The organism is Streptomyces sp. FIT100 (assembly GCF_024584805.1).
In the GTDB taxonomy this organism is placed as follows: Bacteria; Actinomycetota; Actinomycetes; order Streptomycetales; family Streptomycetaceae; genus Streptomyces.
The window spans coordinates 2,011,635-2,126,977 of sequence record NZ_CP075715.1; the positions used below are offsets into that span (position 1 = coordinate 2,011,635).

General features: G+C 72.7%; 87 protein-coding genes and 6 pseudogenes (1 of these 93 only partly in view). 61 read left to right on the top strand and 32 right to left on the bottom strand.

The annotated features are described in order from the left end of the window. Nucleotides 1–83 precede the first annotated feature (83 nt). Complete coding sequence (locus KK483_RS08720) at nucleotides 84–602, top strand: DUF4240 domain-containing protein (RefSeq protein WP_262009403.1); 519 nt, start codon at nucleotides 84–86, stop codon at nucleotides 600–602. 25 nt (nucleotides 603–627) lie between these two features. Here the strand turns inward: KK483_RS08720 and KK483_RS08725 are convergent, their stop codons facing one another. Continuing rightward, nucleotides 628–1,146, bottom strand: a complete 519-nt coding sequence (locus tag KK483_RS08725) for a GNAT family N-acetyltransferase (RefSeq protein WP_262004638.1) — start codon at nucleotides 1,144–1,146, stop codon at nucleotides 628–630. A 35-nt stretch (nucleotides 1,147–1,181) separates the two neighbouring features. Between KK483_RS08725 and KK483_RS08730 the strand changes: the two genes are divergently transcribed. From KK483_RS08730 to KK483_RS08745, 4 genes are all read left to right on the top strand, one after another. Beyond that, nucleotides 1,182–2,102, top strand: coding sequence for a TIGR01777 family oxidoreductase (locus KK483_RS08730; protein ID WP_262004639.1), 921 nt, complete (start codon nucleotides 1,182–1,184; stop codon nucleotides 2,100–2,102). A gap of 1,210 nt (nucleotides 2,103–3,312) precedes the next feature. Further along, complete coding sequence (locus KK483_RS08735; protein WP_262004640.1) at nucleotides 3,313–4,668, top strand: FAD-dependent oxidoreductase; 1,356 nt, start codon at nucleotides 3,313–3,315, stop codon at nucleotides 4,666–4,668. Between the two features lie 103 nt (nucleotides 4,669–4,771). Next, complete coding sequence (locus tag KK483_RS08740) at nucleotides 4,772–7,009, top strand: family 20 glycosylhydrolase (RefSeq protein ID WP_262004641.1); 2,238 nt, start codon at nucleotides 4,772–4,774, stop codon at nucleotides 7,007–7,009. Further along, complete coding sequence (locus tag KK483_RS08745; RefSeq protein ID WP_262004642.1) at nucleotides 7,006–9,234, top strand: alpha-L-fucosidase; 2,229 nt, start codon at nucleotides 7,006–7,008, stop codon at nucleotides 9,232–9,234. Before KK483_RS08740 ends, KK483_RS08745 begins: the two co-directional genes overlap by 4 nt. Nucleotides 9,235–9,568: 334 nt before the next feature. Here KK483_RS08745 and KK483_RS08750 read toward each other — a convergent pair whose 3' ends face one another. After that, nucleotides 9,569–11,059 carry a regulator gene (locus KK483_RS08750; protein WP_262004643.1) on the bottom strand — a complete coding sequence of 497 codons (1,491 nt, stop codon included), beginning with the start codon at nucleotides 11,057–11,059 and terminating at the stop codon, nucleotides 9,569–9,571. 247 nt (nucleotides 11,060–11,306) lie between these two features. On the opposite strand from KK483_RS08750, the gene lipB reads away from it, so the two are divergent. The 4 genes from lipB to KK483_RS08770 all read left to right on the top strand — a co-directional run bounded on the left by lipB (nucleotide 11,307) and on the right by KK483_RS08770 (nucleotide 14,380). Then, complete coding sequence (gene lipB, locus KK483_RS08755; RefSeq protein WP_262004644.1) at nucleotides 11,307–12,128, top strand: lipoyl(octanoyl) transferase LipB; 822 nt, start codon at nucleotides 11,307–11,309, stop codon at nucleotides 12,126–12,128. A gap of 103 nt (nucleotides 12,129–12,231) precedes the next feature. Further along, nucleotides 12,232–13,197 carry a lipoyl synthase gene (gene lipA, locus KK483_RS08760; RefSeq protein WP_262004645.1) on the top strand — a complete coding sequence of 322 codons (966 nt, stop codon included), beginning with the start codon at nucleotides 12,232–12,234 and terminating at the stop codon, nucleotides 13,195–13,197. Between the two features lie 255 nt (nucleotides 13,198–13,452). After that, a complete protein-coding gene (locus tag KK483_RS08765; RefSeq protein WP_262004646.1) occupies nucleotides 13,453–13,656 on the top strand; it encodes a hypothetical protein in 204 nt (67 codons plus the stop codon). Nucleotides 13,657–13,675: 19 nt separating this feature from the next. After that, a complete protein-coding gene (locus KK483_RS08770; RefSeq protein ID WP_262004647.1) occupies nucleotides 13,676–14,380 on the top strand; it encodes a DUF4191 domain-containing protein in 705 nt (234 codons plus the stop codon). 198 nt (nucleotides 14,381–14,578) lie between these two features. Here the strand turns inward: KK483_RS08770 and KK483_RS08775 are convergent, their stop codons facing one another. After that, nucleotides 14,579–15,046 carry an RDD family protein gene (locus KK483_RS08775; RefSeq protein ID WP_262004648.1) on the bottom strand — a complete coding sequence of 156 codons (468 nt, stop codon included), beginning with the start codon at nucleotides 15,044–15,046 and terminating at the stop codon, nucleotides 14,579–14,581. A 221-nt stretch (nucleotides 15,047–15,267) separates the two neighbouring features. Between KK483_RS08775 and glnA (KK483_RS08780) the strand changes: the two genes are divergently transcribed. Both glnA (KK483_RS08780) and KK483_RS08785 read left to right on the top strand, forming a co-directional pair. Then, nucleotides 15,268–16,677, top strand: coding sequence for a type I glutamate--ammonia ligase (glnA, locus tag KK483_RS08780; RefSeq protein WP_242334818.1), 1,410 nt, complete (start codon nucleotides 15,268–15,270; stop codon nucleotides 16,675–16,677). Nucleotides 16,678–16,883: 206 nt separating this feature from the next. Next, nucleotides 16,884–17,375: an SRPBCC family protein gene (locus KK483_RS08785; RefSeq protein ID WP_262004649.1), complete on the top strand. Its 492-nt coding sequence runs from the start codon at nucleotides 16,884–16,886 to the stop codon at nucleotides 17,373–17,375. A 371-nt stretch (nucleotides 17,376–17,746) separates the two neighbouring features. Here KK483_RS08785 and KK483_RS08790 read toward each other — a convergent pair whose 3' ends face one another. Next, complete coding sequence (locus tag KK483_RS08790; RefSeq protein WP_262004650.1) at nucleotides 17,747–19,090, bottom strand: hydrolytic protein; 1,344 nt, start codon at nucleotides 19,088–19,090, stop codon at nucleotides 17,747–17,749. A 202-nt stretch (nucleotides 19,091–19,292) separates the two neighbouring features. Between KK483_RS08790 and KK483_RS08795 the strand changes: the two genes are divergently transcribed. The 4 genes from KK483_RS08795 (at nucleotide 19,293) to KK483_RS08810 (ending at nucleotide 26,774) form a co-directional block, all read left to right on the top strand. After that, nucleotides 19,293–20,018, top strand: coding sequence for a LuxR C-terminal-related transcriptional regulator (locus KK483_RS08795; protein ID WP_262004651.1), 726 nt, complete (start codon nucleotides 19,293–19,295; stop codon nucleotides 20,016–20,018). A 145-nt stretch (nucleotides 20,019–20,163) separates the two neighbouring features. Beyond that, nucleotides 20,164–23,361, top strand: a complete 3,198-nt coding sequence (locus KK483_RS08800) for a hypothetical protein (protein WP_262004652.1) — start codon at nucleotides 20,164–20,166, stop codon at nucleotides 23,359–23,361. Further along, nucleotides 23,358–24,062 carry a DUF4255 domain-containing protein gene (locus tag KK483_RS08805; protein WP_262004654.1) on the top strand — a complete coding sequence of 235 codons (705 nt, stop codon included), beginning with the start codon at nucleotides 23,358–23,360 and terminating at the stop codon, nucleotides 24,060–24,062. Before KK483_RS08800 ends, KK483_RS08805 begins: the two co-directional genes overlap by 4 nt. A gap of 618 nt (nucleotides 24,063–24,680) precedes the next feature. Next, nucleotides 24,681–26,774 carry an ATP-binding protein gene (locus KK483_RS08810; protein WP_262009404.1) on the top strand — a complete coding sequence of 698 codons (2,094 nt, stop codon included), beginning with the start codon at nucleotides 24,681–24,683 and terminating at the stop codon, nucleotides 26,772–26,774. A 291-nt stretch (nucleotides 26,775–27,065) separates the two neighbouring features. Here the strand turns inward: KK483_RS08810 and KK483_RS08815 are convergent, their stop codons facing one another. Next, nucleotides 27,066–28,922, bottom strand: coding sequence for a DUF4157 domain-containing protein (locus KK483_RS08815; RefSeq protein WP_262004655.1), 1,857 nt, complete (start codon nucleotides 28,920–28,922; stop codon nucleotides 27,066–27,068). Nucleotides 28,923–29,331: 409 nt separating this feature from the next. On the opposite strand from KK483_RS08815, the gene KK483_RS08820 reads away from it, so the two are divergent. The 13 genes from KK483_RS08820 (at nucleotide 29,332) to KK483_RS08880 (ending at nucleotide 42,836) form a co-directional block, all read left to right on the top strand. Continuing rightward, on the top strand, nucleotides 29,332–30,891 hold the full coding sequence (locus KK483_RS08820; protein ID WP_262004656.1) for a phage tail sheath family protein: 1,560 nt from the start codon (nucleotides 29,332–29,334) through the stop codon (nucleotides 30,889–30,891). A 35-nt stretch (nucleotides 30,892–30,926) separates the two neighbouring features. Beyond that, a complete protein-coding gene (locus tag KK483_RS08825; RefSeq protein WP_262004657.1) occupies nucleotides 30,927–31,367 on the top strand; it encodes a phage tail protein in 441 nt (146 codons plus the stop codon). Beyond that, entirely contained in the window at nucleotides 31,364–31,870 is a 507-nt protein-coding gene (locus KK483_RS08830; protein WP_262004658.1) for a zinc-ribbon domain-containing protein, read from the top strand. Before KK483_RS08825 ends, KK483_RS08830 begins: the two co-directional genes overlap by 4 nt. Beyond that, nucleotides 31,867–32,025 (top strand): DUF6760 family protein, encoded by a 159-nt coding sequence (locus KK483_RS08835; protein WP_262004659.1) that lies wholly within the window; start codon nucleotides 31,867–31,869, stop codon nucleotides 32,023–32,025. Before KK483_RS08830 ends, KK483_RS08835 begins: the two co-directional genes overlap by 4 nt. Nucleotides 32,026–33,706: 1,681 nt before the next feature. Next, nucleotides 33,707–35,359 carry a hypothetical protein gene (locus KK483_RS08840; RefSeq protein WP_262004660.1) on the top strand — a complete coding sequence of 551 codons (1,653 nt, stop codon included), beginning with the start codon at nucleotides 33,707–33,709 and terminating at the stop codon, nucleotides 35,357–35,359. Between the two features lie 29 nt (nucleotides 35,360–35,388). Continuing rightward, nucleotides 35,389–35,814 carry a phage tail protein gene (locus KK483_RS08845; RefSeq protein ID WP_262004661.1) on the top strand — a complete coding sequence of 142 codons (426 nt, stop codon included), beginning with the start codon at nucleotides 35,389–35,391 and terminating at the stop codon, nucleotides 35,812–35,814. Between the two features lie 57 nt (nucleotides 35,815–35,871). Then, on the top strand, nucleotides 35,872–36,594 hold the full coding sequence (locus KK483_RS08850) for a LysM peptidoglycan-binding domain-containing protein (protein ID WP_262004662.1): 723 nt from the start codon (nucleotides 35,872–35,874) through the stop codon (nucleotides 36,592–36,594). Next, nucleotides 36,591–38,438 (top strand): VgrG-related protein, encoded by a 1,848-nt coding sequence (locus tag KK483_RS08855; protein WP_262004663.1) that lies wholly within the window; start codon nucleotides 36,591–36,593, stop codon nucleotides 38,436–38,438. Before KK483_RS08850 ends, KK483_RS08855 begins: the two co-directional genes overlap by 4 nt. 63 nt (nucleotides 38,439–38,501) lie before the next feature. Continuing rightward, the gene (locus KK483_RS08860) at nucleotides 38,502–38,819 is read left to right on the top strand and encodes a PAAR domain-containing protein (RefSeq protein ID WP_262004664.1); all 318 of its coding nucleotides are present in this window, start codon (nucleotides 38,502–38,504) and stop codon (nucleotides 38,817–38,819) included. Beyond that, complete coding sequence (locus KK483_RS08865; protein WP_262004665.1) at nucleotides 38,819–39,241, top strand: GPW/gp25 family protein; 423 nt, start codon at nucleotides 38,819–38,821, stop codon at nucleotides 39,239–39,241. The genes KK483_RS08860 and KK483_RS08865 overlap by 1 nt, the downstream gene beginning before the upstream one ends. After that, nucleotides 39,241–41,202, top strand: coding sequence for a putative baseplate assembly protein (locus KK483_RS08870; RefSeq protein ID WP_262004666.1), 1,962 nt, complete (start codon nucleotides 39,241–39,243; stop codon nucleotides 41,200–41,202). The genes KK483_RS08865 and KK483_RS08870 overlap by 1 nt, the downstream gene beginning before the upstream one ends. Further along, nucleotides 41,199–41,762: a phage tail protein gene (locus KK483_RS08875; RefSeq protein WP_262004667.1), complete on the top strand. Its 564-nt coding sequence runs from the start codon at nucleotides 41,199–41,201 to the stop codon at nucleotides 41,760–41,762. Before KK483_RS08870 ends, KK483_RS08875 begins: the two co-directional genes overlap by 4 nt. A 360-nt stretch (nucleotides 41,763–42,122) precedes the next feature. Continuing rightward, nucleotides 42,123–42,836, top strand: coding sequence for a zinc ribbon domain-containing protein (locus KK483_RS08880; RefSeq protein WP_313878558.1), 714 nt, complete (start codon nucleotides 42,123–42,125; stop codon nucleotides 42,834–42,836). 1 nt (nucleotide 42,837) lies between these two features. Here the strand turns inward: KK483_RS08880 and KK483_RS08885 are convergent, their stop codons facing one another. Further along, nucleotides 42,838–45,690 carry an AAA family ATPase gene (locus tag KK483_RS08885; protein ID WP_262004669.1) on the bottom strand — a complete coding sequence of 951 codons (2,853 nt, stop codon included), beginning with the start codon at nucleotides 45,688–45,690 and terminating at the stop codon, nucleotides 42,838–42,840. A gap of 234 nt (nucleotides 45,691–45,924) precedes the next feature. Between KK483_RS08885 and KK483_RS08890 the strand changes: the two genes are divergently transcribed. The 4 genes from KK483_RS08890 (at nucleotide 45,925) to KK483_RS08905 (ending at nucleotide 51,733) form a co-directional block, all read left to right on the top strand. Then, complete coding sequence (locus KK483_RS08890) at nucleotides 45,925–47,124, top strand: epoxide hydrolase family protein (RefSeq protein ID WP_262004670.1); 1,200 nt, start codon at nucleotides 45,925–45,927, stop codon at nucleotides 47,122–47,124. A gap of 341 nt (nucleotides 47,125–47,465) precedes the next feature. Continuing rightward, on the top strand, nucleotides 47,466–48,065 hold the full coding sequence (locus KK483_RS08895) for an EamA family transporter (RefSeq protein ID WP_313878560.1): 600 nt from the start codon (nucleotides 47,466–47,468) through the stop codon (nucleotides 48,063–48,065). 137 nt (nucleotides 48,066–48,202) lie between these two features. Next, nucleotides 48,203–50,239, top strand: coding sequence for an ABC transporter ATP-binding protein (locus tag KK483_RS08900; protein ID WP_262004671.1), 2,037 nt, complete (start codon nucleotides 48,203–48,205; stop codon nucleotides 50,237–50,239). A 147-nt stretch (nucleotides 50,240–50,386) separates the two neighbouring features. Continuing rightward, nucleotides 50,387–51,733, top strand: coding sequence for a DUF1254 domain-containing protein (locus KK483_RS08905; protein WP_262004672.1), 1,347 nt, complete (start codon nucleotides 50,387–50,389; stop codon nucleotides 51,731–51,733). Between the two features lie 64 nt (nucleotides 51,734–51,797). Here the strand turns inward: KK483_RS08905 and KK483_RS08910 are convergent, their stop codons facing one another. Then, complete coding sequence (locus KK483_RS08910; RefSeq protein ID WP_262004673.1) at nucleotides 51,798–52,130, bottom strand: hypothetical protein; 333 nt, start codon at nucleotides 52,128–52,130, stop codon at nucleotides 51,798–51,800. A gap of 119 nt (nucleotides 52,131–52,249) precedes the next feature. On the opposite strand from KK483_RS08910, the gene KK483_RS08915 reads away from it, so the two are divergent. Then, the gene (locus KK483_RS08915) at nucleotides 52,250–52,609 is read left to right on the top strand and encodes an arsenate reductase family protein (protein ID WP_262004674.1); all 360 of its coding nucleotides are present in this window, start codon (nucleotides 52,250–52,252) and stop codon (nucleotides 52,607–52,609) included. A 176-nt stretch (nucleotides 52,610–52,785) separates the two neighbouring features. Next, nucleotides 52,786–53,451, top strand: coding sequence for a septal ring lytic transglycosylase RlpA family protein (locus tag KK483_RS08920; protein WP_262004675.1), 666 nt, complete (start codon nucleotides 52,786–52,788; stop codon nucleotides 53,449–53,451). Between the two features lie 289 nt (nucleotides 53,452–53,740). Here the strand turns inward: KK483_RS08920 and KK483_RS08925 are convergent, their stop codons facing one another. Further along, complete coding sequence (locus KK483_RS08925) at nucleotides 53,741–54,625, bottom strand: Gfo/Idh/MocA family protein (protein WP_262004676.1); 885 nt, start codon at nucleotides 54,623–54,625, stop codon at nucleotides 53,741–53,743. Between the two features lie 230 nt (nucleotides 54,626–54,855). Between KK483_RS08925 and glnII the strand changes: the two genes are divergently transcribed. From glnII to KK483_RS08945, 3 genes are all read left to right on the top strand, one after another. Beyond that, complete coding sequence (gene glnII / locus KK483_RS08930; protein ID WP_262004677.1) at nucleotides 54,856–55,875, top strand: glutamine synthetase; 1,020 nt, start codon at nucleotides 54,856–54,858, stop codon at nucleotides 55,873–55,875. Between the two features lie 88 nt (nucleotides 55,876–55,963). After that, nucleotides 55,964–56,878: a DUF6891 domain-containing protein gene (locus tag KK483_RS08935; protein WP_262009405.1), complete on the top strand. Its 915-nt coding sequence runs from the start codon at nucleotides 55,964–55,966 to the stop codon at nucleotides 56,876–56,878. Between the two features lie 364 nt (nucleotides 56,879–57,242). Further along, entirely contained in the window at nucleotides 57,243–57,812 is a 570-nt protein-coding gene (locus tag KK483_RS08945; protein WP_262004679.1) for a winged helix-turn-helix domain-containing protein, read from the top strand. An 85-nt stretch (nucleotides 57,813–57,897) separates the two neighbouring features. Here KK483_RS08945 and KK483_RS08950 read toward each other — a convergent pair whose 3' ends face one another. Both KK483_RS08950 and KK483_RS08955 read right to left on the bottom strand, forming a co-directional pair. Next, on the bottom strand, nucleotides 57,898–59,319 hold the full coding sequence (locus KK483_RS08950; protein WP_262004680.1) for a PepSY domain-containing protein: 1,422 nt from the start codon (nucleotides 59,317–59,319) through the stop codon (nucleotides 57,898–57,900). Between the two features lie 48 nt (nucleotides 59,320–59,367). Further along, nucleotides 59,368–60,120: a hypothetical protein gene (locus KK483_RS08955; protein WP_262004681.1), complete on the bottom strand. Its 753-nt coding sequence runs from the start codon at nucleotides 60,118–60,120 to the stop codon at nucleotides 59,368–59,370. Between the two features lie 139 nt (nucleotides 60,121–60,259). Here KK483_RS08955 and KK483_RS08960 point away from each other — a divergent pair, with 139 nt between their 5' ends. Both KK483_RS08960 and KK483_RS08965 read left to right on the top strand, forming a co-directional pair. Beyond that, nucleotides 60,260–61,273: an NAD-dependent epimerase/dehydratase family protein gene (locus tag KK483_RS08960; protein WP_262004682.1), complete on the top strand. Its 1,014-nt coding sequence runs from the start codon at nucleotides 60,260–60,262 to the stop codon at nucleotides 61,271–61,273. 175 nt (nucleotides 61,274–61,448) lie between these two features. Beyond that, nucleotides 61,449–62,993, top strand: a complete 1,545-nt coding sequence (locus tag KK483_RS08965; protein ID WP_262004683.1) for a DUF1996 domain-containing protein — start codon at nucleotides 61,449–61,451, stop codon at nucleotides 62,991–62,993. 107 nt (nucleotides 62,994–63,100) lie between these two features. Here KK483_RS08965 and KK483_RS08970 read toward each other — a convergent pair whose 3' ends face one another. Beyond that, a complete protein-coding gene (locus KK483_RS08970) occupies nucleotides 63,101–63,571 on the bottom strand; it encodes a hypothetical protein (protein ID WP_262004684.1) in 471 nt (156 codons plus the stop codon). A 113-nt stretch (nucleotides 63,572–63,684) separates the two neighbouring features. On the opposite strand from KK483_RS08970, the gene KK483_RS08975 reads away from it, so the two are divergent. The 5 genes and pseudogenes from KK483_RS08975 to KK483_RS08995 form a co-directional block, all read left to right on the top strand. Continuing rightward, nucleotides 63,685–66,864: an alpha-N-acetylglucosaminidase gene (locus tag KK483_RS08975; protein ID WP_262004685.1), complete on the top strand. Its 3,180-nt coding sequence runs from the start codon at nucleotides 63,685–63,687 to the stop codon at nucleotides 66,862–66,864. A gap of 171 nt (nucleotides 66,865–67,035) precedes the next feature. Next, a complete protein-coding gene (locus KK483_RS08980; RefSeq protein ID WP_262004687.1) occupies nucleotides 67,036–67,836 on the top strand; it encodes a tyrosine-protein phosphatase in 801 nt (266 codons plus the stop codon). 62 nt (nucleotides 67,837–67,898) lie between these two features. Further along, nucleotides 67,899–69,848, top strand: coding sequence for a hypothetical protein (locus KK483_RS08985; protein ID WP_262004688.1), 1,950 nt, complete (start codon nucleotides 67,899–67,901; stop codon nucleotides 69,846–69,848). 86 nt (nucleotides 69,849–69,934) lie between these two features. Continuing rightward, nucleotides 69,935–70,213: pseudogene (locus tag KK483_RS08990) on the top strand (metal-dependent hydrolase); the annotation flags it as partial. Further along, a pseudogene (locus KK483_RS08995) lies at nucleotides 70,213–70,815 on the top strand (flavin reductase family protein); the annotation flags it as partial. The pseudogenes KK483_RS08990 and KK483_RS08995, both read left to right, overlap by 1 nt. 70 nt (nucleotides 70,816–70,885) lie before the next feature. Here the strand turns inward: KK483_RS08995 and KK483_RS09000 are convergent. Further along, a complete protein-coding gene (locus tag KK483_RS09000) occupies nucleotides 70,886–71,185 on the bottom strand; it encodes a hypothetical protein (RefSeq protein ID WP_262004689.1) in 300 nt (99 codons plus the stop codon). A gap of 52 nt (nucleotides 71,186–71,237) precedes the next feature. On the opposite strand from KK483_RS09000, the gene KK483_RS09005 reads away from it, so the two are divergent. Further along, nucleotides 71,238–72,011 (top strand): TetR/AcrR family transcriptional regulator, encoded by a 774-nt coding sequence (locus tag KK483_RS09005; RefSeq protein WP_262004691.1) that lies wholly within the window; start codon nucleotides 71,238–71,240, stop codon nucleotides 72,009–72,011. An 18-nt stretch (nucleotides 72,012–72,029) separates the two neighbouring features. Here KK483_RS09005 and pulA read toward each other — a convergent pair whose 3' ends face one another. From pulA to KK483_RS09020, 3 genes are all read right to left on the bottom strand, one after another. After that, the gene (gene pulA, locus KK483_RS09010; RefSeq protein ID WP_262004692.1) at nucleotides 72,030–77,369 is read right to left on the bottom strand and encodes a pullulanase-type alpha-1,6-glucosidase; all 5,340 of its coding nucleotides are present in this window, start codon (nucleotides 77,367–77,369) and stop codon (nucleotides 72,030–72,032) included. A gap of 143 nt (nucleotides 77,370–77,512) precedes the next feature. Continuing rightward, nucleotides 77,513–79,201, bottom strand: a complete 1,689-nt coding sequence (locus KK483_RS09015; RefSeq protein WP_262004693.1) for a carbohydrate-binding module family 20 domain-containing protein — start codon at nucleotides 79,199–79,201, stop codon at nucleotides 77,513–77,515. A 299-nt stretch (nucleotides 79,202–79,500) separates the two neighbouring features. Beyond that, on the bottom strand, nucleotides 79,501–80,709 hold the full coding sequence (locus KK483_RS09020; protein ID WP_262004694.1) for a glycerophosphodiester phosphodiesterase family protein: 1,209 nt from the start codon (nucleotides 80,707–80,709) through the stop codon (nucleotides 79,501–79,503). Nucleotides 80,710–80,811: 102 nt separating this feature from the next. On the opposite strand from KK483_RS09020, the gene KK483_RS09025 reads away from it, so the two are divergent. Both KK483_RS09025 and KK483_RS09030 read left to right on the top strand, forming a co-directional pair. Further along, nucleotides 80,812–81,429 carry a hypothetical protein gene (locus KK483_RS09025; RefSeq protein WP_262004695.1) on the top strand — a complete coding sequence of 206 codons (618 nt, stop codon included), beginning with the start codon at nucleotides 80,812–80,814 and terminating at the stop codon, nucleotides 81,427–81,429. A 128-nt stretch (nucleotides 81,430–81,557) separates the two neighbouring features. After that, a pseudogene (locus tag KK483_RS09030) lies at nucleotides 81,558–82,095 on the top strand (NUDIX domain-containing protein). Nucleotides 82,096–82,105: 10 nt separating this feature from the next. On the opposite strand, the gene KK483_RS09035 reads toward KK483_RS09030, so the two are convergent. From KK483_RS09035 to KK483_RS09055, 5 genes are all read right to left on the bottom strand, one after another. Next, complete coding sequence (locus KK483_RS09035; RefSeq protein ID WP_262009406.1) at nucleotides 82,106–83,131, bottom strand: LacI family DNA-binding transcriptional regulator; 1,026 nt, start codon at nucleotides 83,129–83,131, stop codon at nucleotides 82,106–82,108. Nucleotides 83,132–83,295: 164 nt separating this feature from the next. After that, complete coding sequence (locus KK483_RS09040) at nucleotides 83,296–84,957, bottom strand: glycoside hydrolase family 13 protein (protein WP_262004696.1); 1,662 nt, start codon at nucleotides 84,955–84,957, stop codon at nucleotides 83,296–83,298. A 67-nt stretch (nucleotides 84,958–85,024) separates the two neighbouring features. Then, nucleotides 85,025–85,933 (bottom strand): sugar ABC transporter permease, encoded by a 909-nt coding sequence (locus KK483_RS09045; protein WP_399013760.1) that lies wholly within the window; start codon nucleotides 85,931–85,933, stop codon nucleotides 85,025–85,027. Then, nucleotides 85,930–86,937: a carbohydrate ABC transporter permease gene (locus KK483_RS09050; RefSeq protein WP_262004697.1), complete on the bottom strand. Its 1,008-nt coding sequence runs from the start codon at nucleotides 86,935–86,937 to the stop codon at nucleotides 85,930–85,932. Before KK483_RS09050 ends, KK483_RS09045 begins: the two co-directional genes overlap by 4 nt. 16 nt (nucleotides 86,938–86,953) lie before the next feature. Beyond that, on the bottom strand, nucleotides 86,954–88,228 hold the full coding sequence (locus tag KK483_RS09055) for an extracellular solute-binding protein (RefSeq protein ID WP_262004698.1): 1,275 nt from the start codon (nucleotides 88,226–88,228) through the stop codon (nucleotides 86,954–86,956). Between the two features lie 355 nt (nucleotides 88,229–88,583). Here KK483_RS09055 and KK483_RS09060 point away from each other — a divergent pair, with 355 nt between their 5' ends. From KK483_RS09060 to KK483_RS35475, 5 genes and pseudogenes are all read left to right on the top strand, one after another. Then, nucleotides 88,584–90,290: a glycoside hydrolase family 13 protein gene (locus KK483_RS09060; RefSeq protein ID WP_262004699.1), complete on the top strand. Its 1,707-nt coding sequence runs from the start codon at nucleotides 88,584–88,586 to the stop codon at nucleotides 90,288–90,290. A gap of 25 nt (nucleotides 90,291–90,315) precedes the next feature. Further along, nucleotides 90,316–91,344, top strand: coding sequence for a LacI family DNA-binding transcriptional regulator (locus KK483_RS09065; RefSeq protein WP_262004700.1), 1,029 nt, complete (start codon nucleotides 90,316–90,318; stop codon nucleotides 91,342–91,344). A 333-nt stretch (nucleotides 91,345–91,677) separates the two neighbouring features. Then, nucleotides 91,678–92,580: a phosphatase PAP2 family protein gene (locus tag KK483_RS09070; RefSeq protein ID WP_262004701.1), complete on the top strand. Its 903-nt coding sequence runs from the start codon at nucleotides 91,678–91,680 to the stop codon at nucleotides 92,578–92,580. A 140-nt stretch (nucleotides 92,581–92,720) separates the two neighbouring features. Continuing rightward, nucleotides 92,721–93,020, top strand: coding sequence for a hypothetical protein (locus KK483_RS09075; RefSeq protein WP_262004702.1), 300 nt, complete (start codon nucleotides 92,721–92,723; stop codon nucleotides 93,018–93,020). 612 nt (nucleotides 93,021–93,632) lie between these two features. After that, a pseudogene (locus tag KK483_RS35475) lies at nucleotides 93,633–93,788 on the top strand (aminoglycoside adenylyltransferase domain-containing protein); the annotation flags it as partial. Nucleotides 93,789–93,985: 197 nt separating this feature from the next. On the opposite strand, the gene KK483_RS09085 reads toward KK483_RS35475, so the two are convergent. From KK483_RS09085 to KK483_RS09095, 3 genes are all read right to left on the bottom strand, one after another. Further along, on the bottom strand, nucleotides 93,986–94,747 hold the full coding sequence (locus KK483_RS09085) for a transporter substrate-binding domain-containing protein (RefSeq protein ID WP_262004703.1): 762 nt from the start codon (nucleotides 94,745–94,747) through the stop codon (nucleotides 93,986–93,988). A gap of 56 nt (nucleotides 94,748–94,803) precedes the next feature. Further along, nucleotides 94,804–95,568: a maleylpyruvate isomerase family mycothiol-dependent enzyme gene (locus KK483_RS09090; RefSeq protein WP_262004704.1), complete on the bottom strand. Its 765-nt coding sequence runs from the start codon at nucleotides 95,566–95,568 to the stop codon at nucleotides 94,804–94,806. A 217-nt stretch (nucleotides 95,569–95,785) separates the two neighbouring features. Then, nucleotides 95,786–98,773 carry a bifunctional [glutamine synthetase] adenylyltransferase/[glutamine synthetase]-adenylyl-L-tyrosine phosphorylase gene (locus tag KK483_RS09095; protein ID WP_262004705.1) on the bottom strand — a complete coding sequence of 996 codons (2,988 nt, stop codon included), beginning with the start codon at nucleotides 98,771–98,773 and terminating at the stop codon, nucleotides 95,786–95,788. Between the two features lie 159 nt (nucleotides 98,774–98,932). Between KK483_RS09095 and KK483_RS09100 the strand changes: the two genes are divergently transcribed. Both KK483_RS09100 and KK483_RS09105 read left to right on the top strand, forming a co-directional pair. After that, nucleotides 98,933–99,493: a pyridoxamine 5'-phosphate oxidase family protein gene (locus KK483_RS09100; protein ID WP_262004706.1), complete on the top strand. Its 561-nt coding sequence runs from the start codon at nucleotides 98,933–98,935 to the stop codon at nucleotides 99,491–99,493. A gap of 54 nt (nucleotides 99,494–99,547) precedes the next feature. After that, nucleotides 99,548–99,988, top strand: coding sequence for a VOC family protein (locus tag KK483_RS09105; protein WP_262004707.1), 441 nt, complete (start codon nucleotides 99,548–99,550; stop codon nucleotides 99,986–99,988). A gap of 16 nt (nucleotides 99,989–100,004) precedes the next feature. On the opposite strand, the pseudogene KK483_RS09110 reads toward KK483_RS09105, so the two are convergent. After that, nucleotides 100,005–100,442: pseudogene (locus KK483_RS09110) on the bottom strand (SAM-dependent methyltransferase); the annotation flags it as partial. Nucleotides 100,443–100,529: 87 nt separating this feature from the next. Between KK483_RS09110 and KK483_RS09115 the strand changes: the two are divergent. Next, the gene (locus tag KK483_RS09115; protein WP_262004708.1) at nucleotides 100,530–101,054 is read left to right on the top strand and encodes a hypothetical protein; all 525 of its coding nucleotides are present in this window, start codon (nucleotides 100,530–100,532) and stop codon (nucleotides 101,052–101,054) included. A 136-nt stretch (nucleotides 101,055–101,190) separates the two neighbouring features. Here the strand turns inward: KK483_RS09115 and glnA (KK483_RS09120) are convergent, their stop codons facing one another. After that, a complete protein-coding gene (glnA, locus tag KK483_RS09120; RefSeq protein ID WP_262004709.1) occupies nucleotides 101,191–102,552 on the bottom strand; it encodes a type I glutamate--ammonia ligase in 1,362 nt (453 codons plus the stop codon). 142 nt (nucleotides 102,553–102,694) lie between these two features. Here glnA (KK483_RS09120) and KK483_RS09125 point away from each other — a divergent pair, with 142 nt between their 5' ends. The 4 genes from KK483_RS09125 to KK483_RS09140 all read left to right on the top strand — a co-directional run bounded on the left by KK483_RS09125 (nucleotide 102,695) and on the right by KK483_RS09140 (nucleotide 105,149). After that, complete coding sequence (locus KK483_RS09125) at nucleotides 102,695–103,087, top strand: hypothetical protein (RefSeq protein WP_262004710.1); 393 nt, start codon at nucleotides 102,695–102,697, stop codon at nucleotides 103,085–103,087. A 77-nt stretch (nucleotides 103,088–103,164) separates the two neighbouring features. After that, nucleotides 103,165–103,821 (top strand): DUF3105 domain-containing protein, encoded by a 657-nt coding sequence (locus KK483_RS09130; RefSeq protein WP_262004711.1) that lies wholly within the window; start codon nucleotides 103,165–103,167, stop codon nucleotides 103,819–103,821. Continuing rightward, on the top strand, nucleotides 103,818–104,567 hold the full coding sequence (locus KK483_RS09135; protein ID WP_262004712.1) for a DUF305 domain-containing protein: 750 nt from the start codon (nucleotides 103,818–103,820) through the stop codon (nucleotides 104,565–104,567). Before KK483_RS09130 ends, KK483_RS09135 begins: the two co-directional genes overlap by 4 nt. 162 nt (nucleotides 104,568–104,729) lie before the next feature. Beyond that, complete coding sequence (locus KK483_RS09140; protein WP_262004713.1) at nucleotides 104,730–105,149, top strand: CBS domain-containing protein; 420 nt, start codon at nucleotides 104,730–104,732, stop codon at nucleotides 105,147–105,149. Here KK483_RS09140 and KK483_RS09145 read toward each other — a convergent pair. Together KK483_RS09145 and KK483_RS09150 are read right to left on the bottom strand one after the other, a co-directional pair. Beyond that, entirely contained in the window at nucleotides 105,070–106,005 is a 936-nt protein-coding gene (locus KK483_RS09145) for an alpha/beta fold hydrolase (protein WP_262004714.1), read from the bottom strand. The two genes, KK483_RS09140 and KK483_RS09145, sit on opposite strands and share 80 nt — an antisense overlap. Further along, entirely contained in the window at nucleotides 106,002–106,700 is a 699-nt protein-coding gene (locus KK483_RS09150) for a DUF998 domain-containing protein (RefSeq protein ID WP_262004715.1), read from the bottom strand. Before KK483_RS09150 ends, KK483_RS09145 begins: the two co-directional genes overlap by 4 nt. 434 nt (nucleotides 106,701–107,134) lie before the next feature. Between KK483_RS09150 and KK483_RS09155 the strand changes: the two genes are divergently transcribed. Next, nucleotides 107,135–108,856, top strand: a complete 1,722-nt coding sequence (locus tag KK483_RS09155; protein ID WP_262004716.1) for a multicopper oxidase family protein — start codon at nucleotides 107,135–107,137, stop codon at nucleotides 108,854–108,856. A gap of 170 nt (nucleotides 108,857–109,026) precedes the next feature. Here KK483_RS09155 and KK483_RS09160 read toward each other — a convergent pair. Continuing rightward, a pseudogene (locus KK483_RS09160) lies at nucleotides 109,027–109,359 on the bottom strand (sensor histidine kinase); the annotation flags it as partial. Nucleotides 109,360–109,447: 88 nt separating this feature from the next. Between KK483_RS09160 and KK483_RS09165 the strand changes: the two are divergent. Continuing rightward, nucleotides 109,448–111,211: an NAD+ synthase gene (locus KK483_RS09165; RefSeq protein ID WP_262004717.1), complete on the top strand. Its 1,764-nt coding sequence runs from the start codon at nucleotides 109,448–109,450 to the stop codon at nucleotides 111,209–111,211. Here KK483_RS09165 and KK483_RS09170 read toward each other — a convergent pair. The 4 genes from KK483_RS09170 to KK483_RS09185 form a co-directional block, all read right to left on the bottom strand. Further along, complete coding sequence (locus KK483_RS09170) at nucleotides 111,177–112,448, bottom strand: MFS transporter (protein ID WP_262004718.1); 1,272 nt, start codon at nucleotides 112,446–112,448, stop codon at nucleotides 111,177–111,179. The two genes, KK483_RS09165 and KK483_RS09170, sit on opposite strands and share 35 nt — an antisense overlap. 233 nt (nucleotides 112,449–112,681) lie before the next feature. After that, nucleotides 112,682–113,704 carry an endonuclease/exonuclease/phosphatase family protein gene (locus KK483_RS09175; RefSeq protein WP_262004719.1) on the bottom strand — a complete coding sequence of 341 codons (1,023 nt, stop codon included), beginning with the start codon at nucleotides 113,702–113,704 and terminating at the stop codon, nucleotides 112,682–112,684. 246 nt (nucleotides 113,705–113,950) lie between these two features. Beyond that, nucleotides 113,951–114,589 (bottom strand): TetR/AcrR family transcriptional regulator C-terminal ligand-binding domain-containing protein, encoded by a 639-nt coding sequence (locus KK483_RS09180; protein ID WP_262004720.1) that lies wholly within the window; start codon nucleotides 114,587–114,589, stop codon nucleotides 113,951–113,953. A gap of 29 nt (nucleotides 114,590–114,618) precedes the next feature. Beyond that, nucleotides 114,619–115,343: the 3' end of a DHA2 family efflux MFS transporter permease subunit gene (locus tag KK483_RS09185; RefSeq protein ID WP_262004721.1), read on the bottom strand. It continues 907 nt past the right edge of the window; the window shows 725 of its 1,632 coding nt (coding positions 908–1,632); its start codon lies beyond the right edge, outside the window; it ends in the stop codon at nucleotides 114,619–114,621.

Consider the following 115,343-nt stretch of genomic DNA (forward strand, 5'->3'; position numbering starts at 1 on the left):
ACCCTCTGTCCACATTTCCGAAAGGCAGCATTTCGGCGGCTCCACGTGCGCCGCCCTGCGCAAACCCCGATGCTTGTGCCGTGATGGACGAGACGGAGTTCTGGGAGATCATCGACAGCACTCGCGAGGCCGCCGAGGGCGACCCCGAGGACCATGCCGACCTGCTCGTCGAACGGCTGCTGCAACTCGATCCCGATTCCGTCCTGGACTTCGCCCGGCACTTCGAGGCGCGCTACAACCGCGCGTACCGCTGGGACCTGTGGGGCGCGGCGGCGGTCCTGCTCGGCGGCGCGAGCGACGACGCCTTCGACTACTTCCGCTGCTGGCTCATCGGCCAGGGGCGGGAGGTCTTCGAGGGCGCGGTGCACGACCCCGATTCGCTCGCCGACCTCCTCGACGACTTCGACGAGGAGATAGACGGGGACGGGGAGGAGCTGGGGTACGCGGCGGACGAGGCGTACGAGCAGCTCACCGGAGCGGTCGCACCCGATCTGGGGATTCCCCCGCAGACGGCGGAGCCGGAGGGCACACCGTTCGACTTCGACGACGACCGGGCGCTGGCCGAGCGCTTCCCGGCGCTGTGGGAGCGCTTCGGGATGTAGGCCGTGCCGGGGTGCCGTGCCGCGGTCAGAGGGAACGGCCCATCAGGACGTCGTCGACGTACCTCCCGGCGAGGAAGAGCTCGCCGGGCAGGACGCCCTCGACGACGTACCCCTCCGACTCGTACAGCCGTCTGGCGGGCGTGTTGTGGCCGAGCACCCGCAGGGTGATGCGGACCGCGCCCTGCCGCCGTGCCTCGTCGGCCGCGGCCCGCAGCAGCGCCCGTCCCACGCCGCGGCCGCGGGCCCAGTCGGCCACGCTGATGCCCTGGATCTGGCGGACGTGCTGGTTGCAGGCGAGCGAGGAGGGGGGAACGACGCGGACGTACCCGGCGACCCCGAGCTCGCCGTCCCCCTTGTCCGCCTCCGCGACCAGATAGCCCTCGGGCGGGTGGTTCCCGTCGAAGAACGGCCTGTACGGAGGCATCGGGCGGGGCTGTACGGAGTGCAGCGTGGACCAGGTCGCCCGGTCCAGCTCCCCGAGCGGGGCGTCGTCGCAGGCGCGGGCCGGACGTATCGCAGCGGGCGGCGTGCCGGGGTCGGTCATGACGGCCACTGTGCCATGGGGGCAGGATGTGACGCATGCGCATTGCGGTCACGGGCTCCAGCGGGCTCATCGGTACGGCACTTGTCCGATCGCTGACGGCCGGGGGCACCTCCCGGGCCGAAGGCTCCGAGGAACGGCACGAGGTGGTGCGGCTCGTGCGGCGGGCCGCGCGCGGGGCGGACGAGGTGGAGTGGGACCCGGCCCGGCAGTACGTCGACGCGGCCGGCCTCGACGGCTGCGACGCCGTCGTCCACCTGGCGGGCGCGGGCGTCGGCGACCACCGGTGGACGGAGGCGTACAAGAAGGAGCTCCGCGACAGCCGGGTCCTCGGCACGGCCGCGATCGCGGAGGCCGTGGCCTCACTGGAGACCCCGCCGCGGGTGCTGGTCTGCGGGACCGCGGTCGGCTACTACGGCGACACGGGCGACCGGGCCGTCGACGAGAGCGCCCCGCCGGGCGCGGGCTTCCTCGCGTCGCTCTGCGAGGAGTGGGAGGCCGCGGCGGCCCCCGCCGAGGAGGCGGGCATCCGGGTCGCCTTCGCCCGCACCGGGCTGGTGGTCGCGCGCGAGGGCGGGGCGTGGGGGCGGCTCTTCCCCATCTTCCGGGCGGGGCTGGGCGGGCGGCTCGGCAACGGCCGCCAGTACTGGAGCTACATCTCCCTGCACGACGAGGTCGCGGCACTGCGCCACATCGTCGACACGGCGGAGCTGTCGGGCCCGGTCAATCTGACGGCGCCGACACCGCTGACGAACCGTGAGGTCACGGAGGCGATGGGCCGCGTGCTGCGACGCCCGACGCCGTTCACGGTGCCGCGGTTCGCGCTGCGGGTGGCGCTGGGGGAATTCGCGGAGGACGTGCTGGGCAGCCAGCGGGTGCTGCCCAAGAAGCTCCTCGACTCGGACTTCACCTTCGCCCACCCCTCGATCGACGCGGCGATCCGCGCGGCGATGGGCTGACGCGGCGCGGGGTGCGGTGTTGCCGTATGCCGGGTGGGCACCCGGGGTTCTTGTCCTCAAACGCCGGACAGGCTGGGGGTGCGCGGCGTCGCCCAGCGCCGGGTCAGCACCCAGGGCTCTTGTCCTCAAACGCCGGACAGGCTGGGGGTGCGCGGCGTCGCCCAGCGCCGGGTCAGCACCCGCGGCTCTTGTCCTCAAACGCCGGACAGGCTGGGGGTGCGCGGCGTCGCCCAGCGCCGGGTCAGCACCCGGGGTCCTTGTCCTCAAACGCCGGACAGGCTGGGGGTGCGCGGCGTCGCCCAGCGCCGGGTCAGCACCCGGGGTCCTTGTCCTCAAACGCCGGACGGGCTGGGGGTGTGTCCGGTGGGTGGTCCGGGGCGGGGCCCCTCCGGGCTCGACTCCTCGGAGGCGGCGGCCTACAGGTTTTGTCGGGTTGCGAACCCGGTGCCTGCCGCCACCTCCTGCGGGGCCGACCCTGCACGGCCCCGCCCCGAGGTCGCCCGCCGGGCGCGGGTGAGTGGGTGGGTGTCGCACCCGCGGGTCGTTCGCCGCGTGCGGGCCGGTGGGCGGTTTGTGCCCACCTGTCCCTCCCCCTAGGACTTCGTCCTGGGGGGGACCCCCAGCGGGACGACTGCCCACAAACCGCGAGGTGGCCACCTGGTTCGTGGGCAGGCATTCCGCAGGGCGGAACGGGTGGGCACAACCCGACCGCCGGGGTCGGCCACCACCGGTGACCTGACCCGGGGGGCGCGGAGGGGTCGGGTTCGGGACACTCAAGCGTGATTTGTGGCACGCAACACGCACGGCACCTACACAACCCCGGGCGGCGTGCCGTACGGGGGTCCGGGGGTGTCCCCCGGAAAAGCACAGCATGCCGTCCCGAACACGAGCCCCGCAGCGCCACCCGGACGGCAACCACCCGCCACCGGGCAACCCCAACACACCCAGCCCGTCCGGCGCCTGAGGACAGAAAACACCGGGTGCCAACCCGACACCGGGTGACACCGACACCCCAGCCCGTCCGGCGCTTGAGGACAAAAACACCGCGCAGGGCGCACACGCGTGCGACCCCGTGCCCCCGCGCGACCACCCGTCCCCCTGGCGGGGCGCAACCCGCAGGGTTTCTACTCTCCACCCGGACTTCCGCATTGTGCCGGTCCGTTGGGGGAAAGAGGCCCACACCGGCCGCGCCGACCTCGGGGAGGGGCACGTGCTCAGCAGCGCACGCCACGTGGACGTCGTCATCGTCGGGGCCGGTGTCGCCGGCCTGTCGGCGGCTCATCAGCTGACCAGCGCGGGGGTCACGGTCACCGTCCTGGAGGCGGCCCCCACCGTCGGGGGGCGGATGGCCACGGACCGGGTCGACGGGTTCCTGCTCGACCGGATCGGGCAGGTGGTCAGCGCCTCGTATCCCGAGCTCCGCCGCACCCCGGGCCTCGCCGGGCTCGAACTCCGCGCGTTCGCGCCGGGTGTGCTCGTGCACAGCGGGGGCCGCCACCACCGCGCGGGCGCACTGCGGAGCGCACGCGGCGCCCGCACCCCCCTCGGCGGCAGCACGCTCGGCGCACGCACCGCGCTCACCGCCGCACGCGCCCTCGCGAGCGCCCCCCGCACCCCCCTCGCGCTCGGCGAAGCCTTCGAGCAGGCCCGGCTCGCCACCGCGCTGGGCCGGCTCGCCGCCACTACGCCGCGGCGCCTGCTCGCCCGCCCCGAGCTGCCGGCCCTGGACGCTCTGGACGCCCGCGGCTTCCCGGCGCGCAGCGTCAACGGTTTCCTCCGCCCTCTGCTCTCCGCCCTGCTGTGCGACCCGGAGCTGACCACCTCCAGCCGCGTCGCGGACCTGACGCTGCGCGCGTTCGCCCAGGGCGGTCTGTGCGTACCGGCCGGTGGCGCCGCCGCGCTGCCCGCGCTGCTCGCGGCGGCTCTTCCGCCCGGCACGGTCCGCACCGGCGTGCGGGTCACGGATGCCTCGATCAGCTCCGTCGCCACCGAGGAGCACGGCACCGTCAGCTGCCGTTCGCTGCTCCTGGCGACCGGCGCGCGCGCCGCGGCCGCCCTGCTGCCCGGCCTGCGCGTGCCCGCGTTCCACCCCGTGACGGTGCTGCACCACACCGCACCCGCCGCCCCGTTGAGCGGGCCGGCGCTGCTCCTGGACGCCGACCGCACCGGCCCCGTCTCGCACACCGCGGTGATGAGCGAGGTGGATCCCTCCCGCGCCCCGCACGGCCGCGCGCTCATCACTTCGACGGTGCTCGGCCGCCCCTGCGCCGACCTGGACCGCCGCGTACGCGCCCAGCTCGCCGGGGTGTACGGCGCGCCCACCGACGAGTGGGAGCTGTTGGCCCTGCACCATGACCCGGAGGCCGTGCCCGCGATGCCCCCGCCGCACGATCTGCGGCGCTCGGTCCGGATGCTGGCGGGGCTGTACGTGTGCGGTGACCACCGGGACACGAGCACGGTGCAGGGCGCGATGTTCTCGGGCCGCAGGGCGGCGCACGCGATCCTGCGTGATTTCGGGATCCGGCCGGAGTTGGCCGCCGAGTCCTTCAGCGCGGCCGCCGCATAGGGCGAGCGGCGCAACGCGGCCACTCGATACATCCGACGTATCTCTTGTCAGCGGTACGACACCGCACTACGGTCCCCGTGTCCCCTGATGCCGGGAGGCAGTAGTGCGCCGAGTGTTGCCCCGAGCCCTGTCCGTACTCGCTCTCACCCTGAGCCTGGTCATCGGATCTCTCACCCCGTCGGTCGCCGCGGTCGACCGGGCCGGAGGTGCCGCACCGCCCCCGCCCGTCGTTCCCCGCCCGACCGAATGGACGGATCTCGGCGGCCGTACCGCCCTGACCCCCCGCACCCGGATCCTGATCGACCCGCGCACCGCAGCGGCCACCGCGCTCCCCTCCGGCCGTGCCGAACTCCCCGGGCCCGCCCGGCAGTCGGTGCGTGCGCTGGCCGAGCAGCTCCGCACCGAGCTCGCGGCCGTCAGCGGTCTGACGCCCCGTATCGCCCACGACCGGCGCCCCGCCCCGGGCGACATCGTTGTCCGGCTGACGGACACCGGACTCGGCCCGGAGGGCCACCGCCTCGACACCACCGGTGCCGTCACCGTCGAGGCCGCCTCCACCCACGGCCTCTTCTACGGCACCCGTACCCTCCTCCAGCTGCTGCGCGCCACCGACCCGGGCCACCGTGCGCTCCCGCGCGCCCGCGCCGCCGACCGGCCCGCCCAGTCCGTCCGCATGGTCCATCTCGACGCGGGCCGCAAGTACTGGCAGATCCCGTATCTGGAGAACCTCATCCGCAGGATGGGCGACCAGAAGCTCAACACGCTCTTCCTGCATCTGTCCGAGTCGGAGGGCTTCCGGCTGTACAGCCCGAGGTTCCCCGGCCTCGCCGACCCCGACCACAGCTACAGCCGCGCCGACATCGAGCGCCTCAAGACCTTCGCGGCCCGCCACCACGTGCAGCTGATGCCCGGCATCGAGGTCCCCGGCCATGCGACCGTCATCAGCGAGGCGTTCGGCATCGGCTTCGGCGCGGACAACGGAACCGGCTCCGCCCCGTGCACCGGCGCGCACACGCACTCGCACCTCACCGCCGACTGGATCGTCGACATGACCAGCGAGCGGGCGGTCGCGAAGACGAAGGAGATCGTGGACGAGTTCGCGGGCTGGTTCGACGCCCCGCTCTTCTCCATCGGTGCCGAGGAGGTGCCCGGCCAGCTCGCCGACTGCCCGCGCGTGAAGGACTTCCTGGCCGCCGACCCGGACGTCAGCACGCTCGGCGATCTCCTCAACCGCTACATCAACACCCTCGACGACGTGGTGACGCGCCACGGCAAGCGCACCGCCGTCTACAACGGCTCCGAGCATCTCGCCGCGCCCCAGCAGACGGTCCACGGCCCGGTCGTCTTCATCACCTGGGAGGGCACCGGCGCGGAGCCGGCCATTCCGGGCCATGACGAGATCGCCATCGGGCCCTTCTACGTCACCCCGAACAACTACCACCACCTCTACCCGGACGAGCCCTGGATGTACGACACCTGGGCCCCGAGCACCGCTCCCGACATGCTCGGCTCCGGCCTGGTCAACTGGGCGGACTACAACTTCTGGTCGGACGACGGCTACTTCGAGCAGCACATGGCGGGCGCCCGCGCGATCCTCGCCGACCGCGCCTGGAACGCCTCGCCCACGCCGGGCACCGTCGCGGACTTCCGCGCCCTCGTCGCCCGCATCGGCGACCCTCCCGGTATCCGCCCGGCCCCCGCGGCGCCCCGCACCGACGACGGCCGCCCCAGCCACCGCTGGACCTTCGACCCGGCCCCGTACCCGAGCGGCTGGACGTACGCGGGCAGCCCCGGCAACACCCTGTACGCGGCGGACACGGCCGGCGCCCTGCCCGGCACCTCGTACATCATCAACAACCCCACGCAGGTCGACGGCGACGGTGCACAAGGGGGCGCCTGGCGGTTCGACCACGACCGGGACGGCGTCGGTTTCGGCGGCCTCGACACCGCCGAGCCATGGACGGTGTCCGTCCGCGTACGTCCCACCGCCCGCACCGCCGACCAGGTGCTGCTCAGCTCGAAGGCGGGCGCGCTCAAGCTGATGCAGTACGGCACCGGGCAGGTCGGCTTCACCCGCTACGGCGCCGCCGACCACTCCTTCCCCTACACGCTCCCGCTCGACCGCTGGACCCGGCTGACCTGGGTGGCCGAGCCGGGCCGCACCTCCCTGTACGCCGACGGCGAGCGCATCGGGACCGTCGACGCGTCGATCCCGCTGCCGCTGCGCTCCATCGGCACGGAGAAGGCGAGCCTCCGCGGCGATCTCGATGAACTCCTCACCTGGGACGAGGCGCTGAGCCCCGGCCAGGTCCGCGACCTCTACGGAAAGGACGCACCGTGAGACGCACCCGTACCGTCGCTGCGGCGGCACTCGCCGCCTGCACAGCCCTGCTCCTGACGCCACAGGCCGGCGCCGAGAGCAAAGGCAAGGGCAAGGACAAGGACTACGAGCCGACCGTCGAGTCCCTCAACAGCCATCCCACACCCCGCTGGTTCGAGGACGACAAGTTCGGCATCTTCATCCACTGGGGCGCCTATTCGGTGCCCGCCTGGGGCCTGCGCGGCAGCTATGCCGAGTGGTACTGGAACTACATGAACTCCCCCGGCAGCCCGACCAACGCCCACCACCGGGACACGTACGGCGCGGACGCCGACTACGACGAGTTCATCGGGCAGTGGAAGGCCGAGAAGTACGACCCGGACGCCTGGGTGAAGCTGTTCAAGGACGCCGGGGCGAAGTACTTCGTCCTCACCTCCAAGCACCACGAGGGCGTCGCGCTGTACGACTCCGCGGTCTCCGGCCGCGACACCGTCGACCTCGGCCCGAAGCGTGACCTCGCGGGCGAGCTGTTCGCCGCCGCCCGCAGGCCCGGCCAGGGCGAGCAGCTCAAGGCAGGCTTCTACTACTCGCTCTACGAGTGGTTCAACCCGTCCTACACCGGGCGCCCGGTGACCAACCCGTACACGGGCGCGACGGTCCCGTACACCGGGGCCCCGGCCGTGGGCGACTACGTCGGTGACTACATGGCCCCGCAGATGCGGGAGTTGATCGACCGTTACGACCCCGATGTGCTGTGGTGCGACGGCCAGTGGGAGAAGCCCGCCTCGTACTGGAAGACGGCGCCCGTCCTCGCCGACTACTACAACAAGGCGAAGAACCGCCCGAGGCCGAAGGAGGTCGCGGTCGCCAACCGCTGCAAGATCGAGACCGGTGCGCTGGACTCCACGGAACTCGACTTCCAGACGCCCGAGTACACGGTCAAGCCGGACATCGACCCGAACAAGTGGGAGGCGAGCCGCGGTATCGCGCACTCCTACGGCTACAACCAGAACGAGCCGGAGGAGGACCATCTGACCTCCGACGAACTCGTCGACTCGCTCGTCGACATCGTCAGCAAGAACGGCAACCTGCTGCTCGACGTGGGCCCGCGCGCGGACGGCACGATCCCGGAGATCCAGCGGCAGCGGCTGCTCGACATGGGGGCGTGGCTGCGGACGAACGGTGAGGCGGTCTACGGGACGACGTACTGGCACCACGCCGAGGAGCCGTCCGGCGACGACGACGTCCGCTACACGGTCAAGGACGGCGCCCTGTACGCGACCGCGCTGACATGGCCCGGCGCGGAGCTCACCCTGGGCTCCGACACCCCGGTGACGGCGGGTTCCCGGATCACGCTGCTCGGCTCGGACGCCGGCCAGCTGCGGTGGCACCGGGACGCGCAGGGCCGGGTCGTCGTGCGGACCCCCGAGGAGACGGGCGGGCACGCGTACGTCTTCAAGGTGGTGACGCCGGGCGTGCACAGCCTGGTCCGTACGCGGACGGAGCTGCCGCAGGAGCTGAACCCGGGGCGCCCGGTGGACGGCAGCCTCACGGTCACCAACACGGCGCGGCGCACGGCCCCTTCGACCGGGCTGCGGCTGTCGGCTCCCGAGGGGTGGACGGTCACTCCGTCGTCGACCGTGCTGAAGCCGCTCGGTCCGGGGGCCGACGCGAAGGTCCCCTTCACGGTGGCCCCGCCGGCTTCGGCGCCGTCGGGCACGTACACGCTGGACGTCACGTTGCGGCACGGGCGGCTGACCTCGACCACGAAGGTGACGGTGACCGTCGCCAAGGAGAACCTGGCGAAGGGACGGCCGGCCACCCAGCAGTCGACGGGCTACGACGCCCCGGCCTCGCGCGCGGTGGACGGCACCACGGACGGGGCCTTCTTCAACCGCTCGGTGTCGCACACGGCCGAGCCGTCGCGGCAGGCGTGGTGGCAGGTGGACCTCGGCGCGAGCGAGCAGCTGGACGAGGTGCAGGTCTGGAACCGGACCGACTGCTGCGCCGACCGTCTGAAGGACTTCTGGGTCCTGACGTCGGACGCCCCGATCACGGCCGACTCCCTGGACGAGGCCCGGTCGGCCCCGGGGGTGACGGCGATCCACGTCCCGGCGCAGGCGGGCCGCCCGACCACGGTCGCCCTCCCGCCGGGCACCACGGGGCGCCACGTCCGCATCCAGCTCGCCCACCCGACGAACCCGCTCACCCTGGCGGAGGTCCAGGTCCGCGGCACGCGGCCCTAGGCAGGGGCCCTAGGCAGGGGCCCTAGGCAGGGTCTGCGAAGGAGCGTCGCGCCCGAAGGGCGGGCCCTGCGGCGTCTGGGTGCCTGTGCTCGCCAGACGGAGGAGGGAGTCCATGCGGTGGGGGCACCTCCCAGGCGCGAGCTCCGGGCGAGCGTGCCGGACGCCGCCGGGCAGACGGGACTTCGAAGACGCGGCCAGGGGCACGCAGCCCGAGCGCGACAGCGCGGCCCAGGACCGCAGGCCCGGCCCAGGACCACAGGCCCAGGGCGGACGGCAGGCCCAGGGCGGACGGCAGGCCCGGGCGGCGCGGAACGCCGCCGCCCGCGCGGCCGTGTCAGCCGATCGCGGCGACGCGGTCGCGGTACGTCCGGACCGCGCCCGCGTCCCGGTACGGCTCCAGACGGCGCTCGAACTCGCGCACGTACTCGGTCGCCCGTGCCGACCGCATCTCCGATGCCTGCTGCGCCGCCTCCGCGCCGAGGGCGCATGCCTGGTCCAGTTCGCCGAGACCGAGCCTGGCCGTGGCCAGGACCACGCGGCAGAAGAGCCGGCTGCGTGCGAAGCCGGGCGCGCGCAGGTGCAGCGAGCGCTCCGCGTGCTGGACCGCGGCCCGGTACTGCTGGAGGTCGCGGTGGCAGTGCGCGAACTCGTCCGCCAGCTGCGCCTCGTCGAAGAAGCGCGCCCAGTGCGGGACGTCGTCGCCCGGCCGTGCCTCCCCCAGCGCCCGCTCGGCCCGTACGAGCGAGCCCGTGCACGCCCGGACCTCGCCGAGGACGCCGTGCCCGCGCGCCTCCACCGCGTGGAGGAGCGCCTGGACGCCCGGCGGGGCCGAGGTGCCGACGCCCTGCTGGGCGACGCGGGCGAGCTGGACGGCCTCCCGTCCGTGGCCCAGGTAGACGGCCTGCCGGGCCATCGTCACCAGGACGTACGCCCCGTACGCCCGGTCCCCCGCCGCCTGCGCGAGCCGCAGCGCCTGCACGAAGTACCGCTGGGCGAGGCCGTGCGCCGCGATGTCGTACGACGTCCAGCCCGCGAGCCGGGTCAGGTCGGCGGCGGCCGCGAACAGCCGCCGTCCCGTCGTCTCGCCGTATGTGCCCCGCAGCATCGGCTCGGCCTCGTGCTCCAGGTAGCGCACGAGGGCCTGCCGGGCGTGCCCGCCGCCGTACGCCTGGTCGAGGGTGCGGAAGAGCTCGCCGACCGAGCGCAGCGCGGAGATGTCCCCGGGCGTCACCCGCTGCCCGGGAGCGCGGTCGGTGCCGCGCTGCCGCGGCACGGCGGCGCGCCCCTGCGCGGGCACCCGCACCGAGCCGCCCCGCCGGTCGGCGGCAGTGGCGGTGGTGGCGGCCGTGGCGGTGGCGACGGCCGGGTCGGTGCGGCCGACCCGCTCGTCGGCGCGGCCGATCAGCCAGTCCCGGCTCGGCACGACCAGACCCGCCGGCGTGAACGCGATCTTCCGCAGCTCGGCGTGGCTGCCGGAGTCCTTGCGCCACAGCCCGCTGACGATGTCCACGGCCTCCTCGGGCGTGGCCGCGAACTCCAGCCCCGCGTACACGGGAGCGCAGGCGTCGAGCCCGAGGTCCTGCGCGGACAGCCGGCGGCCGAGCCGCCGGGTGAAGACCTCGGCGATCAGCGCGGGCGTGGTGCCGCGCGGCTGCTGCCCGCGCAGCCAGCGGGTCACCGACGTCTTGTCGTACCGCAGGTCGAGGCCGTGCTCCAGGCCGAGCTGGTCGACCCGGCGGGCCAGCCCCGCATTGGAGAACCCGGCCTCCGCGATGAGCGCGGCAAGCTGGCGGTTGGGGGTGCGCTGCGGAGGTCGTTCCGTCATCAGCTGTGCGGTCTCCTGACTTCCGGGCCCGGGGTGCGGCCCTCGCAGCCCTCATAGAACGGCGCGAATTTAGCCGGGCTGACCGAGCGGTCCGCCACCTTCGCCCCGCATTCATCCGATCGTGTGAGGATTGAGGGCGGCGCTGACGGGTCCGACGCGAGTCGTAGAGTGGCCCGGCGTGATGAGTGCACCGTGAAAGCTTTGATCCCCTGATCAGTGCACCGTGAAGTCTTGAGGAGGCACAACGGTGAGCGAGCTGCGATTTGTCCATCTGGGCTTCGGCGACGACGCCGTCGAGTACCAGGCGGCCTGGGATGAGCAGCGCCGCGTCCACGCGGCCCGGTTCGCCGGCGAGGTCCCCGACACCTGCCTGCTCCTGGAGCACCCGCCCGTCTACACGGCGGGCCGGCGCACCGAGGACAGCGAGCGCCCGCTCGACGGCACCCCGGTCATCGACGTGGACCGCGGCGGCAAGATCACCTGGCACGGCCCCGGCCAGCTCGTCGGCTATCCGATCATGCAGCTGCCCCGCCCGGTGGACGTGGTCGCCCATGTCCGGCGGCTGGAGGAGGCGCTGATCCGTACGTGCGCGGAGTTCGGCGTCGAGACCACGCGGATCGAGGGCCGCAGCGGTGTGTGGGTGCTGGGCGACCCGGTCGCGACCGCAAGCACAGAGCAGCGCCCCGCCCTCGGCGGCCTCTCGCTCGACTTCGACCCGCGGCTGCAGGACGAGGAGTTCGACCCGCGCCTCAGCGGTCCGGAGTACGCCCCGTCCAACGCGGGCCAGCGCCGTGAGGACCGCAAGCTCGCCGCGATCGGCATCCGGGTCGCCAAGGGCGTCACGATGCACGGCTTCGCGCTGAACGTGAACCCGGACAACACCTGGTTCGACCGGATCGTGCCCTGCGGCATCCGCGACGCGGGCGTGGCCTCGCTCGCGAACGAGCTCGGTCGCGAGGTGACGATCGCGGAGGTCCTGCCGGTCGTCGAGAAGCACCTCCGGGACGTCCTGGAGCACGCGGACGTGAGGCCGCGCGCGATCGAGCCGGAGCCCGCCGCGGCGGGCTAGGGAATGCCGACCCCTGGCCATAGGTTGCCCGGGCGTAAAGGCATCGCAATCAACGGGCGTACCCTGGGGTTCGCCGAAGAATCGAAGTGGTAGGGAGCCGGTCGTGTCCGCTGTCGCACCCGACGGACGCAAGATGCTGCGTCTGGAGGTCCGGAACAGCCAGACCCCCATCGAGCGCAAGCCCGAGTGGATCAAGACCCGGGCGAAAATGGGCCCCGAGTACAACCAGCTGCAGAAACTCGTCAAGAGCGAGGGCCTGCACACGGTCTGCCAGGAGGCCGGCTGTCCGAACATCTTCGAGTGCTGGGAGGACCGCGAGGCGACCTTCCTCATCGGCGGCGACCAGTGCACCCGGCGCTGCGACTTCTGCCAGATCGACACGGGCAAGCCGCAGGCGCTCGACCGCGACGAGCCGCGCCGCGTCGGCGAGTCGGTCGTCACGATGGACCTCAACTACGCCACGATCACCGGCGTCGCCCGCGACGACCTGGAGGACGGCGGCGCCTGGCTGTACGCGGAGACCGTGCGCCAGATCCACGCGCAGACGGCGGACCGCGAGGCCGGCCGCACCAAGGTCGAGCTGCTGATCCCCGACTTCAACGCGGAGCCGGACCAGCTGGCCGAGGTCTTCTCCTCGCGCCCCGAGGTGCTCGCGCACAACGTGGAGACGGTGCCGCGGATCTTCAAGCGCATCCGCCCCGGCTTCCGCTACGAGCGCTCCCTGAAGGTGATCACGGAGGCCCGCGCGGCCGGTCTGGTCACCAAGTCGAACCTGATCCTCGGCATGGGCGAGACCCGCGAGGAGGTCAGCGAGGCGCTTCAGCATCTGCACGACGCGGGCTGTGAGCTGATCACGATCACGCAGTACCTGCGGCCGTCGGTGCGGCACCACCCCGTGGAGCGCTGGGTGAAGCCGCAGGAGTTCGTGGAGCTGAAGGAGGAGGCCGACGAGATCGGCTTCTCCGGTGTGATGTCGGGCCCGCTGGTCCGCTCCTCGTACCGGGCGGGACGCCTCTTCCAGCAGGCGATGGAGAGGCGGGGCGAGATCGCGGCGACGCGGGCCGTGTGACCCCTCGGTGTGAATTCCCGCACAAGGAACTACCGGCCGGTAACGGCCCGTTCGACGCGGCCCTCACGCTCCCCGCAGGTCGGGGACGCGTAAGGGCCGCGTCAGGCTTTTGAGGTTCCGGGTAAAGGTTTCATCGGTGTTTGACCGGTCGGTCATGCCCTGGTAACACCAATCAGTGATTCTGGCTTTACGCAACGCACGCACCGCTCGCACGATCCTCCCGTTACTCACCACGCCCCTGAGGGAGAGTTCCGCATGCAGGCCGCGACCTTCGTACGCGCCAACGCCTTGCCGTCCTTCACCCAGACCCTCCGCGCCGTCGAGTCCGTACTCCTGCGCGGGGGCCAGCGCACCGCCCGCCGCAACGCCTGGACCGCCGTGCTCGAGGACCGCCGCCGGGCCAAGGACCGGGTCGAGGCGGAGCACGTGCTGGAGGCCACGCTGACCCGCTCCTCCTGAGCCACGTAAACTTCACAGCATGGCGAGGAAGGAACAGGCAGCCGCGGCTGCCTCAGCGAACCCCGGGCGACTCAAGCAGATCGCCCTGACGTACAAAATGACCCGGCGAGCCGATCCGAAGATCGGTCTTGTCCTCGCCGGCGTGGGGATCGTCACCCTCGGTGTCCTCCTCGCGATCGGCTTCCTGATCGGCCACCCGGTCTATCTCGGGATCCTGGGCCTGTTGCTGGCCTTCCTCGCGATGGCGATCGTCTTCGGGCGCCGCGCCGAGCGCGCCGCCTTCGGGCAGATGGAGGGACAGCCGGGTGCGGCGGCCGCAGTGCTGCAGAACGTGGGCCGTGGCTGGACCACCACCCCCGCGGTCGCGATGAACCGCAGCCAGGACGTCATCCACCGGGCCGTCGGCAAGGCCGGCATCGTGCTGGTGGCCGAGGGCAACCCCAACCGGCTGAAGTCGATGCTGGCGGCCGAGAAGAAGAAGATGGCCCGCATCGTCGTGGACGTCCCCGTGCACGACCTGATCGTCGGCGACGGCGAGGGCCAGGTCCCGCTGAAGAAGCTGCGGACCACGATGGTCAAGCTGCCCCGGGTGCTGAGCGGCCCCCAGGTGACGACGACCAACGACCGGCTGCGGGCGATGGGCGACATGATGAGCAACATGCCGCTGCCGAAGGGCCCGATGCCGAAGGGCATGCGGATGCCGCGCGGCGGAAAGACGCGCTGACGCCTCGCGTACGGCGGGAGTACGGATACGGCGAGGGCGCCCCGGTCGGAACCGGGGCGCCCTCGCCGTATCCGTTTCGTACGGCCATGGCCGTCCGGTGGACCGCTGGATCCGGTGGATCTGGTGGATCTGGTGGATCTGGTGGATCTGGTGGATCCGCCGGGCCTGACGGGCCTGCCGGAGCCGCTGGACCGCTCGCTAGATCCGCACCTGCACGGCCTTGGACAGCCGGTCGTGCAGTCCGCGCCCGTCGCGGTCCCAGACCAGCGCCGGGATCGCGAGGCAGAGCAGCACGCTGCGGGCGAGGACCCTGCCGATGCCGAGCCGTCCACCGTCCTCGGCGAGGACCCGGATGCGGAGGATCCGCTTGCCGGGCGTACACCCGACGGTGCCGACGGTGAGCACGCTCAGCACCAGGAAGACCAGCAGCGCCCAGTTGCCCGCCGCCTGCTGGCTGCCCTTCGCGAGCAGGCCGTACGCGATGAGCATGCACAGCGCCCAGTCGATGAAGAGCGCACCGAAGCGCCGGCCGAGCGGGGCGATGGCGCCCGGCCCCTGCTCCGGCAGCCCGAGGCGCTGGCCCCGGTAGCCGAAGTCGGCGCCCATGTCCTCGGCCGCCGCGCGGGGGCCGGAGAGCCACGAACCGATTGCTTGCCTGTTGTCCACCCGTCCACGGTACTGTGCACGCTTTTGATCACCCCGCCCGGGCCCGTACAACCGGCCTTGCCGCACGACCCGCCACCGGCCCGGTTAACACCGGCGAAACAAATGAGTCATGCTGGAGAAATCCCGTCTGCCTAGGGTCGTGGTCAGCGTGTGCCACCGCACTGGCTGCACGACCGAGTCACAACCCCGCCCCTCCCCGGGTCGGGAGGAGGAGGAGTTGGATGTTCCAGAACGCCGACGACGCCAAGAAGTACATCGCGGACAACGACGTGAAGATGGTCGACGTCCGGTTCTGCGACCTTCCGGGCGTGATGCAGCACTTCACGATTCCGGCCACGGCGTTCGACCCGTCCGATGAGCTTGCCTTCGACGGCTCGTCGATCCGCGGCTTCCAGGCGATCCACGAGTCCGACATGGCGCTGCGGGCGGACCTTTCCACCGCGCGGCTGGACCCGTTCCGCAAGGACAAGACCCTCAACATCAACTTCTTCATCCACGACCCGATCACGGGCGAGCAGTACAGCCGTGACCCGCGGAACATCGCGAAGAAGGCCGAGGCGTACCTCGCCTCCACCGGTATCGCGGACACCGCCTACTTCGGTCCCGAGGCCGAGTTCTACGTCTTCGACTCGGTGCGCTTCAACACCACGTCGAACGAGGGCTTCTACCACATCGACTCCGAGGCCGGCGCCTGGAACACCGGCGCGGTCGAGGACAACCGCGGCTACAAGGTCCGCTACAAGGGCGGCTACTTCCCGGCCCCGCCGGTCGACCACTTCGCCGACCTGCGCGCCGAGATCTCCCTGGAGCTGGAGAACGTCGGCCTCCAGGTCGAGCGCCAGCACCACGAGGTCGGCACCGCCGGCCAAGCCGAGATCAACTACAAGTTCAACACGCTGCTCGCCGCCGCCGACGACCTGATGCTCTTCAAGTACATCGTGAAGAACGTCGCCTGGCGCAACGGCAAGACCGCGACCTTCATGCCCAAGCCGATCTTCGGCGACAACGGCTCCGGCATGCACGTCCACCAGTCCCTGTGGCAGGGCGGCGCGCCCCTCTTCTACGACGAGCAGGGCTACGCGGGCCTCTCGGACACCGCCCGCTACTACATCGGCGGCATCCTGAAGCACGCCCCGTCGCTGCTGGCCTTCACCAACCCGACGGTGAACTCGTACCACCGCCTGGTCCCGGGCTTCGAGGCCCCGGTCAACCTGGTGTACTCGCAGCGCAACCGCTCGGCCGCGATGCGTATCCCGATCACGGGCTCCAACCCGAAGGCCAAGCGCGTCGAGTTCCGCGCCCCGGACCCGTCCTCGAACCCGTACCTGGCCTTCTCCGCCCTGATGCTGGCGGGCCTGGACGGCATCAAGAACAAGATCGAGCCGGCCGAGCCGATCGACAAGGACCTCTACGAGCTCGCCCCCGAGGAGCACGCGGGCGTCCCGCAGGTCCCGACCTCGCTCCCCGCGGTCCTCGACGCCCTGGAGGCGGACAACGAGTACCTCCAGGCGGGCGGCGTCTTCACGTCCGACCTGATCGAGACGTGGATCGACTACAAGCGCACGAACGAGATCGCGCCGATCCAGCTGCGTCCGCACCCGCACGAGTTCGAGCTGTACTTCGACATCTAAGAACGCCGCAGGTCAGAGCGGGCTTCCGCTCGCCTGGGCCGTCTCTGGGCCGTCGGCCGTGTCCTTCCCTCCTCGGAAGGCACGGCCGACGGCCGTTTCTGTACGAGCTTCCAGACAGCGCCCGAACTGCCGGACGGCCAAGTTTCGGCTCGGGATCACCTGCGAGCAGTTGTCCCACACCTAGAGGGAAAAGGATGATGCGCCCCATGAAATACACCGTCTCCATCGAGATCGCCCTGCCGCGGGAGAAGGTGGTCCAGCTGCTCGCCGACCCGGCACACCTGCCGGAATGGCTGCGGGGCCTGGTGCTGCACGAGCCGCTGAGTGGGGAGCACGGGCAGCTCGGCACCACGTCGCGGGTCGTGATGGAGATGGGCCAGCGGAAGATCGAGTGCACCGAGACCATCACCCGCCGGGAACCGGCAGACCTGCGCGAGATCCCGAAAACGAGCATCGTTCACTTCGACCGCGAGATCGTCGGCAAGGGCATGTGGAGCGCCGTGCGCGACCGGCTGACCGAAGCCGGCCCGGAAACGACGCTCTGGGAGAGCGAGAACGAATACCGGTTCAGCGGTTTTCTGATGAAGCTGGTGGGACTTCTGATGCCCGGCGCCTTCCGCAAGCAGTCGCAACAGCACATGCAGGACTTCAAGGCGTTCGCCGAGCAGGGAAAGGACGTTCGCGAAGCGACGGACTGATCTGCCGTAACCGGTCAGGCGTCTGACGGCATGGCGTATCGATCTGGCCTTCGTTCGCAGATGACCGCTGGGGCAAGCTCCACAACGGCCGCGCCCCGACCGAGCGGCGCCTGCGCAGCGGGGAGGCCGGGCGGGGGCGGCAGCAACTGTCGGCTGTTCCTTCGGCGTACAAGGACCTAGCAGGTCAGCGCGAGTCCTCCGCGCTGACCTGCGCGCCTGTGGACGACGGCCTTTTGCGTGCGCTGTGCGCCATGTCTCCGCCCGACCTGGATGTCGCTTTTCGGACCCCGGTTGTCGCTTTCTGGACGGAACAAGATCTTCCTCTTTTGAACGGCGTAGGACCGGCCAACAATTGTCCCGGAAGGACCGGTTCATTGCTTGGTACGGCTGAGCACACCACTCACGTTCAGGACCTCGTGGCACCCCTCCGCCTGACGGCCGGTGGCCGGTGTGCCCGGCTTCGCGCAGGTCACGTCGACGGTCACGGTGGCGTTCTCAGGGATCTTGATGGGGGTGACCCAGTGGTAGTCCTGGTTGCGGAAGGTCTCCAGCGCGATCGTGGTGATCTTGCGGTCGCCGAACGAGATGGTCAGCACCCCTTCGTCGCCCTGGAAGTTGGCGACGACGATGTCCGTGATCCCGAAGACGGTGTCCTCGGGCACCCGGTAGGTGCCGGTCTTGGTCTCCCCGCCGGAGGTCTGGAGGTCGATGGTGGCCGAGCTCTGCTGGCCGCCGCCGAGTGCGGTGCCGTCGCCGCCGCCTCCGGGCGGGGCGTCGCCGGGCGAGCCGGGGGACGCGTCCGGCTCCTGGGCGCCGGGCCGGTTGTCGGGACCGCCGCCGGAGCCGGTGCCCGGGGGCTGTCCGTCCTGCTCCCCGCCGGGCGTGGGACGCGGCTGGACCACCTCGTTGGCCGCTTCCTTGGCGGCGCTGCGCACCGCGGGGCGGACCAGCATGAACCAGGCGAGCAACAGCGCGAGCAGCGCGGCGAGCAGGGCGAGCAGCCACTTCGGGAAGACCGGGATCTGGACGAACTCCGCGTCCAGCGGGGGCCGGACGGCGGTCTCGTCCTGTCGTGCCTCCTCCTGGTCACCGGATTCGGCGGGGTCCACGGTGAACGGCCACACCACGGGTTCGCCGAACCACACCGGCCTGCCCGTGCGGACTTTCAGCCGGACCTCGGCCGACTCGCCGGGCTCCAGCTTCGGCTCGGCGGGGCTGAAGGCGAACCCCAGCTCCTCGCCGGCCTGGCCGGGGGTGAAGCCAAGCTGCACCGGGGTGTTGCCCTGGTTGCGCACCGCAAGCCGGTAGCGGCCGCGCAGCCAGCCGCGCCGCCGGCGCGGGGCCAGCTCGGAGTCCAGCTCGTGGAACTCCTCGACGTGCACCGTGGTTTCGGGTACGCGCACCGAGTCCGGGTGCTCGGTCGGCAGCACCCGCACTCCGAGGGGCACGTCACCGGCCCGGATCTCCGGGGAGCGCGGCGGCGCCAGACGGATCGTCACCGTTTCGGACGTACCGGGATAGAGAGAGACCCGTGGAGGCTCCACGGTGGCCCAGGAGGCGCAGTCCCCGACGACCTCCAGGCTGTACGCCTCGACGATGTCGCTGTTGTTGCGGACGGTCAGACTGGTCGTGGCGATGGCGCCCGGGGCCACCGTCACCGCCGGGATGTCGAGGCCGGGCGCATCGGGGCCGGAAGAGGCTGGAGAAGGCGTCACGCCACCACGCTAGGACCGCGCCGGGGCCGCCACGAGGGGCCCGAGGGCAACGCCGGGGCAGTCGCGATGCCCGGGAAGCCAGCGCCGACTCCCCTGCACGGGTGAGCCGTTGAGGTATCCCGCCGTCTCGCGCGCGCCGCCCTCCGGCGGTCGCCCCGCCCTTACGCCAGCTCCCCACGAACTCATGGAACAGGTGACCCCCATGCCCTGCTCACAGGAGAACAGTTCCGCCGTGTCCGGCACCACGTCGCAGACGACCGCCCAGGGCCGGACCACCGTCCACCACACCCCCGGCTCCGGTCGCGCGGACCGGACGACCGTGGCCGTCTACGCCGCCGATCCGATCCTGCGCGTCGGCGTCGTCCAGCAGTTACGCAGACGGCCCGAGGTCGATCTGCTCGACGAGGCCGACGCGGAGCGGGCCCAGGCGTCGCTCGTGGTCGTGGACCATGTCGACGACGAGGTGGCCGCCCTGCTGCACCGGCTGCGGCTCAACACCGTCACCCGCACCGGCCTCGTGGTCGGCACTCTCGGCTCCGGCGCGCTGCAACGCGTCATCGAGTGCGGGGTGTCGGCGGTGCTGCGCCGCTCCGAGGCCGACCAGGACCAACTCCTCCACCTGGTCCTGGCGATCGCCAACGGCGAGGGCGTGCTGCCCGGTGACCTGCTGGGCACGCTGCTCACCCACGTCGGCAGCCTCCAGCGCTCGGCGCTCGACCCGCGAGGGCTGTCCCTGTCCACGCTGACCACGCGCGAGGCGGACATGCTGCGCCTGGTGTCGGAGGGCATGGGCACCGCGGAGATCGCCCGCAAGACCGCGTACTCGGAGCGCACTGTCAAGAACGTGCTGCACGAGATCATCACCCGGCTGCAACTGCGCAACCGGGCCCACGCGGTGGGCTACGCACTGCGCAACGGGCTGATCTGACGCCGGACGGGCACCCCTGCGCTGCCCGAAAGCGCACCCCGTGCTTCCCCCGGGTACGGCCCCGCCGCCCTGCCGCGGCGTGCGCGGCCGGCGGAAGGTGGCGGGGGCACATCCATTGCTGCACCGGACTGCGAGGGGAACTGTGATGGGCACCGCTGTCCCCGGCGGGCGTAACCGCCTGGGGAGACTTGGCGCGTCGTTGCTGCTGATGATCCCGCTGCCGGCGGTGGTGTCGGCCTCCGGGCAGGGCAGCGCCGAGGACCGGCCGCGGGTGGCCGACGCCGCGGAGACCCGGGTCGCGTACGCCGGCACCCGGCACCGCAGTCTCGGCCGGGTCGCCACCGCCACCTCCAGCACACCGCTGTTCGGTGCGGGTCCGGCCCACTTCGACGTGCAACCGTCCGCCCTCGGCGACCAGATGGTCTTCGCGAGCCGCCGTGACGAGAAGAACCCGCAGATCTACCTGCGCGGCGCCGACGGTTCGGTACGCCGTCTCACCAGCGGCCGGGACGCGGCGCACCCCCGGCTGACGCCGGACGGCAGGGCGGTGGTGTTCGACTCGGCCGAACCCGGCGGCCCGGGCGGCGGGACACAGCGCGACCTGTGGCTGGTGCGCACCGACGGCACCGGTCTGACACGGCTCACCGACACCCCTTCGGACGAGGAGTGCCCGACGGTCTCCCCCGACGGGCAGCGCCTGGCGTACTCCAGCGACATCGATCCGACGGCCGGACAGCAGGTCTACGTACGTCCCGTGGACGGCGGCACCGACGGCGGCACCGCCTCGCGGATCACCGACCCCGCGAACGGCGGTGCCACCGAGCCGGTGTGGAACCCGGTCGACGACGCCGCGCACCGGGACCTGATCGCGTACACGGCCACCGGGCAGAACGGGCCCCGGCTGCGGGTGACGAACGGGACCACCGACGGGCCGCTGCTCGGGGGCGCGTTTGCGCAGTGGCGTGCCCACGGGGCAGCGTGGCTGCCCGACGGGGACGGGGTGCTGTTCCTGAGCCCCGAGATCACCTGTGACTGCGAGGGCGACTGGGACCATGTGTTCCGTACGGCGGCGCACTCCGACCAGACCCCGGGGCTGGTGCTCAACGAGGACCGGGAGGTCCTCTCGCCCACCTGGCTCGGCCCGCTCGACGGCGGCGGTGTGGTGGTGGAGCGCACCTCGGCGTCCGGCCCGCACGTGGTGACGTTGCAGGACGCCCGGATGGACGGGGCCGACCCCCGCGATCTGGGGCTGACGATCCTCAAGGAGGACCCGGCGGCCGACACCAACACCGATCCGGCCAAGGACCCCCTGTTCCGGCCCGCGGCGGCGTACGACCCGTGGACCGAGCGGCAGAACTACACGCCCGACGGCCGCCGGATCGTGGTGACCCGCTTCGAGGACACCCCCGACGGCAGGATCGAGCGGATCTGGAGCGCGGACGCCGACGGCTCTGGCGCGGCGCCCATGCCGCTCGCGGGACGCGGCCCGAAGGACTGGGACACCGACCCGACGTTCTCCCCGGACGGCAAGTACCTCGCCTTCACCCGGACTTCGCCGGGCGGTGCCGGCGAGGCAGCCGGACCCAGCCGCATCCTGATCGCGGACGCGGCCACCGGGGCGCTCACCGGCGAGATCACCCCGCCGGCCGGGCAACTCCGGGGCGGGGACGCCCAGCCCACCTGGTCGTCCGACGGCACCACCCTCGCCTTCACCCGCAACCATGTGATCGACGGGGGCGGCGGCAACAAGCACATCTGGACCGTGCCCGTGAACGACCTGGGCCGGCAGCGCGATCTGAGCGCCACGATCTGCCCGGACAGCTGCGAGGTCATCGACGACAGCCCGGCGTTCTCGCCGGACGGGCTCAGCATCGCCTTCAACCGCAAGAACGGCGCGGGCCGGATCGACGAGCAGAACGGCATCCTCCTGACGTCCCTGTCGGGCGACGACTGCCGGGCGCTGCTGCCCGCCGCCGCCCGCGACCTCCCCGGCGCCTGCGGCCGGGAACTGCCGGACACCTCGGCCACCGGCCCGTTCCAGCCGCGTGACGCGGCCTGGACGGCCGACGGCGAGGGCCTGGTGTTCAGCTCCCGTGCGGGACTCGCGGTCAACAGCCCGGAGAAACTGCACCTCCTGGACGTCGGGTCGGGCGACCTCACCCCGCTCACCGACCGGCTCCCGGGCCGGCAGAAGGAACCCAGCGTCCAGCAGTCCGTGGACCTCGCGGTCCAGGCCCCCGGCACCGCCCCGGAGGTCACCGTCGGCCGCTCCACCACGGTCCGCGTCGGCGTCGTGAACAACGGCCCCGCCGCCTCCCCCGGTACCCGGCTGACCATCGCTCCGCCGCCCGGCGCCCGCGTCACGGGGCTGGCCTGGCCCGGGGGCACCTGCGACGCGGCCTCCCTCCAGTGCGACGTCGGGGTGGTGCCGCCCGGTACCACCGTCCCGGTGGACGTGACCCTCACCGGGGTCACCCCGGGCGACGCACCGGTCGACTGGTCGGTCACCGGCGCCGTGCTGGATCCACGGCCGAGCGACAACGCCGGCCGGACCGTGGTGCCGGTGCGCGAGGCCACACAGCCGCCGACGCCGCCCACCCCGACACCTCCCACGCCCCCTACGCCTCCCACGCCCGCACCGCCGACCCCGCCTCCCCCGGCACCGGCCCCCGTGCCCCCGCAGCCCGACGAGCCCGAGGCCGGGCCCGGGGTGCGCATCACGGCCCAGCCGAACCCCGGCTACGTCGGCGGGCGCGTCGTGGTGACGTACACCGTGCGCAACGGCCTGGGCGCGCTGGCCACCGGGCTGCGGCTGCGCGTCGGACTGCCCCCGGGCATCCCGGACAACGGGCCGGCACCTGGCTGCGACCGCTCCTGGGTGTGCGCGCTGCCGGACCTGGCCCCGGGCGCGAGCACCGTCGTACGGGTGGTCCTCAGCCCGAAGAAGGCGCAGACCGGCAGCGTCACCGGCGAGCTCACCACCACAGGGACGGACGCCGACCAGGGCGACAACACCGCCCGCCGGCGGATACGGATCCTCCAGCCGCGCATCGTCGCGGTGCCGGCGATCGGCAAGCCCGGCTTCGTCACCTCGGTGCGCGGCAAGGACTTCCCGCCGGGAGTGCCCGTGCGGTTCACCTGGAATCCGGGGATCACCGCGGCTGCGGCGCCGACCGTGCCGGAGCCCGACGGTACGTTCATCGGCCAGTTGCTGATCCTCGCCAAGGACCGGACCGGACCGCGCACCATCACCGCCAAGGGTCCCGGGTTCTCACCGGTGAAGACCGACTTCCTGGTCGTCACCGGCAGCGTGCAGCCGCCCGACGAAGTGACCCGCCGATGATCCACGAGGTCGACGAGGGGCTGCGCCGACTGCTCGGCGAGTCCGGTCTGGAGGCATCGGGCGTCGAGGTGGTCTTCGACGCGCCCACCCGGGACTGGGCGGCGCGCCGCAGCGCCCCGACGGTGTGCGTCTTCCTGTACGACATCCGTGAGGACGCCACCCGGCGCGGCAGCGGCGCCGGGGAGGTGTACGACGCGGAGGGGCACCTGGTGGCGCGGCGCAGCCCGCCGCGCTGGTTCGAGCTGACGTACCTGGTCACGGCGTGGGCGAGCCGCCCGCAGGACGAGCACCGGCTGCTCTCGCAGGTGCTCGCCTGCCTGGTGGCCGCCGACACGCTGCCCGCGCGGCTGCTCACCGGCACGCTCGCCGAACTCGGCCTGGCCGTGGGCCTGGACGCCGCCGGGGCCGGGCTCGACGCACCGGCCGCCTCCGATGTGTGGTCGGCGCTCGGCGGGGAGCTGAAGGCGTCGCTCGGGGTGCGGGTGCGGGCGCCGCTCGCGGGGGTGAGCACGGCCGCCGCGCCGCCGGTCACCGAAGGGCTTGTCGTGCGCTCCGCCGCCCGGCGCGAGGGCGGGGAGCCGGCGCCCGGGCGCCGGCTGCGCTACACGGAGACAAGCGATCCGGGCCCGGACGGCTTCTCCGGTCCGCGCGAGCGGCGGCCCGCGCCCGCCCGGCGCCGCCGGGGGGACCGCCAGCCGTGAGACGCACCGCGGCACTCGCCGTGGTGCGGTCCACGGGTCGGTGCCGCGCCCGCTGGCCCCGCGCCGGAAGGTCCCGCGCCCGTCGGCCCGGCCTCCCGTTGGTCCCGCGCCCGCTGGTCCCGCACCCGCTGGCCGGCGCCCGTCGGTCCCGCGCCGGTCGGTCCCACACCCGTTGGTCCCGCACCAGTCGGCCTCGCACCCGCTGGTCCCGCGCCTGTCGGTCCCACACCCGTTGGCCCGGCCCCCGTGGCCGGCGCCCGCTGGCCCCGCACTCGCTGGTCCCTGCGCCGGTCGGCGTCGCGGGAGGACCGCGAGGCTGTTCGGTTCGACGTCGGCCGTGCCGTGCGTGCGACCGCGTGACCGTTCCCTTATCGCCGACCGGCTGCGCACGGGAAACCTCGCAACCGTTCGGCCCGACACCGACCGGCGCCGCCGGGGAGATCGTCTGCCGTGACACATATCGCCGAACCTGTCGTCGACCGATCCGACGCCGTGGCTTCCTCCGCCGTGGCTTCCTCCGCCGATGTCGCAGCCGAAGCCGGCCTCGCCACGGAACCCGTCGGCAGGCCCGTCGCCCTACCTGCCGACGGGCCTGCCGACCGAGCTAGAAACCGAGCTATCGACCGAGCTGCCGTTCGCCCCGGCGCCGAAGCCGTCTCCGCCGATGGGGAGCAGCACCTGTGGGCTCGGCTGCACGCGGTCGAGGAGCGGGTGCGGCGCGCGGTGGCGGTCCGCCGCGCCGCCGACCCCGACCCCGATGACCCGTACCGGGGCCAGTACCTCACCCCCGAGGCGGCGGCCCGCATCCTGGACGAGCCGGGGGGCCTCGACGTACCCGCCCACGAGCTGTGGCACCCACCGGCCGGCTCCCCGCTCGACGGCCTCGCAGGTCGGTTCGGACTGTCCCCGCTGGACCTGGACCTGCTCCTGGTCGCGGTGGCGCCCGACCTGGACGCGCGGTTCGAACGGCTCTACGGCTACCTCAACGACGACCTGACGCGCCGCCGGCCCACGGTCGGGCTCGCCCTGGAGCTGTGCGGGCTCGCCGGGGCGGCGTCCGCCCGTTTCCGGATCGCCCCCGGAGCGCCGCTGGTCGCGGGTGGTCTGCTGGAGGTCACCGAGCCGGAACGGCCGCCGCTGTCCCGCGTCCTGGCGGTCCCCGACCGGGTCACCGGGCACCTCCTGGGCAACGCGCAGCCCGACGCCCGGCTCGCCGGGGTGCTCGGCGAGGCCCACGAGGACCCGACCGCCGAGGCGGCGGAGGTCCGCCGGACGGCGGCCGCGGCCGGGACCGGCGTCGGCCTCGTCCATCTGCGCAGCCGGGGCGGTGACGCCGAGGGACTGGCCGTCGCCGCCCTGCGCGCGGCCGGGCTGCGCCCGCTCGTCCTGGACGCGGTGGCGCTCGCCCGGCGCGCCGGTGAGGTGCCGGAGCTCGCCCGGGTGGCCGCCCTCGAAGCCCGTCTGACCGGGGGCGGGGTCGTCCTCGGCCCTCTGGAGGCGCTGCCCGCGGAGCCCGCCGAACGTGCCCGTGTGCTCGGGGTGTTGTGCGCGGCGCTGCGGGGAATCCCGCTGTTCACGCACGGCACCCTCGGCTGGGACCCGATGTGGGCGGCCGACACCCCCCTCGTCGTGACCGTACCGGCTCCTTCTCCCGAGCGGCAGGCCACGCGGTGGCGGCACGCCCTCGACCGGGCCGCCGGTGGCGGCTCCGCGACCGGTGACGCCGAGGCGCTGGCCGGGGCGGTCGCCGCGCACCGCCTGGACTCCGGACAGTTGCGCCGCGCCGCCGACGCGGCGGTGCGCACGGCCGCCCTCGACGGCCGCCCGGTCGGCCCCGACGACCTGCGAACAGCCGTGCGCGCCCAGAACGGCGCGGGGCTCGACCGGCTCGCCCGCCGGGTGGAGCCGGGCGTCGGCTGGGACGACCTGGTGCTCCCGCCCACCACCAGCCGTCGGCTGCGCGAACTCGCGCTGCGCGCCCGCCACCGTGAGCAGGTGCTCGGGCAGTGGGGGATGCGGCCGGGCGGCGGGCGGGGGCGCGGTGTGATCGCGCTGTTCGCCGGTGAGTCGGGCACCGGCAAGACCATGTCCGCCGAGGTCGTCGCCGCGGACCTGGGCATGGACCTGTACGTGGTGGATCTGTCCACGGTCGTCGACAAGTACGTCGGGGAGACGGAGAAGAACCTGGAGCGGATCTTCACCGAGGCGTCGGCGGTCAACGCGGTGCTGCTCTTCGACGAGGCCGACGCGATCTTCGGCAAGCGCTCGGAGGTGAAGGACGCGCACGACCGGCACGCCAACATCGAGTCGGCGTACCTGCTCCAGCGCATGGAGTCGTTCGACGGGATCGCGGTCCTGACCACCAATCTGCGGGCCAACCTGGACGAGGCGTTCACCCGCCGCCTGGACGTGGTGGCGGACTTCCCGGTGCCCGACGCCGGCCGGCGGCTCGCCCTGTGGGAGCGGTGCCTGGGCGACCGGCTGCCCCGGGCAGGCGACCTGGACCTCGGCTTCTGCGCGGACCGCTTCGAACTGGCCGGCGGCTCGATCAGGGCCTGCGCGGTGACCGCGGCCTACCTCGCGGCGGAGTCCGGCGGACCGCTGACCATGCGGCAGGTGGTGACGGCGGTCGTGCAGGAGTACCGCAAGCTCGGACGACTGGTCCTGGAGGGCGAGTTCGGCCCGTACCTGGCGGAGGTCACCGACGCCTGAGGGCTGGGCCTGAGGGGGCCGCCGTCCCGTGCGCGGTGCGCGGTGCGGTGCGCGGTGCGGAGCGCGGTGCGCGGTGCGGAGCGCGGTGCGGAGCGCGGTGCGCGGTGCGGAGCGCGGTGCGCGGTGCGGAGCGCGGTGCGGAGCGCGGTGCGCGGTGCGGAGCGCGGTGCGCGGTGCGGAGCGCGGTGCGCGGTGCGGAGCGCGGTGCGCGGTGCGGTGCGCGGCAGAAGCAGAAGGACACCGGCCCGGCGCCATGGACTCGGATCCCCTCACGAAGGCGGAGAGCGCGAGTCAGGCCCTCGTCCCCTGGACCTGCCTGAACATCTCGAAGATGGCGGCGGCGACCGGCAGCCACTCCTCCGGGGGGACCTGGCCGGGCAGGCGGCGAAGCTCGATCTGCACCAGCTCGGACACATCGGGCGCGTGCCCGGGATCGAGCCGATGGTGCTGGCCCATGGCCGGTGAACTGGCCTTCATCCCCTCGGTCACCGCGCTTCCCCCGCCCGCGGACATCAGGTCCGGCCCACCGGAGGCGATGCTGTCCAGCCACTGCCTGCGCCGCGGGCCGCGGGACTTGGCGGTGTCGCCCGCACCATGGTCGGCGAAGCCCTCCTTGTAGACGGGGTCGTCCGGTACGAGACCGGCCACCGCGAGAACGCGGGCAGGGTCGAAGGCGGACCTCGCCTCCTCGGGCAGCGCCGCGTACATCGCGGAGAAGCTCATACGGCTCATCAGGGGCAGGAAGTACTTCGCCTGATCCTGCCGTCCCGACTGCTGGGCACCGGCCAGCAGATACGAGAACACCAGAGCCAACAGCCCCTTGAGCTCTCCCGTTTCGGACGTCTGGAGGTCCGTGACGTACTTGTCGGCCAACGACCGGGCGTCCGTGAGGATCGCCGCGTCCCGCCTCGGGTTGGCGCCGCCGAGCGTGGTCGTGTTGGTGCGCTTCTCCGGATCCTCCCCCAGGATCGCCACGTCCTCCGGGTTCGACGGAGACTTGAGGGGGAGTTCCTGGCTCACCACCGCCTCGAAGAGGGCGAGCATCCTCTCCAGGGCGACGCCCCCGGTCGCCTGCGGCTTCGCCAGTGGTGGGTACAGACGGTCCGTGCCTGGCACGTACACATCGTTTCCGTTGTGCTGATGGGTGGTGCCCTCCTCCGACAGGACCTCGTGCAGCTCCGCGTTCCCGTCCATGAGGGCGGCCAGCTTAGTCGCGGTATGGAGCTGTCCGAACGCGTTGGCCATCTCGCTGACGGCCCTGCCCATCCTCTCCAGCTCCGGGGTGTCGCCCTCCTCCTCGAAGGGAACGGTCACGAACTCCAGAGCGCTGGCGTCGGGAGTGATGTACCAGTCACCCGACGCGGCCTCGAAGACCTTCTCGTTCTTGGAGATCACCGGCTCTTCGCCGGCCCGCACCAACATATTGGTCTCGAACTCGAATCCGACCTTCCGCTGGATCTCCACGGCTCCGCCGGCCGCGGGGCCGCTCCGGGTCGTGGCGAACGTCCGGTCCGTGTCGCGCTGGACCGTGTCACGCTGGACCGGGGCCGGGGCGGCCATCGCCGCGGCCGAGACCGCCTCCGCCTCCCGTTCCGCGCGATCGTTCCTGTCGGAGATCCTCAGACCGTTCCCCGTGTCGGTGCCGGGAACCGGCCCTTGGCGTTGCTGGCGGACATGATGCAGTTCGTGCGCCAGGACCTGCGGCCTGGACACGTCTCCGACGACATGGTCCCCGGAGGTGAACGCGATCGCGCCGATGGACCGGGCCACTTCGATGTCGCGCGGCGAGTCATGCAGGGACACCGCCCGAAAGGTGCCCGCGGGAGCCCCCAGCCGCCCTTCCATCTCCGAGACGACCGGCTCCGGAAGCGAGCGGCCCCGGGACCGGAGCACGTCATGGACCGCGGAGCGCTGGACCGTATCGGCGTGCTCCCCTTGGCAGGAACCCGCGTCGTGCCGGTGCGCGTCACGCTGCACCATGCGGGTCACCGCCGCGTTGCCGACGCTCCGCTGAAGGGCGGGGATCGTGTCCGGTGCCGGGCCGCCCCTCGCATGTACCGCCGGGCTCGGGGCCGTCGACACAGTGCGGGACGCGGGACGCTGCGGCTTGTCCGCGCCAGGTGTCTTGCCGACGTCTCGCACGCGCATGAAGCGATCCTTCCCAGGGGGCCGAGGAGTGTCTTCCTCATACAAATGGGGCCGGCGGCGCTACCGGAAGGGAAGCGAGGGCATTGCCCTGTGCGCTCCCGGCTGGACCGAAAGGGCAGCACGAGCAGCACGAGGGGCCCCCAGGGGCGCCGGGGGTCCCCTCGGCCCGCCCACCGGCCGGACCCGGAAGCCGTGCCCCCACCGAAGGCGACAGGCGTACGAGGACGGGGCCGCCTCCTGTTCCCACACGCGGTCCGCCCGGTCGGCCAGGTCCGGGACTCGCGGGGAGTCCGGAAAGGCAGCGATCTTGCCCCCGGCCAGGGCCGCGGGTCCCTGTCGCCGTGCCGGAACGCCCCGAAGACTCGGCCTGGACACAGGTGACTGATCCGCAGGACGCGAAGGAGCGAGCATGCCGACGTACCTCACCCCGGGCGTGTACGTGGAGGAGGTGCAGTCCGGTGCCCGACCGATCGAAGGGGTCGGCACCGCCGTCGCCGCGTTCGTCGGGTTCGCCGAGAACGGCCCGTTCCACGCGCCGACGCTGGTCACCAGCTGGGACCAGTACACCCAGCAGTTCGGCGCTTTCGCCGAGGGCACCTACCTGCCCCACGCGGTCTACGGGTACTTCGCCAACGGCGGCGGCGCCGCGTACGTGGTGCGGATCGGCGGCTCCGCCGAGGACGCCTCCGCCCCCGCGGCCGACGGCGCCCGGCGGCGCGAGACCGGCGCGGTGGAGCCGGTGGAGCTCGGCGGGTTCCTGGTCGCCGCCCGGCCCGGCGTCTCCGGTGTGTCGGTGGAGGTCGCCGACGCGGACGGCGAGAACGCGCCGGAGGACCGCTTCAAGGTCCTGGTCCGTCAGGGCGACGAGGTGGTGGAGACGTACGAGGTCTCCACCCGCAGGAACGTCAAGGGGTACCTGGTCAACCAGGCCCGCTCCTCCAAGCTGATCGAGGTCACCGAGAAGCGGGGAGCCACCCAGAGCCGGCCCGCGAGCCGGACCGTGGCGCTGCCCGACGCCCCGGCCGCGCCCGCCGCGCCCGGTTCCGGCGAGGTGTCGCGCCTCGGTCCGGCCGAGTACGTCGGCGACGCGGCGGCCCGTACCGGGTTCGGCGGCCTGGAGACCATCGACGAGATCACCATGGTCGCGGTGCCGGACCTGATGAGCGCCTACCAGCGCGGCGACATCGACGCCGAGGGCGTGCGCACCGTACAGCTCGCCGTGATCTCGCACTGCGAGCAGATGGGCGACCGGGTGGCCGTCCTGGACGCCCCGCCCGGGCTCTCCGCCCAGCAGGTGCGCACCTGGCGCAACGACGAGGCGGGCTACGACTCCCGGTACGCCACGCTCTACTACCCGTGGGTGCGGGTCTTCGACCCGGCCGCCGGACGCAACACCACCGTCCCGCCGAGCGGTCACATCGCCGGTGTGTGGGCGCGCAGCGACGCCGAGCGCGGTGTGCACAAGGCGCCCGCCAACGAAGTGATCCGCGGCGCGGTGGACCTGGAGCTCCGGCTCAGCAAGGGCGAGCAGGACCTGCTGAACCCGATCGGCGTGAACTGCGTACGGGCCTTCCCCGGCCGGGGCGTCCGGGTGTGGGGCGCCCGCACCCTCTCCTCCGACCCGGCCTGGCGCTATCTGAACGTGCGCCGCCTGTTCAACTACCTGGAGGAGTCGATCCTCCTGGGCACCCAGTGGGTGGTCTTCGAGCCCAACGACGACCGGCTGTGGTCCAGCATCCGCCGTAACGTCACCGCGTTCCTCACCGAGGAATGGCGCCGGGGCGCGCTGTTCGGCCGCACCGCCGAAGAGGCGTTCTACGTGAAGTGCGACCGCGACAACAACCCGCAGGAGTCCATCGACCAGGGTCGGGTCATCTGCGAGATCGGCGTCTCGCCGGTGAAGCCCGCGGAGTTCGTGGTCTTCCGGCTGGCCCAGTTCTCCGACAGCACCAGCCTCATCGACGAGTGACCCGCGGGTCCGGCAAGGAAAGGTGACAGACAGTCATGGCAACGGGCGATGCTCTTTCCACCCATATCTTCGGCGTGCAGCTCGGCGGCTACATGGTCGAGTCGATCCAGGAGATCAGCGGGTTCACCGTCGAAGAGGATGTCGTAGAGGTCAAGCAGGTCAGCCAGGACGGAAAGCAGATCATCCGCAAGCAGCCGGGTGCCCGGCAGGCCGGTGAGATCACGATCACCCGCGGGATCGACCAGAGCAGCGAGTTCACCAACTGGATCAAGGAGACGCTGAACAACGGCGCCGTCAACACCGCGCGGCAGAACCTCACGATCGAGATCAAGGACACCGAGGGCAACACGGTCCGCCGCATCCAGCTGATGCAGGGCTGGGCCTCCAAGTGGGAGGGCCCGTCCCTGAAGGCGGGCGAGTCGTCCCCGGCCACCGAGTCCGTGACGATCACGTTCGAGGAGATCGTCGTCGAATGAGGCGCCGTACGGTGACGGCGGGCAACCTGGAGGAGCTCCTCCAGGTGACGGCGCCCGCCCAGGCGTCGGAGCAGGCGGCGGCCACCCCGGCCCCCGCCCCCGCCCCCACTCCCGCGCCGAGGGAGGACCACGGGCTGCGCACCGAGTTCGAGTTCGAGCTGCCGCGCGGATACGTCGACGAGACGGGCACGGTGCACCGGCACGGCACGATGCGCCTGGCCACCGCCCGGGACGAGTTGCGGCCCCAGATCGACCTGCGGGTCAAGGAGAACCCGGCGTACCTGAGCGTGGTGCTGCTGAGCCAGGTGATCACCCGGCTCGGCACCATCAGCGATGTGCACGCCGGGATCGTGGAGCGGATGTACGCCACCGACGTGGCGTTCCTCCAGGACTTCTACCGCCGCGTCAACAGCGAGGGCCACACCCGCGCGGCGGTCACCTGCCCGCACTGCGAGGGCGGCTTCGAGGTCGACCTCTCGGGTGGGCGCCTGGGGGAATCGTGACGTACGCCCTTCCCCGGCTCCGGGAGGAGATCGCGTACATCGCCTACCACTTCCACTGGCAGCGCGAGGAGATCCTCGACCTGACCCACGGCGAACGCCAGGAGTGGGTGGCCGAGATCGCCCGCATCAACACCCGTATGAACGAAGGCGGTTGAGTACATGGCATGGCGGGACAGGCTGCGCCGCCGCGGCCGGTCCGGCTCCGGCGGTCCGGCCGCGTCCGTGCCGGACGGTCCGGCCGGCGACGGCGGGGGGCCGGGCACGTCCCGTGCCACCGGCTCCGCCGCGGGCGGTTCCGCCGTGCCCGGCGACTGGGACGGCGGCTGGCGTCGTACCGCGCCACCGACCCTCACCGTGGCCCGCACCCCGCTCGGCGTCAGCGACGGCCTGACCTTCCGCGCCGGCCTCGCCGCCTGGCAGAACCCTTCCTTCGACAGCGGCCTCGGCCATGCCCTGCTGCCGACTGCTCCCACCGGTGTGGTCCGCGGCGTCACCCGCCTCGCCGCCCCACGGCCCACCCGAACCGGTGGCGGGCCACTGCTGCTCCGGGCCGTGCGGCCGGACGGGGCGGACGAGCCGCAGGGCGGCACCCCGGGCGCCGGGAACGCGGTCAGCGCGGGACGGACCTCGGGCGGTGGCGGTGGCGATGGCGGTGGCGATGGCGGTGGCGGTGGCGGTGAGCCAACTCCGGTCGCGCGTCGGGTGCGACCGGGGGCCGCGTCGGGATCGTCCGGATCTGGTACGTCCCGGTCGACGGCATCCGGTTCGGGTTCATCGGGATCGGCGTCCGGTTCGAGTTCGTCCGCTTCGGGTCCGTCTGCTTCGGGTCCGTCAGGTTCACGTTCGTCCGGATCGGGTCCCACCGGGTCGGGGTCTTCCGGGTCTGGTTCATCCCGTTCGGCGGGTTCCGGTCCCGGCTCGTCCGGTACGTCGGGCTCCGCTTCGGGGTCTCCCGGTACGACGCCGTCCGGCTCGGCGCGCTCAGGAGCGGGCGCCGGCGCTGGGCCCGTGGTTCAGCGTGCCGCCGACAACAGCAGTGCGGGGCAGGGCCGTTCGGCCGATGCTCCGCGCACCCGTGGCATCACGTCCGCGGATTCACCCGCCGTGCTCTCCTCGTCGCCTCCCGCCGTCCAGCGGGCCGTGGAGCCGGGCACGGCACCGTTGGTGACGCCGGCCGACACCGGCCGCCGGACCGCCGCTCGCGGGATTCCGCCGGTACGACGGGTTGCGGTGATCCCTGGTACAGCCGTCGGCGGACCCCGGCCGGACTCCGGGAGCGCACCCAGGTCGCCGGGCGGTTCAGGGGGGCGTACGTCCTCCGGCCCGGCCGACCGGCGAACGGCGGCGTCGGGGACAACGGGGACAACGGGGACGCCGCGGACGACGGAGCCAGGGGCCCATGGGGGCAGCAACCTGCCGGAGGCAGCGCGTGCCACTGGCGTCGACGTGTCCCAAGTGACCGTCCGGCCCCGCCCGGTGGGCCCCCGCCTGACCGTCGCCCGGCGCCAGGCCGGACCGGCGCGCCGCGTTCCCGCCCTGCGTCCGCCCGCCGCCGTTCCGGCACCGGGCGCCACCTCCGACACGCCCGGCCCTGCCACGACCGCACCGGCCGGTACGACGGCGCCCTCGACGCCCCCCGTGCAGCGGACCGTCCCCCGCACGGGAAGCCGCGCACCGCTCGGCGCTCCGCTCAGCGAACTACCCTCCACCGCAACACCGTTGGCGGATGGCGCCGCCGCCCCGCGTCCCGCGGCGCCCGGCGCCGGGTCCGGGACCGGTCCTGCGCTTCCCGTCGTCCAGCGTCAGGCGGACGGCCCGGGCGCATCCGACGCCGGTGTGCAGCAAACCGCTCAGAACGGCCCCGCGCCGCGCCGGACGTCCGACTCGGGTCGGTCCGGGGCACGCACTCGTGGCGGTCTGGGAGCACCGCTGCCCGCGCTGCCGCCGAGCGCCGACGTGCCCGGTTCGGCCGCGTCCGGCGCCCGCGCTTCCCGTCCTGCGCCCGGCCCGCACATCCAGCGCGCTCCGGCCCGCCGGGACGAGGGCGGCTCCGCGGCCACCCCAGACTGCGGCCGGACGCCGACCGAGGCCGCACCGCCCGCACGCGGGGACGGCAGGGCGAGGGGAGCGGGCGCACCGCTGCTGGGGTCGGCCGACGTCCAGCGCCGGGTCGCCGACGACTCCGTCGCCCGGGACACCACGTCACCCGGTCACCCCGCGGACCACGGAACCGGGCCCGCCACGCCCCTGGTGACGCCGCCATCCGCACCGGCAGGCACCCCGGCTCCGGAAGGGAGCGTGCCGCACCCCGGCCCGCAACAGCCCCAAGTCCCCGGCGCCCCTGGCCCGGTCGTCGTGGCCCGCGCCGTGGCCGAAGGCACCCCGGACGCGGGGACCCTGGCCGCCGACAGGCCCTCCGCCCAGGCGGCACCCCGCCCCCACCGCACCGCGGCCCGGACCCCCGGCGCGGCCGGCCCGGACCCGCTCACCGTGACCGGCTCCGGGGCCCTCTCCGCTCCGGCGGCACCGCTCACCCTCCAACTGCTCCCCGCGCGCCCGCTCACGCTGAGCACTCGCGCCACGGAAGGCACGGCACAGCCCGCCGCCGCCCCGTCCGGCACCCGTCCCGTGGTGCCGATGCGCTGGCCCGGCGCCCCGGCCGCTCCCCAGGGCCAGGGCGGCACCGGCACGCCCGCGCACCCGGCGCCGGGCCCGTCCGCGGGCGCCCCGGCGACGCCGCACGTGCAGCGGGCCGCGAACCCCGACTCCGGACCGGCGGCCCCGCAGATCCAGCGGGCCTCGACCGCACACCCCGGACCTGCCGCCCAGGCGGCACCGTACGTCCAGCGCGCCGCGACCCTGCACGCCGGGCCACAGAACTCGGGCCCACAGACACCCGGTTCCTCCGTCTCCGTCCAGCGCGTCCCGGTCGTACAGCCTGTGCCGCCGGGCCACGCGACCCCGGGGGCGAGCGGTCCGGCCGCCGCCGTGCCGGGGCGGGCCCTTCCGGTGACCGCCCCGCTGACGCCGCCGCTCGCGGACCGTCCGGCGGGATCGGCCCCGTCGGCCTCCGCAGCGGCCGGGAACGTACCCGTGGTCCGGCCCCGGGCCGCCGCACCGGGCGGCGGGGCAACCCCGGTCCAGCGTGCGCCCTACGCCGCGGACGACTCCGTACTCACGGGGAAGGCCGCCAAGCCGACGCTCGGTCGGCAGCGGTCGCACTCCGCGGCCGGCGACCTCGCCACCTCCCGTGTCGAAGCAGCCGGTTCGGAGCAGGTGCGCGGTCGGCCGCGGTCGGCCTCCGAGAGCTCCGCCTCCGGCAAGGCCGCCGCCAAGCGCACGGCCAGGCGTGCCGAGACGCCGCAGGACCCCGGCCTGGACCTGGACGACCTCGCGCGCCGTCTGATCGACCCGGTGTCCCGGCTGCTGCGCACCGAGCTGCGGCGCGGACGGGAACGTACAGGCCGCCCCTACGACGGACGCCGCTGAGGGCGTGGCACGGAACGGATGACGGACGAATGACGGACAACATCTTCGCGACGAGCGTGTTCTTCAGACTCGTGATCGGCGGCAACGACCTGGGCGCCTTCCACACCTGCTCCGGCATGGGCGCCGAGGTCGAGATCGAGACCTACGCCGAGGGCGGCAACAACGCCTTCACCCACAACCTGCCCGGGCGGGTGACCTGGTCGAACATCACACTCACCCGGCCGGTCACCAAGGACACGGCGAAGATCGCCAAATGGCTCGACGAGACGCTGAAGAAGGTCGAGCCCAAGGACGGCGAGATCGTGGCGCTGAAACCGGACCTGACCAAGATCATCAGCTGGCAGGTCTTCGGGATCGTCCCGGTGCGCTGGCAGGGCCCGTCCTTCGACCCCAACAACTCGGAGGCGGCGGTGGAGACGCTGGAGATCGCCCACGAGGGGCTGAGCCCTTCCTGATCCCCTGTCATGAACCGTCCGCCGCCCAACTGATCGTCCCGGAAAGGAAGTCCCGGCATGGCCAAGTCATCCCGCACCAGTCGGGCCAGGGCCCAGCTGACCCTGAAGGAGCCCCCTGCCTCGGTCGGCGCGAAGCCCGGCGGGACGCTCGCGCGGCTCGACCTCCAGTTCAACCCCTCCTCCCTGGAACTGCGCAAGACCACCGAGTGGCGGCGCTCCCCGTCGCGGATGGCGGAGGAGTCGGCGCTGCCCGAGTTCGTCGGCAGCGGCCCGCGCGAGCTGAGCCTGGAGGTGTTCCTGGACGCCACCGCCAAGCACGACAACTCCGTGGAGCAGGCGGTGGAGAAGCTGATGAAGGCCTGCGTGCCGACCAAGGCCAGCCTGGGCCGCAAGAAGCCGGCCAGCCCGTGGGTGCGGTTCGAGTGGGGCAGCGCGCGGACGACCTCGTTCGACGGGGTGCTCTCCAGCCTGTCCGTGACGTACACGCTGTTCGACGTGGACGGCAAGCCGCTGCGGGCCACCTGCCAGCTGTCGATCGAGGAGGCGACCGTCGGCCCGTCGGGGCAGAACCCCACCTCCGGCGCGCGCACCGCCCGCTCCACCCACACCGTCGTGGCGGGCGACAGCCTGGCCCTGCTGGCCTGGCAGGAATACGGCGACGCGACGGCCTGGCGGGTCATCGCGGAGGCGAACGGAATCGACGACCCGATGGCGCTCGTACCCGGCACCGAACTGGTGGTGCCGGCCATGAGCGACGCGGGCGCTGAGGAGGAGCTGTGACAGGCGGGGCACGGGACGGCCGGTCGTTCGCGGCGGACCCCATCGTGGAGGCGCCCGGCGAACTCCCGCCGGTCTGGGCCGCCCAGCTGGTGAGCTGCGTGGTCGACGAGAACGTGGGCCTGCCGGACGCGGCGGTGCTCACCTTCCGCGACCCCGACCACGAGTTCCTGAGGAAGACCGGTATCACCATCGGCACCCCGCTGAAGGTCTCGGTGATGACCGTGACCGGGCAGGCCCGCGAGCGGCTGTTCAACGGCGAGGTGACCGCCCTGGAGGTGGACCGGGACCGCACGGGTTCGTTCACGCTGGTGCGCGCCTACTCCAAGGCCCACCGCCTGCAGCGGGGCCGGAAGGTGGTGGCGTACCGGAACATGACGGCGTCGGCGATCGTCCGCAAGGTGGCCGCAGGGGCGGGGCTCGCCTGCGGCACCGTGCAGGCCGCGCCGGTCACCTACAAGCAGCTCTCGCAGGCGAACGTCTCCGACTGGGACTTCCTGCTGTTCCTGGCCGCCGAGAGCGGGGCGCAGGTGCGCGTCGACGACAAGGGGATGCTCCAGTTCACCAAGCCGAAGAAGGCGTCCGGCGCGCCCGCGCCGTCGACCTCGGCCGCCAGGAACCCGCTGGTGCTGGAGTACGGGCGGAACCTGCTCGCGCTGCGCGCGTCGCTGTCGGCCGCGGACGGTGCGTCGCAGGTGGAGGTGCGCGGCTGGGACGTCACCACGAAGCGGCCGCTGGTGGCCAGGACGCCGTCGGTGACCAGTGACACGGTGGTGCCGGGGCTGAGTCCGGCGCTCGCCGCCCGGTTCGGCAAGTCGTCGAAGCTGACCGTCACCGACACCCCGTACCGCACGCAGGCCGAGACGAAGGCGGTCGCGGACGCGGTGGCCGATCAGGTCAGCGCGGGCTTCGGCGAGCTGGAGGTGCTGGCCGAGGGCAACCCGCTGCTGCGGGCCGGCAAACCCGTGGCGCTCGGCAACGTCGGACAGGCGTTCTCCGGCAAGTACACGGCGACGGCGGTGCAGCACGTCCTCGAACCGCACGGCGGATACCGGACCACGGTGTGGGTCAGAGCCGGCCCCGACCGCTCCCTGACCGGCCTGGTGACCGGCGCCGACGCGCCGTCCCGCGGCTCGCGCATGCCGGGACTCGCGATCGGCGTGGTGACGGACGTACGCGAGCCGGGCGGCGCTCAGAGCGGCGGGGTGAAGCTCAAGTTCCCCTGGCTGGACGACACTTACACCACCGACTGGGTGCGCACCGTGCAGTGGGGCGGCAAGGGCGGCGGAGGCGTGGTGAGCCCCGAGGTCAACGACGAGGTCCTGGTCGGCTTCGAGCAGGGTCTGCTGGACAGCCCGTATGTCATCGGCGGGCTCTACAACGGCGTCGACAAGCCCTCGCCGCACGACGTCCCGCTGATCGACAAGACCACCGGGAAGGTCAACCGCCGCTCCGTCGTGTCCCGTTCGGGGCACCGGCTGGAGCTCCTTGACGCGAGGGCACCGGGCCTCTCCGGGCTCAGGCTCGCATCCGCCGACGAGCGTCTCGAGATCAAGGTCGACCAACGCAAGGGCAGGATCGAGCTGACGGTGTACGCCCGGAAGGGCGGCAGCCCGCTCAGCTCCGTCGTGCTCGACAGGAAGGGCATCACCGTGGACGCGGGACGGGGCGATGTGAGCGTGTCCGGCCGGAACGTGGACATCCAGGGCAGGGTCGGGGTGAAGATCGGCGGCCGCAATGTGAACATCGACGGCAGCGCGAACGTCGACATCAAGGGCCGCACGGGCGTCACGGTCGACGGCGGTCTGCTCGGCGTCCTCAAGGCCAAGCTCATCAGGATCAACTGACCTCCGCCCCTACCTGCCCCTACATGTCCCCCCACCTGCCCCCACCTGCCCAAGGAGCACCGCATGCCAATGGCAGCCCGTACCGGTGACCAGACCAGCCACGGCGGCACGGTCGGCACCCCGCCGCCCATGGCCGCCAGGTCCGTGGCGACCGTGTGGATCGGCGGCAGACCCGCCGCCGTCGTGGGCAGCCTGGTCGTCTGCCCGATCCCGCCGCATGCCGCCCTGGGACCGGCCAATGTGATCAAGCCCGACCCGAGCTCGCTCGCCAAGGACCAGGTCCTCATCGGCGGCCTGCCGGCCGCACGGCAGCGCGACCAGTCCACGTGCGGCGCGATGGTCGTCCTGGGCGCCCCCAACGTCCTGATCGGGGGCGTGTGATGAGCGAGCGGTTCATCGGGCGCGGCTGGGCGTTCCCGCTGCGGGTCGGGCCGACCGGCGGGATCGCCCTGGTCGACCGGGAGCGGGAGATCGAGGAGGCGATCCGCCTGGTGCTCGGCACCGCGCCCGGCGAGCGCCCCATGCGCCCCGAGTTCGGCTGCGGCATCCACGACTACGTCTTCGCCCCCGGCAACGGAGCCACCGCCGGACGCATGGCGCAGCAGGTGCGCGAGGCCCTGGAGCGGTGGGAGCCGCGGATCGCGGTGGACGACGTGGTCGTCGCCTTCGACGCCGTCGAGGACGGCACCCTCTACATCGACGTGCACTACACCGTGCGTTCCACCAACGACCGGCGCAACCTGGTCTTTCCCTTCTACACGATCCCCTCCGAGGAGGGGGCCGAGGAATTGGTCGCGGACTGATGGCCCTGCCCTCCCCCAACCTGGACGACCGGCGGTTCCAGCAACTCGTCGACGAGGCGAAGCGGTACGTGCAGCAGCGCGCCCCGGAGTGGACCGACCACAACGTCTCCGACCCGGGCGTCACCCTGATCGAGACGTTCGCGTACCTCGTGGACCAGTTGCTGTACCGGCTGAACCGGGTCCCGGACAAGAACTACACCGCGTTCCTCGACCTGCTGGGCATCCGCCTCTTCCCCCCGGCCGCGGCCGGGGCCGAGGTCGACTTCTGGCTGTCGGCGCCGCAGCCCGACACGGTGGTGCTGCCCGCGGGCACCGAGGTGACCACCGCACGCGGTGACTCCGAGGAAGCGGTGGTCTTCACGACCACGGCCGAACTGCACATCGTCCCCAGCGAGTTGACGCGTCTGGTCACCGCGCCGCGGACCGGTGAGCAGACCGACAGGACCGGGACGCTCGCCGAAGGACGTGACGTGCCCTGCTTCCAGGCGGCGCCGGAGCCGGGTGACGCGCTGCTGTTCGGCCTGCCGGCGGCGGTGCCGCGCTGCGTGGTCGCGGTGCACCTGGACAGCCGCGTGGAGGGCATCGGCGTGGACCCGCGCCAGCCCCCGCTGGTGTGGGAGGCGTGGGACGGCGGCGGCTGGCAGCTGTGCGAGACCGGTGCGGACACCACCGGCGGGCTGAACCGGCCCGGCGAGGTCATCGTGTACGTACCGGCCGGGCACACGGCCTCGGTGATCGGCGGGACACGGGCGGGCTGGCTGCGCTGCCGCGTCACCGAGGCGGAGCAGGGCCAGCCGTTCTACTCGGAGTCCCCGACGGTGCGCGAGGCGGCGGTGTTCACCGTGGGCGGCACCATGTCCGTCGAGCACGCCGAGACCGTGACCGACGTGCCGCTCGGCACCTCGGAGGGGGTCCCGGGGCAGACGTTCCGGCTCGGCCGCCCGCCGGTCCTGCTCGACGGCGAGCCCCCGGTGGTGGAGGTGTCCTCGGCCGAGGGGTGGCAACGCTGGGAGGTGGTGGAGCACTTCGGCCGCTCCCGGTCGGCCGACCGGCACGTCCGCGTGGACGCCACCACCGGCGAGTTCGCCTTCCCCCCGGCGCTGCGCGAGCCGGACGGCACGCTGCGGCAGTGCGGCGCCGTGCCGCCCAAGGGCGCCCAGGTGCAGGTGGCCCGCTACCGCACCGGCGGCGGCCCGGCGGGCAATGTCGCCCGCGGCGCGATCTCCGTGCTGCGCAGCTCCGTCCCGTACGTGGCACGGGTCACCAACCGGGAGGCGGCGCGCGGCGGCGTCGCCGGTGAGACCGTCGCCAACGCCAAGCTGCGGGCGCCGGAGGCGCTGCGGATGCAGGAGCGCGCGGTGACCGCAGAGGACTACGAGATCATCAGCCGCCAGGCGGCACCCTCGGTGCGCCGGGTCCGCTGTCTGCCCGCACCGGAGGGCGCGGGTGCGGTGCGGGTCCTGGTGGTGCCGGACGCGGTGGCCGACGACGGCGACGACCGGCTGCGCTTCGAGCAGCTGATCCCCTCGGACCAGGTGCTCCGGGCGATCACGGCGAGCCTCGACGAGCGACGCCTGATCGGCACCCGCCTCCTGGTGGAGCCGCCGGTCTACCAGGGCGTCACCGTCGTGGCCCGGCTCACGGCGGCGCCGGGCGACACCGACCGGGTGCGCGACGCGGCGCTCGCCGCTCTGTACCGGCACCTCAACCCGCTGTACGGAGGTCCGGACGGCGCCGGGTGGCCGTTCGGACGGCCGGTGCAGTACGGGGAGCTGTTCGGCGTACTGCAACGCGCCACCGGCAACGTGCTCGTGGAGGAGATCCTGATGTTCGCCGCCGACCCGATCACCGGGCGGCGCGGCGCGCCGTCGGACCGTATCGACCTGGCCGCGGGCGCGCTGGTCTTCTCCTACCAGCACCAGGTGGTCGTCACGGCCGCCGAGCCGGGGGCACGGCGATGAGCCGCGCCGCCGTCCCCGGCCTGCCGAGCAGGTACCCGATCGGCGGGCAACTGCCCGCCCTGTACGCGGACGACGACTTCGCCCAGCGGTTCACCGCCGGTCTCGACACCGTCCTCGCCCCGGTGTTCGCGACCCTCGACAACCTGCCCGCCTACCTCGACCCCCGGGTGGCTCCGACCGACTTCCTGGCCTGGCTGGCGTCGTGGGTGGGCGCCGACGACGACCCGCGGTGGCCCGTGGAGCTGCGCCGCGAGGCGGTGGTCCGCGCGGTGGAGCTGCACCGGTGGCGCGGCACCCGGCGCGGTCTGGTCGAGTGCCTGCGCCTCGCGCTCGGCGTGGACGCCGAGGTGACCGGGGACGGCGGCGCGGCGTGGTCGAGCACGCCGGGCGCCGACCTGCCGCCGGAGCCCCCCGCCGAGACCCTGGTCCGGGTGTGGCCGGGCCGCCAGACGCGGGTGGACGCGGACCGGGTCCGGGAGATCGTCCGGGCCATGTCCCCGGTGCACACCGTCTGCCGGGTGGAGGTCCTGCCCGGCCCGCCCGCCGACGAAGGGAGGTGAGCCGTGCGCACGTGTCCCGTGTGCGGGGCGTCCAACGGCTCCGCCGACGACTTCTGCGGCAACTGCGGCGCGTACTTGGGCTGGTCGGACACCGCACCGCCCCCGAGAGCGCCCCGGCCCGCATCCCCGGAGCCGGCGGCCCCGCCGGACCCCGCCCCGGCGCCCGCGCCCGCGGGGAACGCCACACCGACGCCCCCCGAGACCGCGCCCCCGGCGGATCCCACCCCGGCGCCCCCCGAGACAGCGCCACCGGCGGATCCCACCCCGGCGCCTCCCGAGACAGCGCCACCGGCCGACGTACCCGCGCCCGTGCGTCCCGCGAAGCCGGTGGCCCCGCGCCCTGTCGTACGCCCTTCTGCGGTGCCGGACGAAGTGGCGGGGGTGCCCTGCCCCGCCTGCGGCACGCCCAACCTGCCGGACCGCCGATTCTGCCGACGCTGCGCGGCTCCGCTGAACCCCGCCGCGAGGCCCGACCCGCTGCCGTGGTGGCGGACCGTGTGGCCGTTCCGCCGCCGGGTGCGTGCGGGCTCGGGCCGGGCGGTGCGGTTCCTCGTGATCCTCACCGTGGTGGTGGCCCTGTGCGCGGGCGGTTTCCTGCTGCTGCCGGCGGGACGCGCCCTGTTCGAGGACGCCCGGGACAAACTCAGCAAGGCCAAGGCCGTGACCCCTGTGGAGACCGAGGCGAGCGCCGAGCTCCCCCGGCACCCGGCGACGAACACCACGGACGGGCTGAGCAATCGCTACTGGGGCGCGCCCGGACCCGGCGCTTCGGTGACCTACACCTTCCGCAAGCCGTTCCGGCTGGTCGACCTGATCATCACCAACGGCGCGTCCGCGTCCGCGGAGGACTACGCCCACCAGGCACGCGCACTCCAGCTGGAACTGGAGGTGACGACCCCGGACGGCACGAAGCACATCAAACAGCTCACCCTCAGCGACAAGCCGGGCCCGCAGACGATCCCTACGAGGATCAGCGACGCGAAGACGGTACGCCTGGTCCTGCGCTCGGCCACCGGCCTGTCCCCGGGCCGTCACCTGGCCCTGGCGGAGGTGGAGTTCTTCCAGCGGGGCTGAGTCAGGGAGACGGCAGGGAGCGGAGCTGCCTGCGGGAGCCGACCCCGAGTTTGGTGAACACGTTGCCGAGGTGCCACTCCACCGTGCGGGGGCTGATGAACAGCTGGGCGGCGATCTCGGCGTTGGTGTGTCCGGCCCCGGCCAGTCCGGCGATCTGGGCCTCCTGGCTGGTGAGTTCGGAGGTGACGCCGACCGTCCGTTTGCGTACGGTCTCGCCGGTCGCCGACAGCTCCCTGCGGGCGCGCTCGGCGAAGCCGTCGGCTCCGATGCGGCTGAACGCCTCGTAGGCGAGACGCAGTTGCGTGCGGCTTTCCTGGCGGCGGTTCCGGCGGCGCAGCCACTCGCCGTACAGGAGGCGGGCGCGGGACAGATGGACGGCGATCCGGCAGCGGCCGAGGTGCTCGACGGCCTCCTGGTAGAGCGCCTCGGCCGCCCGGTCGTCGCTCAGCAGCGCGCGGGAGAGGGCCTCCGTGCCCAGGGCCCACTCGGTTCCGCAGGCGCGTGTGCGCGCGGTGAGCTTGTCCATTGCCGGTGCGGCGGCCTCCGGGTGCCCGCTGCGGGCGGCCGCCTCGATCAGTTCGACCAGGGCCCACCCGAAGAACCCCAGATCCTCGTACCGGCAGGCGCTCGTGGCGGCCGCCAGCGCGGCGTCGTAGCGGCCGAGGCCGTTGTACAGCAGCGCGGTGGCGTACTCGGCCAGGCCGAGAGCGCGCCCCTCGCCGCGGGCACGCACCTCTTCGCTGGTGGTGGCGATGAGGTCAAGGGCCTCGGATTCCCGTCCTCGCCAGGCACTCAGCACCAGCGAGGTGTACATCATCGGTACGCCGCCCACCGCCTCCGAGATCGCCGTCGCTTCGTCGATCAGGGCCGCCGCGGTACCGAATTCGCCGGCATGCACCTGGAAGCACGCCTGGTAGGTCAGGGCCATCGGGAGGACGGCGAGCGCCCCCGCTTCGCGGGCGATGTCGACGGCTCCGGCCGCCAGCTCGTGCCATGCGTCGTCGTCCCACAGTTCCGGCGCGAGCGGCTCGGGCGTCACACGGGACGCCAGCCACAGCCAGTGCCGGTCCGCATCCGTCGCGCCGGACTCCTGCTCCTGCCGGACCGTGTGCAGAGCATGCCGGAGAGCGTCGACGCCGGCCGCGTGGCCGTCGATGATCAGGGTGGTGATGCTGTCCAGGAGGATGTCGACCATCCGCGGCGGCGTCGGGGGCGCCGGTCCGGCGCGGGCCGCCTCGGCCACCTCCCGGGGCCCGGGTCCTTCGCCCAGCCGGCCGGCGAAGAACGCCGCGCCGACCGCTTCCAGCAGGGTGTCCCGCGCGAGGGCCGCGTCGAGGGGCGCCAGCCGCCGTGCGGCGTCGAGCAGCAGCCGGGGCGCGTCGCTGCCACGTACCCGGGAGAACACCAGCCGGGCGCGCAGCCGCTCGATCCGGGCGTGCTGGAGGTCGTCGAGCGGGCCGGCCTCCGCGACCGCCAGCAGGTTGAGGGCCTGGTCGGTGCCTCCGGCGTCGGTCTCGGCCTGGGCGGCGGCCAGTGCACGGGTGACGCGGTGTGCGGGATCGGGCGTCAGTTCCGCCGCCCGCCGCAGGAACGAGGCCGCCGCGGCGGCTCCTCCCCTGCCCTGGGCCCGGCATGCCGAGCGCTCCAGGTCGACGGCGACGCCCTCGTCGGGCCGGGCCGCGGCGTGAGCGCGGTGCCACGCCCTGCGATCGGGATCGCGGCGCGGGTCGGTGGCCTCCGCCAGTGCGCGGTGCACCGCCCGGCGATCCGGCGCGGACGTCCTGCGGTAGACGGCGGAGCGCACCAGGGGGTGGTGGAACCGCACCCTGGTACCGAACTCGACCAGTTCCGCGGCCTCGGCCGGCGCCGCCGCGCCGGCCGGTATGGCCTGCAGTCCGGCCGCGCGCCACAGCAGATCCACGTCTCCGGTCGGCTCGGCCGCGGCGGTCAGCAGTAGCCGCCGGCTGTCGCGCGGAAGTGATTGGAGCCGCTGGTGGACGGCGGTCTCGATGCCGCTCGCCACGGGGTGCCTGCCGGGGAGCGCGAAGCCTCCCGCCAGCTCGGCGGGCTTGAACGCGTGCGGAGCCTGCAGCAGGGCCATCGGGTTGCCGTGCGCCTCGGCCACGATCCGGTCCCGTACGAGCGGGTCGAGCGGTGCGCGGACGGCCGAAGCCAGCAGGGCACGCGCGTCCGGCTCGCCGAGGCCCTCGACGATCAGCTCGGGCAGCCCCGCCAGCGCGCGATCGTCGCCCTCGCCGGGCTCCCGCAGGGCGAAGACCAGAGCCACCGGTTCGGCCATCAGCCGCCTGGCGACGAACGCCAGCACCCGAAGGGACCCGTCGTCGAGCCACTGCGCATCGTCGACGAGGCAGGCCAGCGGCCGGTCCCCGACAGAGCCGGCCAGCAGACCGATCACGGCCAGACCCACCAGGAAGCGGGTGGGCGCCTCGCCCGCCCGCCCCTCCCGCCCCTCCCGCCCCTCCTGGCCCTCCTGGCCTTCCTGGCCCTCGCGGCCTGCCCGGCCCTCCTGCAGTCCGAAAGCCACGGACAGTGCGTCGCGCTGCGGTCCTGGCAGCTGATGGAGTCGGTCAAGCAAGGGCGCGCAGAGCTGCTGGAGGCCCGCGAACGGCAGCTCCATCTCCGCCTCGACACCCGCGACCGAAACGGTGCGGAAGCCGACAGCGCGATCGGCCGCGTGGTCCAGCAACGCGGTCTTGCCGATTCCCGCCTCCCCGCGAAGGACGAGAACCGCGCTGCTGCCCGCCCGTGCCGTGGCCAGCGCCTGCTCCAACGCGGCCAGCTCCCGGCCCCGGCCCCGCAGGGGGACCTGCGCATCGATGGCGGGCACACCCATGGTCGGTCTTCCTGGTCCGCCGCTACTCCATTGCCGTGATCTTATTCCCATTTGGGTGCTTTTGGCAGTGACGGAGAGCCGAAGGGCGACCCCGGCCCCGACCCCGGTCCGACCCCGGCCGCGGCCCCGGGGCCAACCCCCGGGGTTTCCCCTGGGGCGACGCCCGTAGGCCGGGGCCATGGTGGACGAGCCGGGCGGCACGGAGCCGCCGGCCACAGCAAGGAGACACCCCACATGTCTGTTACTCCCGAAGCGACGGCGATCCGCCCGTTCACGTTCGAGTTCCCCGAGGCGGACCTCCAGGACCTGCGTGCGCGTATCGAGGCCGCGCGCTGGCCCGAGAAGGAGACCGTTTCGGACCAGTCGCAGGGCACGCCGCTCGCCACGGTCCAGGAGCTCGCGCGCTACTGGGCGTCGGAATACGACTGGCGCAAGGTCGAGGCGAGGCTGAAGGCCCTGCCGCACTTCATCACCGAGATCGACGGGCTGGACATCCACTTCATACACGTCCGCTCGAAGCACGAGAACGCTCTGCCGCTGATCGTGACGCACGGCTGGCCCGGCTCGGTCATCGAGCAGCTGAAGATCGTCGAGCCGCTCACCGACCCCACGGAGCACGGCGGGGACGCGGCCGACGCCTTCCACCTGGTGATCCCGTCGATGCCCGGTTACGGGTTCTCGGGCAAGCCGACCGAGAAGGGCTGGGGCCCCGAGCGCATCGCGCGCGCCTGGGGCGAGCTGATGAGGCGCCTCGGCTACACCCGGTACGCGGCGCAGGGCGGCGACTGGGGTGCGGTCGTCACGGACACCATGGCCGCTCAGGAGCCCGAGGGCCTGGTCGGTATCCACACCAACATGCCCAAGGTGATTCCGCCCGCCATCGAGGCGGCGATCGTGCTCGGCAATCCGCTGCCGTCCGACATCGTCCTGGCCAACGACGAGGAGAAGGCGGCCGTCGAGCAGCTGGACTTCGTGTACCGGCACGTCTACTACGCCTACATCATGGGGTCCCGTCCGCAGTCGCTGACCGGTCTGGCGGATTCCCCCGTCGGCCTGGCGGCCTTCCTGCTCGACCACGACAGGGACAGCCTGGCCATGATCGCCCGGTCCTTCGCCGGAGAGAAGGAGGGCCTGACCCGTGACGACGTCCTCGACAACATCACGTTCTTCTGGCTGACGAACACGGCGATCTCCGCGGCTCGTCTGTACGGGGAGAACACGCGGCCGTTCTTCGGTTCCGTGGGTGTCAGGCTCCCGGTGGCCGTGAGCGTCTTCCCCGAGGAGCTCTACCAGGCTCCGAAGAGCTGGGCGGAGCAGGCGTACCCGAACCTCGTCCACTACAACAGGCTCCCCAAGGGCGGGCACTTCGCGGCCTGGGAGCAGCCGGAGCTCTTCGTCGAGGAGGTCCGTACGGGCCTCAGGTCGCTCCGCTAGCCGGCGGTGACCCGGCGCTTCCGACAGGCGCCGGCACTGCGGGGCGGCCGGGTGACTCGGAGTCGAGTCACCCGCCGCCCCGAGCCGTGTCACGGCGCCTCGTCGAGCGAGTCCCGCAGGCGGGGGCCGGGGAGCGAGTCCCGCAGGCGGGGGCCGGGGAGCGAGTCCGGCAGGCGGGGGCCGGGGCCGAGGACGGTCCTTAGGGCGTCGCCGCGCCCCGGAGCGCGTGGAGGAGCCCGTGCAGAGCCGGCTGTCCCGGAGAGGGGTCGCGTGTCGCCGCGTGGATGGCCCTGATCGGCTCCGGGTTGCGGAGCCTGCGCACGACGACCTCGGGATGGCGGTTGCCCACTCCGAGCAGCGGCATCGCCACCGGCACCGAACGCGGCCTCCGCCCGGTGCGCCTCGGCGGCCTCCTGCTCGGGTTCGCCGGTACGGTGCTCATCCTCGCCCCCTGGCGGCAGTCCGGCTCCGTGGGCTGGGGCGCCCTGGCCATCCTGGCCGCGGCGGCGAGCTACACCGTCGCCTTCGTCCACATGGGGCGCAACCTCGTCGGCAGGGGGATCCCCACGCTCTCCCTCTCCGCGGCGCAGCTCGTCGCGGCGACGGGCTGGACCGCACTGGCACTGCCCGTGGGCGGCGGCCCGGAGTCGATCGAGCCGACCCCGTCGGTCGTGATCGCCGTCGTCGTCCTCGGCGTCCTGTGCACCGGGATCACCTTCCACCTCACCTACCGGATCATCGCGGACGAGGGCGCCACCAACGCCGCCACCGTCGGCTACCTGCTGCCGGTCGTCTCCGTCGCGCTGGGCGCGATCGTGCTCGACGAGGAGCTCGGTCCCCGGATCATCACCGGCATGGCGATCGTCCTCGTCGGCGTCTCCATGACGCGGCACAACCGCACGCCGCCGGTCGCGGACGCGGCGCCGGCGGCAGGCTCCTGAACGGACCGGCGCCGACGACGCGGGCCGCGCCGGTTCGCCTGCGGGACACGATCGGGTGGTGTGGATCGGTTCACGGCGCGTACATCTGTCCGGTCCTCCACGCTGACCTGCCTGAACAGCGTCCGGAAGGAGCCGAGTTGACTGCCGGGGACACCGAGAAACCCGCCCAGGATCCCGCCCAGGATCCCACTCAGAAGTCCGGCCAGGAGTCCGATCGGAGAGCGACGGAGCAACCCGAGGAGAAGACCACCGGCAAGCACACCGACAAGCCCGCCGAGAAGCCCGCCGGCAAGCACACCGACAAGCCTGTCGAGGAGTTCAGGTACCGCTCCTCCCGCACCGCCGCCCTCGCCCGCCGCCCCGTCACCACCTGGGAGATGGCCCGCCGCCTCCCCCAACTCGTACGCCGGGCCCTCGCGCTCGCCTGGCGCATCGACCGCAGAGCCGTCGCGGCCCTGCTGACCTGCCAGGCGCTGTCCGCCGCGCTGGAGGCGTTCGGGCTGATCGCCACCACGCAGACCATCACCGCCCTCATCGCCTCCGGCGACATCCGGGACCGGCTGGCCGGTGCGCTGCCCGCGATCGGCCTGCTCGCGGGTGCGGCCGGGCTGCGCGCGCTGCTCGCGATCGCCGTCAGCAGCATCTCCAGCCGCCTCTCGCCGCGGATCTCGCGCGAGGCGGAGCTGGAGATGCTGGACGCCGCCGTCCACACCGAGCTCATCGCGTACGACCACCCCGGCTTCAACGACAAGTGGGAGAACGCCGACCGCGGCGCCGAGGTCGCACAGGATCTGATCACCGAGTCCCAGCAGGTCATGGCCTGCGTGGCGTCGGTGGTCGCGGCGGCCGGGGTCATCACCGTGCTGCACCCGCTGCTGCTGCCGCTGCTCGCGCTCGCCGTGCTGCCGCAGGGCATCGCCAGCATGAAGGGCGCCCGTGTCCACTACGAGACCAGCCGCGCGATGGCCGCCGAGCGCCGTACGCTCTCCCATCTGCGCTGGTACATCGCGGATAAGCTCACCGCCGACCAGCTCCGCTCCGGCACCATGGCCGGCTTCCTCCTCGGCCGCTACCGCACCATCGGCGCACGGGTCGACGCCGCCACCGACCGGGCCGTGCACCGGGGCGCGCGGTACGCCCTGATCGGCGCGCTCGCGGGCGGTGCCGCCTCGGGCCTGCTCTGGGTCTCCCTCGGGCTGCTCCTGGCGACCGGCCGGATGTCGGTGGCCTCCGCGGGCACGGCCGTCTTCGCGCTCCGCACGGTCGGTACGTCGCTCCAGGGCATCGTCGGCTACGGCACCCGCCTCTTCCGTACGGGCCTCTACTTCGACGACTGGGTGGAGTTCACCCAGGAGGCCGGGGGCCATCGCATCGGCCGGGGCACGCTCGCGCCCGCGCCGCCGGCGGCCGTCAGGGCCGAGGCGCTGACGTTCCTGTACCCGGCCTCCGACGCCCCGGCGCTGAAGGAGGTCAGCCTGGAGGTCCGCCGGGGCGAAGTCCTCGCCCTGGTCGGCGAGAACGGCTCCGGCAAGACCACCCTGAGCAAGCTGCTCTCCGGGCTCTACCTGCCCACCGAGGGCCGGGTGACCTGGGACGGCCGGGACACCCGCGACCTGGACGCGTACGCCCTGTGGTCGCAGACCGCCGTCGTGCCCCAGGACTTCGCCCGCTGGCCCATGAGCGCGCGCGAGAACATCACGCTCGGCCAGCCGCACGGCGGCGACGCGTCGGTGGCGCGGGCCGCCGAGCGCTCCGGCGCCGCGGAGGTCGTGGACCGGCTGCGCAGCGGACTCGACACGCTGCTGGCCCGTGAGTGGTTCGGCGGCGTCGAGCTCTCGGGCGGCCAGTGGCAGCGCATCGCGATCGCCCGGGCGTTCCACCGGCCCGCGGGGCTGCTGGTGATGGACGAGCCGACCAGCGCCCTCGACCCGCGCGCGGAGCACCGTATCTTCACGGGGCTGCGGGCGATCGCCGAGGACCGGGCCGTCGTCCTGGTGACCCACCGGCTCGCGAACGTCGCCGTCGCGGACCGGATCGTCGTGCTCGACCAGGGCCGCGTCATCCAGCAGGGCACGTTCGCCGAACTCGTGGAGGCCCCCGGGCTCTTCCGGGAGCTGTGGGAGCTCCAGAACGACCGGGGCGGCATCCCGGCGCCCCGTACCGAGGGCGCGTAGGCGTCTCCCGGGGCCGGCACGGGCCCTGCCGCCGCACGGGAGGCGCGGCGGCGGGGCTCACGGCCCGGCTCTCTTCCGCCACTACACTCCGGATGCGGAACAATCAGTTAGATATGGGGCATAAGCCTTGTCCGGAGGGGCTGTTCGATGGCCGATGTGACGGTGACGGGTGCACTCGCCGCCGAGGCGTACGTGTACGGGTATCCGCTCGTGTACGAACTCACCGTGGCCGGGGCGTGCGCGCGCAAGGGCCTCGGCGCGCTGCCGCCCACGCCGTTCAACGCGTTCGCGCACGCCCGGCAGCTCGCCGACCACCACGACAGCTTCGTGTCGGTCAGCAACGACACCGTCCACTCGGTCGCGCACCTCGACCTCTCCGGCGGGCCGCTGGTGCTGCACGTGCCGGACGCGGACGGGGCGTACTACGTCCTGCAGTTCGTGGACGCGTGGACCAACAACTTCGCGTACGTCGGCACGCGCGCGACCGGCACCGAGGAGGGGCGGTGGCTGATCGCCCCGCCCGGATGGGCCGGCCGGGAGCCCGAGGGCGTGCGGGGTGTCATCGACGCGCCGACCGCCGTGGTGACGCTCGTCGGGCGCTGGGCCTGCGCCGGCGCCGACGACCTGCCGAGGGTCACCGCGCTCCAGGAGCGGCTGACGCTGGAGACGCTCGACGGGACCGTGCATCCGACGGGGCTGCCGACGCCGGAGCCGGGGGTCGCGGACGCGCTCGGCTTCTTCGAGAAGCTGCGGGTGTGGCTGGCCGACTTCCCGCCGTCCGCGGCGGACGCCGCGTACCAGGAGCGGTTCCAGCCGCTGGGGCTGCTGGAGGAGGGGCCCTCACCGTACGTCTCGCCCGAACCCGGGCTGGCGAAGGCGCTGAAGGACGGCTTCGCCGGGGGCCGGGCCCGGATCGAGGAGGCGGCGGCACGGCCCGCGGCGGACGCGCCGCCCGGGGAGTGGCTGCTCGACCCGCACGCCCACGACTACAACCTGGACCACTTCGGGATCGGCGCGCTCGACTCCCCGCAGTGGAGGACGGCGGACCGGGAGGGGTCGTATCTCGTACGGGCCGTGGCGGCGCGCACCTCGTTCTGGGGGAGCCACGGCTACGAGGCCGTCCACGCGCAGGTCTTCACCGACTCCGCCGGCGAGCGGCTCAACGGCTCCCGGGCGTACACCCTGCGCTTCGAACAGCCGCCGCCGGTCGGGGCGTTCTGGGCGGTGACCATGTACGACACACCGGACCACTATCTGGTCGCGAACCCCATCGGGCGTTACGCGGTCGGGGACCGGACCCCCGGCCTCGTCCGCGCCGGCGACGGCTCGCTCACCCTCCACATCCAGCAGGACCGGCCCTCCGACCCCGCCGGGGCAGCGAACTGGCTGCCGTCCCCGCCCGGTGACTTCCGGCCCATGGCGCGGCTCTACCTGCCCGAGGCGCCGGTGCTGGACGGGACCTACCGGCTGCCGCCGATCGAGCGGCGCCGGTGACGGACCGGCCCGGGGGCAGGCGTCCCGCCCCGGGCCGGCGTCGCTTCAGCGGGCCGGCGTCGCGTCAGTCGGCGCAGTGGATCAGCGAGCGCACCATGCGGCAGGTGGTGTCGGACGGCGGGTGGATGCCGATGCGCTCCGCGGTCGTCCGTATCCGGCGGTTGCTGGCGTTCGCCGGGTGGTAGACGCCCGTGTCGAGCAGGGCGATGGCGAGGCGCATGGCCTTGAGGCGGCGGTTGTGGGACTCGTACCACTCGCGGGGCAGGCCCGCGGGCAGTGGCTGCTTCCTGAGCTTCGTCGGCTTCGTCGGCTTCGTCTGCGGCTTCGTCTGCCGCTGTGTCAGCAGCTTTGTCTGCGGCTTTGTCTGCGGCTTCGTCGTGACTGCGGCAACGGCCATCGGCGACCTCCTGGCGCGGTGGTTGGACCCTCACGAACTCATTCGATTTTACCGCCGAGCACTGACAATCGCCGCTGGCCAGAAGGGGTTTGAGTGGCTCGTGGGGGTACCGTGGCGGGATGGAGATCTGGATCAATCCCGCATGCTCGAAGTGCCGCAGCGCGCTGCACCTGCTCGACGAGGAGGGCGCCTCGTACACCGTCCGCCGCTATCTGGAGGAGGTCCCGACCCAGGACGAGATCCGCGAGGTCCTCGGTCGGCTCGGCCTCGAACCGTGGGACATCACACGGACGCAGGAGGCCATGGCGAAGGAGCTGGGGGTGAAGGAGTGGCCGCGCGAGGCGGGTTCGCGCGACCGCTGGATCGCGGCGCTCGCCGAGCACCCGAAGCTGATCCAGCGTCCGATCATCACGGCCGACGACGGCACGGCGGTGGTGGCCCGCACGGAGGAGGCGGTACGGGACGCGCTGGGCCGCTGAGCGCCCTCCGGCCGGTCGCCGAACACGCCGCCGCTCGGCCCTCACCTGCGAAAACTTAAGCCTCAGTTAAGGAAGTCACCCCTGTGGCGGTTGAGCGGAGCGCTCGGCCTACTCGTACGTAACGGCACACGGAACCGATCCGGCCGCCGCTTGCGGCCGGGGACAGGAGCTCTCACGTGTCGCGCAAGAAGACCCTCAGCGGAAAGAAGAAGCTCGCCCTGCTCGTCGGCGCCGCAGCACTCGTCGGCGGCACTGCGATTGTCATGACCGGGACAAGTCAGGCTTCGGTGGCCTGCGACGGACTCGCCCAGGCGATTCGCAACAACGAGAACTTCATCGCCGGCCAACGGGCCAATCCCGACGCCCAGTCGGCGGCCAGGATCGCCAACCGGGAGGCCGTGATCGCGCAGATCAGGGTCCAGCAGGAGGCGGCGGGCTGCGAGGCCGGCGAAGGAAGCGGGGAGGCCGGCGGAGGACAGGCCGCTCCCCCGGCGCAGCCCCCGGCCCAGGAGCAGCCGCCCGCCGGGCAGGCGCCCCCGGCCGAGGAGGCACCGCCCGCCGAGGAGCAGCCGCCCGCGGACGAGGGCGCCGTCGGTGAGGTCGTGTGCGCCGGCTCGACGGTGACGCTGTCCGGCGAGGGCGGCGCCCCGGCCGCCTCCAGCAACCAGTTCCCGGTCGGCACCACGCTGAAGGTGACCAACCTCGACAACAGCAAGTCGACCACCGTCGAGGTCACTTCGGTCTCCGGCAGCTGCGCCCTGCTGAACAACGCCGCGTTCGAGCAGGTGCGGGAGCCCGGCAAGTTCCTGATCCGCAAGGCCAGGATCGAGCGCGTCGGCTGACTCCGCTCGGCCGGGCCCCGCCGGTCGGCCGGGGCGCCCCGGCCGACCGGCGGGGCCCGGGCCTGGCGGAGGGGCGGCTGCTAGGTCGTGTCTTCAAAGTCCCGTCTGCCCGGCGGCGCCTGGCACGCACCCTCGCTGCGTTGTCGTCGGTCGCCTATGTCCCCCGTAGCCCTTCGGGCACGGGAGGTGCCCCCACCGCATGGACTCCCTCCTCCGCCTCGCGATCGCACGCACCAGACACCGCCAGGCCCCGCCCTCCGGGCGGACGACGCCACTTCGAAGCCACTCCCTAGGCCAGCCGCTCCTCCGCCTCCGCCAGGATCTCCGTGATCCGCAGCCCGAACCGTACGTCGCAGGCGTGCGCGTCCCCGCTGCGCGCCGACTCGATCAGGGCGTCGACCGCCGACCGGAACGAGCCGATGGCGTCGCCGCCCAGCGGCATCGCCACCCGGCCCCGCTGCCCCACCAGCTCGACCGCGGTACCGGACGCCGCCTGCGGTGTGCTCAGGCTCAGCGTCGCCGTGCTCGACGCGCCGGAGGCGTGCCGCAGCGCGAGATGGACGGTGTCGGCAGGCCCGCGCAGCGCCGTCAGTCCGGTGACGTCGCCGAGCACGGGCAGCAGTACGGACAGCGCGTGCGGGCCGACGTCCCACAGTCCGCCCTTCTCGCGCCGCCAGGGCGAGGCGGCGAACGGGCTGTCCGAGTCCGCCGCGTAGAGCGATCCGAGCCACTGGGCGTGGGCGGTGAGCCAGCCGCCCGCCGCGGCCTGTTCCGCTATCCAGGGCGCCGTGGCCGCCGCGAACCGCATCGTGCAGAAGACGACGGACGCGACGCCCGTCTCCTCCGCCGCCGCCGCGACCTCGCGCGCGCCCGCGACCGTCGTCGCCACCGGCTTGTCCATCAGCAGGTGCCGGCCCGCCGCGGCCGCCCGGGCCGCCAGCGGCGCCTGCACATCCGGCGGCAGCGCGAACGCGATGGCGTCGCTCGCCCCGATCAGCGCGTCCACATCGTCGTACGCCTTCACGCCATGGGTGTCGGCGAGCGTCGCGGCCGCCTCCGGACGGCGTCCCCACACCCCGGTGAACTCGACCTCCGGATGCGCGGCGAGCGCCGGTGCCTGGGTGATTCCGGCCCAGGGGCCGGTGCCGAGAAGTCCGATCCGCAACTTTGTCATGCGGGCCAGTCTGCCCTGCGGAGTCATCGGGCGGTGGAACGGGTGGTGACGGTCTCACCGGCCCCGCCCTCCGTATACGACTCGGGCGCCGCGCACCGCCCACGCCCCCGGTGCGGCCGGACAATCGCAGGAAAGCTGAGTAACACGGGGTTCACAATCGGGCAACCGACGGGAAATCCCGTGTTGCCAAGCTGCCCGGCATACCCCGCTGCAGGCAAAGGATGAGGCCCGTGACCTTCAAGGCTGAGTACATCTGGATCGACGGCACCGAGCCGACCGCGAAGCTTCGCTCGAAGACGAAGATACTGGCCGACGGCGCCGAACTCCCCATCTGGGGCTTCGACGGGTCCAGCACCAACCAGGCCGAGGGCCACGCATCCGACTGCGTCCTGAAGCCGGTCTTCTCCTGCCCGGACCCGATCCGCGGCGGCGACGACGTACTCGTGCTGTGCGAGGTCCTGAACACGGACATGACCCCGCACCCGTCCAACACCCGCGCGCGGCTGGTCGAGGTCGCGGAGAAGTACGCCGCCCAGGAGCCGATCTTCGGCATCGAGCAGGAGTACACCTTCTTCGACGGCGAGCGCCCGCTCGGCTTCCCGGTCGGCGGCTTCCCGGCCCCGCAGGGCGGTTACTACTGCGGTGTCGGCGCCGACGAGATCCACGGCCGCGACGTCGTCGAGGCGCACCTGGAGAACTGCCTCAAGGCGGGCCTGGGCATCTCCGGCATCAACGCCGAGGTCATGCCGGGCCAGTGGGAGTTCCAGGTCGGCCCGCTGGCGCCGCTGGAGGTCTCCGACCAGCTCTGGATCGCCCGCTGGCTGCTCTACCGCACGGCCGAGGACTTCAAGGTCTCCGCGACGCTCGACCCGAAGCCGGTCAAGGGCGACTGGAACGGCGCGGGCGCGCACACCAACTTCTCGACGAAGGCGATGCGCGAGGGGTACGACGCGATCATCACCGCGTGCGAGTCGCTCGGCGAGGGCTCCAAGCCGCTGGACCACGTGAAGAACTACGGCGCCGGCATCGACGACCGCCTGACCGGCCTGCACGAGACCGCCCCGTGGAACGAGTACAGCTACGGCGTCTCGAACCGCGGCGCGTCGGTCCGAATCCCGTGGCAGGTCGAGAAGGACGGCAAGGGCTACATCGAGGACCGCCGTCCGAACGCGAACGTCGACCCGTACGTGGTGACCCGCCTGCTCGTGGACACCTGCTGCTCCGCGCTGGAGAAGGCCGGCCAGGTCTGATCCGCCGCTCCGCGCCCGCGAAGGGGGCGCCCGCCATGACCGGCGGGCGCCCCCTTCGCTGTCAGTGAGGTGTGCCATCGTGGCACGCATGCTTGCGATCTACGTGAAGACAGAGGGCCGGCAGCGGCACCTCCGCCCGACGGCGCGACAGCTCGACGAGCTGGTGCACCGGATCGGCGCCGAGGGCGACAGGTTCCTCGTGGTGGAGCGGATACCGGACCTGCCCGACGTCTTCATCCAGGTCTGGCACAAGGCCGGCGGCGACTACACGCTGGAGCACCGCGACGGCGCGCACGACCGCCACTTCCAGGTGCGGCTCGACGGCCCGGAGGCCGTGGTCACGGCGATGCTGGGGTGGGCGCGGCTGGAGGACGGCTGGGACGCCGGTCCGGACTGGACCCTGCTGGACATGGGTCCCGCACCGGAGCCCGCGCCCGAGTTGGCCCCGGAGGACCGCGAGCAGATCGAGGAGCTGGTGCGGGGGCTGCTCGCCGGGGGCTACGGCACGCGGGCCGAGCTGGCCGAAGCGGCGGAGGAGTACCTCGTCGACGGGGACCGCCGGCCGGTCTCGTCCGAGCAGGCCCGGCAGCTCGTCGACCGGCTGTGGCTGGAGCGGGTGGCCGAGCAGGCGGGCTGGGAGGGCGAGACGGACCCGGAGCGGCTCACACGCGCCTTCGCGGCGCTGGAGGCGTCCGGTGTGACCGCCCGGGAGCACTTCACCTGCTGCCGGTCGTGCGGACAGGCCGAGATAGGCGGCGCCGGCTCACCCGGTGCGCGCGGCTTCGTCTACTTCCACACGCAGTGCACGGACGCGGCCGCGGCGGGCCACGGACTGACGCTGCTGTACGGCGGGTTCGACGGCTCGGAGGAGACGACGGCGGCGATCGGGCGCGAGGTCGTGGCGGCGCTCGCCGAGGCGGGGTTGCGCACGGACTGGTCCGGGGATCCGGGGCAGGGCATCACGGTGACGCCGCTGGACTGGCGCAAGCGGCTGGTGGGCTGAGGGCCGGGAGCGAAGCGAGGGGAGGCGGTGAGCGGAAGCGTGGGGGGAGGCGATGGGGTCGGGATGGCGCCAAGGACCCGTCCGCCTGGTGGAAGGGGTCTGCTGCCGGCCGCGCCCGTCTGCTTGAATGGGGACATGGTCGGCATCGAGAGCAACGCGACAGGTCGCACCGACCTGGAGCCGTTCTGGCCGTCCCGTCAGCACCACGACTTCGACCGGGTGTGTTGCCGCGCGAGGAACGCGTCGGCCCTCTAAAGCCCCCCCTGAGCCCCCGTTCAGGTCCCGGCCTTCGGCCGACGCGCACGAAGTACGTCCGTACTCCCCGTACCTCCCGTACTCCTTCGCGCGAAAGAGCTGACTTCTCATGGCGAACACCCGTCCCCTCTCTGCTGCGACGACCGCCCCCCGCCCCGGCGAGGGCCGACACCGGCTCAGGGCCGTCGCCCCGGACGAGGTGGTGCACCTCCCGGACTTCCTTCCGCCGGGCGCCACCTGGCTTCCGGCCCCCCAGCACACGCTGCCCGCACTGCCGGGCCGGCCGCCGATGGTCGGGTACCTCGTGCTGGTGCCGGCCGATCAGCTGCCGCCCGCCCCCGTCCCCGTCCCCGCCCCCACCCCCGACGCCGACCCCGCGGCGCCCACCGCTGACGGCGAGGGGCCGGTGCGGATCGACTCCTCCCGGCGCACCGCCGCCGTCGACGGACGGCAGCTCGACCTCACTTATCTCGAATTCGAGCTGCTGGCGCATCTGGTGTCCCATCCGCACCGGGTGCACACCCGCGACCAGTTGGTGACGACCGTATGGGGTTACGGGCATGTCGGCGACGGCCGGACCGTCGACGTCCATGTGGCCCGGCTCCGCCGCAAGCTGGGCGCCGAGCACCGCCACACGATCCAGACCGTGCGGCGGGTCGGCTACAAGTACGCGCCCTGAGGAAGCGGGAGGGGGCCGCGATGCCCATCGCGGCCCCCTCCCCTCCCGTCAACTCCCGTCGCTCTCGTCGCTCCCGTCGCTCCCGTCAGGACTTCGCGCGGGACCGGGCGACCAGGCCCAGTGCGATGTCGGCCGCGAGGAACACCAGCAGGCTGACGCCCAGCATCGGCACGAACCAGCCCACCGCCGCCGTCGCCGCGACCAGCGGCAGCAGCGCCGCCGGGGGCACCTTGCGCCAGGCGCCGCGCGGCATCGGCCGGCCGACGCCCAGCGCCCGGTCCTTCGTCGGCCTGCGCAGCCACCACATGCGGTAGCCCCAGACGATCAGCAGGATCAGCGCCACCATGAGCACGGCGAGGGCGAGCTGGTTGACCAGGCCGAAGAGGACGCCCATGTGGGCGTCGATGCCGAACCGGGTCAGCTTGGCGAGAAGCGGGTAGTCGGCGAACCGCAGCTCGTCCATCACCCTGCCGTCGGCGGGGTCGATCGCGACCGAGTCGAGGTTGACGGGGAACAGGGTGTCGGTCTCCTTGACGACATATCCACTGCCCTCGGCCGGCAGGATCACGGAGATCCTTCCCTCGACGCCCTCGGCCGCGGCGGCCTCGACCGCCCTGTCCACACCGACGTCGGGGCCCTGGTGACCGCCCTCGTGCCCACCGCCGCCGTGGCCGTCGTGGTCTCCCCCGCCCCCGGAAGCACCGTCGAGCGTGGCGGTGACGACCGGGGTGGCGCCGCCGAGCTGGTCCTGGACAGCGCCGATGTTCTCGCCCGCGTACTTCGACCAGGTCAGTCCGGTGGCGGAGAGCAGCACCAGGCCGGTGACGGCCCACAGGCCGACGGAGCCGTGCCAGGAGAGGGTGCGGCGGCGGCCGTTCACGCCACGTTCCGGCAGCACGAGGGCGCGCCTGGCGGACCGTTTGCGGCCGATCCACAGCAGCAGACCGCCGAGCGCCACGACCCACAGCCAGCTGGCGGCCAGTTCGCTGTAGTAGCGGCCGAGGTCACCGAGGTGCAGATCGCGGTGGAACTCGTCGAGCCAGGTGCGCAGCGGCAGGGCGCCGGAGCTGCCGTAGCTGGGCAGTTCGCCGCGCACCTGGGCGGTGTAGGGGTCGACGAAGACGGCGAGGGACTTGCCCTCCTCGACCTCGGGGCTGGTCATCAGCACGCGCGTGGTCGCCCCCTCCTCGGGCGACGGCCACACCGCGGTGGCGGTGCCCTGCGGATGGGCGTCCCGGGCCGCGGAGACCTGGGTGTCGAGCGGGAGTGTCCGCTCGCCGACGTCGGTGGTCAGCTCATGGCTGTAGATGATCTTCTCTGCCTGGAAGGACAGTGCGTACAGCAGTCCGCTGGTGGCGGCGAGGAGAAGGAGCGGGGCGATGAGGACGCCCGCGTAGAAGTGGATGCGCAGGACGAGAGGACGCAGCGCGCTCCAGAGGGAGCGGGGCTCCGCCGCGGCCGGCGCCTCGGGTGTCTCGGTGCCCCGTACGGGGTCGTCAATGGCCATGGTGATCCTTGGAGTTGGCGTTGACACAGGGGAATGCGGCCCCTGGTGTCAGACGAGCGCTCCAGGGACCGTGGCGCGGGTGGACGGGCGGCGGGGCGGCCCGCGCCGGGAGAGGGCGTGCGCGAGGACGACGCCGTGGAGGCGGCGGGGGGTGCGGGGCCGCGGGCGCAGGGCGTGCGGCGGTTCCGGCACGCGTACGACCGCGAGGAGCAGCCGGAGCGGTGCGAAGGCGAGGGTGCCGACCGTGCGGGCCAGCCGGAAGAAGGCGGCTTCGCCGCGCGCGAGCCAGAAGGCGCAGACGGCGGCGGCGAGGAGATGGGCGAGGAGCATGCCGGTGGAGCCGGCCATGTCGGCGCCGAGGCCGGCGAACGTCCCGGCCGCCATGGGGTCCGCGGACATGTGGTCCACGCCTATGGGGTCCGCGCCCATGGAGGGCATCCCTGTGGACGCCATCCCTGTGAAGGCCATCTCTGTGGAGTGCATACCCGCGGCGTGCGAGGCACTGGCGGAGTGCCCGGTCCGCGCCGCGCCCCACAGTGCGGTGTGCCCGTCGGAGCCCGCGAACAGCAGATGCAGTGCGCCCTGGACGGTCACCAGCCCGGTGCCGATCGACAACGCGCCCCGGTATCGCGCACCCGCCAGCCAGGCCGTGCCCCCGCTCACCGCGAAGGCGACGGCGAGCACACTGCCGGGCAGATCATGCCCAGACAGGGACGAATGCCCCACCGCGGCCAAGGTCACGCACACCGCCGCGAACAGTGCGGCTCGCAGGGCGCGCATCGGCGACCGGGCATTCGTCATGTCCCGGCCATGGTGCCATCAGGGCCACCGGATCCGGCAGACGGGTGCACGACCCGGTTTGCCGGATTCCCCTCGGAGCGGATTCCCCTCGGAGCGGAAACCGCGCTGTCCGCTGCCTCCGGGGGGCAGAGTCCGGACCATGAGACTTCTGATTCTGGGCGGGACGGAGTTCGTGGGGCGGGCCGTCGCGGTCGCGGCCCTGGCGCGCGGCTGGGACGTCACGGTCTTTCACCGCGGGCGGCACGAGGCACCGGAGGGCGTGTCCGTCCTGCACGGCGACCGCACCGCGCCGGACGGGCTGAAGGCGCTCGCGGAGTCGGCCGGCGACTGGGACGCCGTGGTCGACACCTGGTCGGCCGCGCCCTCCGCCGTCCTGAGGACGGCGGAGCTGCTCGCCGGCCGCGCGCGCCGCTACGCGTATGTGTCGAGCCGGTCCGTCTACGCCTGGCCCGCCGCCGCGGGTCTGGACGAGAACGGGCCGCTGGTCGAGGGCGCCGCACCCGGCGCCGAGGCCACCGACTACGCCCGCGACAAGCGGGGCGGCGAGCTGGCCGCCGTGGAGGCGTTCGGTGCGGACCGCTCGCTGCTGGTGCGGGCGGGGCTGATCATCGGCCCCTGGGAGAACATCGGCCGGCTGCCCTGGTGGCTGAACCGGGTGGCCCGCGGCGGCCCCGTGCCGGCCCCCGGTCCGCGCGAGCTGCCGTTGCAGTACATCGACGTACGCGACCTGGCGGAGTGGATCCTCGACGCCTCGGAGGCGGGGCTGTCCGGACCGTACGACCTCGTCAGCCCCCAGGGACACGCGACCATGGGCGAACTCCTCGACGCCTGCGTCCGGGTGACCGGCGCCGACGCGGAGCTGCGCCCGCTGGACGAGGAGACCGTCGCGGCGGCCGGGGTGGAGCCGTGGACGGACCTGCCGATCTGGATCCCGCGCGGCGAGACGTACGACGCGCTGCACGGCTCGGACGTGTCCAAGGCGCTCGCCGCGGGCCTGCGATGCCGCCCGGTCGCCGAGACCGTCGCCGACACCTGGGCGTGGCTCGGCTCCCTGGACGGCGAGCCGCCGCTGCGCACGGTCCGCAGCCACGTGGGCCTGTCCCCGGAGCAGGAGGCGGCGCTGCTGCCGGACGTCCCGCGCGATCCCGCGTAGTCCCGCCCGTTCTCGTCCAGGCCGGGGCGGCGTGGCCCCGCACGGTCTCGCGCGTTGTCACGTGTTCCGTCCGGTTTGCGAGTGGAGATTTCTACGAATTCCAGGGGCGGTTGAACGAGCGGCATGCGGGGCCCGTATGGAACGACGCCTTTTCCCCTCCCGGGATTGGAGTTCCATGGGACGCTCAACACGCAAACGCTCAACGCTGGCAAACCGGGCGATCGCCGCCTCGGCTGCCCTCATTCTGGGCGGGGGTGGGCTGGTAGGCGCCAATTACTACGCATCGGCGGGTGAGGGTTGGGGCTGGACCGGCCAACGTCCGGCCCAGACCACCGGTGCCGGGCAGTCGATGTCGACCATCGACTGCCCGGACGTCGGCAATGAACTGCCGGAAGTACCCGAAGGAGTGCGCGGGTCGGTCGACCGTGAACTCGCCACGCTGGACACCCAGATCACCACCGCCTATCAGCGGTTCGCCGAGAACAAGGAGCGGATCGAGAGCGATCCCGCCTTCGGTGAGCAGCAGATCCTGACGCCGCTGAGAAACGAGCGGCTGGTGATCATCCAGCGGATCGTCGCGCTGATCGACCAGGAGGCCGACCAGCCGCAGGGCCTGGAGGCCATGGCCCCCTGCACCCTGCGCGCCGACGACGACCAGAGCGGCGACGGTCAGAACGGCGACGGCCAGGACCAGGGACAGGACCAGGGTCAGGACGGCGGCGAACAGGACGGCGGCCAGGACCAGGGCGGCGGCGAGCAGGGCCAGGACGGCGGCGAGCAGGGCGGTGACCAGGGCAACGGCGGTCAGGCCGGCAACGGCCCCGAGGAAGCCGACTTCGTCGACATCCAGTCCGTCGAGCCGAACGTCAGCACCCCCCGCAACCGCCGCGGCGCCTCCCGGGGCACCTTCACCACCGACTGCGGCCGGAACCAGAACGGCAAGTTCAACCCGGACAACGTCATCGTCGCGCCGGGTGTGAGCAATGGCGCCCACCATATGCACGACTACGTCGGCAACCAGGCCAACGACGCGTTCGCGAGCGACGACGACCTCGCCAACGGCGAGACCACCTGCCGCAATCAGGGCGACAGGTCGACTTATTACTGGCCGGTGCTGCGTCTGCAGAACGGCCAGGACGAGAACGACGCGAATGCCGACGGCGGCGGCAAGGACCAGAACGTCGGAGAGATCCAGACCCCGGCCCAGGTCACACTGAATTTCGTGGGAAGTCCGGTCAGCAGGGTGACGGCCATGCCGCGTTTCCTGCGGATCATCACCGGTGACGCCAAAGCGTTCACCAATGGTGATGCCAACGCCAATGCGTCCTGGAGCTGCACGGGATTCGAGGACCGGCAGCTGAAGGACAAGTACCCGATCTGCCCCGAGGGCAGTCAGGTGGTCCGCACATTCACGTTCCAGAGCTGCTGGGACGGTCAGAACACCGACAGTGCGAACCACCGCACCCATGTCGCCTTCGCGGACGGGAACGGCCGCTGCCAGAACGGCTTCCGGGCCATTCCGCAGCTGGTGCAGCGGATCGTCTACGACGTGCCGCCGCCGCTCTTCGACGGGGAGAACCCCAGCGTCTTCGCGGTCGACTCCTTCCCCGAGCAGCTGCACAAGCCGATCACGGACCACGGCGACTTCATCAACGTCTTCGACGAGAACCTCATGAACAAGGTGGTGAGCTGCATCAACGGCGGCCGTCGCTGCCGCTGAGCGAGCCGGGGACTCCTCGCCGAACCCTCCCTGGTGGTGCGGGCCCTGCCCGCACCACCAGCTTTGCTTCCCCCCTCCCCCACACCCCTCAGACCTGCGCGGCCGGCTCAGTGATGGCCGGAGTGCCCCTCGTCGCTCCCCCCACCGCCGCTCCCGCTCCCCGGGTGCCGGCCGTGCGACGAGCCGGCCTCCACGGTCCCGCCGAGCCGGCCGCGCAGCGCCGCGACCACCTTCTCGTCGCCGACCGCGACCCACTTCCTGCCGACGAGATACGAGCCGCCGTAGTCGTTCGCCTCGTTGATCCACTCGCGCTGGCCGCGGTCGGTGGCGAAGGTGGCCAGCACGTACTTCCCGTCACCGGTCGTGCAGTTCGCCTGCCGGAGCTCTTCGGCATCCGTCTGGATGTTCGGCTCGCACTCGGCCTTCGCGGCCAGCTCTTCCAGGGTCCCCGTCGCCGTCTCCGGCGCGTCGGGGGCCTTCTCGTCGTCCGCGCCGCAGCCGGAGAGGGCCGCCACGGCCGTCAGGGCCAGGGCGGCCAGGGCTATCGGGGTGGTGATTCGCCGTCGTTCCGTACGCATCTCGCCATCGTGCCCGCTCGGCACACCGGTGCGCTGGCGAACGCGGGGTAACGTGCGCACCTCACGCACCTGCTGTCTCCCGCGCACCACAGAAGCACCACCGAGGAGTGGCGATGACGAGGCTGTCGAGACGTTCACTGCTGGGGAGTGCGGGGGCCATCGGGGTGACGGCGGCGTTCGCGTCACCCGCCTCGGGGGCCTCGACGGCAGGAGCGGGCACGCCCGCCGGCGGAGACACGGACACGGCGCAGGACACGGCAGGAGACACGGCAGCGGCCGGGGCCGCGGACTCCGCGCGCGCCGCGCTCCTGCGGCTGCTCCTCCCCCAGCACGCCGCCCAGTTCCGCCTCACCGTGGTCCCGGTCCCGGTCCCGGCCGGGACCGGACGCCCCGACCGCTTCCGCGTCTCCGGCACCACCGGCCGTATCGAGGTCGAGGGCACCACCCCGGCCGTCCTGCTCACCGGCGTCCACTGGTACCTCAAATATGTGTGCCGGGCCCATATCTCCTGGTCCGGGAGCCAACTGGAACTCCCCCAGCGGTTGCCCGCCCCCGCCGGACCCCTGGAGCGCGAAGCCACCGTCGCGCACCGGTTCGCCTTCAACGACACCCACGACGGCTACACCGCCCCGTACGCCGACTGGCCCCGCTGGGAGCGGATGATCGACGTCCTCGCCCTCCACGGCTGCAACGAGGTGCTGGTGACGGTGGGCCAGGAGGCCGTCTACCACCGGCTGCTGCTCGACTTCGGCTACTCCGACGCCGAGGCCCGCGGCTGGCTGCCCGCCCCGTCCCACCAGCCCTGGTGGCTGCTGCAGAACCTGAGCGGGTACGGCGGCCCGATGAGCCCCGCTCTGATCGCCCGGCGCACCGAGCTCGGCCGCCGCGTCGCCGCCCGGCTGCGCGAACTCGGCATGTCCCCGGTCATGCCCGGCTACTTCGGGACCGTCCCCGACGGCTTCTCCGCCCGCAACCCCGGGGCCCGCACCGTCCCCCAGGGCACCTGGCAGGCGCTGCGCCGCCCCGACTGGCTCGACCCGCGCGGCGAGGTCTTCGCCCGGGTCGCGGCCGCCTTCTACCGCCACCAGCGGGAACTCTTCGGCGACATCGGCCATTTCAAGATGGACCTGCTGCACGAGGGCGGCACGGCGGGCGACGTGCCCGTGCCGGAGGCGGCGCGCGCCGTCGAGCGGGCCCTGCGGACCGCCTGCCCCGAGGCGCTGTGGATGATCCTCGGCTGGCAGGCCAACCCCCGCCGCGAGCTGCTCGACGCGCTCGACCGGCAGCACGTCCTCATCGTGGACGGCCTCTCCGACACCGACGGCGTCGAGGACCGGGAGCGGGACTGGGGAGGGGCGCCGTACGCCTTCGGCACCATCCCCAACTTCGGCGGCCGGACCACGCTCGGCGCCAGGACCCACACCTGGACGGAACGGTTCACCGCCTGGCGCGACAAGCCGGGCTCCGCGCTCGCCGGCACCGCCTACATGCCGGAGGCCGCCGAGCGCGATCCTGCGGCGCTGGAGCTCTTCTCGGAGCTGGCCTGGCGGAGGGAGCCGGTCGACCGCGACGCCTGGTTCGCCTCGTACGCCGAGCTGCGCTACGGCGGCCCGGACGACGCGGCGCGCACGGCGTTCGCCCGGCTGCGGGACTCGGTCTACCGGATCAGCGCCGCCGACGGCCGTCCGCACGATTCGAGGTTCGGCGCCAGGCCGTCGCTCGGCGCCCCGGCCGACGCCTCCTACGCACCGCGCACCCTCTCCTACAACCCGGGCCTTCTCGACCAGGCGTTCACGGCGCTGCTGGCAGTGGCGCCCGAGCTGCGCCGCTCCGACGCGTACCGCTACGACCTCACCGACGTCACCCGGCAGGTGCTCGCCAACCGCTCGTGGCAGCTGCTGCCGCACCTCCATTCCGCCCATGGGCGCGGCGACCTGGCGGCGTTCCGCACCCTGGCCCGGCTGTGGCTGAGGCTGATGCGGCTGAGCGAGGAGACGGCCGGCTCCCACCGGGCGTTCCTGCTGGGGCCCTGGCTGGAGGACGCCCGCCGCGCGGCCGGGTCCGATGCCGAGCGCGAGCAGTTGGAGCGCACCGCCCGCACCCTTCTCACCACCTGGGCGGACCGTGCCACGGCGGACAGCGGCCGGCTCGCGAACTACGCCAACCGCGACTGGCAGGGGCTGATCGGGGACGTGCATCTGCCGCAGTGGCAGGCGTTCCTCGACGAGCTGGAGGACGCCCTGGCGCAGGATCGCCCCCCGGAGCGCTTCGACTGGTACGCGCTGGAGGAGTCGTGGACACGGGAGCGGGGAGCGTATCCACTGCGTCCCGCGCACGATCCGCACCGGACGGCGCGCCGGGTGCACGAGGCGCTGTCCGGTGCGCCGTACCAGGGCGCGGTCGCCGTCACGGCGGTGCCCCCGGTGCTCGCGCCGGGCGGCATGTGCCGGGTCACCGCCGTCTTCAGGAACGTGAACGGGTTCCGCCCGACCGGGCCGGTCGTGCTCGGCCTCACCGGTCTCGGCGAGCAGCCGGCGCGCACCCTGCCGCCGGTCGCGGCGGCCGGTTCCGCGACGGCGGACGCGTGGACGGTCCAGGCTCCGCCGGGTCCGCTCGCCGCGCCGCTGGAGCCGCTCCCGTACGAACTGAGCGCCGGCTACGGTCCGCGGGGCGAGGAGCCGGTGACCGCGGTCCAGCGGGGCGGCCTCCATGTGGCGGGGCCGCTGGATGCCGGGTGGCGTACGTACACGACCAACGCGGCCGTGTTCGGGCAGCTCGGCGGGCGCTTCGCGATCAACGGCTCGGGCCGGGACCTGTGGCGGTCGACGGCCCAGTTCGGCGCGGTCCACCGGCCGGGCGCGCTCGCGGACGGCGGCAGCCTCACGGTCCGGGTGGACGCCCAGACGGCGACCGGCCCCTGGGCGCGGGCGGGGATCGTCGTACGCAACAGCCTGGCCGCACCGCACGCGCCCGGTTTCCTCAACCTCGCGGTCACTCCGTCGAACGGCGTGGTGCTGTCGTACGACACGGACGGCGACGGCACGCTCGACGGGAGCCGGCGCGCCGCGGGCGTGCGCGCCCCGGTGCTGCTGCGGCTGAGCCGCTCGGGCGCCTCCTTCACCGGGGAGTTCTCCGCCGACGGCGGGACCACGTGGCGGGCGGTCGCCACGGTCACGGTGCCGGGCGCGGCGGCGGTGCAGGACGCGGGGCTGTTCATGACGGCGGCGCACGGCGGGAGCGGGGCGCGGGGCACGGCCGAGTTCAGCGCTCTGGAGGGGTGGCCACCGGACTGACCTGCGCCCCGGGGACCGGCCCCGTCGCGGGTGGATCCGCGCGCGCCGTCCCTCGCCGTCCACGCCCGGCACGGTAGAACGGTAGAACGGTAGAAACAGAGATACGCACGACACAGGGGGAACAGGGGGAACAGGGGGAGCTGGGGGAAACCGACCGCCGGAGCCGCTCTCATGACCGCGATCCCCGCCACGACCGTCGCCAACCTGCGCGATCTCGGCGCCACCCCGCTGCCCGGCGGACGGGTCGTGCGGTCCGGTGTCGCACTGCGTTCCGGGCAGCTCGCCCGGCTGGACCCGGCCGCCGATCCGGCCGTGGCGGCGCTGGGGATCCGCACGGTCGTCGACTTCCGTACGGAGCAGGAGCGGCGGGCGCGGCCCGACCATCTGCCACCGGGTGTGCGGGTGCGGGTGGCCGACGTGCTCGCGGACTTCCTCACCTCCGGCACACTGCCCGCGGCGGCGCGGCTGCGCGAGGTGCTGGGGGATCCGGCGTCGGCCGAGCGGGAGCTGGGCGGCGGGCGGGCGCATGCGATGTTCGCCGACACGTACCGGGCCTTCGTCTCCACGGAGTCGGCCCGCGACGGGTACGGGGCGTTCCTCAGGGAGCTCGCCGACCCCGGCTCGGGGCCCGTGCTCTTCCACTGCACGGCGGGCAAGGACCGCACCGGCTGGGCCGCCACGGTCCTGCTGAGTGTGCTCGGGGCGGACGAGGCGGCGATCACGGCGGAGTACCTGTCGGTCAACGCGGCGGTGCGCCAGGCGTTCGCGCCGCTCGTGGAGGGGTTCACGGCGCAGGGCGGGGACCCGGAGATCGCGCTGGCGGTGGTCGGGGTGACGCCGGACTACCTGGCGGCGGCGTACGACGAGGTGACCAGGCGCCACGGGTCGATGGAGAGGTACGTACGGGAGTGGCTGGGGGTGCCGGACGAGGCGGTGGAGCGCATCAGGGAGCGGCTCGTCACGGCCCCTTGAGACCGTCCGGAGGCGGCGGTGAGGCGCGGTGACTATCGGAGGATTCCCTCGTTCTGCTGAATGTGAGCACCCAGGGAACCCAGGAACTCGCCCCCGGCCCGGTCGATGTCGAGCAGGCGGAGGCCGCGCTCGTCGAGCACTACCCGCGCCTGGTGCGGATCGCGTATCTCGTGCTGCCGCCCTCGCTCGGCCGCAACCGGCGTGTGGTGACGGCGCATTCCGTGGTCCAGCGCTCGCTGCCGCGCGGCCGGGCGGCCCGGCCGGAGGCGGGCGCGCGGGTGCCCGCGCCGCGCGGGGCCGCCGCGCCGGGGTATCTGTTCGTGCGCGGGCGGGTGGTGCGGCAGGCGCTGGAGGCGGGGCTTCCGCTCAGCTTCCGGGCCTGGCCGAAGCGGGCGCAGTTCCCGCCGCTGCTGCCGCAGGTGTGGGGACTGCGGCTGTTCCCGCGGGCGGGCGGTGCCGATGAACTGGCCCTGGACCAGCGGCTGTCCGCGCTCACGGGCCCGGCCCGTGCCGCGTACGTGCTGCGCGGCCTGGAGGGGCTGACCGGTGCGGAGGTACGCCAGTCCCTCACCGCGGCCGGGGTCGCCGACCCGCGCGGGGCGCTCGCCGAGGCGGACCGGGTCGAGGCGACGGAGGGGAGGAGCGCGGCCGCGCTGCTGCACTCACCCGAGTTCGACCCGTGCTCCCTCCAGGCCCGGCCGACGGATCTGATGCGCCGCCGCCAGCACGCCAAGGCCGTGCTCGCGGCCGCCGCCGCGCTGCTGGTGTGCGGCACCCTGCTGGGGCTGCCCGGCGGGGGCTGGGGCCCGGACGGCGCGGCGGCCCCGTCGTACGCGCGCAACCCGGCGGCCGAAGCGGCCCTGGACCCGCAGCGGTTGCACCGTGTCGCGCCCATGGCCTGGCACAGCTCCGCGCGGACGGACTTCTCGGTGTGGCCCGCGCGCGGGGAGCTGACCGGCGACCGTGCGCTGCTGCGGAGGGCGCTCGCCGTCTGGGCGCGGCCGGGCGGCCGGGTGCGGACGTCGGCGACGCCCGGCACCCCGCCGGGGCCGCCGATGGACGCCCCGCAGCTGCTGTTCGCGGGCGCGGTCGACCAGTCGCGGGTGGTGCTGTTCCACGACGGGCTGCGGATCGTGCGGTACGCCGAGCCCGGCGACGGTTCGACGGTGGTGGCGGCCCTCGACTTCGCCCGGGTCGACGGGGCCGACGCGGCGTCGTCCGGGGCGCTGGTGGTGGGCCGCGGGCACGGGAACGTCCGCTTTCTGACGGCCCCCTGGGTGAGCGGCGCCGTCGTGCGCGATCTGCTCGAACCGGCGGGGGCGCCGCGGCCGCTGCGGCGTGACGGGCACGGGGTGACCGACCCGCTGCCGAGCCCGGCCCAGGCCCGCGACTGCCGCTCCTGGGAGGCGCTGGAGCTGCGGGACGCCACCGGTTCCGCCGCCCGGCTCGTGACCGACCTGGGGGAACTCGCCCCGGCCCGGCTGACCTGGGGCCCGCCGACCGGGGCCGCCGATGTCTCGACCGGTGCGGCCCGCACGGCGTGGGCGCGGACGGCCTGCCTGCTGCCGGCGGTGCGCGCGCACGGCGTACGCACGGTCAACTCCTGGGAGTACGCCCGCCAGCGCCTCCCCGAGGGCAACGGCACCGCGGCCTGGCTGTGCACCCGGGCGGAGACCTGGCGGGGCACGGGCAGCCGCACCCTCGCCCAGTTCCAGCCCCCGTCGTCGCGTCCGCCCGCCGCCGCCCAGGGGGCGATCGCGGCCCGGTCCGAGACCAGCCCGTCCTGCGGCCGCCGCGACCCGCGCGTGCTGGCGGGCGTGCTGTGGAAGTCCCGCGCGGGCCGCTGGTACGTCCTGGCCGCGGGCAGCGGCCAGTTCACCTCCCTGGCCACCTCAGGCGGTGTCAGCGGCACCTCCGACGGCAACCTCCTGGCGGTGAGGGCCGCGCAGGGCGCCCGGGCGCAGCTGCACGGGCGGCTGGCGGACGGCACGAAGGTGGGTGCGTTGCGGTAGGGGCCCGGGGCGAAGCCCTCGGTGCACCGCCGATTCCCCGTTGCACGCCTCTGTTCCCGTGCCGTACTCCTCAGTACATTGACAGCATGTCTCATACGCAGCAGAGGCAGCACTCGCGGCCCGCTCCCGCCGCGATCGCGTCCGAGCACACTCCGCTCAAGGCCCGCAAGGTCGCCTTCGACTGGGAGGGCACCCCGCTCCACTGGGTCCCCGGCGACCCGTTCACCACCCACACCATCAATGTGCTGCACCTGCTGCTGCCGGCGGGCGAGCGCTGGTTCGTCCATGTCTACCAACAGGTCCTGCCGCTCATCCGCGACGACCGGCTGCGCGAGGACGTGATGGGGTTCATCGGGCAGGAGGCCCGCTCACCGACGCCCCCGCGTACGTCTTCGTCGCGGGCGGTATCGGCATCACGCCCGTCCTGCCGATGGTGCGGGCCGTGCACGCGGCGGGCACCGCGGAGTGGCGGATGGTGTACTGCGGGCGCGAGCGCGCCACCATGCCGTACGCCGACGAGGCCCGGAAGCTGGGCGCCGAGATCACGCCCGGCCGCCCCGACTTCGGCTTCCTGGCCGGCGTGCCCGCCGGGGCGGTGGTCTACTGCTGCGGCCCGCAAGGGCTGATGGACGCGGTCGCCGAGGCCCTCCCCGAGGGCCGCGAGCTGCGCGTGGAGCGGTTCACCGCCGCCGCGGCGGCCCCCGGCGGCGCCTTCGAGGTGGAACTGCGCCGCTCCGGCCGTACCGTCACCGTCCCCGCGGACCGCTCGGTCCTCGCCGCCGTGCGCGAGGAGCTCCCGAACGTTCCGTACTCCTGCCGGCAGGGCTTCTGCGGCACCTGTCAACAGCGGGTCCTGGAAGGCGAGATCGACCACCGCGACGAGCTGCTCACGGACGCGGAACGGGACGGTTCGATGCTGATCTGCGTCTCACGGTGCCGCGGCGAACGCCTCGTGCTCGACCTCTAGCTCGTGTCGTTCGGACACCCGGGCCGTGCACCCGGGGCCGTGCTCCCGGGGCCGTGTCCGCGAAGTCCCGTCAGGGCAGCAGCAGCCAGTCCGCGGCGAGCGCCGCCACCAGCCCCGCGCCCAGCAGCCAGGTCCCCAGCCGGGTGCGGCCGTGGCGGCTCAGCTCGATCACAACTCCGCACAGGATCATGGCCAGTCCGTACACCCCGACCACCAGGACGGACGTGCGGCTGGCGAGCCGCACCGCCAGCACGGCCGCCAGCGCCACGAGCAGCACGGACGCGGCGGCGATCCGCAGAATCCGGGCCTGGCGCGGGGACATGCCCCCGGCGTCCGGGGCCTGAGGGGTCTCCTGGTCTGAAACGGTCATGTGCAGGGAGCGTAACGGACGTCCCCGAACAGGTGCCCGTTAGGCTGTCCGTATGACGACCGGGGTACGCCGCAGAATGGGCGTCGAGGAGCGCAGGCAGCAGCTGATCGGAGTGGCGCTGGAGCTGTTCAGCCACCGCTCCCCCGACGACGTGTCGATCGACGAGATCGCCCACGCGGCCGGGATCTCCCGGCCGCTCGTCTACCACTACTTCCCCGGCAAGCAGAGCCTGTACGAGGCGGCGCTGCGGCGCGCGGCCGACGAGCTCGCGGCGCGGTTCGAGGAGGAGCAGGAAGGGCCGCTCGGCGGGCGGCTGCTGCGGGTCATGAGCCGGTTCTTCGACTTCGTGGACGAGCACGGGCCCGGCTTCTCGGCGCTGATGCGCGGCGGTCCCGCGGTCTCCGCGGGCGGAGCCTGCCCGATAGGCAGGGCGACCACGACCAACGCCATGGTCGACGAGGTCAGGCAGGCGGCGTACGAACAGATCCTGGCCCATCTCGGCATCACCGATCCGCCCGCCCGGCTGCGGCTGGTCGTGCGGTCCTGGGTGTCGCTCGCCGAGACGACGGCGCTGCTGTGGCTGGACGGGCGGGAGGTGCCGCGCGCCGAGCTGGAGCTGCAACTGGTGCACGACTTCGTGGCGCTGGTGGCGGTGCCCGCCGCGTACGACGACGGCATGGCCGGCGTGCTGGCGCGGATCCTCGCGGACGAGCCGGCCGACGGGCCCTTCGGGGAGCTCGTCGGCCGGCTCATCGCGCTCGCGCCGCCGCCGCAACAGCAGCCGCCGCAGCAGCAGCCGGTCCGGGTGCCGCAGCAGCGCACCTGAGCGACGGCCGCCGCCGGGTCAGCCGCGGCGGAAGACCGCCACCGTGCGGGCGGGGACGGAGAAGGTGCCCGAGCCCGCCTCGTACGACGCCGACTTCACCACCGCGTCCGCGCCGCCTGCCTGGACCGGATGCAGGGCGTACGGCGCACCGGCGAGCGCGTCGACCCGCTGGGCCCGGCGCTCCGGTGTGGCGTTGAGGACCACGACCAGGTCGCCGAGGCGCATGGTGATCACGCCGGGCGTCTCGTCCGTCCCGGAGAGCGGGAAGGACAGCGCGGACTGCACCTCCTGCGCCGTGCCGAGGCGGAAGGCCTCCTCGGTCGTGCGGATCCGCAGCAGTTCGCGGTAGGCGGCGGAGGCGCCGGTGATCTCCTGACACCCGGGGGTCAGCGCGGGTGCGGTCAGCAGCGGCTTGGCATAGGGCCATTTCGCCTGGTTGTCGGCGGCGGGCGGCAGTCCGCGGCCGAAGCCGTTGCCGTCGCGGCAGTCCCAGTGGACGGCGTTGAACCAGTCGCCGCTGTCGTAGGAGTTGCGGTCGAGCGACTTGGACCGCAGCAGGTCCGAGCCGGCCTGCGACAGCGCGGGTCCCTGCGACAGTGCCGCCGTCGCCATGGCCAGCACCTGCATCCGCGAGCGGTCCGCGGCGGAGACGGACGGCGGCAGCTTGAAGGCGAGCGCGTCGTACAGGGTCTCGTTGTCGTGGGCGTCCGCGTAGGCGAGGGCGTCGCCGGGCGCGGCGGCGTAGCCGGCCGGTGAGCCGTTGTAGTCCACCTCCGAGCCCTTGACCGTGCGCCCGCGTGTGTCCGTGAAGGTGTACGAGGCGAGGTTGCCGGAGAGGCCGACCTTGATCAGGTCCTGGTAGTGCAGCAGCCGGGCCTTCTGCTCGGCGGGGGTGCCGTTGGCCACGGAGGCGTTGGGCTCGGTGAACAGGCCGGAGGCGAAGCCCTGGACGCCCGGGTCCTCGTCGAACGGACCGCCGCCGCGGACCGCGTCGCGCGCCCGGTCGGAGAAGGTCGCGATGCCGGTGCCCGCCATGTTCTTCTGCGTGGCCTGGACGAAGCGGGCGTCGTCGGCGATCTCGCCGAAGTTCCAGCCCTCGCCGTACAGGACGATGCTCTTGCCGTCGACGCCGTCCTTCTCGACGGTGAGCGCGTCGAGGGCCTTGCGGACGGCGAGGATGTTCGCCTTGGGGTGGTGGCCCATGAGGTCGAAGCGGAAGCCGTCGACCTTGTACTCCCTGGCCCAGGTGACCACGGAGTCGACGACGAGCTTGCCCATCATGGCGTGCTCGGGCGCCGTGTTGGCGCAGCAGGTGGAGGTGGCGACGGTGCCGTCGTCGAGGAGCCGCTGGTAGTAGCCGGGCACGATCCGGTCGAGGACGGACTTGTCCGCCTGCCCGCTCGCGACGGTGTGGTTGTAGACGACGTCCATGACCGTGCGCAGCCCGGCCTCGCCGAGCCCCTGCACCATCCGCCGGAACTCGACGGTCCGCCGCGTGCCCTCCGGGTCGGAGGCGTAGGAGCCCTCGGGCACGGTGTAGTGCAGCGGGTCGTAGCCCCAGTTGTACGCGTCCTTCCCGGCGGTGGCGGCGACGCACGCCTGCTGCTCATCGGAGTCGGGGGCGTACGCCTGCGGGTCGCAGGCCGGGGCGGTCTGGTCGGACTTCTTCTCGGGGATGGTCCCGATGTCGAAGGCGGGCAGCAGATGCACGTACGAGGTGCCGTCGGCGGCGAGGGCCTTGAGGTGCTTCATACCGGCCGATTCCCGGTCGGTGAAGGCCAGATAGCCGCCGGGGTGCTTCGCCGTGCGGTCCGCGATCGAGAAGTCGCGGATGTGGAGCTCCTGGATCCGGGCTTCCCGCAGCGGCACGGCGGCCGGCTTCCGCAGCGTGGACCAGCCCTCGGGGGCGAGCCTCGGGTCGGCGAGGTCGACGACGAGGCTCCGGGCCGAGTCGGTGGTCAGCGCCGTCGCGTAGGGGTCGGTGACCTGGTTGGTGACGAGCCGCTGGACGCTGGGCGCCCACACCTGGACCGCGTACCGGTACGGCTTTCCGCGCCAGCTCGCGGGACCGGTGACCGACCAGACGCCGGAGGTGTCGTCGCGGCGCATCGGGACGGTCCTGCCGTCGAGTTCGAGCGCGACCTTCCGTGCGGTCGGCGCCCAGACGGACAGCGTCGGGACGCCCTTGCGGAAGACCGGTCCGAGCGCCGCGCCCGTCGCCTCGGCGGCGTACAGGTCGTCCAGGGCGCCGGGGATCTGCACCCCGGTGGCCGCGAGCAGGGCGCCTCCCCCAGAGCCTTCGGCCTGGGAGGTGCCCCCAGCGGCGCGCTGGGTGGCGATGAGCTGGCCGCGCAGGGCGTCGCGTACACGGTCGCGGTCGCGCGGGTCGACGGTGAAGGCCGGACGGTCCTTCAGGTGCGGGTACTTCGCCTGCTGGGCGTCGGTCAGGGTGGAGGGGGTGAGCCGCAGCCACCGGCCCTCGTCGCTGAGCGCGCCGTCGGCGACCCGGATGCCGCCGCCGGGTGCGTACACGAGCTGCTGACTCGTCGCGTCGGTCGCCTTCACCTTCCACACGACGGTGTTCCGGTCGATGAACTGCGCCTCGGCCCCGGTGAGGTCGAGCGACGGCGCGCCGCCGGTCGTCGGCAGCAGGTACGCGGGCTGCCCGGCGAGCAGCCAGACCTCGCGGCCGTGGGTGCCGAAGGACAGCGACTGGTCGTTGGGGAGGTCCTTCTGGTCGCCCTTGTGGAGGATGTAGCTGAGCGAGGTCGCCCCTTCGGCGAGCGGGACCTCGAAGACCGCGCCGTACGCGTCCTGGCGCACCGGCATCAGCGGCCTGGACCAGTCGGTGGGCTCCTTGGCCCCGGTCCAGGTGTGCAGCCCCCAGCCGTCGTGGTCTCCGTCGGCCCGCTGGTAGTGGAGCACGGCCTTGGTGGTGTCCTGCGGCGGGTAGGTGCCTTCGGGGGCGGTGTCGGACTGGCCGTCCCCGCCCTGTGCGATCCAGACCTCGCCGGTGCGGGCGAGGCCGATGGTCCGCTGCGGCCCGTCGGCGGCGCCGTCCTTCTCCACGGTGTACGGGATCGTCGAGGCTCCCTCGGGGACCTTCACCCAGGCGAACGCGCCGTACGCGTCCCGGCCGGTGAAGGCGCCCGTCAGCCCGCCGGACCTCAGCTGCCAGCCGTCGTAGTCCCCGTCCGGCCGCTGGTAGTGGACGACGGCGTAGGTGCGCTCGACGGCCGTGGGCTTCTCGGGCGGCGGGACGGGGGCCGCGGTCGTCGAGGCGAGCGCGCTCGCGGTGCGGCCGAGGCTGTCGACGGCGACGGCCTTGTAGCGCAGGGCCGTTCCGGCGGGTGCGGTGACGGGGTGCGTGACCTGGTAGGGCGCGTGGTCGGCGGTGCCGAGGGTGCGCCACGGGCCGTTTCCGGCCTGGGCGGCGAAGACGACGCGGTTGAGCTGCCCGCCGCCGACGTCCGCGGTGACGAGGCCCTCGGGGGTGGCCTTCAGGGTGATCGCGGGCCTGGCGGCGGGCGCGGGGAGCGGCTTGTCCGCCTTCAGCACCAGCGAGGCCAGCGCGGGGACGGTGACGGTGACCCGGCCGTCCTCGGCGCGGACCGGGGTGCCGGCGGTGCCGCCGTACAGGACGCGGAAGTCCGCCGCGTCCACGGGCAGGGTCACGGTCTTCGCGGCCGTGGCGTTGTTGACGGCGACGAGATACTCGACGGCCCCGGCCCGGGACCCGGCGTCCGTGCGGGAGAAGGCGTAGACGGAGTCCTCGGCGTACCGCTCCTGCTGGACGCCGTCGCGCAGCGCCGGGTGTTCCCGGGTGAGTTTCGAGAGTGCGGCTACCGAGCGGTAGACCGGGTGCCCGGGGTCGTACGCGTCCTCGGCGTGGGTGCGGCCGGTGCCGAGCTGGTCGTCGTCGAGGTAGTCGGGGGTTTTCGAGGCGAAGAGGGTCTGGCGGGCGTCCTTGTCGCCGCCGGCGCCGGTGAAGCCCTGCTCGTCGCCGTAGTAGACCACCGGGTTGCCGCGGCTGAGGAACATCAGCTCGTTGGCGAGCCGGGCCCGCTTCAGCAGTTCGGCGTCGCTCGCGCCGGGGTTGTCCTGCTTCAGGAAGGTGCCGATGCGGCCCATGTCGTGGTTGCCGAGGAAGGTCACCTGCTCGTAGGCGTTGGCCTTGTCGGTGGTGTACCGGTAGTCGTCGGCGAAGACCCGGGCGAGCCGTCCTGCGTCCGCGCCCTGCGAGGCGTAGGCGCGTGCGGCGTCCTGGAAGGGGAAGTCGAGGGTGGCGTCGAGCCGGCCGCGGGTGACGTACGGCGAGGTGACGGCCGTGTCGGCGGAGAAGACCTCGCCGAACATGAAGAAGTCGTCGCGGCCGTGCCGCGCGGCGTACGCATCGAGCGCCGTGGCCCACTGGGTCCAGAAGTCGAGGTCGACGTGTTTGACGGTGTCGATGCGGAAGCCGTCGATGTCGAAGTCGCGGACCCACTTCTCGTAGATCCGCTTCATGCCCTCGACGACCTCGGGGCGCTCCGTCCACAGGTCGTCGAGTCCGGCGAAGTCGCCGTACTCGCTGCTCTCGCCCGCGAAGGTCGAGTCTCCGCGGTTGTGGTACATGGTCGGGTCGTTGAGCCAGGCGGGCACCTTGCCGCCGGTGGCCTCGGGCGTGTACGGGAACGTGTCCCGGTCGACCTTGCCGATGGGCGCGGTGCGGTCGTCGAAGGGACGGCCGTCCTTGTCGAGGTAGGGATAGGCGCCCTTGGGGCGGTAGCCGTATGTCTTCTCCGCGTAGTCGACGGTGTCCGCGGTGTGGTTGGTGATCACGTCGAAGAAGACCTTCATGCCCTTGGCATGGGCCTTGTCGATCAGTGTCGCCAGGTCCCTGTTGGTGCCGAAGTGCGGGTCGACCTGGGTGAAGTCGGTGATCCAGTAGCCGTGGTAGCCGGCGGACATGGTGTCGCCGGTGCCCTGGACCGGCCGGTTCCTGAAGATCGGCGCGAGCCAGATGGCGGTGGTGCCGAGCCCCTTGATGTAGTCGAGGCGCTGGGTGAGCCCCTTGAGGTCGCCGCCCTGGTAGAAGCCCTTGTCGGCCGGGTCGTAGCCGGTCGTGGCGCGCGAACCCGTCAGTCCGCCGCGGTCGTTGGCGGGGTCGCCGTTGGCGAAGCGGTCCGGCAGCACGAAGTAGAACTGCTCCCGGGTCAGGTCGTGCCGCGCGGGCTCGGCGGCGAGCTTCGCGTCCGAGGGCGGTGGGGGCGGCGGTTCCGCTGCCGCGGCGGGGAGCGCGGGCGCGAGCCCGGCGCACAGGGCGGCGGCCAGGGCGGCCGCGGTTGCTCTGCGCTTGCCGCGCAGGGGGCGTATCACAGGGGTTTCTCCTTCGGAGGACGCCGGAATCCAGCCCGTCCGGCGTACGGGGTCCGGGACCGGGGGCCGGAGCCCCCGGTCGCGGGAAGAGGCGGGGAAGTCCCCCCGGAGCCGGGGCCCCGGGGGGTGGGGCGGCAGGTCCCTCAGGTGCGGAACGTGTCGTTCAGCACGACCGGCCCGCCCGCCGGCACCGCCGCCGTGCGATTCGCACCGCTCTCCCAGGTGACGTTCCCGGCGGCGTCCTTGCGCAGGTACTTGTACTCGAAGGACGTTCCCGCAGGCAGCGCGACGTCGAGTTTCCACACGGGATAGCCCGCCGGGTCGAGCTTGAGCGCGCTGCCCGGGCTCCAGTTGCCCAGCGCCGGCTGGTTGCCGGTGACATAGATGTTCTCGCCGGGCACCGTCGTGGCGTTGACGCCGAAGGACGCACCCGTGGCGCTCGTACCCCCGCCGCAGTTCCGGGCCCCCGCGTGCAGCGCGACGGCCGTGTTCGGGCCCAGCGTCCGGGTGAACTGACCGGAGGAGTTCACCGTGACGCCCGTGCCGGACTGGACGTCGCAGTAGTCCCCGGCGGGGAGCGAGGTCTGGAAGGTGCGGGTCAGCGCAAAGGACTCGTGGTTGATCGCCACGTACGCCTTGTCGCCGCGCCCGAACGCGATCGCGTCCGCGCCGTTGTCCCACCAGTCGGTGACGGCCTGGCCGCGCGCGGTGTTGCGGAAGGCGACCATCGAGGAGATCTCGCGCCAGGCGTGCTGGCACTTCCAGCCGTCGCTGTAGCAGGCGTTCACCGTGCCGCCGTTCGGCGGGCCGGCGTCCTTGTCCGTCCACTCGTAGCCGGAGTGGACGTCCGGGGAGCCGTACGGCCAGGCCAGCATGAAGACGTTCGCCAGGGTGTAGGGGGCGCCGTCCTTGTAGTTGAGGGTGTCGCCGCCGCGCTCGGTGTCGTGGTTGTCGACGAAGACGGCGGACTGGCCGCTCGCCATGTAGCCCCAGCCCTCGCCGTAGTTCTTCAGGTAGGCGAGGTTCTCGTTGGTGAAGACGCGCTTGAGGTCGCGGGCGTAGCGGAACTCCTGCACATCGCCGTTGCCGAGGTACTCGCCGGGCTGGACGGCCTCGCCCGCGCCGTGGATGGCTTCCTGCTTCCAGTACACGCCCGGGTTGCCGAGCTTCGCCTTGATCGCGGCGAGGTCGGCGGCCGGCATGTGCTTGGCCGCGTCGATGCGGAAGCCGTCGACTCCCAGCGACAGCAGGTCGTTCAGGTACGCGGCGATCTTCGTGCGGACGTACTCCTCACCGGTGTCGAGGTCGGCGAGGCCCACGAGCTCGCAGTTCTGGACGTTCGCGCGGTCCTGGTAGTTGGTGATCTGCGCGGTGCAGTCGTCCATGTCCCAGGAGGAGTAGATGCCCGGGTAGCCGTACTTCGTGTACGAGGAGCCGCCGGTGCCCGTCCCGGAGCCCGCGGCCATGTGGTTGATGACGGTGTCGGCGACGACCTTGACGCCCGCGGCGTGGCAGGCCCCGACCATGTTCGCGAACGCGGTGCGGTCGCCGAGCCGCCCCGCTATCCGGTAGCTGACGGGCTGGTACGAGGTCCACCACTGCCCGCCCTGAATGTGCTCCTGGGGCGGCGAGACCTGGACGTACCCGTAACCGGCCGGGCCGAGCGTGCTGGTGCACGCCTGCGCGACCGAGTCGAAGCGCCATTCGAAGAGGACGGCGGTGACGTCCTTCGTGCCGGGCGGTGCCGCCTGCGCGGCTCCCGCCGGCGCGATCACCGCGACCGCTGCTCCCGCCGCGAGGGCGAGCGCGGCGGCCAGGGACCTGCTGGCCATGTGGTTCCTCCTGCGGCTCGTGGAGGGTGAGGGTGGGGGGAGATACGGGTGGGGATGAGGATTGAATGTTCTTGCTGCAAAACTGAAAACCTCACTGCGCAGGTGACCGTAGGCCCAGACCGTCCATCGGTCAACGGTTTCGACATGTGTGCGACACACGGAAGACATAGGTCCGCAAGAACTTGCAGACGCTGCCCCACTTGCAGGCGCCGCCCCGCGATGCGCGATGCGGTGGGCGAGGCTGCCCCGCACGACGAAGGGCCGGCCCGGACGACCGGGCCGGCCCATCTGAGTGTGCGTCAGCCGGTGACGGGGGACGCGGCCGGAAGGGCCGCGCCGTCACCGGCGAAGGACACGGTCCCGGCCGGGGTGGTGACGCAGCCGCCGGGGCCGGTGACCGCGGTGCTGCCGTCGCCGCGCGTCACCGTGCGGCCGAGCAGTCCGTAGCCGTTGGCCGGGTTCACCAGGCAGGCCGTGCCCGGGGTCGCGCCGGCCTGCCATGCGGAGCTCACCGGGCGGTCCAGGGCGTCGGCCGCCACGTCCACCTGGTTGGTCTGGAAGCCGTCGACGCCGTTGGCGCGGCCCTGCTGGATCTGCGCGAACTCCTGGTCGGGGCCCGCGTCGTAGCTGTGCGGCACGGCGATGCCGCACCCGTCGTGGATCGCGGCCAGCTTCGGCGCCGTGAACTTCGCGAGATCCGAGCCGAACGTGAAGTCCTTGCCCCTGGCCCGGTCGTACAGGGCCGAGGGTGACTCGCTGCCGCTGAGGTTGTAGTTGAAGAGGGCGTTGGCGTCGACGCCCTGGACGGCCGAGATCATGGGGTCCAGGTTCGTGGAGTACTGCCAGATCGTGCGGTCCATCAGCCCGGCGTTCTTCACGGCCTGGGCGACCTGGCGGTACGGCGTGCGGTCCAGCAGGTAGACCTCCTTGAACTCGACGTCGAGGCCCGCGCCCGCCTGCGTGGCGATGGCCAGTACCTCGTCGAACGTGAGGTAGCGGGCCGGGTCGTGCGCGGTGCCCACCCATTCGCCGGTGGCCGCGTTCCAGCTCTTGAACGTCGCCAGGTTCACCGACTTGACGGTCTGTCCGCCGGGGCCCTCGGCGTCGTGGAACGCGACGAGCGTGCCGTCGGACAGCCGGCGGATGTCGATCTCGATCACCGTGGCACCGAACGCCAGGGCGCTGCGGTACGCCTCGGCGGTCTGCTGCGGGGCCAGGTTGGTGCCGCCCCGGTGGGCGGAGAGGAACGGCACCTCGGCGGGCGCGCCGGGCGCGGTGCCGGGGCCCCAGGGCGAGTGGACGGGGGAGGGCACGCACTCGGCGGCCTCGGCGGCGAGCGCCGACGACGACGTGAGCGGGGAGAGCGCGGTGGCGAGCAGCGCGGCGACGGCCGTACCGGCCGCGGCGAGCAGCGCGCCCGGTCGCGTGAACCGACGGGCGCCCCGGCGCTCGGTCACGGCCCGGGAGGACGAGGAGGATGCGGGCGAGAACTCGTTGAGTATCGTCACCCCCCACAAGTAGTGCCGGTTCGTTGCGCGTTGGGCAACGAACGACCAGCAGTCGGCCAAGTGCCGGATACGCGAGGGGAAGTCTGGGCACACCATCACCCCATGGACGCAGGACTCGCAGGACTCCTCGGCGGTGTCGTCGGCGCAGCGGTCGGCGCGGTCGGGGCCACGGCATCGGCGTGGATCACCGGACGGAAGGCCGAACGGCAGGCCCAGCTCCTGGCCGAGGCGCAGTTGGGGCAGGCGCGGCTTCAGATCGGCGCGGAGCGCGGTCGCGCGCTCCGCGAATCGCGCAAGAGCGCCTACGTCGCCTTCGCCGAGGGCTGGAGCCAGGTGCACACCACGCTGGCGGAAGCAGGCATCAAACTCGGCGGCATCGAGGCGAGCGACCCTCCCGAGGAGCGCGAGGAACGCCGCCGGGCCGCGCGCCGCCTCTGGAACGAGGCCCGCGCCCTGCACCACGCCCTCACCCGTCTGCTGCACGTGGTCCAGGTGGAGGGCCCCGCCCCGGCGGGCCGGGCCGCACAGACGGCGCAGGGCGCTCTGGTCACCCACTTCGGCGCGGTCCTGGCCTGGCTCCACGCGGTGGACGCCGGAACGGAGACACCGCAGCACAGCTCGGACGAGAAGACCGCGCACGGCGCCGCGTACGGCAGCCTCCTGGACTTCCTCCGCACCGCCTCGGACACCACCGCACAGGAGGACGCACCCGATGTCTGAACCTCGACCGAAGCCACGCGGTAACGACCGCCCACCGCCGGACCGCGACACCGTCGCCCTGTACCGACGCCGCCGTGTCCCTGGCGCGGCCGATCTCGCCCGCAGAGCCCGCGAGACACTTGCCTGACATGCCCAACATGCAGCCCGACGAAGGGAACATCGTGGCCCAGCAGACAGACGACCGCTCCCCAGCGCTCAGGCCGGCGCTCGAATCGATGACCCTGCTGGTCGCGGCCGTCATCGTTCACGACAAGGCCACCGACCGGGTCGTTCTCCTCCAGCGCAGCGAGAACGCCAAGTTCGCCCAGGGAATGTGGGACCTGCCCGTCGGCAAGAGCGAACCGGGCGAGCCCATCACGGCAACCGCTGCCCGCGAGCTCTACGAAGAAACGGGCCTCACGGTGAAGCCCGAGTCCCTCACGGTCGCCCACGTCATCCACGGCGCCTGGGGCGTGGAGGCCCCCCAACGGCTTCCTCACGGTCGTGTTCGCCGCCCATGACTGGACCGGCGAACTGGAGAACCGCGAGCCGGGGAAGCACTCCCAGGTCCGCTGGGTCGACGCCGATGCCATCCCCGACGACTTTGTCGACACCACCGCCGGCGCCCTCCACCAGTACCTGATCAAGGGCTTCAACGTTTCCCTGGGCGGCTGGCCGACGGCGTGAACTGACAAGCTCAGTTCCGCACCCGCGCCGTCGACCCCCGCACCACCAGCTCCGGCTGGAAGACGTACTCCGTGCTCGGCACGGGATTGCCGCGGATCTCCTCAAGCAGCGCGCCGACCGCCGCCGAGGCCATCGCCTGGACGGGCTGGCGGACCGTCGTCAGCGGGGGGTCGGTGAAGGGGATGAGCGGGGAGTCGTCGTAGCCGACGACCGAGACGTCGCCCGGGACGGACAGGCCCCGCTCCCGGACCGCGCGGATCGCGCCGAGGGCCATCATGTCGCTGCCGCAGACGATGCCGGTGCAGCCCGCGTCGACGAGTTCGGCGGCGGCCGCGTGGCCGCCCTCGACGCCGAAGAGGGTGTGGCGCACATAGGGCTCCGCGCCGGGGCCCGCGGCGTCCAGGAAGCCCTCCGTCTTGCGGCGCGAGGGGACGTAGCGGACGGGGCCGACCGCGAGGCCGATCCGCTCGTGGCCGAGGTCGGCGAGGTGGCGTACGGCCATGGCGGCGGCCATCCGGTCGTCGGGCGAGACGAAGGGCGCGCGGATCCGCTCGTTGTAGCCGTTGATGAGGACGAACGGGACGCCCCGGGCGGCGAGTTCGGCATAGCGGCCGGGGTCGGCGGAGGTGTCGGCGTGCAGCCCGGACAGGAAGACGATGCCGCTGACCGCGCTCTCCTCCAGCTGCTCGACGAGCTCGTCCTCGGTCGCCCCGCCGGGCTGTTTGACGCAGAGCAGGGGCGTGTAGCCGTGGCCGGCCAGCGTCTGCTCGACGACCTGGGCGAACGCCGGGAAGATCGGGTTGGTGAGCTCCGGCACCACCAGACCGACCAGTCCGGCGCTGCGCCGGCGCAGCCGCACGGGGCGCTCGTAGCCGAGGACGTCGAGGGCCGCGAGCACCCGCGTACGGGTCGCCGACGACACACCGGGCCGGACGTTGAGGACACGGCTGACCGTGGCCTCGCTGACGCCTGCCTGGGCTGCGATGTCGGCCAGCCGGGGAGCGCCGGTCGCACCGGCGCTCCTAGGGCCTGTCATCCGGATCCTGCCGGGCTCGCGTGCCCTGGCGCCGCCACTCGCGGCGTTGTCGTCGGTCGGCATGGCTCCGCCATGACTCCCTCCTCCGCCTTGCGATTCACGGCGCCAGACCCCGCTCGCTGATCCGGCCTGATCCGGAGGACAGGCCCTCGGCCTGGGGATCGTCACACCGTCCACCACGCCGTGGTGTCCGCGGGCAGCACGGCCACGCCGTCGGTGACCGCCACCGGTCCGGTGGCCAGCAGCAGCGTGCCGGGAGCGGGGAGGCGTACCGGCGCGCCCGTGGTGTTGGTGGTGCAGAGGAAGCCGTCGCGGGCGAGGGCGAGGACGCCGTCGGGGGCATCCAGCCAGGTGACCATGGAACCCGCGCCGAGACCCGGGTGGTCACGGCGCACGGCCAGCGCCGCCCGGTACAGCTCCAGGGTCGAGCCCGGCACACCACTCTGCGCCTCCACACTCAGCTCACCCCACGCCGACGGCTGCGGCAGCCAGCTGCCGCCCGCCCCGAAACCGTACGAGACACCCTCACGCGTCCACGGAATCGGCACCCGGCACCCGTCCCGGAAACCGTCCTGACCCTCCGCACGGAAGAACGACGGATCCTGCCGCACCTCATCCGGAAGATCCGTCACATCCGGCAACCCCAACTCCTCACCCTGATACAGATACGCCGACCCCGGCAACGCCAACATCAACAACGTCGCCGCCCGCGCCCGCCGCAGACCGAGTTCGCGGTCGCCCTGCTCGCGCAGCTGGGTGCCGAGTCCGGCGGGGTTGGCGAACCGGGTCGCGTGCCGGGTGACGTCGTGGTTGGACAGCACCCAGGTGGTGGGCGCGCCGACGGGGCGCATCGCGGCGAGCGAGCCGTCGATGACGGTCCGCAGCTCCTGCGCGTCCCAGTTCGTCGTCAGGTACTGGAAGTTGAACGCCTGGTGCATTTCGTCGGGGCGCACGTACAGCGCGGTGCGCTCGACGGTCGGGGTCCAGGCTTCGGCGACGAGGACGCGCTCGCCCTCGTACTCGTCGAGGATCCGCCGCCAGGAGCGGTAGATCTCGTGGACGCCGTCCTGGTCGAAGAAGGGCATGACATCGTTCCCGAGCAGCTTGAGCTGGTCGCCGGAGCCGATGTCGGGCAGGCCGGGCGCCTTGACGAGGCCGTGGGCGACGTCGACGCGGAAGCCGTCGGCGCCCAGGTCCAGCCAGAAGCGCAGGATCGAGCGGAACTCGTCCTGGACGGCGGGGTGTTCCCAGTTGAAGTCGGGCTGCTCGGGGGCGAAGAGGTGCAGGTACCATTCGCCGTCCTCGACCCGGGTCCAGGCCGGGCCGCCGAAGATGGACTCCCAGTCGTTCGGGGGCAGTTCGCCGTCGGGGCCCTTCCCCTTGCGGAAGTGGAAGCGCTCCCTCAGCCGGGAGCCGGGGCCCTCGCGCAGGGCCTGGCGGAACCAGTCGTGCCGGTCGGAGCAGTGGTTCGGCACGATGTCGACGATGATCCGCAGGCCCAGGCCGTGGGCTCTGCGGATCAGCGCGTCGGCGTCGTGGAGGGTGCCGAACATCGGGTCGATGGCCCGGTAGTCGGCGACGTCGTAACCGGCGTCGGCCTGCGGGGACGCGTAGAAGGGGCTGAGCCAGACCGCGTCGACCCCGAGCTCCTTGAGGTAAGGGAGCCGGCTGCGTATGCCCGCGAGATCGCCCATGCCGTCGCCGTTGCCGTCGGCGAAGCTGCGCGGATAGACCTGGTAGATCACCGCGTCCCGCCACCATGGCGCTGGCTCGGCACGGGTGCCGGTCGTCGTCGTGGTGGCGGGGGCAGCGAGGTGCTGGGTCATTTCATCCCTGCGATGGTGGTGGTTGAGGGGGAACGTACGTACGGAGGTGCGGGGGCCTGCCCCCGGCTCAGCCCTTGACGGCGCCGGCCGATACGCCGGTCACCAGGTGGCGCTGGGCGAAGAGGAAGACGATCGCGGCGGGGATCGCGATGAGCACGGAGGCCGCGGTCATCGGCCCCCACTGGGCGCCGTACTGGTTGACGAACTTCTGGAGTCCGCCGGCCAGCGTGAGGTTCTCGTCGCCGACCATGAAGGCGGAGGCGTAGGCGACCTCGCCCCAGGCGGTGATGAACGAGTAGAACGCCGTCACCGCGATGCCGGGCTTGGCGAGCGGCAGGATCAGCCGCCAGAAGGTGCCGAACGGGGTGAGTCCGTCGACCTGTCCCGACTCGTCGATCTCCCGCGGGATCGTGTCGAAGAAGCCCTTCATCATCCAGGCGCAGAACGGCACGGCGATGGTGAGGTACGTGATGACGAGGCCGGCGGGCTCGTTGAGCAGACCCATGCGCGCCATGATGTTGTAGATCGGCACGATGAGGACCGCGACCGGGAACATCTGGGTGATGAGCAGGGTCCACATCAGTCCGCGCTTGCCGGGGAAGCGGAAGCGGCTGACGGCGTAGCCGGTGGTGGCGGCGACGAAGACGCCGAGGACCGTGGTGAGCCCGGCGACGAGGAGCGAGTTGCCGAACCAGGTGAGGAACGGGGTGTCGTTCAGCAGCCCGGTGTAGTTCTCGAACGTCGTCTCCTTGAAGAAGTCCGTCGTGGTCGCGTACTGCGCCGGCTTGATGGAGGTCAGGAAGACCCACAGGACCGGGAAGACGGCGATCACGGACGCGACGACGAGCGTCAGGTGCAGGGCGGCCGAGGCGAGCGGCGAGCGGCGGCCTCGCACGGGAGCGTTCGCGGGCGTGCCCGCGGACCTGCTCGCAGGCGTGCCCGCGGACGCGTTCGCAGGGGTGTTGGTCGTGGTCACCAGGTTTCTCCCTGCTTGCGGAGGACGCGCTGGTAGATCGCGGCGAAGACCATGAGGAGAACGAGGATCAGCACGCCCCAGGTGGACGACTGCGCGAAGTCGCGCGGACTGATCTCGAACGAGAACTTGTACGCCTGGGTCACCAGGATCTGGGTCGCCTCACCGGGACCGCCCCGCGTCAGCAGGAAGATCACCGGGAACATGTTGAAGGTCCAGATGGTGGAGAGCAGGACGACCGTGGTCGACACCGACCTCAGCCCGGGCATGGTGATGTGGCGGAACCGCTGCCACGCGCTCGCGCCGTCCATCTCGGCGGCCTCGTAGAGCTCGCCGGGGATGGACTGCAACCCGCCGAGCAGGGCGACCATCATGAACGGGACGCCGAGCCAGACGTTGACGGCGATCACCGAGACCTTCGCCCAGGTGGGGTCGTTCAGCCAGGGCAGGGCGTCGATGCCGCCGCCCGCGAGCATCTTGTTGAGCAGCCCGTTGTCCTCGTTGTAGAGGAAGCGCCAGGCGAAGACGGAGACGAAGCCGGGCACGGCCCAGGGCAGGACCAGCATCATCCGGTAGAACGACCGGCCGGCGATCCTGCGGTTGAGGATGTTGGCGAGGGCGAGGCCCAGGCTGAAGGTGACGGCCACGCAGGAGACCGTCCACACCAGCGTCCACCCGAGCGTGCCGAGGAACTGGCCGCCGGTGAGCGCGTCGGCGTAGTTGTCGAGGCCGACGAATTCGTACGTCGCGGGGAGGTGGTTCACCCCGATCGAGCGCTCGACGTTCCGCTCGTTGGCGTTGGTCAGCGACAGGTAGATGCCGCGGACGAGCGGGTAGCCGATGATCACGCCGATCACGATCACCACGGGGGCGACCATGGTCCAGGCGTACCAGTGGGTGGAGAGGGCGCGCCGGAGCGGGCCCCGTGCGGTGTCGCGGCGACGGCCGCGGGCCCCCTCGGGCTCCGCGGCCTTCGCCACCGACTGGCCGCTGGTGTGGACAGCCATCAGTCGGACTCTTCCCTTACTTCCAGCCGTCGAGGAGCTTGCGGTAGGCGTCGCCCGCCGTCGAGGCTCCCTTCTCCGGGGTGGTCTGGCCGGTGAGGACCTTGGTGTACTCGGTCACCAGCGGGGCGAAGAGGCTGCCGCCCTCGGGGATCCAGGGGCGCTCGACGGCCTTGTCGACGGCCGGCTTGAAGAAGCCGACGATCTCGTTGGCGGCGACCTTCGGCTCGTTGTAGACCGAGGTGCGGGTCGGGAGCAGGCTGAGCTCCTCGGCGACCTGGGTCTGGGCCTCTACGGAGCTCATGTACTCGACGAAGGCGTAGGAGGCGTCGAGGTTCTTGGAGCCGGCGTAGACGGCGAGGTTGTGGCCGCCCTGCGGGGCGCCCTGGCCGGCCGAGCCGGCGGGCACGGGCGCGATGCCGAGGTTGGCCTTGTCCGTGAACTCCTTGCCGGCGTAGGTGTCGGTGACGGCCCACGGGCCGTTGATCATCATGGCGACCTTGCCTTCCTTGAAGGCGGTCTGCATGTTGTTCCAGCCGTCGGTGGCGTCGGTCTCGGCGGCACCGGAGTCGACGAGGTCCTTGACGACCTTCATGGCCTTGACACCGGCCGCGTTGTCGACGGTGATCTGCTTGTTCCCGGCGTCGACCAGGTCGCCGCCCTCGCCGTAGAGGAAGGACAGGAACCAGTAGGCGTCGTCGCCGCGCAGGTACATCCCGGTCTTGCCGGTCTTGTCCTTGATGGCCGCGGCGGCGGTCTTCAGCTCGGCGATGGTGCCGGGGACCTCGACACCGGCCTCCTTGAAGATCTTCTTGTTGTAGAAGACGCCCATGGTGTCGATGACCTGCGGCACGGCGTAGGTCTTGCCGTTGTACTTCGTGGAGGCGGCGGCCTGCTCCAGGAAGTCCTTCTCGTTCTTGAGGGCGGCAGTGCCGTCGAGCGGGGCGAGGTAGCCGAGGTCGGCGAACTCGGGGGTCCAGGCGACCTCGGAGCGGATGACGTCGGGGGCGCCGGAGCCGGACTGGGCGGCGTTCTTGAACTTGTTCTGCGCCTCACCGAAGGGCACGTTCACGTAGTTGATCTTGACGTCGGGGTGCTTCTTGGTGAAGCCCTCGGCGAGCGCCTTGAAGACCTTGTCCTCGCTGCCGACGGTCGACGTGTCCCACCAGGTGACCGTGCCCGACAGCTTTCCGCCCGAGCTGCTCTTCGCGCCCTCGCTGTCGTCGCCGCCGCACGCGGTCGCCGTGAGCGCCAGGCTCGCGACCAGAGCGGTGGCCGCTATGCCACGTCGCATGTGAACTCCTTCGATGGGGCCGCTCCATCACGGCGCCGATTCGTCGAGGAAGGTAACAAGCCTGAAAGAGGACCGAAAGACCTTGCGAGATATTTCCGCAAGAGACGGCGATCGTTACATCCGCGTGTCCTCACGGTTGCCGATACGGGCCTTGTCATGGCGGACTTCCTGCGCTCCGACCTGCCTGGATCAGGTGATAGCCGCCACAGCCGGGGCAATCCGGGAGGGCGGATGGCGTCCGCAACCGCTTCCGCAAGAGATTGCAGCACTGTTACCTTCGTTGTACGTCGGCGTTGAACCGTTAGATCCGTTAGATCCGGAACATCCCGAAACTGGCAGCCGAAGGGGAGCGCCCATGACGCAGGAGCTCAGCACCACCACCGCGCTCGGCACGACCACCGCGCTCGACTCGACCACCGCGCCGCACCTCGCCCGGGAGACGGGGCGGCCGGGAGCGGAGCCGGACTGGTGGCGCGACGCCGTCATCTACCAGGTGTACGTCCGCTCCTTCGCCGACAGCGACGGCGACGGCATCGGCGATCTGCGCGGCATCCGCGACCGGCTCCCCCATCTCGCCGCGCTCGGCGTGGACGCGGTCTGGCTGACCCCCTTCTACGCGTCCCCGCAGGCCGACGGCGGCTACGACGTCGCCGACTACCGGGCCGTCGACCCCCTCTTCGGTGCGCTGTCCGACGCGGACGACCTCGTCCGGGAGGCGCACCGGCTGGGTCTGCGGGTGATCGTCGACATCGTCCCGAACCACACCTCCGACCAGCACGCCTGGTTCCGCTCAGCCCTCGCCGGCGGCCCGGGCGCCCCCGAGCGGGCGTACTACCATTTCCGCCCCGGCAAGGGCGCCGACGGCGAACTGCCCCCGAACGACTGGGAATCGGTCTTCGGCGGCCCGGCCTGGACCCGGGTCGAGGTGCCGGACGGCGATGGGGGCGCCTCCCGGCCGGAGGCCGGGGGAGAGTGGTACCTGCACCTCTTCGCGCCCGAGCAGCCCGATCTCAACTGGGACCACCCGGCCGTGCACGAGGAGTTCGCCTCCGTGCTGCGCTTCTGGCTCGACCTCGGCGTGGACGGCTTCCGCATCGACGTGGCCCACGGCATGGTCAAGGCGGAGGGGCTGCCGGACATCGGGCTGCGGGAGCAGGCCAAGATGATCGGCGCGCAGGTGCTGCCCTTCTTCGACCAGGACGGCGTCCACGAGATCCACCGTTCCTGGCGCCGGCTGCTCGACGGCTACGAGGGCGAGCGCATCGGCGTCGCCGAGGCATGGGCGCCCAGCCCGGAGCGGCTGGCCCTGTATGTGCGCCCGGACGAGATGCACCAGGCGTTCAACTTCCAGTTCCTGCGCTGCCCCTGGGACCCGGAGCGGATGCGGGAGGTCATCGACGCGTCCCTGGCGGCGACGGCCTCGGTGGGCGCGCCCACGACCTGGGTGCTCTCCAACCACGACGTCGTACGCCATCCGACCCGCTACGGCGACGGACCGGCCGGTCTGCGGCGGGCGCGGGCGGCGACGTTGTTGATGTTGGCGTTGCCGGGGTCGGCGTATCTGTATCAGGGTGAGGAGTTGGGGTTGCCGGATGTGACGGATCTTCCGGATGAGGTGCGGCAGGATCCGTCGTTCTTCCGTGCGGAGGGTCAGGACGGTTTCCGGGACGGGTGCCGGGTGCCGATTCCGTGGACGCGTGAGGGTGCCTCGTACGGTTTCGGGGCGGGCGGCAGCTGGCTGCCGCAGCCGCGGGTGTGGGGTGAGCTGAGTGTGGAGGCGCAGAGTGGTGTGCCGGGCTCGACCCTGGAGCTGTACCGGGCGGCGCTGGCCGTGCGCCGTGACCACCCGGGTCTCGGCGCGGGTTCCACGGTCACCTGGCTGGATGCCCCCGACGGCGTCCTCGCCCTCGCCCGCGACGGCTTCCTCTGCACCACCAACACCACCGGATCGGACGTGGAGCTGCCCGTGCCGGGCAGCGTGCTGCTCTCCTCGGCGACCCCCGAGTTCACCGGCGGGACGGTCCACCTTCCCGCCGACTCCAGCACCTGGTGGGCAATCTGACATGCGACCGGTACAGTCCAATCCCATGACCGCACGGCTTGCCGACATCGCAGCCCAGGCGGGGGTCAGCGAGGCCACGGTCAGCCGCGTGCTCAACGGCAAGCCAGGCGTTGCCGCAGCCACCCGCGAATCGGTGCTCGCCGCCCTCGACGTCCTCGGCTACGAGCGCCCGGTCCGGCTGCGCAGGCGCAGCGCCGGACTGGTCGGGCTCATCACGCCCGAACTGGAGAACCCCATATTCCCGGCCCTGGCCCAGGTCATCGGACAGGCGCTGACCCGCCAGGGCTACACCCCCGTGCTGGCCACCCAGACCCCGGGCGGCTCCACGGAGGACGAGCTGACCGAAATGCTCGTGGACCGCGGGGTCTCCGGCATCATCTTCGTCTCCGGACTGCACGCCGACACCAGCGCCGACATGCAGCGCTACGAGAAGCTGCGCGCCCAGGGCGTGCCCTTCGTCCTCGTCGACGGCTTCTCGCCGCAGGTGCAGGCGCCGTTCATCTCCCCCGACGACCGCGCCGCCATGCGGCTCGCGGTCACCCATCTCGTGGCGCTCGGGCACACCCGGATCGGCCTCGCGCTCGGCCCGAAGCGATTCGTGCCCGTTCTGCGGAAAATAGAGGGATTCGTCAAGGTCACCCGTGAACAGCTCGGCCTGAGCGACCAGGTGATCGAGGCGGAGCTGATCCAGCACTCCCTCTACACCCTGGAGGGCGGCCAGGCCGCGGCGTCCGCGCTGATCGACCGCGGCTGCACCGCCGTGGTGTGCGCGAGCGACATGATGGCGCTCGGCGCGATCCGGGCGGCACGGCAGCGCGGGCTCGAAGTCCCCGACGACATCTCGGTCGTCGGCTTCGACGACTCCCCGCTCATCGCCTTCACCGACCCCCCGCTGACGACGATCCGCAAGCCGGTGCCGGCGATGGGCCAGGCGGCCGTACGCACGCTCCTGGAGGAGATCGGCGGGACACCCGCGCCGCACAGCGAGTTCGTCTTCATGCCCGAGCTCGTCGTCCGCGGCTCGACCGCCGCGGGGCCGGGCGTCGCGCCCTAGGGAGCGTCTTCGACGTAGCGTCGTCCGCCCGACGGGCGGGCCCGGCGGCGTCTGGTGCGTGCGATCGCAAGGCGGAACTCGTGGCCGAAGGGCTACGAGGGTGGGGGCACCTCCCAGGCGCGAGCCCTGGGGGAGCATGCCAGGCATCACCGGGCAGACGGGACTTAGAAGACACGGCACAGGGCCGTCCGGCCGAGCGGTGGGCCGCCCGGTGGAGGGGACTTCGAGGACGCGGTCGGGGCCGCCCCCTAGTCCGTAAGGCGGACGGCATGGGCAGGGAACCCGTCCAGGGGATGATCGCACCAAGGCGCCCATCTGGCAGACTCTCTGCCTATGGGTGAAGCGACCGTGAAGACTCTGGAAGGCCGGACGGCCACCCCGTCACCCAAAGTGACAGCGGACGGTCCGGTTCCGGAAGTCGCTCCAGCGGGAGTTCCGGCCGGGGGGCGGCTGCGCAGGCTGCGTGCGCCCAGGCGGCCGCGGATCTGGTTCGAGATCCTGCTCATCGCGGTCAGCTACTGGACGTACTCGCTCATCCGCAACGCCGTGCCGGAGCAGAAGGCGCAGGCCCTGCGCAACGCCGACTGGATCTGGCACGCCGAGAAGACCCTCGGCATCGCGGTCGAGCAGACGGTCAACCACGCCGTGAACTCGGTGACATGGCTGGTCATCTCGATGAACTACTACTACGCCACGCTCCACTTCCTGGTGACGATAGGCGTCCTCGTCTGGCTCTACCGCCGCCACCCCGGCCGCTACGCGGCGGCCCGCCTCGCCATCTTCGCGACGACGGGCGTCGCACTCGTCGGCTACTACCTGTACCCGCTGGCACCGCCGCGCCTGATGAACGGCCAGGACTTCATCGACACGGTGCTCGTGCACCACACCTGGGGCTCGATGGCCTCCGGCAACCTGAAGAACATGTCGAACCAGTACGCGGCGATGCCGTCGATGCACATCGGCTGGTCACTGTGGTGCGGCCTCGTCATCTTCGCGCTGGCGTCGGCGCCGTGGGCGAAGATCCTCGGCCTGCTGTACCCGGCCCTGACCCTCATAGTCATCGTGGCCACGGCCAACCACTTCTGGCTGGACGCGGTGGGCGGGCTGCTGTGCCTCGCGTTCGGCTACGGGGTCTCGTATGTCTGGTACGGCGCCCTGCCGCACCGCCTGGCGCGGGTACCGGTGCCGGTTCCGGTCCCGGCGGGCCCGGTGAACCTGAACACGGCACGGCAGTGAGCTGACACCAGGGCGGCGCCGGGGCGTACGTGGTGACGCCCCGTAACCGGCCACGGAGACGACACCACCGCCCCTCGCCGGGGCCGGCCACGGCTCTGGGAGGATGCCGGGAGCGAGCCGACCCGGCACCGGGAGACCACGTGATCCGCGACCTCTACAACGTGCGCGAAGTACCGCACGAGGACGGCCCCACTCCGCTGACCGCGGAGGAGGAACAGCGGTGCCGCTCCGCTTTCTTCTCCCACATCGGCAACGAGATCGCCGCCAAGGGCTGGGCCCGCTTCCCCGCGTACACCCCGGAGGAGCGCAGGCGCCTCCACGACGTCGCGCGAGCGCTGAGCGAGCACTGGGGCCGGCTGGTCAGGGTCGAGGCGGAGGACGTCTGCGCCGTGCTCTTCACACTCGAAGACGCCGCACTGACGTCCGGGCCGGGCGCGTAGGCACCGAAGTCGGCGCCGGGGAGCGGCGTCGCCGTACGCCGAGGAAGTGGCGCGCGGACGGGGACAGCCGGGCCGGCGGCCCCTCCACGGACCGCCGGGATCCGCGGCCGGGGGCGCCTGGTAGCCGCACCTGCGGAAGGAGTTCCGAGTGGCGCAGGCACAGGACGTCGTCCTTCTGTGCGCGACATACTCGGCGCGTGTCTGCACGGCTCCGCCGTTCTCGACGGACTCCGCCCGAGCAGCGACGTCGACGTGCTCGTCGTGGTCCGCCACCGCACCACGGCCCGGCAGCGCAGGGCGCGGAAAGGTGCTCGGCCTGCTGTTCCTTGGTGCCGTACTGGGCCAGGGCGTGGCAGGCCAGCGAGTGCACTGACGCCGCGCTGGTCGAGGGCTGCTGGAGATCTCGGGCGGCCCGGCCCGGCTCGGCCCGACCCCGCCCGGCCCGTCGAACTGACGGTCGTCGTCCAGTCCGACGTCCGCCCCTGGCGCTATCCGCCGCGCTGCGAGTTCCTGTACGGCGAGTTCCTGTACGGCGAGTGGCTGCGCGACGCGTACGAGCGCGGGCGGACGCCGTCCCCGCAGCCGTGCCCCGATCTCGCGCCGCTGATCACCATGGCGCTGCGGGGGAACGCCCCGCTCCACGGGCCGCCGCCGGCCGCGCTGTTCGATCCCGGCCCGCACGAGGACCTCCGGCGCGCGATCGTCGCCGGTGTCCCGGAGCTGCTCGACGACCTGGAGTCGGACACCCGCAACGTCCTCCTCACGCTCGCCCGCATCTGGATGACGCCGGCGACCGGCACCATCGGGTCCAAGGACGCGGCCGCGGCCGTGGGCGCTCCCCCGGCTCCCGGCGCAGCACCGCCCCGTACCGGCCCATGCCCGGGCCGTCTACGCCGGGAAGGTGCCGGAACGCCGGGACGAGCTGTCGCCGCGTGTCCGCCCGTGCGACGACCGTCTGGTCGCCGTCATCGACGGGCTTGCCGCGGAGCGCCAGGGGTGTCCGGTGACGCCGGTGGGGCGACCAGGTCAGGGGACTGATCCGCCCGCCGCAGCGCCTCGGCGACGAATCCGCCGGACTTCAGCTCCTCGACGAGCTCCCGCAGGAACCGCACGGTCTCCGGCCGCCGGGCCCTGGTCGTACCCACCGCCTGCCGGATCTCCATGAAGCGGCCGTCGATCAGCCTCACTTCGCGATGCTCCGCGACGAACGCGGCCATCGGCTGCCGGATCCCGGCCGCTGCCTCCAGCCCATCGGCGCGGAACGCGTCGACTCCCTCCTCCCCGCGCACCACAGTTGCGTGCCGCAGCGTGCGGGAGAGGAAGAGGTCGTACGCGGAGCCGCGCTTCACGCCGATGCGTACACCGGGCCGGTCGACGTCGGCGACGGCGGAGAGGTCCGAGTCGCGAGGGACGGCGTACACCCCCTCGATCACGACGTACGGCGCGGTGAAGGCGACCTCCGCCTCACGCGCGGGCTCGACCGCCAGGAAGCAGATGTCGGCCCGGCCCGTCGCCATCGCCTCGTACGACTTGCGCGCCGCGTCGAAGCAGACGAACTCCACCGGCACACCGAGCCGTGCCCCGATCTCCCGCGCGAGGTCGACCGTCACCCCGGCCGGCGCCGACGGGGTGCCCTGGGCCAGGACCGGGTTCCCGAGATTGATGGAGGCCCGCAGCGCGCCGGTGGGCGCCAGGTCCTCGGTGACGGCAGCGGTCGTGATCCCCATGGCGCGGAGTGTAGATCAGCCCCCTGGCGTCGGCTGCCGCCGCGTCCTCGCCGATGTCACTGGGTCGCCGTGACGATGCAGCGCCGCAGCTCTCCGATCGCATCAGGGGTGCCCTCGACCGTCACCTCCGTCCGCTCGCCGGCGCCCTCCCGGTTCCACACCCATCGCAGCAGGGCCGTCGGCGGGCCGGTCACCGTCACGTCGGCGGCGTTCTCCCCGGCACCGTCCTCGACGAGGAACGTCCCTGGACCGGTCCGCACCCGCCACTGCGCCCCGTCGGTGCGGAGCACGTACGTTCTGCCCGGGGAGCCGGCCAGGATGTCGGTGAAGTAGTCGCCCCACTCGGCAACGCCGAAGGCCACGAACACCTTGAGCAGTTCGTCGACACCGTCGACGGCGAGGCCGTCCCCCACCGGAGCCACCGGCTGCCCGGTGCCGAGTTCGGCGTCGATGCGGTGAATGAGCGTCTCTTGCGCCATCCGCCGGATCCAGAAGCCGACGGTCTGGTCGGGGGTGTACCAGGAACCGGCCGGATCCTCCGGCTCCCGGGCTGCGAACTCGTCGAGCAGCCCGGCGTACGCCCGGTCCAGCAGCCGCAGCGGCTCCTCGTCCGCGAGCTCCTTCGGCGGCCACGGGCTGGGCTCGGCGTTCTCGCGCATGGCCAGGGTCTTGTGCAGGTACACCTCGCCGACGTGGCGGGCCAGGTCGGCGACGGTCCAGCCGGGACAGCTCGGCACCGACGCGGCGGGGTCGGTGTGCACGAGAGCCCGCAGGCGCGCGAAGTCGGCCGCGAGGTGGTCGAGATAGCGGGAGAAGTCCATGCCGGAGAGTTCAGCACATGGCCGGGCCCGGACGGCCGGCTTCCGGCTCACCGAACCGCTGGGCCCCCGGCTGCGGCCGCCCGACCGCCCGGCCGCCGGACCGGGCCCGGCGGGCATCGTGTGCCCGCTTCTGCCGGCTGGGGCGTCGAGCGAGGGCCTCGGGCGGTCGGACCCCGCGGACAGTCAAGCCCCGTACACGCTCAGGCCAGGTAGACGGTCAGGCCCCGTAGAAGAGCTCCTCCACCACGGCCCGGGCCCGCCGCGTCGTCCTGCGGTAGTCGTCGAGCATGGCCCCGACATGCCCCGACTCGTACCCCAAGTACCGCCCCACCGCGCCCAGTTCGCGCGAGTCCGACGGAAAGGTGTCGCCGGGCCGGCCGCGTACCAGCATCACACCGTTGCGGACGCGGCTCGCCAGGACCCAGGCGTCGTCGAGGATCTGGGCGTCCTCCGTGGACAGCAGCCCCGCGGCGTGCGCGGCGGCGAGGGCCTCGCGGGTGCGGGTCGTGCGCAGTCCGGGCTCGGCCCAGCCGTGGCGCATCTGGAGGAGCTGGACCGTCCACTCGACGTCGCTGAGACCGCCGCGGCCCAGCTTGGTGTGGAGGGTCGGGTCGGCGCCGCGCGGCAGGCGTTCGGACTCCATACGGGCCTTGAGACGGCGGATCTCGCGGACCGCCTCCTCGCCGAGGCCCTCGACCGGATAGCGCAGCGGATCGATCAGTTCGACGAAGCGCGCTCCCAGGTCGGTGTCGCCCGCCATCGGTTCGGCGCGCAGCAGGGCCTGGCTCTCCCACACCAGCGACCAGCGCCGGTAGTACGCGCCGTAGGAGGCGAGCGTGCGCACCAGCGGGCCGCTCTTGCCCTCCGGGCGCAGGTCGGCGTCGATGAGCAGCGGCGGGTCGGAGGTGGGCACCTGCAGCAGGCGGCGCAGTTCGGCGACGACGGTGTTCGCGGCCTGTGCGGCCTCGTGCTCGTCGACGCCCTCGCGCGGCTCGTGGACGAAGAGCACGTCGGCGTCGGAGCCGTACGACAGCTCGTGGCCGCCGAAGCGGCCCATGCCGATGACGGCGAAGCGGGTGGGGAGCTCGTCGCCCCACTTCTCCCGTACGACGGCACGCAGCGCGCCCGCGACGGTCGCCGCGTTGAGGTCGGTGACGGCGTTGCCGACGCGGTCGACGAGCGCGCCGGGGTCCTGTTCGGCGGGGCTCTCCTCGGTGCCGTACGAGCCGATCAGATCGGCCGCGGCGGTGCGGAACAGCTCGCGCCGCCGCACCCCGCGGGCGGCCGCGACCGCCGCCTCCGCGCCGGTGGCGCGGCCGACCGCGGCCAGTACCTCCTGCTCCAGGTGGTCCCGGCCGCGCGGCCGCAGGCCCTCCGGGTCGCCGAGCAGGGCGACCGCCTCGGGGGCGCGCAGCAGCAGGTCGGGGGCGAGCCGGCCGGCGGACAGGACGCGGGCGAGGTTCTCCGCTGCCGCGCCCTCGTCGCGGAGCAGCCGCAGGTACCAGGGGGTCTTGCCGAGCGCGTCGGACACCTTGCGGAAGCCGAGCAGGCCGGCGTCCGGATCGGCCGAGTCCGCGAACCAGCCCAGCAGCACCGGCAGCAGGGTCCGCTGGATCGCCGCCTTGCGCGAGACGCCGGACGACAGGGCCTCCAGATGGCGCAGCGCGGCGGCCGGGTCGCCGTATCCGAGCGCTTCGAGCCGCTGCCCTGCGGCCTGGGTGCTGAGCCGGGTCTCGCCGGGCGCGAGCTGGGCGACGGCGTCCAGGAGCGGCCGGTAGAAGAGCTTCTCGTGCAGCCGCCGTACGACGGAGGCGTGCCGTCGCCACTCCTTGTTCAGCTCGGCGACGGGGTCGGTGCGCAGCCCGAGCGAGCGTCCGAGGCGGCGCAGGTCCTCCTCGCCCTCGGGGACGAGATGGGTGCGGCGCAGCCGGTGCAGCTGGATGCGGTGCTCCATGGCGCGCAGGAAGCGGTACGCGTCGTCGAGCTGGGCGGCGTCCATACGGCCCACGTAGCCGCCGGCCGCGAGCGCCTTCAGCGCGTCGAGGGTGCTGCCGCTGCGCAGCATCGCGTCGCTGCGGCCGTGCACCAACTGGAGGAGCTGGACGGCGAACTCGACGTCCCGCAGCCCGCCGGGGCCGAGCTTCAGCTCGCGCTCTATCCGGTCGACGGGGATGTTGTCGACGACGCGGCGGCGCATCTTCTGCACGTCGGGGACGAAGTTCTCGCGCTCCGCGGCCTGCCAGACGAGCGGCGACACGGCCTCGATGTACTCGGCGCCGAGCTCGGGGTCCCCGGCCACCGCCCGTGCCTTGAGCAGCGCCTGGAACTCCCAGGTCTTCGCCCACCGCTGGTAGTACGCGAGATGGCTGGTGAGGGTGCGGACGAGCGGGCCGTTGCGGCCCTCGGGGCGCAGATTGGCGTCGACGGGCCAGATCGTGCCCTCGACGGTGGTCTCCGAGCAGATGCGCATGAGGTGCGAGGCGAGCCGGGTCGCGGCCTTCAGCGCGGTGGGCTCGTCGGCCCCTTCGACGGGCTCGCCCACGAAGATGACGTCGACGTCGGAGACGTAGTTGAGCTCGTGGCCGCCGCACTTGCCCATCGCGATCACCGCGAGCCGGCACACGGCGGCGTCCTCGGGCGCGGCGCCACGGGCGATGGCGAGCGCCGCGCGCAGGGTCGCCGTGGCGAGGTCGGCGAGCTCGGCGGCGGTCTGGGCGACGTCGGTGGTGCCGCAGACGTCGCGGGCCGCTATGGACAGCAGACAGCGCCGGTAGGCGACGCGCAGCGACACCGGGTCGGTGGCCTCGGCGAGCCCGCGCTCGAACTCCTCCACACCCGGGTGGAGGTCGGTCGCCTCGTACATCACGAGCGCCTGCCAGTCGCGCGGGTGCCGCGCGAGGTGGTCGCCGAGCGCCTCGGACGCGCCGAGCACCCCGAGCAGCCGGTCGCGCAGGGGCTTCGCGGAGATCAGCGTGTCGAGCAGGACCTGCCGCTCCTCGGGCGGCTGCGCCTCGACGAGCCGTACGAGCCCGCGCAGGGCCAGGTCGGGGTCGGCGGTGGCGCCCAGCGCGTCGAGGAGGACGGAGTCGGTGCGTACGGGGGTCATCTCGGGCAGTTCGAGGAACCGTTCGGCGACGGCGGGGTGGGTGAATCCGTGCCGCAGCAAACGGGTGAACGTACTGCTTCTGCGCCCCGGCACCGTCATTCCGCAGCCTCCGCATCACGCGCCCGACATCCCGCACCCGATCAAGGGCCCGGTCCGAGCGTAGCCCGAGCCTCCGGTTCGCGATGAGTCCGGTCGGCGGGCGGAGTCGGTACTTCGCAGGGACCATATGAAGAACCGGGCAACCGGGAGGATTCCGCCATGCCGACGCAGTCACCGCCCCAGGAACCGCAGACCCAGGAACCGCCGACCCAGGAACCGCGGACCGACCTCGACCCGCGCTACAGCTCCCCCGCCGCCACGCCGACACCGTGGTCCGACGCCGTCGCACTGCTGGAGAAGGCCGAGGTCTTCTGGCTCTCGACGGTACGGCCCGACGGCCGCCCCCATGTCACCCCGCTGCTCTGCCCCTGGCTGGACGGGGCGCTGTACTTCACCACGGGTGAGGACGAGCGCAAGGCCCGCAACCTCGCCGCCAACCCGCACGTCGTCCTCACGACCGGCACGAACACGTCCGGCGGCGGCTGCGACCTGGTTGTCGAGGGCGAGGCGGTCCGGATCGGCGACGAGGAGCGGCTGGGCCGGCTGGCCGAGGCGTGGGAGGCGAAGTACGGCCCGGTGTGGCACTTCGAGGTGCGGGACGGGGCCTTCCACTCCCCGGGCGGGGGCCGCGCCCTGGTCTTCGAGGTCGCACCCGCCACGGCCTTCGGCTTCGCCAAGGGCGACGTCTACGGCCAGACCCGCTGGCGGTTCAGGGCCTGAACCGCCCGATCCGCCTGATCCGTCCGACACGACGCACGAGGGAGGCACCCCGGCGTGGAATGGACCCTCGAAGTGATCGTCATCCCGGTCACCGACATCGACCGGGCCAGGACCTTCTACGCCGACCAGTGCGGCTTCGACGTCGACCACGACACCCGCATCGGCAAGGGCGTCCGCATCATCCAGCTGACCCCGCCCGGCTCCACCTGCTCGATCGTCATCGGCGAGGGCATGCCACCGGCGCCCGGCCATACGTCCATGCCCCCCGGCGCGATCCAGGGCCTCCAGCTCTGCGTCCCGGACATCGAGACGGCCCACGACGACCTCCTCGCCCGCGGCGTCGCCGTCAGCGCGGTCCAGCACGTGTCCCCCACGGGCTGGGCCCAGGGCAAGGGCGAGCCCTGGAACTCCTTCGTCTTCTTCACCGACCCCGACGGCAACGGCTGGGTCGTACAGGAGGCGCCGGTGCCCCTGGCGGAACGCCGCCGTTCTTGATGTGCGTGCGGGGCCCTTACGGGCGGCGGCCCCACGCGGAGATCATCGGGGAGGTGGCGAGGTCGAGGCGGCCCGAAGCGACGTTCGCAAGATGCCGATCGATCTCCTCGTCGGTCGCGAGTCCTGCCGCGACCAGCCTGTCGCGCACGTGCCGGACCGTCGCCGCCTCCAGGGTGTCGCTGGCCGCGGACGTGACCGGGAAGTAGGCGTCCGCGGTGACGTCGGCCAGTCCCGCTTCCCGCAGCAGCCGGGGGAGCTTGCGTCCGTAGGACAGGTCGGCACCGCCGGCCGCCAGAAGCGAGCGGAATCCGGCCCGCAACCTGTTGGCCAGCGCCTGCTCGGCCCCGTACTCGTCCAGGCAGATCAGCGGCTGCGACGCCGGATCGGCGTCCTCCACCAGCAGCCACCCGCCGGGCCGCAGCGCACCGGCCATCGCGCGCAGGGCCCGGTCCCGGGAAATTCGCGGGCAGCGCCCCCGCCATCCGTCCTATCGTGTACCGCCGCCGCCCGCGCCGGGACGGCCGACAGGAGAGGCGGCGGAGTGCCGGACGCATACAAGGTGATGCTGGACGCCGAGTTGAGCAAGGCGTTCGACGTGTGGTCCGGGTATCTGGACGCCCGGACGGGCGCGGAGCCACAGGCCCACGCCCGACTGCGCTCCATGCTGGAGTCGGCCCGCGCGGCCGCCGCCGAGGGCGGTCCCGTCACCGCACGCACCTTGGTGGCCGATATGTACGACGAAGCCAGGGAAGCCGGCCTTCCCTGGGCTCCCTCGCCGCCCCGCCCCTGCGAGGCGGACCGGCAGGTGCGGGACTACGCCAAGGACGTCCTGCCACAGGTGCTCCCTCTGGGCCTGCGGGACCGTCTCGACCACATCACGGTCTCCCTGTACGTCACGGGCCACCGCCTCCAGACCGCCTCCAGCCTCGACGCGGCCACCCGCCAGGACATCCTCTACGTCACCGCCCGCGCGGGGATGGCCCTTGATCTCGCCCACCCGGACTCGGCGCAGCGCGAACTGGAACGCCTCAAGGCGATCGCGCGACGCTGCGGCGTGGAGCCCTGAGAGCCAGGTCGTAGCCGTCGAGCCAGTACCGGACGGCCCACAGACGGCCCAGGGCCGGTAAGACGCCGGAGGGCCGACGGTTCGCGGCCGTCAGCCCTCCGGATCGTCTCAACAACAGACCTACGCTGACCTGCGCTTACAGCACCGGCAGGTTCTCCCGCAGTTCGAAGGCGGTGACCTCGGAGCGGTACTTCTCCCACTCCTGCTTCTTGTTGCGGAGGAAGAAGTCGAAGACGTGCTCGCCGAGCGTCTCGGCGACCAGCTCGCTGCGCTCCATCAGAGTGATCGCCTCGCCCAGGTTCTGCGGGAGGGGCTCGATGCCCATCGCGCGGCGTTCGGCGTCGGAGAGCGCCCAGACGTCGTCGTCGGCGCCGGCGGGGAGTTCGTAGCCCTCCTCGATGCCCTTGAGGCCCGCGGCGAGGAGGACCGCGTAGGCGAGGTAGGGGTTGGCGCCGGCGTCGAGGGAGCGGACCTCGATGCGGGCGGAGCCGGTCTTGCCCGGCTTGTACATCGGGACGCGGATCAGGGCCGAGCGGTTGTTGTGGCCCCAGCAGATGTACGAGGGGGCCTCGCCGCCGGAGCCGGCGGTGCGGGCCGAGCCGCCCCAGATGCGCTTGTAGGAGTTGACCCACTGGTTGGTGACGGCGGAGATCTCGGCGGCGTGCTGGAGCAGGCCGGCGATGAAGGAACGTCCGACCTTGGAGAGCTGGTACTCGGCGCCCGACTCGTAGAAGGCGTTGCGGTCGCCCTCGAAGAGGGAGAGGTGTGTGTGCATTCCGGAGCCCGGGTGCTCGGAGAAGGGCTTCGGCATGAAGGTGGCCTGGACGCCCTGCTCCAGCGCGACCTGCTTCATGACCAGGCGGAACGTCATGATGTTGTCGGCGGTCGACAGCGCGTCCGCGTAGCGCAGGTCGATCTCCTGCTGGCCGGGCGCGCCCTCGTGGTGGCTGAACTCGACCGAGATGCCCATCGATTCGAGCATGGTGATGGCCTGGCGGCGGAAGTCCATGCCGACGTTCTGCGGGGTGTGGTCGAAGTACCCGGAGTTGTCCGCGGGGGTGGGGCGGCTGCCGTCCAGCGGGCGGTCCTTGAGCAGGAAGAACTCGATCTCGGGGTGGGTGTAGAAGGTGAAGCCCAGGTCCGAGGTCTTGGCGAGGATCCGCTTGAGGACGAAGCGCGGGTCGGCGAAGGACGGGGAGCCGTCGGGCATGAGGATGTCGCAGAACATCCGGGCGGTGCCGGGGGCCTCGGCGCGCCAGGGCAGGATCTGGAAGGTCCCCGGGTCCGGCTTGGCGATCATGTCGGACTCGTAGACCCGGGCGAAGCCCTCGATCGCGGACCCGTCGAAGCCGATGCCCTCGTCGAACGCCTGCTCAAGCTCGGCCGGGGCCACCGCGACCGACTTCAGGAAGCCGAGCACGTCGGTGAACCACAGGCGCACGAAGCGGATGTCGCGCTCCTCGAGCGTGCGGAGCACGAATTCCTGCTGCTTGTCCATAGCCACATCCTTGCAGTTCAGACGGCCTGTGCACCACCGCCAGGGCGTAGAGGAGGAGCTTCAGTATCACGACCCGGGGTTTCGCCCAGATTACGCACCCCGTATGACATGCGGCACGCCTGCGCCACTACCATCTGCGGCCATGGGGGGCCTGCGGCACGACCGCCTCGCGCGCACCGCGCGTCCCACGGCGCTGGCGAGTGCCGTGGCGACGCTCCTCGCCGCGCTCTTCGTCTGCCTGGGTGGCCAGGCGGAGGCGGACACGGCGGCTCACGCCGGGGACCGGCCGGGGTTCACCGCGGCGCCCGGGGCCGCTTCCCACACCGCGTACGACTGCCCGTACGACCGGGGCGACTGCGGGCTCTTCCCGCACCTCGGCCCGGCCGTGCTCACCGCGCCGCCGCTGGACGGCCCCCTGGACAGCGCCGGGCCGGCGCCCGGCCCTGCCGGGGCGCACCACGCCGTCCGGGCGCCCCGTACGGGTGCGCTGCCCCGCGCGCCGGATCTCCACGTCCTTCAGGTGCTGCGGACCTAGCAGGACCGTTCCGCCTCCGCAGCCGACACGTCGGCACATCGGCATATCGACACATCACAGAAGAAGGACGACGGAAAATGGCCGCCAGGACCAGCAAGAGCAGCAGCAGCAACGACCGCCGGGCCCGTATAGAGCAGATGCGCCGCGCCGACCAGGCCCGTGAGCGCCGCAACCGCATCATCACGATCTCGGTCAGCGCCGTCGTGGTCGCGGGCCTCGTCGGTTTCGGTACGTACGTGCTGAACAAGGAGTCCGAGAAGAAGGAGCAGGTGGAGGCCGCCGCCAAGGCTCCCGTCAAGGACGAGAAGTCGTGGGACGCGAAGAAGCTCGGCCGCAACCACGTGACGACGGCCGTGACGTACCCGATGAAGCCTCCGGTCGGCGGTGACCACCACCAGGCGTGGATGAACTGCGACGGCGACGTCTACGACAAGGCGATCCCCGATGTGAACGCGGTGCACTCGCTGGAGCACGGCGCGGTGTGGGTGACCTACAGCGACAAGGCCCCGGCCGCCGACCTGCAGAAGCTCAAGGACAAGGTCGGCAAGACGCCGTACTCGCTGATGAGCCCGGTGAAGGACCAGGCCGGTGCGATCATGCTGAGCGCCTGGGGCAAGCAGGTCACGGTGGACGGTGCGGACGACCCGAGGGTCGACCAGTTCTTCACGAAGTACGTCCAGGGCCCGCAGACGCCCGAGCCGGGTGCGGCGTGCACGGGCGGGCTGAGCGGGTGACGCCGAGGCTGACCCGTACGCACGTGGCCGCGCTCGTGGCCGTCGTGGCGGCGCTGCTGTTCGCGGGCGCGGCCACGGTCGCGTCCGCGGGCGGCGACGGCGCCGGGGCGGCGACGGCGGGCCCGGTGGCGGACTCCGCGGAGGCGGGCTTCGCCCGCGACATGGCGGTCCATCACCAGCAGGCGGTGGAGATGTCCTTCATCGTGCGCGACCGCACGCAGGACGAGGAGGTGCGCAGGCTCGCGTACGACATCGCCAACACCCAGGCCAACCAGCGGGGCATGCTGCTGGGGTGGCTGGACCTGTGGGGGCTGCCGAAGGTCGTGTCCGGGGTCGAGCCGATGGCCTGGATGGCATCGTCGGCGCCGGACCACAGCGCACACAGCGGGCACGGCGAGCACGGTGCTCACGGCGGCGGTGACGCGCAGGCGAGCGCGGAAGGCGCTGGCGGCGCCGGCGGCGCTGACGGCGCTGACGGCGCTGACGGCTCGCTCATGCCGGGTATGGCGACCAAGGCCGAGCTCGACCAGCTCTCGAAGGCGAGCGGCAGGCAGGCCGAGGTGCTCTACCTCCAGCTGATGACCGACCACCACAAGGGCGGTGTCGCGATGGCCCAGGGCTGCGCCGACCTCTGCACGGTGCGGCCGGAGCGGAACCTCGCCCAGGGCATGGTCGACGCCCAGCAGTCCGAGCTCCTGCTCATGGCGGACCTGCTGAAGAAGCGGGGCGCGGCCCCCCGCGGGTGACCAGGTCGCGGCCGGCCGGGACGCCGCTGACCGAGGACGCGACCGGCCGGGCCGGTCCCGCACACGCGGGGCCGGCCCTCCCGTCGGGCGCCTCGACGATACCGGCGGTAATGTCGAAAACGGCCTTCTCCGCGTCCGCCGCAGTCAGGAGGTACGGACCCGATGACCACCGCCAAGGACATCATGCATCCCGGGGCCCAGTGGATCCCCGCGCACGAAACCCTCGACCGCGCCGCGCAGCTGATGCGCGAACTGAACGTGGGCGCCCTGCCCATCGCGGACACGAACGACCGGCTCTGCGGCATTCTCACGGACCGCGACATCGTCGTCGGGTGTGTGGCCATGGGCCACGACCCGTCGCGGGTGACGGCCGGCGACATGGCCCAGGGCACCCCGCGCTGGGTCGACGCGGGCGCGGACGTGGACGAGGTGCTGCACGAGATGCAGGACCACCAGATCCGCCGGCTGCCCGTGATCGAGAACAAGCGGCTGGTCGGAATGATCAGCGAAGCCGATCTCGCCCGCCATCTGTCGGAGGACCAGATCGCGTCGTGGGTCGAGCAGGTGTACGCGCGGGGTTGACCCGCTCCTCCCCCGGCACCAGGACCGCCCGGGCCACCGCGTCCGGGCGGTCGAGCATCATCAGGTGGCCCGACGGCACGACGGCCTCGAAGCGGGCGCCGTCGCCGAGCCGGCGGGCCAGCGCGCGCTGCCGCTCCAGCCAGTCGTCGTGTGACCGCCGTCCGCCGTGCCCGCCGGAGGCGGCGAGCACGGTCACCGCAAGCCCGTCCGGGAGCGGGAACCGCTCGCGCAGGGCGAGGAGTTCGGCGGCGACCGCCCGGTAGTGGGCGTTCTCCAGCAGGGCGCCCCGGAGCACGCGCGAGGTGCCGTAGCAGCGGCGTACGAGTGCGGCGGGAGCCGGGTCGCCGCCGCCCGTACGGGAGAGCCGGACCGCGGCGCGCCGGGTGAGCGGGCCGAGCGCGGCGGGCACGCCGGCCGTGGAGAGGACCGTGCCGAGGGCGTGCGTGAGGGCCGTGCGGAGCGCGGGGGCCGCGGGTACGCGGGCGTGCTCCTCGACGCTGGAGTCGACGAGGACGAGGCCGGCGGCACGGGCGGGGTGGAGGCGGGCGAAGGCTTCGGCGTGGAATCCGGCGATGGAGTGGCCGACGACGGTGGCGGGCCCGGTCAGCCCGAGCGCGTCGAGCAGGGCGGCGATGCGCTGGGCCTCGCCGGTCGCGGAGGGCGCCACGGCCGCCGGCCCGCTCAGCCCGTGGCCCGGCCGGTCGAAGCGCACGACGGTGCGGTGCGGCGCCAGCAGCGGTACGACGGGGTCCCAGTCGAACCAGCTCATGGCGAGGCCCGCGCTGAGGACGCAGACCGGGCCGCTGCCGTCGACGACGACGTGGTGCGCCACTCCCCGGACCCGTACGAAGCTCACGATCCCTCTCCCTCCCGCGCCACGGATCCCTCCCGCGCCACGGACAGCGCGAGTACCGCCAACCACACTGCCACCAGCAGTACCTGGGTTCGCTGTGCGGCTCCGAGCGCCCAGGCGCCGTGGCCCGCCTCGGAGGCCCCGACGGCGGCCAGCGTCCAGCCGGTGGCGGCGAGCGCGAGGACGGCGACGGCGGCTCCGGTACGGGCCAGGGGCGGCCACCGGCCGTAGCGGCGGGCGGCGACGGTGAGCGCGACGACGCCCGTGAGCGCACCGGCCATGGCGAGAGAGGAACTGACGGCGTGTGCGGTGTGGGTCGCCGGCACGAGTCCCGCGGTCTCGCGGGCGGCGCACTCCGGGTCCGCGGTCGGCGCGCAGCTCAGGGGCAGCCGGGAGTCGGCGGCGGTCGCGGCGCCGAAGAGCAGCAGAGCGGCCCAGCCGACGACGGTCCAGGGGCGCCGCGGCGGTCGCAGCAGGGCGAGTCCGGCTCCGGCGAGCACGAGCAGCCCGGCGGCGAGGTCGGTGGCGCGGAAGAAGCCGCCCAGCGGCTGGTCGGCGGCGGCGAGTTCGCTGACGTACGCGCGGACGGGATCGAGTCCGGTGTCGAGGACGAGTTCGAGCACCCAGGCGGTGTACGCGACGGCGCCCAGCGCGATCAGCAGGGCGATGGTGCTGGACTTTCCGGGCGATTCGGACATGATGGCCCATGCTAGGTCCGCCTGCGGCCGCAGACCGCGGGCGCCGCACCGAGCCCTCGTCGACACGTGCCGATATGAGAGGAAACGTGTCGGCACGAGCGCTTACCCGGCACCTATACCCGGTGGGGGTAGGGTGCCCGGTATGACGACCGACCCGAGGGCCCCGTACGGGCGGCTACTGCCGTTCAGGGCCCTGCTGTTCGGGATATCCGCGCGGCCGCTCTGAGCGGCGGCCCGGGCACCGGTGGGGAGCGAGGAAGCACCCGCCACCGTCCGTACGGCCGATTCCGCCACCCCGCCGGACCGTGCTCGCCACCTCGTCGGTGCCGCGCCAGGAGGAGCGCGTCCGGCCGTCCCGTCCTGCCCGGACTGCGGTGGCGGACGCACGCCTTCACATGCCTTCACCCCACAGCGAGGTGCACACAGTCATGCGCATGGACCACACCAGTCAGACCTCCCCCACGCGTCGCGCCGTACTCGGCGCCGGGATCGCCGCCGCCGGCTCCGGGCTGCTCAGCGCCTGTTCGAGCGGCGGATCGCGCCGCCAGGGCAGCCCCGGTGCGCCCGCGGCGGACGACCCGGGCGGCTTCGTCGTGCCGGGCGGCAAGGAGGTCGACGAGGCGCATCCGGAGCCCGTGGGACCGCTCCGCAAGCACACGTTCACCGCCACCGCGGGCCCGGTCGAGCTGGGCGCCGGACGCACCTTCAGATCCTGGACGTACGAGGGCCTTCTGCCGGGCAAGGAGGTCCGGATCACCGCGGGTGACACCCTCTCGCTCACCCTCGCCAACCATCTGCCGGTGGAGACCACCGTGCACTGGCACGGCATCGCCCTGCGCAACGACATGGACGGGGTGCCGGGCGTGACGCAGCCGCCGGTCAAGCCGGGCGAAACGTTCGACTACCGGTTCGCCGTGCCGCACGCGGGCACGTACTGGTTCCACCCGCACATGGGCGTGCAGCTCGACCGCGGGATGTACGCGCCGCTGATCGTGGACGACCCGCGCGAGCCGCTCGAGTACGACCACGAGTGGATCGTCATGCTGGACGACTGGATCGACGGGGTCGGCGGCTCGACCCCGGACGACGTCCTCGCCCAGCTCCGCAACGGCAAGCCCGCCATGGGCCACGGCGGGGACCACGACGAGCACGGGGACGCGGACGGCGACGAGCGCAGGGGCGCCAGGCCCGACGGGCCGCTGGAGGCCGGCGGCGGAGGGGTGGCGGAGGTACCCGTTCCGGGCGGGCACGCCGACGGGAAGGGCGCCGGGACGGCCGCCTCACCGTCGCCGTACCGCGGAAAAGGGCCGAAGCGGCTGATGTCGGGCGCCACCAGCAAGCTGCTGGGCGGCCACGCGGGCGACGTCGCCTACCCGTACTACCTGATCAACGGGCGCACGGCGGACGACCCCACGCAGTTCAAGGCCAAGCCCGGAGACCGGATCCGGCTGCGCATCATCAACGCGGGCGGCGAGTCGGCGTTCCGGGTGGCGCTCGGTGACCACAAGCTCACTGTCACCCACAGCGACGGCTTCCCCGTCCGGCCGTACAAGACCGACGCGCTCGTCATCGGCATGGCCGAGCGGTACGACGTGCTGTTCACCGCCAAGTCCGGGGTCTTCCCACTCGTCGCGCTGGCCGAGGGCAAGAAGGGGCGGGCGATGGCGGTGCTGCGCACGGGCAGCGGGGCCGTGCCGCGGCCGACCGCGCACCCCGGGGAGCTGGACCGCGAGGTGCTGGTTTCCGCACGTGGGCTACGACCGGACGATTCGGTGGCGATGGACCGCCGCAGATACGACCGACTGATCAAGATCACGTTTACCGGCGGCATGAAGGACTACGACTGGGGCATCGACCACCGGCCCTACGACCCGGACGTGCGTCACATGGTCGAACACGGTGAGCGGGTGCGGCTGGTGGTCATCAACGCCACGGACATGTGGCACCCGGTGCATCTGCACGGCCACACCTACTCCCTGGCGGGCATCGACGCGCACGGCGCCCGCAAGGACACATCGATCCTGCTGCCGCACCACAAGCTGGTGGCGGACTTCGACGCGGACAACCCGGGTCTGTGGATGCTGCACTGCCACAACATCTACCACTCGGAGTCCGGGATGATGACGACCCTCGCGTACCGCCGGCACCGGGACTAGGGCGTGTTGCGAAAGTAGCGTCGTCCGCCCGTAGGGCGGGCGCGGCGGCGTCTGGTGCGTGCGATCGCAAGGCGGAGGAAGGAGAGCGCAGCGGGCTGCGCCGACGACCGACAACGCCGCGAGCGTGCGTGCCAGACGCCGCCGCGCAGACGGGACTTTCGCAACACGCCCTAGCGCCTTCCGCCGCTTCCCGGATCGGACACCGCCCCGCTTCCCGGCGCAGCCGCGGCAGCGGGGCGGTCACGCGAAAGGGGGGCGGTCTTCCCGTGCTCCAGGCTGCCGCCCGCGAGCGTGGCGCGTTCGGTGAGTCCGATCAGGCCCTGGCCGGAGCCGGGCACGTCGGTCACCGGACCGGCCGGTGCAGGGTTGCGCACCTCGACGGTGAGCCCGGAGCCGGGGCCGCCGCCCACCGTCACGGTGACCTCGGCACCCGGGGCGTGCTTGCGGGCGTTGGTGAGGGCCTCCTGCACGATGCGGTAGACGGTGCGGCCGGTGGCGGCCGGCACGGGAATGCGGCGGGCACGCGGGAGTGGGACGGCCCACACCGCTGGCCCCGGGACATTGCGTCAGAGAGACGATTACACTGGTCCCGTGCCTCAACTACGCCTCGCTCTGAATCAGATCGACTCGACCGTCGGCGACCTCGCCGGCAACGCCGAGTCGGTCGTGCACTGGACCCGGCACGCCGCCGAGCAGGGGGCGCATCTCGTCGCCTTCCCCGAGATGGTGCTGACCGGCTACCCCGTGGAGGACCTGGCCCTGCGGTCGTCCTTCGTGGAGGCGTCCCGGGCCGCCCTGCGCGCACTCGCCGCCCGTCTCGCGGACGAGGGCTTCGGCGAGCTCCCCGTGATCGTCGGCTATCTCGACCGCTCGGAGAAGTCCGAGCCCCGGTTCGGCCGGCCCGCGGGCTCACCGGAGAACGCCGCGGCCGTGCTGCACCGCGGCGAGGTCGTGCTGCGCTTCGCCAAGCACCACCTGCCCAACTACGGCGTCTTCGACGAGTTCCGGTACTTCGTCCAGGGCGACACGCTGCCGGTGGTCCGTGTGCACGGTATCGACGTCGCGCTCGCCATCTGCGAGGACCTCTGGCAGGACGGCGGACGTGTACCGGCCGCCCGCTCCGCCGGGGCCGGGCTGCTGATCTCGGTCAACGCCTCGCCGTACGAGCAGAACAAGGACGACACGCGTCTGGAGCTGGTCCGCAAGCGCGCCCAGGAGGCGGGCTGCACCACCGCGTACCTGGCGATGATCGGCGGCCAGGACGAGCTGGTCTTCGACGGCGACTCGATCGTCGTCGACAAGGACGGCGAGGTGATCGCGCGCGCCCCGCAGTTCGCCGAGGGCAGCGTCATCCTCGACCTGGAGCTGCCGGCAGCCGGCGGCGGGGCCGCTGACGGGGAACGCGTGGACGACGGTCTGGTCGTGGACCGGGTCGTCCTCTCCGACGAGCCGCTCCCGGCGTACGAGGCGGAGCTGACGGGCGGCTACGCCGACCGTCTCGACGACGACGAGGAGGTGTACTCCGCGCTGGTCGTGGGCCTGCGGGCGTACGCCGCCAAGAACGGCTTCCGGTCCGTCCTGATCGGCCTGTCCGGCGGCATCGACTCCGCGCTCGTCGCCGCGATCGCGTGCGACGCGCTCGGCGCGCAGAACGTGTACGGCATCTCCATGCCGTCCAAGTACTCCTCCGACCACTCCAAGGGGGACGCGGCCGAGCTGGCCCGTCGTACGGGGCTCAACTTCCGGACCGTGCCGATCGAGCCGATGTTCGACGCGTACATGGGTTCACTGGGGCTGACCGGTCTCGCCGAGGAGAACCTCCAGTCGCGGCTGCGCGGCACGATGCTGATGGCCGTCTCCAACCAGGAGGGCCACATCGTGCTCGCGCCGGGCAACAAGTCCGAGCTGGCGGTGGGGTACTCGACGCTGTACGGCGACTCGGTCGGCGCCTACGGCCCGATCAAGGACGTCTACAAGACCTCGGTCTTCCGGCTGGCGAAGTGGCGCAACCGGGCCGCCGAGGAGCGCGGCCAGACCCCGCCGATCCCGGAGAACTCCATCGTCAAGCCGCCGTCCGCGGAGCTCCGCCCGGACCAGGTCGACACCGACTCGCTGCCGGACTACGACGTCCTCGACCGGATCCTGGAGCTGTACGTCGACCGCGACCAGGGCAAGGAGGCCATCGTGGCGGCGGGTTACGACGAGGAACTGGTCGCGAAGGTCCTGCGCCTGGTCGACACCGCCGAGTACAAGCGCCGCCAGTACCCGCCGGGCACCAAGATCTCGGCGAAGGGCTTCGGCAAGGACCGCCGGCTGCCGATCACGAACCGCTGGCGGGAGACGACGTCGCACTGACCGGGGGACGGCCGGCCTGCCCGTCCGCCGGCGCCGCCGCCGCCGCCGCGAGGGGGCTTCCCGCGACCACGCGGGAGGTCCCCTCCGCCGTCTTGCCGCCCCGGTCCAGCAGTCCTGCCGCGGCCGCGATGGCGAGGCCGACGACGGCGAGGGCCGCGCCGACGACCGCCGGGGAGGTCCAGCCCCAGCCCGCGGCGATCGCCGCGCCGCCGAGCCAGGCCCCGCCGGCGTTGGCGAGGTTGAAGGCGGAGTGGTTGGAGGCGGAGGCGAGGGTCGGGGCGTCCTGCGCCTTGCGCATGACCAGCATCTGGAGCGGGGTGGTGGTCATGAAGCCGACCGCGCCGAGGACGACAACGGTCGTCAGGGCGAGCCAGGGGATGTGCACGGTGAAGCGGAAGGCGACCAGCACGAGGGCGAGGGCGGCGAGCGAGCCGTAGAGGGTGGGCCGCAGGGCCCGGTCGGTGAGCGGGCCGGCGACGAGTGCGCCGAGGGTCATGCCGATGCCGAAGAGGGCCAGGACGAGCGTCACGGCCGACTCGCCGAGGCCGATCGCCTCGGTCGTCATCGACGCCAGGTACGCGTAGACGGCGAAGACGCCCGCGAAGCCGAAGACGGCGGTGAGCAGCCCGAGCAGGACCTGCCGGTTGCCGAGGGCACGCAGCTCGCGCCCGAGGCCCTGGTGGGCGTCGACGGGAACGTGCGGGACGAGGCGGGCCAGCGCCGCCATCGCGACGAGTCCGATCACGGTGACGACGAGGAACGTGGCGCGCCAGCCGAGGTGCTGGCCGAGCAGGGTCGCGGCGGGTACGCCGACGACGTTCGCGACGGTCAGCCCCAGGAACATCGTGGCCACCGCCCGCGCCTGCCGCCCCTCCGCGACGAGCCGCGCGGCGACGACGGCGCCGACGCCGAAGAACGCGCCGTGCGGCAGCCCTGCGAGGACCCGCCCCGCGAGGAGCGTGCCGAAGTCGGGGGCGAGCGCGGAGGCGAGGTTGCCGACGGTGAACAGCGCCATAAGGAGGAGCAGCATCCGCTTGCGCGGCACACGCGAGCCGAAGGCCGTGAGCAGCGGGGCGCCGATGACGACGCCGATCGCGTACGCGGAGACGAGGTGGCCGGCGGTGGGGACGGAGGTCCCGAGGTCATCGGCGACGTTGGGCAGCAGGCCCATCATCACGAATTCGGTGGTGCCGATGCCGAAGGCGGAGACGGCGAGCGCGAACAGCGCCAGGGGCATGGGAGAGCCTTTCGTTAGTTCTCCTACGGAACAAAGGCTCTCACGTGGAATGTTCCCGGCGATGAACGGATGATTGCGGCGAGATTTTCCCGGCGGTCACCACGTGGCCGCCCCGGCGGTCACAGCAAGGCCGCCCGGAGGTCACAGCGAGGCCGTCCCGGCCGTCACAGCAACGTCGTCCCGGCGGTCACAGCGAGGCCGTCCCCGCCGTCACAGCAACGTCGTCCCGGCGGTCACAAGGCGACGCGGGCCGCGATCGGGAGGTGGTCGCTCGACGTGCGGGGCAGCGTCCAGGAGGAGAGCGGTTCGACGCCCTTCACCATGATCTGGTCGATGCGCGCCATCGGGAACGACGCCGGCCAGCTGAAGCCGAAGCCGTTGCCCGCCGCGCCCTGCGTGGAGCGCATCTGGGAGGTGACCGCGTTCAGGGAGCGGTCGTTCATCGTGCCGTTGAGGTCGCCGAGCAGGACCACCCGCTCCTCGCCCTCGTGCGCGATCGCCTCGCCCAGCGCGTCCGCGCTCCTGTCGCGCTGACTGGCGGTGAAGCCCGCGTTCAGCTTCACCCGCACCGAGGGCAGATGGGCCACGTACACCGCGACGTCGCCGCCCGGCGCCGCCACCGTCGCACGCATCGCCCGCTTCCAGCCCAGCCGGATGTCGACGTCCCGGGCGTCGCTCATCGGGTACTTGCTCCAGAGCCCGACCGTGCCCTGCACCGAGTGGTACGGGTACGCCGACGCCAGCGCCTTCTCGTACGTCGGGACCGCGTCGCCCTTCATCTCCTCCAGCGCGACGACGTCCGCGCCGGACTCCGCCACCTGGCGCGCGGTGCCCTCGGGGTCCGCGTTGTCGGCGTTGACGTTGTGCGTGGCGACCGTCAGGTCACCCCCGCCGCCCGTCTTGTCGGTGAACAGCCCGCCGAACAGGTTCACCCACACCACGGCCGGCACCAGCAGCGCGATCAGCGCCGTCGCGGACCTGCGCAGCAGCGCGCACACCAGCAGCATCAGGACGAGAACGCCCAGCCAGGGCAGGAAGGTCTCGGTCAGGCTGCCGAGGTTGCCGATCCGGTTCGGGATGTGGGCGTGGAGGATCATCAGCAGCCCGAGGGCCACGGCGCAGACCGCGACCAGGATGCCGCGCCGCCAGATCCCCGGATCGCCGCGCCAGCGGTCCAGCACGGCCCGGACCCGGGATCCGGGGCGGGGGTCCTCCGCGCCGTCGTTCCCCGTCTCCGCCATGTATGCCTGCCGCATGCCGTCGTCCTCACTGCCTTGCTGCGTTGCTGCCTTGCTCACTGCCGTGTGCAAGCCGGTACCGCCCGTCCGCCTGACCCTAGGGGATGGGACCGGGCTTGCTGTCATACGGTCACGATGACGTCCGGAACGCGTGACGGGTTCCGATCATGGGCGACAGGACACCGGCTGTGACAGAACGCGCATATTGCACGCGGGTACCAGAGGTCGGGAAGGCCGGTCAGGGGCGCCGCTCAGGAACGCCGCTCAGGGGCGCCGCTCGGATGCGGCCGGCGGGCGCAGCCCGTCCAGCGCGGTCGAGACGATGCGTTCCGCCAGACCGTCCGGCAGGGGCGCGTGCGGCCGCATCACGGCCCGTACCAGCATGGGACCGACGACGAGGTCGTTGACCAGGTCGATGTCGACGTCGTCGCGGATCTCCCCGCCCGCGATCCCGCGCCGCAGGATCGCGAGGACGGTCGCGCGCCGGGGGTCGATCACGGTCGCGACATACGCCGCCCACAGCTTGGGGTGGCTCTTCATCTGCGCGAGGACGTTGTGCAGCAGGGCCGAGGAGCGCTGCGCGAGGCCGCGTACGCGCACGGACTCCAGCATGACGACGAGGTCGTCGCGGGCGGAGGTGCCGGGCAGCTCGGGTTCGGGCGGCTCGATGTCCCGGAGGATCTCGACGAACAGCTCCTCCTTGTCGCTCCAGCGGCGGTAGATGGTGGCCTTGCCGACCCCCGCCGTGCGGGCGATGCGCTCGATGGAGATGTCACCGAGCGGCACACCGTCCTCCAGCAGCCGCACCACGGCGCCGCGGATGGCCCGCTCGGCCGCCTCGCTGCGGGGGCGGCCCCGCCTCGGCTCCCCGATGCCGGACGCGGCCTTCGTCCTCCCGTCCACGTGTCCGCTCCGCCGCTCCCCGTACCCGCTCACCCGCGCACGGCCCCCGCGGTCTGGCGCTCCTCCGGTGCGCCGGGCGCGTCCGGCGCACCGGACGGCCGTGCCTTCCCCGGCAGGTACAGCGCCACGACCACCGCGCCCACCATGGTCACGGTCGCCGCGCAGAGCGCCGCGAGATGCATGGCGACGAGGAACGCCTCGTACGCCGGTGCGATCAGGACCTGCCCCGACGGCCCGAGCCTGCCCGCGACGGCCAGCGTCGCCTCCAGCGACTCGCCCGCCGCGTGCCTGGCCCCCTCGGGTACGCCCGCCGTCCGCTCCAGGGTGCTCTCGATGCCGCCGCGGTACGCCGCGGAGAGCACCGAGCCGAGCACCGCCACGCCCAGCGCACCGCCGATCTGCCGGAAGGTGTTGTTGATGGCGGAGGCCACACCGGCCTTCTCCCGCGGCAGCGCCTGCATCACCGTGACCGTGACCGGGGACATCACGTGCCCCATTCCGGCGCCCTGGACGAAGAAGGCGAGCTCCAGCGCCCACAGCGGTGTCGAGGTGTCGAAGAAGGCGAAGGAGGCGAGCCCGGTCGCGATCATCATCATTCCGGCCGTGCAGGTCGCCTTGGCGCCGAAGCGGGCGACGATCAGCCGGGCGCGCGGCGCGAACAGCGACTGGGCCACCGCGAGCGGCAGGACGAGCAGCCCGGCCTCCAGCGGGCTGTGCCCGAGCACGGTCTGCAGATAGAAGACGGAGAAGAAGG

Coding starts and splice junctions, on each gene's coding strand:
- KK483_RS08720 (WP_262009403.1), top strand. CDS start 84: ATGGACGAGACGGAGTTCTGGGAGATCATCGACAGCACTCGCGAGGCC.
- KK483_RS08725 (WP_262004638.1), bottom strand. CDS start 1,146: ATGACCGACCCCGGCACGCCGCCCGCTGCGATACGTCCGGCCCGCGCC.
- KK483_RS08730 (WP_262004639.1), top strand. CDS start 1,182: ATGCGCATTGCGGTCACGGGCTCCAGCGGGCTCATCGGTACGGCACTT.
- KK483_RS08750 (WP_262004643.1), bottom strand. CDS start 11,059: ATGACGGAACGACCTCCGCAGCGCACCCCCAACCGCCAGCTTGCCGCG.
- KK483_RS08765 (WP_262004646.1), top strand. CDS start 13,453: ATGCAGGCCGCGACCTTCGTACGCGCCAACGCCTTGCCGTCCTTCACC.
- KK483_RS08770 (WP_262004647.1), top strand. CDS start 13,676: ATGGCGAGGAAGGAACAGGCAGCCGCGGCTGCCTCAGCGAACCCCGGG.
- glnA (WP_242334818.1), top strand. CDS start 15,268: ATGTTCCAGAACGCCGACGACGCCAAGAAGTACATCGCGGACAACGAC.
- KK483_RS08785 (WP_262004649.1), top strand. CDS start 16,884: ATGAAATACACCGTCTCCATCGAGATCGCCCTGCCGCGGGAGAAGGTG.
- KK483_RS08795 (WP_262004651.1), top strand. CDS start 19,293: ATGCCCTGCTCACAGGAGAACAGTTCCGCCGTGTCCGGCACCACGTCG.
- KK483_RS08800 (WP_262004652.1), top strand. CDS start 20,164: ATGGGCACCGCTGTCCCCGGCGGGCGTAACCGCCTGGGGAGACTTGGC.
- KK483_RS08805 (WP_262004654.1), top strand. CDS start 23,358: ATGATCCACGAGGTCGACGAGGGGCTGCGCCGACTGCTCGGCGAGTCC.
- KK483_RS08815 (WP_262004655.1), bottom strand. CDS start 28,922: ATGCGCGTGCGAGACGTCGGCAAGACACCTGGCGCGGACAAGCCGCAG.
- KK483_RS08820 (WP_262004656.1), top strand. CDS start 29,332: ATGCCGACGTACCTCACCCCGGGCGTGTACGTGGAGGAGGTGCAGTCC.
- KK483_RS08825 (WP_262004657.1), top strand. CDS start 30,927: ATGGCAACGGGCGATGCTCTTTCCACCCATATCTTCGGCGTGCAGCTC.
- KK483_RS08830 (WP_262004658.1), top strand. CDS start 31,364: ATGAGGCGCCGTACGGTGACGGCGGGCAACCTGGAGGAGCTCCTCCAG.
- KK483_RS08845 (WP_262004661.1), top strand. CDS start 35,389: ATGACGGACAACATCTTCGCGACGAGCGTGTTCTTCAGACTCGTGATC.
- KK483_RS08850 (WP_262004662.1), top strand. CDS start 35,872: ATGGCCAAGTCATCCCGCACCAGTCGGGCCAGGGCCCAGCTGACCCTG.
- KK483_RS08860 (WP_262004664.1), top strand. CDS start 38,502: ATGCCAATGGCAGCCCGTACCGGTGACCAGACCAGCCACGGCGGCACG.
- KK483_RS08865 (WP_262004665.1), top strand. CDS start 38,819: ATGAGCGAGCGGTTCATCGGGCGCGGCTGGGCGTTCCCGCTGCGGGTC.
- KK483_RS08870 (WP_262004666.1), top strand. CDS start 39,241: ATGGCCCTGCCCTCCCCCAACCTGGACGACCGGCGGTTCCAGCAACTC.
- KK483_RS08875 (WP_262004667.1), top strand. CDS start 41,199: ATGAGCCGCGCCGCCGTCCCCGGCCTGCCGAGCAGGTACCCGATCGGC.
- KK483_RS08885 (WP_262004669.1), bottom strand. CDS start 45,690: ATGGGTGTGCCCGCCATCGATGCGCAGGTCCCCCTGCGGGGCCGGGGC.
- KK483_RS08890 (WP_262004670.1), top strand. CDS start 45,925: ATGTCTGTTACTCCCGAAGCGACGGCGATCCGCCCGTTCACGTTCGAG.
- KK483_RS08905 (WP_262004672.1), top strand. CDS start 50,387: ATGGCCGATGTGACGGTGACGGGTGCACTCGCCGCCGAGGCGTACGTG.
- KK483_RS08910 (WP_262004673.1), bottom strand. CDS start 52,130: ATGGCCGTTGCCGCAGTCACGACGAAGCCGCAGACAAAGCCGCAGACA.
- KK483_RS08915 (WP_262004674.1), top strand. CDS start 52,250: ATGGAGATCTGGATCAATCCCGCATGCTCGAAGTGCCGCAGCGCGCTG.
- KK483_RS08925 (WP_262004676.1), bottom strand. CDS start 54,625: ATGACAAAGTTGCGGATCGGACTTCTCGGCACCGGCCCCTGGGCCGGA.
- KK483_RS08935 (WP_262009405.1), top strand. CDS start 55,964: ATGCTTGCGATCTACGTGAAGACAGAGGGCCGGCAGCGGCACCTCCGC.
- KK483_RS08945 (WP_262004679.1), top strand. CDS start 57,243: ATGGCGAACACCCGTCCCCTCTCTGCTGCGACGACCGCCCCCCGCCCC.
- KK483_RS08950 (WP_262004680.1), bottom strand. CDS start 59,319: ATGGCCATTGACGACCCCGTACGGGGCACCGAGACACCCGAGGCGCCG.
- KK483_RS08955 (WP_262004681.1), bottom strand. CDS start 60,120: ATGACGAATGCCCGGTCGCCGATGCGCGCCCTGCGAGCCGCACTGTTC.
- KK483_RS08960 (WP_262004682.1), top strand. CDS start 60,260: ATGAGACTTCTGATTCTGGGCGGGACGGAGTTCGTGGGGCGGGCCGTC.
- KK483_RS08965 (WP_262004683.1), top strand. CDS start 61,449: ATGGGACGCTCAACACGCAAACGCTCAACGCTGGCAAACCGGGCGATC.
- KK483_RS08970 (WP_262004684.1), bottom strand. CDS start 63,571: ATGCGTACGGAACGACGGCGAATCACCACCCCGATAGCCCTGGCCGCC.
- KK483_RS08975 (WP_262004685.1), top strand. CDS start 63,685: ATGACGAGGCTGTCGAGACGTTCACTGCTGGGGAGTGCGGGGGCCATC.
- KK483_RS08980 (WP_262004687.1), top strand. CDS start 67,036: ATGACCGCGATCCCCGCCACGACCGTCGCCAACCTGCGCGATCTCGGC.
- KK483_RS09000 (WP_262004689.1), bottom strand. CDS start 71,185: ATGACCGTTTCAGACCAGGAGACCCCTCAGGCCCCGGACGCCGGGGGC.
- KK483_RS09005 (WP_262004691.1), top strand. CDS start 71,238: ATGACGACCGGGGTACGCCGCAGAATGGGCGTCGAGGAGCGCAGGCAG.
- KK483_RS09015 (WP_262004693.1), bottom strand. CDS start 79,201: ATGGCCAGCAGGTCCCTGGCCGCCGCGCTCGCCCTCGCGGCGGGAGCA.
- KK483_RS09025 (WP_262004695.1), top strand. CDS start 80,812: ATGGACGCAGGACTCGCAGGACTCCTCGGCGGTGTCGTCGGCGCAGCG.
- KK483_RS09035 (WP_262009406.1), bottom strand. CDS start 83,131: ATGACAGGCCCTAGGAGCGCCGGTGCGACCGGCGCTCCCCGGCTGGCC.
- KK483_RS09040 (WP_262004696.1), bottom strand. CDS start 84,957: ATGACCCAGCACCTCGCTGCCCCCGCCACCACGACGACGACCGGCACC.
- KK483_RS09050 (WP_262004697.1), bottom strand. CDS start 86,937: ATGGCTGTCCACACCAGCGGCCAGTCGGTGGCGAAGGCCGCGGAGCCC.
- KK483_RS09055 (WP_262004698.1), bottom strand. CDS start 88,228: ATGCGACGTGGCATAGCGGCCACCGCTCTGGTCGCGAGCCTGGCGCTC.
- KK483_RS09060 (WP_262004699.1), top strand. CDS start 88,584: ATGACGCAGGAGCTCAGCACCACCACCGCGCTCGGCACGACCACCGCG.
- KK483_RS09065 (WP_262004700.1), top strand. CDS start 90,316: ATGACCGCACGGCTTGCCGACATCGCAGCCCAGGCGGGGGTCAGCGAG.
- KK483_RS09070 (WP_262004701.1), top strand. CDS start 91,678: ATGGGTGAAGCGACCGTGAAGACTCTGGAAGGCCGGACGGCCACCCCG.
- KK483_RS09085 (WP_262004703.1), bottom strand. CDS start 94,747: ATGGGGATCACGACCGCTGCCGTCACCGAGGACCTGGCGCCCACCGGC.
- KK483_RS09090 (WP_262004704.1), bottom strand. CDS start 95,568: ATGGACTTCTCCCGCTATCTCGACCACCTCGCGGCCGACTTCGCGCGC.
- KK483_RS09095 (WP_262004705.1), bottom strand. CDS start 98,773: ATGACGGTGCCGGGGCGCAGAAGCAGTACGTTCACCCGTTTGCTGCGG.
- KK483_RS09100 (WP_262004706.1), top strand. CDS start 98,933: ATGCCGACGCAGTCACCGCCCCAGGAACCGCAGACCCAGGAACCGCCG.
- glnA (WP_262004709.1), bottom strand. CDS start 102,552: ATGGACAAGCAGCAGGAATTCGTGCTCCGCACGCTCGAGGAGCGCGAC.
- KK483_RS09125 (WP_262004710.1), top strand. CDS start 102,695: ATGGGGGGCCTGCGGCACGACCGCCTCGCGCGCACCGCGCGTCCCACG.
- KK483_RS09130 (WP_262004711.1), top strand. CDS start 103,165: ATGGCCGCCAGGACCAGCAAGAGCAGCAGCAGCAACGACCGCCGGGCC.
- KK483_RS09140 (WP_262004713.1), top strand. CDS start 104,730: ATGACCACCGCCAAGGACATCATGCATCCCGGGGCCCAGTGGATCCCC.
- KK483_RS09150 (WP_262004715.1), bottom strand. CDS start 106,700: ATGTCCGAATCGCCCGGAAAGTCCAGCACCATCGCCCTGCTGATCGCG.
- KK483_RS09155 (WP_262004716.1), top strand. CDS start 107,135: ATGGACCACACCAGTCAGACCTCCCCCACGCGTCGCGCCGTACTCGGC.
- KK483_RS09170 (WP_262004718.1), bottom strand. CDS start 112,448: ATGCCCCTGGCGCTGTTCGCGCTCGCCGTCTCCGCCTTCGGCATCGGC.
- KK483_RS09175 (WP_262004719.1), bottom strand. CDS start 113,704: ATGCGGCAGGCATACATGGCGGAGACGGGGAACGACGGCGCGGAGGAC.